The sequence below is a fragment of the Acidovorax sp. sif1233 genome (assembly GCF_019218755.1).
Lineage (GTDB): Bacteria > Pseudomonadota > Gammaproteobacteria > Burkholderiales > Burkholderiaceae_C > Acidovorax.
Genome location: NZ_JAHUWZ010000005.1, coordinates 112,935 through 223,849 on the forward strand (window position 1 = coordinate 112,935; position 110,915 = coordinate 223,849).

Genomic DNA, 110,915 nt, shown 5'->3' on the forward strand with positions numbered 1-110,915 from the left:
GGCTGGTGGGGGTGATGCCCGCACTCTGCCGGTAAGCCGCCCCCAGTGCCTTATCCTTTGATAAGAGCGGCTCACAAAACTCCCCTGGCGTCGTTGTTCCGTCTTGTCGTACCGCTTGTACTGCCTGCGACGGAACGCCTAGCCAGGGCCGCTACGCTGAGTTTTGCTAGCCGCTCTAAGCCCCATCTCGCTGCGCAGGCGCGACAGCGAGACATCGGTCACGCCCAGGTACGACGCCAGGTGCTTGAGGGCGATGCGCTCGGCCCATTGCGGATGCTGCTCCAGCAAACGGGCGTAGCGCTGGCGGGCGCTGAGCTGCAGAAATTCCTGCTCGCGCTGCATCTTGCCGTCGAGCAGGGCGCAGAGCACCCGGTGCTCCAGCGCGGCCCACGGTGCCCAGCCCGCGCCGGGCAGGGGGCGACTGGAATCGGTGGGCAAGGGCAGCGCCCACACCACGCTGTCTTCCAATGGTTCCACGTGAAACATCACCGGCTGCTGGCGCAGTGTGGGGGTGATGGGCCAGCACAGGGCGTCGTCCAGAAAGAAGTTCTTGTTGGATTCGGCCCCGTCGCGGTCCAGGTAAAACAGCCGCAGGGCGCCGCGCTCCACCCACCACAGGTGCCGCCAGTATTCGCCTGCCCGCAGCAATGGCTGGCCACGCTCCAGCACGCGCCGTTCGGCGCGTGCCCACCAGGCTTCCACGGCCGGGGGCGGGGCGCCAAGCAACTCGGTCAGAAAGAGGGTGAGGGGGTTGGAAACAGACACGGCCTGCGCAAAGTGGGAAAATCGCGGGTTGCCTGCTGGGGCGCCGGGCGCGCCCACCACCAGCAGGGCCGGTGTGCGGCGCCTTGGGTAGGGTGCTCCTGTGCTACCGGGTGTTTTGATTATCGGGCCCGCCAGGCCCCGGAGTGTCCCCATGTTGTATCCCCAGGAATTTGATGTGATCGTTGTCGGCGGTGGCCATGCGGGCACCGAGGCCGCGCTGGCCGCCGCGCGCATGGGCAGCAAGACGCTGCTGCTCACGCACAACATCGAGACGCTGGGGCAGATGAGCTGCAACCCCAGCATCGGCGGCATCGGCAAGGGCCACCTGGTGAAGGAGGTGGATGCGCTGGGCGGCGCCATGGCGCTGGCCACGGACGAGGGCGGTATCCAGTTCCGCATTCTCAACAGCAGCAAGGGCCCCGCCGTGCGTGCCACGCGCGCCCAGGCCGACCGCATCCTCTACAAGGCCGCCATCCGCCGCATGCTGGAGAACCAGCCCAATCTGTGGCTGTTCCAGCAGGCGGTGGACGATCTGATGGTGGAGGGCGACCGGGTGGTGGGCGCCGTCACGCAGGTGGGCATCCGCTTTCGCAGCCGTACGGTGGTGCTCACGGCCGGGACGTTCCTGGACGGCAAGATCCATGTGGGGCTGAACAACTACGCGGCCGGCCGGGCCGGGGACCCGCCTGCGGTGTCGCTGTCGGCGCGGCTCAAGGAACTGAAATTGCCCCAAGGCCGCCTGAAGACGGGCACGCCGCCGCGCATCGACGGGCGCAGCATCGATTTTTCGAAGTGCACCGAGCAGCCCGGCGACGGCATGCCCGGTGGCGTGAACGAGGGCACCGTGCCCGTGTTCAGCTTCATGGGCAACGCGCAGATGCATCCCCAGCAGGTGCCCTGCTGGATCACCCACACCAACGAGCGCACGCACGAGATCATCCGCAGCGGCTTCGACCGCAGCCCCATGTTCACCGGCAAGATCGAGGGCGTGGGCCCGCGCTACTGCCCGAGCGTGGAGGACAAGATCAACCGCTTTGCCGACAAGGACAGCCACCAGATTTTCCTGGAACCCGAAGGCCTGACCACACACGAGTACTACCCCAACGGCATCAGCACCAGCCTGCCGTTCGACATCCAGTACGACCTGGTGCGCAGCATGCCAGGCCTGGAGAATGCGCACATCCTGCGCCCTGGCTACGCCATCGAATACGACTACTTCGACCCGCGCTCGCTCAAGAGCAGCTTCGAGACGCGGCAGATCCAGGGCCTGTTCTTCGCCGGGCAGATCAACGGCACCACGGGCTACGAAGAGGCGGCGGCGCAGGGCCTGTTCGCCGGCATCAATGCCGCGCTGCAGTGCCGGGGCGAAGCCGCCTGGCTGCCCGGCCGCGATGAGGCCTACCTGGGCGTGCTGGTGGACGACCTCATCACCAAGGGCGTGACCGAGCCCTACCGCATGTTCACCAGCCGGGCCGAGTTCCGCCTGCAGCTGCGCGAGGACAACGCCGACATGCGCCTGACCGAAGCAGGGCGCCGCATGGGCCTGGTGGACGACGCGCGCTGGGATGCCTTCAGCCGCAAGCGCGATGCGGTTTCACGTGAAACAGAGCGTCTGAAAGCCACCTGGGTGAACCCGCGCAACCTGCCCGCGGCCGAGTCGGAGCGCGTGCTGGGCAAGAGCATCGAGCACGAATACAACCTGTTCGAGCTGCTGCGCCGCCCGGATGTGAACTACGCCAGCCTGGTGTCCATGGACGGCGGCAAGTACGCCTCCAGCGAGGTTTCACGTGAAACACTGGGGCCCTTGAGCGAGCCCGTGGTGGAGCAGGTGGAGATTGCGGCCAAGTATTCGGGCTACATCGACCGCCAGAAGGGCGAGGTGGAACGCGCCGCGCACTTCGAGAAACTGCGCCTGCCGCCCGACCTGGACTACATGCAGGTCACGGCCCTGAGCATCGAGGCGCGCCAGGTGCTCAGCCGCCACCGGCCCGAGACCCTGGGCCACGCATCGCGCATCACGGGCATCACGCCGGCGGCGATCTCGCTGTTGATGGTGCATCTGAAGAAGGGTGGCTTCAAGGAATTTGCCGTCGCCCCGTCCAAGGCTGAAGGCGAAGTCGCGGCATGACGATGACCGTACCCCACAACGACGCATTGCGCAGCCAGTTGCAGGCGGGTGCAGATGCTCTGGGCCTGGGCCTGGGCGATGACCAGGTCAGCCAGCTGATGGAATTTCTGGCCCTGCTGCAGAAGTGGAACAAGGTCTACAACCTGACCTCGGTGCGCGACCCGCAGGAGATGATGACGCACCATTTGCTCGACAGCCTGGCGGCGGTGGCACCGCTGCGCCGGCAGGTCGCCACCCTGGAGCAACAGGGCCTGGCAGCGGGCTCGGTGCGCCTGCTGGATGTCGGCTCGGGCGGCGGGCTGCCCGGTGTGGTGTTCGCCATCTGCTGCCCGGCGGTGGATGTGAGCTGCGTGGACACGGTGGGCAAGAAGGCGGCATTCATCCAGCAAGCGGCGGTGTCCTTGAAGCTGCGCAACCTGCATGGGGTGCATGCGCGCGTGGAGACATTGACGACGCCGTTCGACATCATCAGCTGCCGTGCGTTTGCTTCGCTGCCCGACTTCGTGACCTGGTCGCAGGGTGCGCTGGCCGCGCCCCACGGCGTGTGGCTGGCCATGAAGGGCAAGCACCCAGAGGACGAGATCGCCGCCTTGCCCGCGGGTGCGTCGGTGTTTCACGTGGAACCACTGACTGTCCCGGGCCTGGAGGCCGAGCGCTGCATCATCTGGTTGAAGCCCGCCTGAGGTTTTTTGGGACGGGTTTGCCGGCTGCTGACATGCGGATGAGGGAGCAGGGCGGGGTGGTCGCTTAAACTCGGCTGCTCATCGTGGGTGCGCCGCATGTCGCGGCACCCCCTCCAGATCCAGCACACCGGGAGAGATCATGTTCGGCATCGCAGACTACGGCGCCTTTGTCGCCGCCATCGTGTTGTTCCTGCTCATTCCGGGCCCCGGGAATCTGGCGCTCATCACCTCCACCAGCAAGGGCGGCGTGCGCGGCGGCATGGCCGCCACCATGGGCGTGATCGCGGGCGACCAGGTGCTGATGTGGGCGGCGGTGGCCGGGGTGGCGGCCTTGCTGGCCACGTACCCCACGGCGTTCCATGCGGTGCAGTGGCTGGGGGCCGCCTACCTGGCCTGGCTGGGCTTCAAGATGCTCACGGCCAAGCCGGGGGCGCAACCCATCCTCAACATCCAGCCGCGCCACTATTTCAAGCAGGCGGGGCTCATCACCCTGCTCAACCCCAAGGCCATCGTGTTCTACATGGCGTTCTTCCCGCTGTTCGTGGATCCGGCGCGCCACCAGGGCATGCTGACCTTTGGCGTGATGGCGGCTACCGTGGCGGTGCTGACGTTCCTCTACGGGCTGGTCGCCGTGCTGCTCACGCACCACCTGGCCGCGCGCATGCGCGCCAACCCGCGCATCGGCCGCGTGCTGGAAAAAGTGGCGGGCGTCTTTCTGATCGGCTTTGGCATCAAGCTGGCCATCTCCAAGTAAAACAACGACAACAACACGGACTGCAACACCCACATGGCCAAAATTTTCTGCGTTGCCAATCAGAAGGGTGGTGTTGGCAAGACCACCACCACCGTGAACCTTGCTGCCGGGCTGGCCAAGATCGGCCAGCGCGTGCTGATGGTGGACCTGGACCCGCAGGGCAATGCCACCATGGGCTCGGGCGTGGACAAGCGCAGCCTGGACCTCACGGTGTACGACGTGCTGCTCGAATCCGCCTCGGTCAAAGAGGCCGCCGTGCTGTCGGAAAAATGTGGCTACTGGGTGCTGGGCGCCAACCGCGAGCTGGCGGGCGCCGAGGTGGAACTGGTGGCGCTGGAGCACCGCGAAAAGCGCCTGAAGGCCGCGTTGGCAGAGGCCGATGGCGACTACGACTTCGTGCTCATCGACTGCCCGCCGTCGCTGTCCATGCTCACGCTCAACGGCCTGTGCAGCGCCCACGGCGTGATCGTGCCCATGCAGTGCGAATACTTCGCGCTCGAAGGCCTGACCGACCTGGTCAACACCATCAAGCAGGTGCACGCCAACCTCAATGCCGACCTGCAGATCATCGGCCTGCTGCGGGTGATGTTCGACCCGCGCATCACCCTGCAGCAGCAGGTGAGCGACCAGCTCAAGGGCCATTTCGGCGACAAGGTGTTCAACAGCGTGATCCCGCGCAACGTGCGCCTGGCCGAGGCGCCCAGCTACGGACTGCCCGGTGTGGTGTTCGACCCGGCCGCCAAGGGCAGCCAGGCCTTTGTGGAGTTTGCGCAGGAGATGGTCGAGCGCGTGCACACCATGCCGGTGGCAGCATCTTCCATGGCAAAAATGGCCCCTAGCGCTTGATGGGCAAGCGCTGATAGCTATTGAATTGATAGTAATGAAGGCTTCCAACCTCCTGCTGCTGCCCGGCTGGCAGAACTCCGGCCCTGATCATTGGCAAACCCTGTGGGAGGCCCGCTATGGCTACCACCGCGTGGAGCAGCACGACTGGATGCGCCCGCTGCGCGGCGACTGGTCGGCGCGGCTGGAGGAAACCGTGGTCGATGCCGATGGCCCCGTGGTGCTGGTGGCGCACAGCCTGGGCTGCATCCTTACCGCGTGGTGGGCTGCGCATTCGGCCAACGCGCACCGCGTGGTGGGCGCGCTGCTGGTGGCGCCGGGCGATGTGGAACGCCCCGACCTGGCCGCGCAGATCCACGGCTGGGCGCCCATTGCACGCAAACCCCTGCCGTTCCCGGCCGTGCTGGTGGGCAGCCGCAACGATCCGTATTGCAGCCTGGAGCGCGCCGAAGGTTTGGCGCAGGCCTGGGGCGCGCGCTTCATCGACTACGGCGAGCGCGGCCACATCAATGCCGAATCGGGCCTGGGCGATTGGGATGAGGGGCATGGCTGGCTGCTGCAGCTGGCCAACCCGGCATGAGCCGCTGGGCCTTGTGGCGCGTGGTGCGCCGTGTAGCTGTCAGCTACCGAATTTCTCAGTGATCCGATCCATGACCAAAATCAACCTGCCCGCCATCGCCGACCAACTTCCCCGCGCCTGGAGCTCCACGGTCGTGGGCCAGGCCGCAGGCGCCAACGTCAAGGTGCTGCGCATGGACGACGCCGCCTACTCCGACGAGTCGCACGACTTTGACGAGGCGCTGCTGGTGCTCGACGGCTGCATGCGCCTCGCCCTGCAGGGGCAGGTCACCGAGGTGAACGCGGGTGAGGTGTTCATCGTGCCCGCTGGCGTGCCCCACGCGGTGGCACCGGGCAGCCATGGCACGCTGGTCATCATCGACCGCTGAAGACTCTTTCCCCATTCCTTTTCGCGAGAAGCATTTCATGGTCACCAAAAAACCCAAGGGCCTCGGCCGAGGCCTCGAAGCCCTGCTGGGCCCCAAGGTCGAAGAAAAAGTGGAACAGGCCCAGGCGGCCGAAGCCGGGCTGCCCAGCAGCCTGCCGCTGTCTGAACTGGTGCCCGGCGTGTACCAGCCCCGCACGCGCATGGACGAAGGGGCGCTGTATGAGCTGGCCGAGTCCATCAAGGCCCAGGGCATCATGCAGCCCATCCTGGTGCGGCGCCTCACGGGCGGGGAGCACGCGGGCAAGTACGAAATCATCGCGGGCGAGCGGCGCTTTCGGGCCTCGCGCCTGGCGGGCCTGGCCGAGGTGCCGGTGCTGGTGCGCGATGTGCCCGACGAGTCGGCGGCGGCCATGGCGCTCATCGAGAACATCCAGCGCGAAGACCTCAACCCGCTGGAAGAAGCCCACGGGCTGCAGCGCCTGGTCAAGGAATTCGGGCTCACGCACGAGCTGGCCGCGCAGGCCGTGGGCCGCTCGCGCAGCGCCGCCAGCAACCTGCTGCGCCTGTTGAACCTGGCCGAGCCCGTGCAGACCATGCTGATGGCCGGCGACATCGACATGGGCCATGCGCGCGCGCTGCTGTCGCTGGACCGCGCCGCGCAGATCACGGCGGGCAACCAGATCGCGGCCAAGAAACTGTCGGTGCGCGAGGCCGAGGCCCTGGTCAAGAAGATCGGCGCCGAGTTCAGCCTGGTGCCGCAAAAGCCCCAGAAGGAAAAGTCGCGCGACTTGAAGCGCGTGGAGGAAGAACTCTCGGACCTGCTCATGGCCGAGGTCGAGGTGCGCGTGAAAAAACGCGTCAAGCGCCACGGCCGGGTGGAGGACATGGGCGAGCTGGCGATCCAGTTCGGCTCGCTGGAGGCCTTGAACGGGCTGATCGACCGCCTGCGGGGTCAGGCCTAGCCTTCTTGTGCCGGGGATGTGTGAAATAGCGCACACAAGCGGTTTCCACACGTAACTTGCGCAGGCAAAATGCGTCTGTGCGGGGCCTACACTGCGCTGCGTTCAACACACCCGGGTTGACCGCAAGGCCTCTTCACAGGGCGGCGATACAGCCGCCCTGCGGCCCACGATGGTTTGCCGGGTGATCCATGCATCTCCTGGAGCAGACCCCCATGACCCCTTTGCGCTTCGTCCTGACCCCCGCCTGCCTGGCCGTTGGCCTGTGCATCGCCAGCCTGGGCGCCCAGGCCCAAAACACCAAAGCCCCCAAGGTCCAGCTGTGGATGGACGTGTCCACCGGCACCATGGCGGGCATGCCCGAGATGGACAGCCTGCCCGGCGGCCTCATGGGCGGCGGCGCGCAGGGCAGGGCGGGCGGTGGCAACACGGCCTACGGCAACGCCCGCGCCATGTCCATCATGCCGCCGCGTGTCATCGACATCGCCTTGCACAACACCCTGCGCCCCGGCGTCGAGGCCAGCCAGACCATTCCGGCGGGCATGCGCATGGGCGAATCCCTGCAGCTGGTCCCCCCGCGCGCACAGCCCACCCAGACCGAGCCGGGCGAGGTGCCCCAGGAATACCAGCAGCACCAGCCCAAGGGCCGCATCCTGCTGTACTGGGGCTGCGGGAGCGCGGTGCGCGCGGGCCAGCCGCGCGTGATCGACCTGGCGCGTGCCAAGCCGTCCGACTATGCCCAGGCCTTCGCCGGCCGCGCCGTGCCCGACCGGGGGCCGCGCGTGGGCCCCTCCTATGCGCTGTACCCCAACGAACGCAACCAGGTGAGCCTGTCGGCGGGCAGCTCCCTGGTGGGCGAACACCAGGTGCGCGGCGATGGCGTGCCTGCATCCATGAAGTTCACGCTCGGTGCCGCGCAGGACCTGATGCCCGCCATCGACCTGCGCACCACCGGCAAGCCGCAGGACAGCATGGGCACCAGCTGGCAGCCCGTGCGCAATGCGCGCGCCTACTACCTGCACGCCATGTCGCAGAACGGGGACGACCTCGTGATGTGGTCCAGCGCCGAAACGCCCGACACGGGCATGGGCCTGTTCGACTACCTGTCGCCCGCCACCATCGACCGCTGGCTCAAGGAGCGTGTGCTGCTCTCGCCCGAAACCACGCAGTGCGCCATCCCGCAGGGCATCTTCGCGGGCGGCGGGCGCGATGCCACGCCCATGCTGCGCATGATGGCCTACGGCGGCGAAAGCCACATCGTGCACCCCCCGCGCCCGGCCGACCCCAAGGCAGCCTGGGAGCCCGAGTGGGCCGTGCGCGTGCGCGTCAAGTCGCACACCATGGCCATGCTGGGCGAAGAGATGCAGGGGCGGCGCGGCGGCAGCATGGGCGCGGCACCCGGCGCACCCTCGGGCGGCGCCTATTCCAGCGGCATGGGCGGCGCGCCGGCAGGCCAGCAGCCAGCGGGCGAGGGTGGCACGGATGCGGGCAACGTGGTCAACCCCGTCAACCTGCTGCGCGGCATTTTTGGCCGCTGAGCACGAACCCATGCTGGCCCTGCGCATGCCCTGGCCCCTGCCCGCGTTGCTGGCGTGGGCGTGCGCGTGGCTCATTTTTGTGGCCCTGCAGCGCGCGGTCCCACCGGTGGCGGCCTTGCTGGCCGCCTGCCTGATCGGGACGGCGGCCAGCGTGCTGGGCGGCAGCTGGTGGCGGCGCGGGCTGATCGCGGCGGGCTTTCCGCTGTCGCTGGCGCTGCTGGGCGCGGCCAGCCTGCCCACCTGGGCGTGGCTGGTGCCGCTGGCGTTGCTGCTGCTGGTCTACCCGCTCAACGCCTGGCGCGATGCGCCGCTGTTTCCCACGCCCCACCATGCGCTGCAGTCCCTGGCCTCGCAGGCCCCGCTGCCGCTGGGGGCGCGGGTGCTGGACGCGGGCAGCGGCGTGGGCGATGGCCTGAAGGCACTGCGCCACGCCTACCCGGCCGCGCAACTGGAGGGCATCGAATGGAGCTGGCCCCTGCGCCTGCTGTGCGCCCTGCGGTGCCCCTGGGCCCGCGTGCGGCGCGCCGACATGTGGGCCGAGGACTGGAGCCCCTACCGCATGGTGTACCTGTTCCAGCGGCCCGAGAGCATGGCCCGCGCCGCCGCCAAGGCCCAGGCCGAGCTGGCGCCCGGCGCGTGGCTGGTGAGCCTGGAATTCGCAATCCCCGGCGTGCTGCCCAGCGTGCAGCTGCGCGCGCCGGGGGGCCGCGTGGTGTGGCTCTACCGCATGCCGCTCAACCGCGTGGAGGCATGACATGCCACTGTTCCATGGCGATTTGAGCCGTTCGGCGCGGTTACAGAAAAGATACAAGCTTTTGCTACATTGCGTCCCTGGCTACAACCCCATACAAAACTACCAAGAAACTCACAGCCAGAGGGGGCTGCCAGCAGCACGTGAAAGCGCCGGGAGGGGGCGCACGCGCAGCCAGCACCTTCCTTGTCCGGATCTCCCATCCTGCAGGCGCTTTCCGCCGTCGCGGCGCACCTCCCTGACCGGTGCGCGCCTGGCGTGGCGCGGCCTTGCGCGTGGGCAGTGCCGGGGTTTTCTGGTGCGCAACCGACCGACCTGCAAGGAGCATCCATGACCGCCCACCCATCCCGTTTCCGCCCGCGCCTTCTGTGGGTGCTGGCCCTGAGCGCCGCCCTCACGGGCTGCGCCACCATGCAGAGCCATGACAAGCTGGCGACCGACATGCAGAACGCCGGGCGCAGCGGCGGCATTCCCGCGGCCATCGCCCAGCTCGAGAGCACCGCCAAGACCGAGGAAGAAAAGACCGCGCTCCTGTTCAACATGGAACGCGGCGAGCTGCTGCGCATGGACCGCCGCTACCCCGACAGCACCAACGCCTTCCTGCTGGCCGACATCAAGGTCAAGGAATGGGAAGAAACCGCCAAGACCAACCCCAGCAAGCTCATGGGCACCGTGGGCGCCGCGCTGATCAGCGAACGCCTGAAGGTCTATGAAGGCCAGGACTATGAAAAGGTGTGGGTGACCACGCGCCTGGCGCTCAACCGCATGGCCGTGGGCGACTTCGAGAACGCCCGCGTGGACATCAAGCGCACCCACGAGCGCGAGGCCATCATTGCCGAGTTCCGTGCCAAGGAAACCCTGGCGGCGGAAGAAGAAGCCAAGTCCAAGGGCGCCACCTCGGGGGGCAAGGAACTCAACGGCTACCCCGTCGAGACGCTCAACGACCCCGAGGTGCTGGCCCTCAAGAACGGCTACCAGAACGCCCTTTCGCACTACCTCGCCGGCTTCCTGTACGAAATGCTCAACGAGCCCGGCCTGGCCGCGCCCGGCTACCGCAAGGCCATCGAGCTCAAGCCCGAAACCGGCGTGCTCGAAGAAGGCCTGCGCGGCCTGGACACCCGCACCGGCTTCACCTGGAAGCGCCGCCAGCGCATGACCGACGTGCTCTTCATCGTGGAAGCCGGTGACGCCCCCGCGCGCAAGCCCAAGGCCTTCACGCTTCCGGTGCCCACGGGCCGGGGCATGGTCACGGCCAGTATTTCCTACCCCGTGATCGAGCCGTCCAAGGACGCGCTGCTGACCACCATCTCCGCCGCGGGCACCGACCTCAAGCTCGAAAAGGTGGTGGACGTGAACGTGATGGCGCGCCGCGCGCTCAAGGACGAAATGCCCGGCATGGTGCTGCGCGGCTTCACCCGCGCCGTGGCCAAGGGCGTGCTGCAGAACGAGCTGCAAAAGCGCGGCGGCCTGATCGGCGGCATCATCGGCGCGGCGGCCTCGGTGGCCACCGAGCAGGCCGACGACCGCATGTGGCGCATGCTGCCCGGCCGCGTGTACGTGGCCCGTGGCTACCTGCCACCGGGCGAGCACGTGGTGAGCGTGAACGGCCGCCAGCTGCCCCAGCCCATCAAGATCGACGGCCAGTACGCCCTGGTGCCCCTGCGCATGTACGACAACAGCGTGCTGACCGGCGATGTGGCCATGCTGGGCCAGCTGCCCACCGTGGCCGCCGCGCCGCAGCCCGCCGCCGCAGAGCCTGCCACCACCGTGCGCACGACGACCACCACCACCAGCCGGACGCGCTCGGTGCCCAAGTCGGTGGTCAAGTCCACCTCGGCCACGCCCGCGCCCGCCGCCAAGAACTGAAACCGCACATGTCCCATTTCCAAGGAGCCTCTGGCATGAGAACCCGTTTTGCCCTTGCCGCCGCCGCACCCGCCATCGCGTGCGCGGCCCTCACCCTGACCCTGGCCACCGCGGCCCGCGCCCAGCTGCACGACCCGGCCACGCCGCTGGCCGTGGCCTCCAAGGTGGCGCTGCGCGGCGAGGCCAACAGCATCGCCGTGCGCGAGATGCGCATCGTGCGCAAGAACGACATCCTCGTCGTGCAGGCCGACATGGCCAACATGGGCCGCACCGACCGCACCGTGTTCTATCGCTTCAAGTGGCTGGACAACGTGGGCAACCAGGTGGGCGACGGCGAATCGTGGAAGCAGATGAGCGTGCTCGGCCTGGGCCAGCAAACCGTCAAGAGCGTGGCGCCGACCAGCGCCGCCGTCGACCTGCGCCTGGAAATGAACGTAGAACCGCGCTGAACACCACAGTGCCGACCGGAGAAAACAACATGCAACGCAACACCATTCAGCGCACCACGCTCATCCTGGCCTTCGCGGCCAGCACCCTGGCCCTCTCGGCCTGCCAGAACCTGTCCTCGCCCACCGTGCGTTTTGACCGCCAGGTCAACTACGGCGACGCCAAGGCCGTCGAGCTGGTGACCAACGAGTTCGGCTCCACCGACCTGCAGATGATCGCCGAGAAGATGACCGGCGGCCTGCTGGAAACCGGCATCTTCCAGGGCCGCCCCACGGTGACGATCTCCACCGTGAAGAACAAGACCAGCGAGTACATCGACACCACCAACGTGATGAACTCGATCCAGACGGCGCTGGTCAAGTCGGGCAAGGTGCGCTTCGTGCGCTCCATCAACGAGATGCAGGCCGGTGTGGACGAGCTGCAGCGCCAGAACCAGAGCGGCCTGTACAAGCAGGGCACCACCGCCAAGGTCGGCCAGATGACGGCCGCCAAGTACAGCATGGAAGGCGAGCTCACCAGCATCGTCAAGCAGAACAACGCGACCAAGGACGTTTACTACAAGTTCACGCTCAAGCTGTTCGATGTGCAGGAAGGCACGATCGAGTGGCAGGATGAAAAAGAGATCCGCAAGACAAGCAAGCGATAAGAAGTAGGCAACCCCCTGAGCGGCTGCGCCGCTTCCCCCTTTCTCTCGCGCTGCGCGCGGGAAGGGGGACGCCGCCAGTGCGGCGGGGCGGCCCTTGCACGGCGGCGGCTGGCCTGGGCCGCGCCAGTTTCGAAGGATGAAGGTGCTCCGGCCCGCATCGCTCGACCCATTCATGAATTTCCGTCAGCTCACAAGGAGCACACCATGCAACGCAGAATCACCCTCCACACGGCCCTGGCCGTGATCGCCGCCACCACCATGGCGTGGGGCACCGCCGCCCAGGCGCAGCAGCCGGGCGCCGCGCCCAAGATCGCCGTGACGGACCTGGCCTACGCCCAGCGCGTGTCCGAATATTTCCTGGCCGGCACCTACCAGCGCAGCAGCCAGATGAGCGCGGGCGGCAGCCACAGCGGCGGCTACAGCGCCGGGCCCTACGGCGGGGGCGGCTCGCACTCGGGCAGCCACCACATGCAGGCGTCCGAGCAGGCCAGCGGCACCTACGTGGCTGGCCGCTACAGCTACATCGAGCAGCGCGAGCTCGGCGGCTACACCAACGACATCAAGGGTGCCATCCTGCAGGGCACCTACTTCCGTCTGATCCAGGGCAAGGGCTTCGACGCGGGCAAGCCCCAGCCCTCCAAGGCAGAGCAGGTGCTCAACCAGGTGCAGGGTGGCAAGATGGCCACGCCCCAGGTGCAGCCCCAGGTCAACGACGTGATCAGCCGGATCAAGAAGGGCGAGTTCAACGGCGCTGACTACGTGCTGTTCGGCGTGGTCTCCAGCATCGACTTCACCGATGCGCTCTCGCCCCTGCAGGGCACCACCAGCGCCACGCGCCAGTACGGCCTGCAGCTCCTGGCCGACTTCTCGCTCATCAACACCAAGACCTACGAGATCAAGGCCGCGTTCTCCGCCCAGGGCGAAGGCAACGACACCAAGATCCTGTCGATCCGTGGCGACATCGCCCCGCCCAACCGCGCCAAGGTGATCCGCGAGACCTCGCTGTCGCTCGCGCAGGACGTGTACCAGCAGATGGCCATGCAGCTGGGCTACACCGACGCCCACCTGGCGCGCGGCGTGCGCCCGCCGCCGGTGTACCAGCAGGGAGGCCAGCCCATGCCCGTGCCGCAGCCCCAGCAGCCCGAGCAGGTCCTCATCCTGAAATAAGGGCATCCCTGGGCCGGGGCGTGCCGGTTTTGACTGGATTGCCCCGTTCCGTTTGATGGATAAGCGCAATATGCTATTGATTTGGTAGCATTTTGCGGCCTCAGGCGCCTGGCGGCGCGCCAGTGGCAGGCGCAGCGTTCCGGGTCGCCGCAGTCGTGCCAGACTTCGGCTGTGCTCAACGTCCAACGCTTTTTTTCTTGTGCCGCGCCTGGGCGGTCCCTGGCCAGCCCTGCGCTGGCCTTTTTCGTGGCCACGGCCGGGGCCGTGGTGCTCGGCGGCTGCGCCGCGTCGCCACCGCCGTTCTATGCGGCGGCCATGTCCGGATCGCTGGTGAATGTGTACGGGCCCGAAGCGTCCGCGGACGCGCCCCAGGCGCCCCCGCAGGCCCCGGCGGCGCCGACCCAGGCCCCGCCGCCGTCGGAGCCGTTTGCACCGCGGCCCCTGCCGGGCGCCGATGGCGCGACGCTCCAGGCCCTCGCGCGCAGCGAGCGCACGGCACCGCTGCGCTACCGCGTGATCGTCATCCCCGGCTCCGGCTGCGCGGGCATGGGCCCGATTGCAGACCGCTATTTCGCCGGCCTGCTGCACGCGCAGGTGCTGGTGCTGCACAAGCCCGGCGTGGACCCGCAGGCGCGCACGGCCCCCGGCGACTGCGCGCGCGAATTTGTGCAGCAGGACCGCCTCTCCACCTGGCTGGCCCACGCGCGTGCGGCCCTGGTCGCGGATGCGCGGCAGCGCGCGCGCGACGGCGCGCCCGCGCTGCCGCAGCTGCTGGTGGGCATCTCCGAAGGGGCCGAACTCTTGCCCGCCCTCGCCCCCGAGGTGCCGCAGCTGGCGGGCCTGGTGCTGCTGTCGGCCAGCGGGCTGGACCCGCAGGAGGCCGGCAGGCTGCAGGCGCAGCGCCTGGGTGCGCAGGAAGACTGGGAGGAACTGGCCCGCGTGGTGGCCGGGAGCCGGCCCGACACCGCCGTGGCGCAGGGCCGCAGCCTGGGTTACTGGCGCGACCTGTGGAGCTGGCCGCTGACCCTGCCGCTGGTGCAAAGCCCCTGGCCCGTGGTGCAGGTGTGGGGCGGCGAGGATGCCCTGGTGCCCCCCGCCGCATACGAACGGTTTGCCGAACTCGCCGCCTTGCGCACCGAGCCCTATTGCGCGCGCAGCCTGCCCGACGCGGACCATGGCCTGCAGCGCCGCGCCGCCGGGGCGGATGGCGTGCAGCAGGTGTGGGCCTGGGCAGAACAATGGGCACGGGACCCGGCCGCAGGCCTGTGCGCGCCCTTGTCGCGGTAACAGGCCATGGCGCAGCGCCACCTGCCGCCGCCTGCATGCCAGCCAGGGGCGCGGCGCATGGAGTGGTGGTGGCCCCGGGGCTGCGCGCCCGTCGCGGTGCCGTGTCTGAGCCTTCTCTTCCTCTTCCTCCTCCTCGCGCCCGCCGCGTTCGGCCAGACGGCCTCGTGCGCTGACTTCCTGGCCGTGCAGCGGCACGAGCCGCCGGGGCTTGAATGGACCGGCTGTGCCGAAGGCCATCTGCACCAGCTGCGCGCGCTGACCGCGACCTATCGGGTACCGGGCGCGCAGGCGGCGGCCGTGGAGCGCTACCTGGCACGCCACACCGGCATGGCGCGGCTGCACTTCGTGTGCTGTGGCTGGGAGCCCCGCAGCCGCCACCGGGGGCGCGAGGGCACGGGCAGCCTGCCGGGGCCGCAGGGCTTGGCCTACCGCGTGTCCATGCACTCGGGCGAAACGCTGGTCACGCGCCGCGGCGGCTGGGGCGCCATCCCGTGGTTCGAGGTGAGCGTGGCCCTGCCGCTGGAGCCGCCGTAGCGCAGGGGGCGCGGCCTACCGTGGCCGGTACATCTTGAACAACTGCTCCGGCCCCACCGTGAAGTAGTCGGCCGGGCCCCCCGCGCGCAGGATGTGGCCGGCGTTGGCGGTGTCGTACACGCCGTCCTTGAGCAGCCGCTGGTCGATGTGCACGGCCACCACCTCGCCCAGCACCAGCCAGGTGGGCACCTGCACGCCGTCTGCGCCCTGCAGCTGCAGGATCTGCGTGCTGCGGCATTCGAAGGTGACGGGGCTTTCGGCCACGCGGGGTGGGCGCACCTGCGTGGACGGTCGGGGCGTGAGGCCGGCGAGCGTGAACTCGCTGACCTCGGGCGGCGCGTTGGCGCAGCTCTGGTTCATGGCCTCGGCCAGGTCGCGCGTGGCCAGGTTCCACACGAACTCGCCGGTCTCCTGCACGTTGCGCACCGTGTCCTTGAAGCCGATGCTCGCGAAGCCCACGATGGGGGGCACGTAGTTGAACGCGTTGAAGAAGCTGTAGGGCGCGAGGTTGGTGGCTCCGGCCGCGCTCTGCGTGGAGATCCAGCCGATGGGGCGGGGGCCGACGATGGCATTGAACGGGTCGTGCGGCAGGCCGTGGCCCTGGCGGGGTTGGTAGCTGTGGATGGCGGAGTCGGGCATGGCGGCGGGGCGGCGAAGGCAAGGAATGCCCATCGTAGGGCGATCTCAGGGCGCCTGCGGGCCCGGGGGCATTGCGGTGGCCTCGGCCTGCGCCTGCAGCCAGGCGCAGAACACATCGATCCGGGGGTGGGCGCCGGCGCGGCGGCGCAGCACGTAGTCGTAGCCCGAGGCCGCGAAGCCCAGCGGCGCCACCAGCCGGCCGGCCCGCACGTCGTCCAGCACGAGGTGCCAGGGGGCCACCGCCACGCCCAGGCCGCGCACGGCGGCCTCCAGGGTGAAGTAATAGTGTTCGAACTCGGGGCCCGCGGGTGGGGCGGCAGGCACCGGCGCTCCCGTGGCGGCCGCCCACATGGCCCAGGCGTTGCGCCGCGTGCGCGTGTGGAGCATCAGGGGCTGCAGGGCGGGAGCGGCCATGTCGGCGGGCTGGCGCAGGGCCACGCGCCCGGCGAGCGCGGGGCTCAGCACCGGGCCCAGGTGTTCGGGGAACAGCCGCGTACAGGCCGGGGTGTCCCGCGCCGCGCCGGGCTCCTCGGCGGTGATGGACACGTCGCAGCGCGCGGGGGCGGCCCCGGCGCCTGCGTCGGCGGTGGCGGTGGTGCGCAGGCGCACCTCGATGCCCGGGTGCCGCGCCTGGAAGTCGAACAGCCGGGGGATCAGCCATTTCACGGTGAAGGTGCTGAAGCAGGCCACGTCCAGCGGGCCTCGGCTGCCGTCGCCGATCTCGCGCACGGCCTCGGCGATGTGCGCGAACGCGGTGGTCAGCACGGGCTGCAGCACGCGCGCCGCCGGGGTGAGCGTGGGGCGGGCCTTGCTGCCGTCGAACAGGGGCACGCCTAGGTGCTGCTCGAGCTGGCGCACCTGCCGGCTGATGGCGCCGGGCGTGACCGACAGTTCGTCGGCCGCCGCGGTCATGCGGCCCAGGCGGGCGGCGGCCTCGAAGGCGCGCAGGGCGCCCAGTGGGGGCAGGCGGGGGCTCATCTTTGTGAGTTTAGTGCACAAGGCTGCGGAGAAATCATCGCTTTGCAGGCGGTAGAACGATAGCAACAATGGCCCATGCCATCAGCGGCAATGCGTGGATCGCCTGGGGGCTGCGCTGCCCGCTTCTGCCTATTTAATTGACTTCAGGGAACATACGAGAACACCACCATGCCTTTCATCCGCACCCATGTTCCGCAAGACACCCCCGCCGCCACGCGCACGGCCATCGTGCAAGGCGTCCACCAGGCGCTGGTGGACAGTATCGGCATGCCGCCGGACGAGCTGTTCAACCTGGTGGCCGGCTACGCGCCCGGGGAGTTCGCCTGCAGCCGCACCTTCAACGGCGTGGCCCGCTCCGACCGCGTGGTGGTGCTCGAGATCACGCTGCGGCGCGGGCGCAGCGATGCGATGAAGCGCGCCCTGTACGCCGCCATCGCGCACAACCTGCACACCCTGGCGGGCGTGGCGCCGGCCGATGTGTTCATCTTCCTGCACGAGAACGACTATTCCGACTGGTCCGTGGGCCACGGCCGCTTTGCGATGGACCTGGTGCAGCAGCGGGTCGCGCCGGGCTGAGGGGCGTGGTCCCATCCGGCGACGTCCGTTTGCTGCAAATTTGATAGCTTTTGGCGCTTTCCGGCCGTGCGCTAGGCCATGTTTTTGCCAATGAACCCGCTGGGCGGCTGCCCCATCGCCGCCTTGAACATCGCGGAGAACGCGCTTTCGCTCGCGTAGCCGCTGGCCGCCGCCACCTGGCCCACGGGCTCGCCGCGCGCCAGGCGGGGCAGGGCATGGGCCAGCACGGCCTGGCGGCGCCACTGTGCGAAGCCCATGCCGAACTGCGCGCGGAACAGGCGGGCCAGCGTGCGCTCGCTGGCGCCGCTGTCGGCCGCCCAGTGCTGCAGCGTGGCGTAGCGGCCGGGCTCGTGCAGCACGGCCTGGCACAGCGCGCGCAGGCGCTTGTCGCTGTGGGGGCCGGGCAGCGGCACGCCCAGGGCCAGGCTTTCGGCCTGGCCGATCTCATCGAGCACCAGCGCGGTCAGCGCGGCCTCGCGCGCGGGGCCGGGGTGCGGGCCGCCCACCGGGTCCAGCGCCGACACGAGCTCGCGCAGCAGGGGCGTCACGGCCATCACGCGGCAGTTCGCGCCGCCAGCCGGCACCACGCCGGGGTCGATGTAGAGCGTGCGGAAGGCGGCCGCCTCCAGCACCGCCACGGCGTGCAGCGCGCCGGGGGCGATCCACACCGCGCGCGAGGGTGGCACGATGTACGCGGTGGCGGTGCCCGGTGCGTGCACGCTCACCTGGACCACCCCGCTGGCGCAGTAGGCCAGCTGGCCCCAGGCGTGGCGGTGCGGCTCGAAGTGCGTATCGGCCGGCATGTCGCGCGCCCGCACCCGCACGGGGCTGGCGGGCGTGGGGGTGAACGGGTCGGTGTCGCCCAGGGGAGCGGCTTGGCTGGTACGGGCCATGGCGGGTCGAAAAAAGCAGAAAAGGGGGCGTGGCCGGCGTGCCCCGGATCAACGGTTTGGCGCAAATTCGCCGAAAGCTGTCGTTCCGTCGCATTCCAGAAACCCGGGGCCAATACTACGATGCCGCCATGACCACCGCAAATGTCCACGGCCTTCCGCCTGCCTCCACCCCGCTGCGCGCCGATGCCAGCGTCATCGGGCTGGTCGGCATCGCCCACCTCATCAGCCACTACAGCCAGCTCCTGCTGGCGCCGCTGTTCCCGTGGCTCAAGGACGCGTTCCAGGTCGGCTACACCGAGCTGGGTTTCCTGATGACCATCTTCTTCGTGGTCTCGTGCGCGGTGCAGGCGGGCTCGGGCTTCGTGGTGGACCGCTTCGGGCCCCGGCCCATCCTGTTCGGCGGCCTGGCGCTGCTGGGCCTGGCGGCCTTCGGCTTCGCGGCCAGCACCAGCTACGCCATGCTCGCGGCGTTCTCGGTGCTCGCGGGCATCGGCAACGGCGTGTTCCACCCGGTGGACTACACGCTGCTCAACCGCCGCGTGAGCGCGCCGCGCCTGGGCCACGCCTACAGCGTGCACGGCATCACCGGCAGCCTGGGCTGGGCGCTCGCCCCCGCCATGCTGGTGCCCATCGCCATCGCGACATCGTGGCGCGTGGCGCTGGTGTGCGCGGGTGTGCTGGCGTTCTCGGTGCTGCTGGTGCTGCTGGTCAGCCGCCGCCACCTGGCGCTGCCGCCCATGCCGGCGCCCACCGCTGCGGCCAGGTCCGCCGCCACCGGCGCGGCCGGGCAGGGCGGCAACTTCGCGTTCCTGCGCATCCCCGCCGTGTGGATGTGCTTTGCGTTCTTCTTCTTCTACGCCGTGGCGCTGAACGTGGTGCAGGCCTTTGCCCCCGAGGCCGCGCGCCAGCTGCATGCCGTGCCCGTGGCGCTGGCCGCGATGTGCCTCACGGTCTACATGGTGGCCAGCGCGGGCGGCATGGTGCTGGGCGGCTTCCTGGCGGCCGACCCCAGCCGCTGCGAGCGCATCGTGGGCATCGGTTTCGGCCTGGCGGCCTGCGTGGCCGTGGCGCTGGCCCTGGCGCACCCGCCCGGCGCCCTGGTGCCCGTGCTGTTCGGGGTGATGGGTTTTTGCGCCGGCATCGCCGGCCCCTCGCGCGACCTGCTGGTCAAGCGCTCCACGCCCGAGGGCTCCACGGGCCGCGTCTACGGCATCGTGTATTCGGGCCTCGATATCGGCCAGGCGCTGTCGCCGCTGCTGTTCGGCGTGCTGCTCGACCAGGGCCGCTTCACCGCCGTGCTGCTGGGGCTGGCCGTGGTGCAGGGCGTGCTGATCGCCAGCGCCTTCAACGTGCGCCGGGTGCGCAGGACGGTGGCGCCGGTGGCGGCCTGAACGCGGGCCGGGTGGCCTGCTGCCGGACCCCGTGGCCGCGTGAATCTCGGTGAGAATGGCGGCGGCTGCCCCTCATCGATCCATCCGTCCATTGCGGGAGATTCACCGTGTCCACCATGCCTTCGTCCGGCGCCGTCGTCTTCGCCAAGGACATGCAGCGGCTCGCCGCGTTCTATGAAGGGCTCTGCGGCCTGAACGTGGTCCACGCCGAAAGCGACCATATCGTGCTGGAGTCTGGCGCGGTGCAGATCGTGGTCCACGCCATCCCGCAGCGGATCGCCCGGGCTATCGCCATCACGCAGCCGCCCGTGGTGCGCGAGGAGACCCCCATCAAGCTCTTTTTCGCGGTGCCGGACCTGGCCCAGGCCCGGCTGCGGGCCGTGGCGCTGGGCGGGCAGCTCGCGCCCGCGGCCAGGGAATGGGAGGCCCGGGGCTTTCGGGCCTGCGATGGCCACGACCCCGAGGGCAATGTGATCCAGCTGCGCCAGCACCTGGCCTGACACTGCCGGGCACGAGCCCAAAAGGCGGGGCGCCAGCACGGAGTGCGCCGATGTGCTGCAATGCGCTCCGGTCCCGGCAGGCAAAAAAAGGCCGCCGGGCGCCGACCCTTCCTTCCCTGTGCTTCATCCCAAGACAAGAATCCCGCCATGACATCTCCCCTCTACAACGCCAGCGTTCCCGTTCTCCGCCAGATGCTGGGCTCGCTCAAAGACATCCTGGCCAAGACCGAGGCGCACGCCACGGCGCGCAAGCTCGACCCCGACGCGCTGCTGCAGGCCCGGCTGTTCCCCGACATGTTCCCCATGGCGCGCCAGGTGCTGATCGCCTGCGACTTCGCCAAGGGTGTGGCGGCGCGGCTGGCGGGGGCGGAGGTGCCTTCGTATCCGGATGCGGACCGCCCCGGCTTTGCCGACCTGAACGAGCGCATCGACACCGTGCTGGCGTTCGTGGAAGGCCTGCCCGTGGAGGCGTTTGCCGATGCCGCCACGCGCACCATCACCATCCAGCCCGGCACCGCGCGCGAGCGGCAGTTTCCGGGCGAGCAGTACCTGCTGCACTACGGCCTGCCGCAGTTCTTCTTCCACGTGACCACGGCCTACGCGCTGGCCCGCCACAACGGCGTGGAGCTGGGCAAGCGGGACTACATGGGCAAGATTTGATGCCCCCCTGAGCCGCTGCGCGGCTTCCCCCGAGGGGGAAGCACCCGGTGGCCCGGCGAAGCCGGTTCCACGGGTGCACTGGCGTGGGGGCGCGCCAGTGGTTGAGGGTGTGGCGGAATCGGGTTCGGGGAGCGTCGCCTCCCGGTATTTCACAAGCCGTTCGGGCTGAGCCTGTCGAAGCCGGGGCGCAAACATCGCACCACCCAGCCTGGGCCCGCATGAACTGCGTGCGGCGGTTTTATCGGGCCACGCCAGCGCCGCTGCGCCGCACCCAGGCGATCAGCACGCCCAGCACGCGGGGCCGCCACGACAGTGTGAACGCGATGGTGAGCGCGGCACCCGCGAGCGCCATGAACCACACCAGCGACGCCATCGATGCGTGGTCCACGGCCAGGCACAGGGCCAGGGCCACGAGCAGGCCGGCGGCGCCCATCCAGCGCAGTGTGCGCACGGTGCTGCGCCGCAGGGGCTCGGTGCCGCGCACCTGCTCCCAGTGCGCATCCATCGACAGGGCCAGCCAGCCGAGGCCGACCACGTTGGCGGCCAGGGCCGCCACCAGCAGCAAGGCGTCAGGCACGGGCGGTCTCCAGCGAGGAGGCCGCGCCGCCGTCCACGGCAGGGGCGCCCAGCTGGCCCTGGGCGCGGTGCTTGAGCTTGCGCGCGGCCAGCACGGCGATGGCGCTGCTCGCCAGGATGGCCAGGTCCATGCCCGCCACGGGCCAGTAGCCGTTGCCAAGGGTGCGCAGCAGGTGGTCGCCCGTGGTCACCCAGTTGAGCAGCACGGCCGCCACGCCCAGCACGGCGATGGCCCAGCACTGCTCGGCCCAGGCGGGGGCCATGCGCGCGCTGGCCACGGGCGCGGTGCGCCAGATGCCGTGCACGAAGGCCAGTGCCCAGGCGCCCCAGAAGACATATTGCTCCCAGTCCCCGCGCGCGGGCAGGTCGGTGGGCAGCAGGCGGTTTCCGATCAGCATGGACAGCGCGGCGATCAGCATGCCCGTCACGGTGGAGACCGCGAACGCGTCCACCCAGCGCGCTCCGGTCACGCCCTGCCTGGCGTGCTGGCGCTTGCGTTTTTCCACGAAGAAGATGAAGCCCGTGGCGATGCACACGCAGCCCGAGAGGCCGCCCAGCACATACAGCCAGCGCAGCAGCCAGTGCCGGAAATGCTGCAGGTGCAGCCCGGTGAGGAAGGTGTTGACGCTGGCCACCGGGGTCAGCGGCGGGTCTTCGCGCAGCACCTCGCCGGTGCTGGCCTTGAAGTGGATGCCGTTGCCCACGAGCGCGATGCGGTCGGTGCCCGCGCGGTACACGCTCACGTATGCATTGGCATCGCCCACGTGCTGCACGGTCAGAAAGCCCACGTCGCCCGCCATGCCCTGCGCGGCCCAGCGGCGCTGGGCCTGCGCCACCATCGCGTCCACCGAGGCCAGGGTGCCGGCGGTGCCCGCGCGCTCGTGCGGCAGGCCGGTTTCTGCGGCCTCGTGTTTTTCGTGCAGCTCGTGCAGCGGGTGCAGCTGCGTGTGGGTGATGGGGAAGTAGATGCCGCCAAAGATCACCAGCCCCGAGAACGCGAAGATGAAGTGGAACGGCAGCGCCACCACGCCCGTGAGGTTGTGCAGGTCGAGCGCGCTGCGCTGCGTGTGCTTTCGAGGGCGGAAGGTGAACAGCTCGCGGAAGATCTTGCGGTGCATCACCACGCCGCTGACCAGCGTCACCAGCATCATCAGCGCGGCGAAGCCCACGATCCAGGTGCCCAGGTCCTTCCATTTGAAGTTCAGGCTGTAGTGCAGCGGGTAGAAGAACTGGCTGCCGATCTTGAGGTGGTCGTCGGGCAGCGAGGCGCCCGAGCGCGGATCGATCGTGCGGTTGCCCCAGATGGTGTTGTCGTCGGGGTCCTTGGCATTGGGCAGCTCATAGCCCGCGAACAGGCCCAGCACCGGGTCGCGGTGGGTGGTGTACGCGCCCCAGGTCTTGATGACGGGGAAGCTTTGCGCCACAGGCCCGTTCACGCGGTCCCTGGCGGCCTCGATGTTTTCCGCGCTGGGCCTCATGTCCTGGAAGGCCGGCTGCAGGATCTTGTCGAACGAGGGCATGGGCTGCGGCTCGAAGCGGGTCTGGGGAATGGCCCACCGGTCGATCTCGCGGTCGAACACCGACAGCGAGCCGAAGAAGAAAACGACCATCAGCACGAAGCCCAGCACCAGGCCGAACCAGGTGTGCAGCCAGGCCATGGTGAGCCGGAAGTTCTGGAACATGATGGGTATCTACCTCTTGGGTTCGTGCGCGCGGTTTACAGGATGGCGCGCTGCACCAGCCAGGCGGCGCCGGTCATCAGCGCCCCGCCGCCGGCCAGCACCAGCCACACGCGCTTCACGCTTGCCGCCGAAAACGCCCACAGAAAGGCCACCAGAAAGACGATGAAGCCGACGATGTAGCCCAGGGCCTCCGCATCGTGGAACTCCATCTGCGCCGCGAACAGAAGGCCGATGCCCAGCGCGATGAAGCCCCATGTGAAGGCATAGCCGCCCAGGACGCCCGCGGCGATGCGCGAAACGATGTGCAAGCGGGAAACTGCGCTGGTGGCCATGGCGAAACGGATGCGAACGGGATTGGTGATGAGATTGATTCGTAATTATGCAGCCCTTTGCACCATTTCCCCATTGCTGCCAGGGTGATGGGCAACGGCCGGCCCGCCCCGCGCGTCGCAGGCTGCGCCCTCGCACGGCCCGTGGCAGGCGAGGGCCCCGGGTGACGGCCCGCCGTGGCGCGGGCCCGGACGATGCTGTCCACGGGTCCACGGGTCCACGGGTCCACGGGTCCACGCGCACCGGTGGCGCCGGGGTCCGCAGGGCGCGGAGCCGCCCCGGGGGCTCAGACCACGCTGCGGTGCCGCGCGATGCAGGTGTCCAGCGTGTCCTCGCCCGTGCGCTGCCACCAGTCCAGCGCCGAGAAGATCTCCACCTCGGCATAGCCCCCGAAGCCCGCAGCCTCGACCCATTGGCGGATCTTCTTGAGCTCGATCACGCCGTCGCCCATCATCCCCCGGTCGCTGAGCAGGTCGCGCGTGGGCAGGCGCCAGTCGCAGACATGGAAGGCCAGCAGGCGTTCCTTGCCGGCGCGCGCGATCTGTTGTTCCAGCTTGGGGTCCCACCACACGTGGTACACGTCCAGCGCCACGCCCAGGCTGCCGCTGCGACTGGGGTCCAGCGCATCGCAGATGTCGAGCGCGTGCTCCAGCGTGTTGATGCAGGCGCGGTCGGCCGCCTGCATGGGGTGCAGCGGCTCGATGGCCAGCGGCATGCCCACTTGGCGCGCGTATTCCAGCGACGCGGCGATGCCGTCGACCACCTCGCCGCGCGCGCGGGCGATGTCGGTGTAGTGCGGCGTGCCTTCCAGCGCCCCGGGCAGTGCGCCCACCACCAGCACCAGGCAGGCGGCGTCGAGCGTCTTGGCCTCGTCGATGGCACGGCGGTTGTCGTCGAGCGCGGCGCGCAGGCCGGCCGCATCCGCCGCCGGGAAGAACCCACCGCGGCAGTAGCCCGACAGTTCCATGCCATGGGCGCGCAGCTGGCGCGCGGTAGCGTCCAGCCCCGCCGCGGCCACCTGGTCACGCCAGGGGCTGATGGCGCGGATGCCGCGTGCGGCGCACTGGTCGATGATGCGCGCCAGTGGCACCTCGGCCCCCTGCTGCTTGCGCACGGTGGCGGTATTGATGGAGAGCCAGCGGTGGTCTTGGGTGAAATCACGCATGGCGGTCAGGCACTCACGCCGTGCAGTGCCAGCAGGTGGCCCATGCGCTGCACGGCCAGTTCGGGCTGCTCCAGCAGGTCGGCCTGGTCGGCCAGCCGGAACAGCTCGGCGAAATGCACCAGCGAGCGCGTGCTCTGCTGCCCGCCCACCATGGTGAAGTGGCTCTGGTGCCCGTTGAGCCAGGCCATGAAGACCACGCCCGTCTTGTAGAAGCGCGTGGGCGCCGCGAAGATGTGGCGCGACAGCGGCACCGTGGGCCCCAGGATGGCGTGAAAGCGCGCCGTGTCGCCAGCGGCCAGCGCTGCGAGTGCCGCGCTCGCGGCCGGTGCGATGGCGTCGAAGATGCCCAGCAGCGCATCGCTCTGGCCCTGGCGCGGCGTGCCGCCCGCGCCGTCGCCGGCGATGAGTTCCGCGTAGTTGAAATCGTCGCCCGTGTACATGCGCACGCCCTGGCCGTCGGTGCCGCCCGTGGTGGGCAGGCGGCGGCGCATGGCGACTTCCTTGTCCTTGTCGAGCAGCGAGATCTTAATGCCGTCCACCTTGTCCGGGTGCGCGGCGATCACCGCCAGCGCCGTGTCCATGGCCGCATCCACGTCGCGCGAGCCCCAGTAGCCCGCCAGGGCCGGGTCGAACATGTCGCCCAGCCAGTGCAGTACCACGGGCTGCTGTGCCTGCGAGAGGATGCGGTCGTACACACGCTCGTAGTCGGCGGGGCTTTGCGCCACGCGGGCCAGCGCCCGGCTGGCCATCACGATGAGCTTGCCGCCGAGCTTCTCGATGGCCTCCATCTGCTCCTCGTAGCCGCGGATCACGTCGTCCACCGACTTCACGTCCTCCAGCACCAGGTGGTCCGTGCCGCAGCCCGAGGCCAGGAGCGCGCCGGGGCCGAAGTCGCGCGCCGCGTCGAGCGAGCGGCGGATCAGCTCCAGCGAGGTGGGCCAGTCCAGCCCCATGCCGCGCTGCGCGGTGTCCATGACCTCGGCCACGCCCAGGCCCAGCGACCACAGGCGCTGGCGGTAGGCGATGGTCGCGTCCCAGTCCACCGCGCACTGCAGCCAGGGGTCGATGGCCGCCAGCGGGTTGGCCACCACGTGGGCCGCCGAGTAGGCGATGCGGTTGAACGCCACGCCCCGCTGTGGCGCGACCGGCGGGCGGCCTTGCAGGGTGTAGGGGCTGATGCGGCCATCGGCCGTGGGCAAGGGGAGGCTGAAGGCCATGGTGTACTCGCAGAAATTTGAATGAAATTGGCCTCTGGCGCTTATCCAGAAAGCGCTAGCAGCTATCAAAACAGTAATCGGTGGTTAAGCTTGCAGGGGGGCCACATCGACCCAGCGGCGTTCCTTCCAGCTTTCCAGCGCGGCTTCGACCAGCTGCACGCCCTTGGCGCCTTCAGGCAGGGTCCAGCGGTACGGCGCGTCTTCCACCACGTGGCGGATGAAGTGCTCCCACTGGATCTTGAAGCCGTTGTCGTAGACCTGCGAGTCCGGAATCTCCTGCCACTGGTCGAAGAAGTTCATGGTCTGCTTCTCGTCCGGGTTCCACACCGGGCGCGGCGTGGCCACGCGGCTTTGCGCGCGGCAGCTCGACAGGCCGGCGACGGCCGATCCGTCGGTGCCGTCCACGTGGAAGGTCACCAGGTCGTCGCGCCGCACGCGCGTGGCCCAGCTCATGTTGAGCTGCGCGATCACCGGCTCGCCGTTGTGGCCCGTGAGTTCGCAGGTGGCGTAGGCCGCGTCGTCGGCCGTGGCCTGGTACGGTTGGCCGGCCTCGTCCCAGCGCGTGGGGATGTGCGTGGCGCCGATGCAAGACACCGACTTCACCTCGCCGAACAGGTTGTCCAGCACGTAGCGCCAGTGGCACATCATGTCCAGGATCATGCCGCCGCCGTCTTCGCTGCGATAGTTCCAGCTCGGGCGCTGGATGGGCTGCAGGTCGCCCTCGAAGACCCAGTAGCCGAACTCCAGGCGCACGCTCAGCATGCGGCCGAAGAAGCCCGCGCGGCGCAGCATGTCGAGCTTGCGCAGGCCGGGGAGGAAGAGCTTGTCCTGCACCGCGCCGTGCTTGAGGCCCGAACCCGACGCCAGGCGCGCGATCTCCACCGCTTCGTTCAGGTTGGTGGCGATGGGCTTTTCGCAGTACACGTGCTTGCCCGCACGGATCGCCTTGGCCAGCAGGGTGGGGCGCATCTGCGTGGTGCCGGCATCGAAGAACACGGTGTCCTCGGGGTTGGCGAGCGCGGCGTCCAGGTCCGTGCCCCAGCGCGCGATGCCGTGGGCCTTGGCCAGCGCCTCCATCTTCTCGGCATTGCGGCCGATGAGGATCGGATCGGGCATCACGCGGTTGCCATTGGAGAGCACCACACCGCCCTGCGCGCGGATGGCGCAGATGGAGCGGATCAAGTGCTGGTTCATGCCCATGCGGCCGGTGACGCCGTGCATGATGAGTCCGAGTCGTTGGGTTGCCATGGCGGTGGTGCTTTCGTTCAGTTCAAGGTTGCAAAAAAAATTGGGCAAAGGCGCGGCCTGGCCACCCCCACGGCAGGGGCTGGCGGTGCGGTGCGGCGCGAAGGGAATTACTGTGTGGGCGAGAGTCCGGCGGCCTTCACCAGCGTGGCGTTGCTCTTGATCTCGTCCTTGATGTAGGCATCGAACTGCTCGGGCTTGAGCGTCCAGGCATCGGCGCCGAGTTTCAGGAAACGTTCTTTCACCTCGGGCGTGGCCAGCGCCTTCACCACCTCGTCGTGCAGGCGGTTGACGATGTCGCGCGGCGTCTTGGCGGGCACCATCATCCCGATCCAGAAGTTGAATTCCGAGCCGGGCACGCCGGCCTCGGCCGTGGTGGGCACATCGGGTAGGGCGGCGGCGCGCTTGGGCGAGCCCACGGCCAGCGCCAGCAGCTGGCCGTCCTTGATCTGGCCGATCACGGGCGCGATGGGCGAGAAGTAGTAGTCCACGCGGCCCGACAGCACCTCGGTCACGGCCTCGGCCGAGCCCTTGAAGGGGATGTTCTGCGCGTCGATCTTGGCGGCCAGCTTGAACTTCTCGGCGTTCAAATGCGTGGCGCTGCCCTGGCCGGCCGAGGCGAAGTTCACCGTGCCGGGCTTGGCCTTGGCCGTGGCCACCAGGTCCTGCAGCGTCTTGATGCCCTTGGCGGGCGAGATCACCAGCGCATTGGGCAGCGACGAGATCGGCGTCACCCCCGCAAAGTCGCCCACCGTGTCGAACGGCAGCTTGGCGAAGGTCGAAGGGCTCACCGTGTGCGACGACGAATGGATCATCACCGTGTAGCCGTCCGGCGCCGCCGTGGCCACGGCTTGCTGGCCGATGGTGCCGCTGGCGCCGCCGCGGTTGTCCACCACCAGCGTCTGGCCCATGCTCTGACCCATCTTGTCGGCGATGGCGCGCGCAATGATGTCGGTGGTGCTCCCCGCCGCAAACGGCACGATCACGCGGATCGGCTTGGTCGGGTAGCCGCCTTGCGCCAGGGCGCCGAAGGACAGGGTGGTGAGCGCGGCCGCCGCCAGGGCGGTGGCCGCAGCGCGGCGGGTGGTGCGGGTGATGGGCATGGATTTGTCTCCGTGGGCAGGCTTGGACTTGCTCTTTAATTCACTGAATGGTGAATAGAGAATATTTTTAGACATCGCTGCGCCTGCGTCAACGCGGACGCGGGTGGTGGGGGTAGGGGTTTACCCGTGGATTGCGGTGAAGCCAACGGTCGGCGGCCGTGCCGCGCTGCTACCTTGCGCCTACAGGCTCAGCGGTCAAGTTGCAAACCAACTGAGTGGCCAGCGAGTTGCGCGCTCAACGGGATGGCCTCTTTCGAAGTTTGGCGACGGCATAGCCGGTGAAACCTTGGTGCACAAAACTACCGAAAGCCATCAGCAAGACCCACGCCGGTAAGTACTGCGGCAAAGAAAGCAGCAGGCCGAGAGACGCCAACAACGCTATGGCAAAAGACAGGTCGCGCCAGGCAAACAACCGCGCGCATCCTTCAATCCCCTCGGGCGGGCGCGAAATCCACTGACGGGTGAGCGCGACACGGTGCTTGATACCCAGTTGATAGGCGCGCCAGAGCAGAAAGCCCGCCATGGCGGCGGGTGCAACGAGGAGGATCAGGACGGCGGCGATTTGCATGGTGTGGGCCCGTTCAGTTCCTCAGCACGTACCCGAGGATCACATCGCACATGTGCGAAAGCCGCTCGCTGCGCGCCTTCGGGGCCATGAGGTCGCGCCCGAAGATCGCCGACAGCGTGTGGTTGTTCGACAGGTAGAAGTACGACAGCCCGGCGATGGACACGTACAGCTGCAGCGGATCCACCCCGCCGCGGAAGCTGCCCTCGCGCCGCCCACGCTCCAGCACCTCGCCCAGCGTGGCGATCAACGGCGAGTTCATCTCTCGCGCGCGCTGCGACTCCTGCAGATGGCGCGCCCTGTGCAGGTTGGCGCTGTTGAGCAGCGTGAGGAACTGGGGGTTCTCCAGGTAGTAGGTCCAGGTGAACTCCACCAGCCGCCGGATGGCGGTCGCGGGCGGGAGGTCCAGCAGGTTGAGCTTGCGCTCTTCCTCGCGGATGTGCAGGTAGGCCTGCTCCAGCACGGCCTGGAAGAGCTTTTCCTTGTCCTCGAAGTAGTAGTAGATCAGCCGCTTGTTCAGGCCCGCCCGCTCGGCGATGCGGTCCATGCGCGCGCCGCCCAGGCCGTGTTCGGCGAACTCGTCGCGCGCGGCGCTGAAGATCACGCCCTGGGAGCGGTCGGCATCCCGCTGGCGCTCCTTGGCGGGGGTCTCGGTGTCTTTGGTCATGCCCGAATAGTTCACTATTTGGTTAACAAAATCCAGTGCATGCTGGATTCAGGGGGCCAGGGGCGGCGATGCGGGTGTGGCGGCATCAGGTGGCGCGGACTGGATTGTGCCGCGCAGCCGGCCTGCCGGCCGGGCGCAATGCTGCCCCTGCCCGGCAGTGCGTCATTGCGCGTAGTCCAGCGGCAGCGCGGTGGTGAACTTGATTTCTTCCATCGCGAAGCTCGAGCTCACGTCCGACAGCGCCACGGCCTGCGTCAGCCGCCTGTAGACCGCATCGTAGGCGCGGATGTCGGGCACCACCACGCGCAGCAGGTAGTCCACGTCGCCGCTCATGCGGTAGAACTCCACGATCTCGGGAATGCCCATCACCACGTCGCGCAGGGTCTCGAACCACTGCTGGTGGTGCTGGTTGGTCTTGATGGCCACGAACACGGTCACGCCCACATTGACCTTGCGCGGGTCCACCAGCGCCACGTGGCGTGTGATGAACCCCTTCTCGCGCAGCCACTGGATGCGCCGCCAGCAGGGCGTGTTGGACAGGTGCACGGCATCGGCCAGCTCGGCCAGCGGCGTCTCGGCGTCGTGCTGCAGCAGGGCAAGCAATTGGCGGTCGATGGAATCCAGATTCTGTTTCACGGCAAATAAGGAAATCTGTTTCTCGCATTTGGCGTGAAATGGGGCATAAAAGCAAAATGATTTTCATCAAGTCGTCACATACTTGATGGGCGTTCCCGGCGCCCCCGGGCCGTCCGCCGTGCCCCACAGGGCGGCGGTTTCACCACCCTCCCTTTCCAAGGACCTTTCACCATGACGGCTTCTGTCTTTCGACGCCAACCCACCCGCTGGGGCCTGGGCATCGCCGCGCTGGCCCTGCTGGCCGCCTGCGGCGGCAATGACGGCCCCGGCACGCCGGTGGCCAACCCCGAGCCCGTCGAGCAGTACGTGCCGCCGGAGCCGCCCTCGGGCTACACGCCCAAGGCCATCAGCTACGCCAACAAGGACATGGTGTCCACCGCCAACCCGCTGGCCACCAAGGCCGGGGTCGACATCCTGGCCAAGGGCGGCACGGCGCTGGACGCGGCGATCGCCGTGCAGATGGTGCTGAACTTGGTGGAGCCGCAGTCGTCGGGCATCGGCGGGGGCGCGTTCATGCTGCACTTCGACAAGGGTGCCAACAAGCTGCTCGCCTATGACGGCCGCGAAACCGCGCCCAAGGCGGCCACGCCCAATCTCTTCATCGGCGCGGACGGCAAGCCGCTGGCATTTCTGGCGGCGGTGGATGGCGGCCTCTCGGTGGGCACGCCCGGCGTGCTGCGCATGCTCGAAGCCGCGCACAAGGTGCACGGCAAGCTGCCCTGGAAGGACCTGTTCGAGCCCGCGATCCAGCTCAGTGAAAACGGCTTTGCGATCTCGCAGCGCATGAGCGTGTCCATCGCCGGCTCGGCCGCGCGCATCAAGGCGCAGGGCGAGCCCGGCGCCAGCTACTTCCTCAATGCCGACGGCACGGCCAAGGCGGCCGGCACGCTGCTCAAGAACCCCGAACTGGCCGCCACGCTCAGGGCCATTGCCGCGGGCGGCGCCAACGCGTTCTACCAGGGCGACATCGCCAAGGACATCGTGGCCAAGGTAGCGGGCCACCCCACCAACCCCGGCAAGCTGTCGCTGGACGATCTGAGCAGCTACACCCACAAGGTGCGCGAGCCCGTCTGCGGCGTCTACCGCACCCAGTACCGCGTGTGCGGCATGCCCGCGCCCAGCTCGGGCGGCATCGCCGTGCTGCAGACGCTGGGCCTGCTGCAGGGCTTCGATCTGGCGGCCATGAAGCCCAACACGCTGGATGCGGTGCACGTGGTGTCCGAGGCCTACCGCCTGGCCTATGCCGACCGCGCGCTGTATGTGGCCGACCCTGACTTCGTGAACGTGCCGCAGGCCGGCCTGGTCAACGCCGACTACCTGCGCGAGCGCGCCAAGCTCATCAGCCTGAGCAAGAGCATCGGCACCCCCGTGGCGGGCACACCGCCGGGCGTGAGCGGCGCCAAGGGGCAGGACAACTCGCTGGCCCTGCCATCGACCACCCACCTGTCCATCATCGACAACGCGGGCAACGCGGTGTCCATGACGACCACCATCGAGAACGGCTTCGGCAGCCTGCAGATGGTGCGGGGCTTTTTGCTGAACAACCAGCTCACCGACTTCTCGTTCACCGCCACCGACGCTGCAGGCTTGCCCATCGCCAACAGCGTTCAGCCCGGCAAGCGCCCGCGCAGCTCGATGGCGCCCACGATCATCTTCAACGCGGCCACCGGAGACCTGGAAGGCGCCATCGGCTCGCCCGGCGGCAGCGCCATCATCCAGTACACCGCCAAGAGCATCCTGGGCATGACGGACTGGGGGCTGAACGTGCAGCAGGCGATCAACCTGCCCAACTTCGGCGCGCAGACCAACGCGACCACATCCATCGAAAAGGGTTCGGTCATCGACACGGCCGCCATCCGCGACGGCCTCAAGGCGCGCGGCCACACCGTGGCGCAGACCGACACCTTCACGAGCGGCCTGCACGGCGCGGTATTCAACGGCCTGCGGTCCAATGGCAATGCCGGCCTGCTGGCGCGCAACCCCGGCGCGGGCACGTATGCGGGCGGCGCGGACCCGCGCCGCGAGGGCACGGCCCAGGGCAACAACTGAGGACACCGTGGCGGCCTGAGCCGCCACGGCGGCACCGCAGTGCGGTGTCCCTTGGGAAAATGCCCCTGGCGCAGGATGGATGGCGGGTTTTTGCTATTCAAAATATAGCAACTGCCGCCGCCATACCCTGGGGCTGCTCCGGTGCCGCTGCTCCAGGCGGCACCGCGTGCCAGGGCATCAATCCGGTGTGCCGTCGCGCGGCTCGGCCGCCTTGCGCGCCCATTCGCGCGCCAGGGCCGCGTTGCGCGGCACGCCTTCTCCGCGGGCGTACATCAGCGACAGGTTTCGCTGGGCCTTGGCATGTCCCTGCCCGGCCGCCTGCTGGTACCAGTGCACGGCCTGCTTCTTGTCCCGTGCCACGCCGTCGCCTTCGTCATAGGACACGGCCAGATTGAACTGGGCCTTGGCATGGTCCTGCCCGGCCGCCTGGCGGTACCAGTGCACGGCCTCCTTCTTGTCCTGGGCGATGCCCTCGCCCGCGTCGTAGGCGAGCCCCAGGTGGTACTGCGCGGATGCAAGGTCGTTCTCCGCCGCGCGCCGGTACCAGTGCACGGCCTGCGCCAGGTCCTTGGCCACCCCGTCACCGTGGTAGAACGCCATGCCGAGCTGGAACTGCGATTCGGGATGGTCCTTCTCGGCGGCCTTGCGGTACCACTGCACGGCCTGCCGGGGGTCTTTGTCGACCCCCTCGCCCTTGTCGTACGAAATGCCCAGGTTGTACTGCGCATCGAGGTGGCCCTGGGCCGCCGCCTTGCGGTACCACTCCACCGCCTTGCGGAAGTCCTGCGGCACCCCCTCGGCCTTGTCATAGGACACCGCCAGGTTGTATTGCGCCTGGGCGTGGCCGAGGTCCGCCGCCTTGCGGTACCACTGGGCGGCCTGCACCCGGTCCTGCGGCACGCCCAGCCCCTCGTCGTAGGACACGCCCAGCTCGTACATCGCATCCGTGTGGCCCTGCTGGGCGGCCTTGAGGTACCAGCCCACCGCCGTGGCTTCGTTCAGCGCCACGCCGCGGCCTGCGTCGTACATGCGGCCGAGGTGGTACTGGGCGTCTGCATGGCCGGCCTGCGCGGCGGGACGCAATTCCTTCAGGGCTGTGGCGTATTCCCCGCGCTCATAGGCGCGGACTCCCTCTTTCGGGCCCGCCGCGGCGGGCCCTGCGGCGCACAGCAGCGCACCCAGGCAGGCGGCGGACACGAGGGAGGACAAGGAGGGGGTCAGACGTGGCATAAAAAGTAAATGGGGCGATGGGCCCGGGGGCGGCCAGAAAAACGCGGATGCGGACAAGCAGGGGCCCGCCGTTCGGCGCCGCCCACTTGCCACGGGGGTGCGCGGCAGGGCACGGCGGGGACGGCGCGCGGCACCGGCGGCGGCGCCAGTGTGCCCGCACGCATCGGCCGTGTGGGGTTTGTTGCCGCCAGTTACACGTGGGCGCCGCAGCGCGAGATCGCCATGGCCTACCGGTCCCCCCGGCGTCAGGGCGTGCCCTGCCGCGCCAGCGTGTTGAGCAGCGCGGTGAAGGTGGCCGTGGGCCCCATGTTGTCCGCCGAGCGGTACACCAGGGTGAGCGGCACGTCCAGCCGCCCGCCGTCCACCAGCGGGCGGTACGCGATCGCGTGGCGGTGCACGCCCACCATCGACGACGGCACCACCGAGATGCCGGTGCCCGCCGCCACGAGGTTCAGGTTGGTCAGCATGCGCGCAACTTCCGCCACCACCCGGGGGCGCACGCCTTCCTCGTCGCACAGGGCCAGCAGGTTGGCGTACAGGCCCGGGGCACCCGGACGGCGCACCAGGATCATGGGCTCGCCCTCCAGGTCCGCGATGCGGATGGCCAGCGGCTTGCCGCGCCGCTGGCGCAGCGCCAGCGGGTGGTCGATGGGCAGGGCCACCATGGCGGGCTCGTGCTGCAGGGTGTCGAACGCCAGGCCCTCGGGGCGGGCCACCGGCACGCGCAGCAGGCCGCAATGCAGGCGGTCCCCAGCCACGGCCTCGGTGATCTCGGCGGCGTTGTTCTCGCCGATCTCCAGCACCAGACCGGGGTGCCGCGCGCGGCACTCGCGCAGGGCGAATGGCGTGAACTCGTGCGCGGCCGCCGAGCTGGTGAAGGCGATGGCCAAGCGCCCGGTCTTGCCCTCGGCCAGCAACTGCATGCGGCCTTGCAGCGCATCGAAGTCGTGCACAAGGCGCGTGGCGTCGACCTGCAGCGCGCGGCCCGCTTCGGTCAGTGCCACGCCCTTGGCATGGCGTTTGAACAGGGCCATGCCCACGGTGCTTTCGAGCGCCTTGATCTGCTGGCTCAGCGGTGGCTGGGCCATGCCCAGCTGCTCGGCGGCGCGGGTCATGTGCCCGGCTTCTGCCACGGCGAGAAAGTAGCGGAGCTGGCGGATGTCCATGTCAGCAGTGCAATGGCTCAGGGAGCGGGTTCATATGCAAATCGTATCGGAGATTGGAGATTTGCCTATTTGACGTATCGGAGCCCCGTTTCTACGATGCGCAGCAGCTGCCCACCGCCACCATCATTTCAACGGAGACCTTCCCATGACTGCTTTGCCGCCGCTTCGCGCCTGGCCGCGCCGGACCGTGGCCGTACCGGCCGCCCTGGCAGCCGCCGTCTTTTTGGCTGGCTGCGCGCCGGTTGCCACCCAACCCCAGGCGGTGGCGGAGGCCGCGCCCGCCGCCACGCCCTGCCCCAAGGACCTGGCGCCCATTGCCCGCTGCCTGTCGGGCCAGGATTCCGCAGGGGCTTACTACCTCATCGCCATGCCGCAGCAGTGGAACGGCCACCTGGTGCTGCACGCCCACGGCGGCCCGGCGCTGGGCGCGCCCAGGATGGAGCGCGCGGTGGAGGACCTGGAGCGCTGGTCCATCATGGTCCGTGCGGGCTACGCCTGGGCGGGCAGCACCTTCCACCAGGGCGGCGTGGAGGTGCGCGCGGCGGCGGAAGATACCGAGCGCCTGCGCAAGATCTTCGTGCAGCAGGTGGCCCGGCCGCAGCGCACCATCCTGCACGGCCAGTCGTGGGGCGCCAGCGTGGCGGCCAAGGGGGCCGAGATGTTCCAGGCCACGGCCGGCGACCAGCGCCCCTACGATGCCGTGCGGCTGACCAGCGGCGTGCTCGCGGGTGGCACCCGCTCGTACGACTTCCGCACCGATCTGCGCGTGGTCTACCAGTACCTGTGCAACAACCACCCCCGCCCCACCGAGGCGGCGTACCCGCTCAACATCGGCCTGCCGCGCGATGCGGCCATGACGCAGGCGGATCTGGCGGCGCGCGTGAACGAATGCCTGGCGCTGAACCGGCCCGCTGCAGAGCGCACGCCCGAGCAGCAGCGCAAGGTCAAGACCATCGTGGATGTGATCCGCATCCCCGCCAGCTCCATCCAGGGCCACATGAACTGGGCCACGTTCCACTACCGCGACGTGGTGCAGCACCGCACCGGTGGCGCGAGCCCGTTTGGCAACCGGGGCGTGCAGTACAAGGGCTCTCCCGACGATGCGGCCCTGAACGCCGCCGTGCTGCGCTACCGCGCGGACCCGGCCGCCGTGGCGCGGTTTGCGCAGGACACGGACCTCGGTGGCCGCATTCCCGTGCCCGTGCTCACCGTGAAAGGCGTGGAGGACCCCACGGCCTTTGTCGAGCTGGATGCGGCTTTCAAGGCCACCATGGAGCAGGGCGGCAGCGCGGTGCGCCTGGTGCAGACCTTCACCCAGCACCATACCCACAGCTACCTGAGCGATCCCACCTACCCGGCGCTGATGACCGCCCTGCTGCGCTGGGTGGACGAGGGCGTGAAGCCCACGCCCGAGCGCATCGCTGCGCAGTGCCCGGCCTTCGAGGCGCAGTTCGGCAAGGGCTGTGCGTTCCTGCCTGCTTACCTGCCCGCGGCGCTGAACACCCGCGTGGCCGACCGCGACCGGCCCTGATCCTGGGGCGGTAGCCACGCCACTTACTTGTCTCCACCGCCTGCGACATGAACGGTGGCTCCGCTGCGGGCCGCCTTGTCATCCTGGTGTGGTCGGGCAATGAAAAAAGGCCCCGACGGGCGGAGCCTTTTTAGGGGGCGGGCGGCTTGGCTGGTTGTTTACGCAGCCACGGTCTTCAGCGCCGCGTTCAGCGTCTTGCTGGGGCGCATCACGGCGTCCAGCTTGGCGGTGTCGGGCAGGTAGTAGCCGCCGATGTCGGCGGGCGCACCCTGCACCGCGGCCAGCTCGGCCACGATGGTCTGTTCGTCGGCGGCCAGTTGCTTGGCCAGCGGCGCGAACAGCTTGGCCAGGTCGGCATCGTCGGTCTGCGCGGCCAGTTCCTGCGCCCAGTACAGGGCCAGGTAGAACTGGCTGCCGCGGTTGTCGAGCTGGCCGGTCTTGGGCGAAGGGTTCTTGTTGTTGTCCAGGAGCTTGCCGGTAGCGGCATCCAGCGTCCTGGCCAGCACCTTGGCCTTGGCGTTGCCGGTCTTCAGGCCCAGGTCTTCCAGCGACACGGCCAGCGCCAGGAACTCGCCCAGCGAATCCCAGCGCAGGTGGTTTTCTTCCACCAGCTGCTGCACGTGCTTGGGGGCCGAGCCGCCCGCGCCGGTTTCATACATGCCGCCACCGGCCATCAGGGGCACGATGGACAGCATCTTGGCCGAGGTGCCCAGTTCCATGATGGGGAACAGATCGGTCAGGTAGTCGCGCAGGATGTTGCCGGTGGCGCTGATGGTGTCCTGGCCGCGGATCACGCGCTCCAGCGTGTAGCGCATGGCGCGCACCTGGCTCATGATCTGGATGTCCAGGCCCGTGGTGTCGTGCTCGTGCAGGTACATCTTGACCTTGGTGATCAGCTGCGCCTCGTGCGGGCGGTAGGCGTCGAGCCAGAACACCACGGGCATGCCGGAGTTGCGCGCGCGGTTCACGGCCAGCTTCACCCAGTCGCGGATGGCGGCGTCCTTGACCTGGCACATGCGCCAGATGTCGCCGGCTTCCACGTTCTGGGAGAGCAGCACTTCGCCGGTGGCCAGATCGGTGATGTTGGCCACGCCGTCTTCGGTGATCTCAAACGTCTTGTCGTGCGAGCCGTACTCTTCGGCCTGCTGGGCCATCAGGCCCACGTTGGGTACCGTGCCCATGGTCTTGGGGTCGAACGCGCCGTGCCACTTGCAGAAGTTGATGATCTCCTGGTAGATGCGGGCAAAGGTCGATTCGGGCATCACGGCCTTCACGTCCTTCAGGCGGCCGTCGGCGCCCCACATCTTGCCGCCGTTGCGGATCATCGCGGGCATGGACGCGTCCACGATGATGTCGTTGGGCGAGTGGAAATTGGTGATGCCCTTGGCCGAATCGACCATGGCCAGCTCGGGGCGGCCTTCGTGGCAGGCGTGCAGGTCTTTCAGGACTTCTTCGCGCTGGGCCGTGGGCAGCGTGGCGACCTTTTCGTACAGGTTGGCCATGCCGTTGTTCACGTTCACGCCCAGCTCTTCGAACAGCTTGCCGTGCTTGGCGAACGCGTCCTTGTAGAAGATCTTCACGCAGTGGCCGAACACGATGGGGTGGGACACCTTCATCATCGTGGCCTTCACATGCAGCGAGAACATCACGCCGGTCTTGCGCGCGTCTTCGATTTCCTTTTCGTAGAACTCGACGAGCGCCTTCTTGCTCATGAACATGCTGTCGATGATTTCGCGGTCCAGCAGCGAGACCTTGGGTTTGAGCACCACGGTCTTGCCGCTCTTGGTGATCAGCTCCATCTTCACGTCGCGGGCGCGGTCCAGCGTCATGGACTTTTCGCCATGGTAGAAGTCGCCGGCGTGCATGTGCGACACGTGCGAACGCGAGGCCTGGCTCCAGTCGGCCATGCTGTGCGGGTTCTTGCGCGCGTATTCCTTCACGGCCTTGGGGGCGCGGCGGTCGGAGTTGCCTTCGCGCAGCACGGGGTTCACGGCCGAGCCGATGCAGCGGGCATACCGCGCGCGGATCGCCTTTTCTTCTTCGGTCTTGGGATCTTCCGGGTAGTCAGGGATCGCATAGCCCTTGCCCTGCAGCTCCTTGATGCAGGCCTGCAACTGGCCCACCGAGGCGCTGATGTTGGGCAGCTTGATGATGTTGGCATCGGCCTGCAGGGTCTTCTTGCCCAGCTCTGCCAGGGTGTTGGGCACCTTCTGTTCGGCGGTCAGCGATTCGGGGAACTCGCCCAGCACGCGCGCGGCCACGGAGATGTCGCTCTCGGTCACGTTGATGCCCGCAGGCGCCGCAAAGGTGCGGATGATGGGCAGGAAGGAAGCCGTGGCCAGACGGGGTGCTTCGTCGGTCAGGGTGTAGATGATGGTCGGTTGCTGGGTCGTCATGGCTTGTCTCACGAAACAGAGTATGTAAATGTCCCCGGCCGGGTCGCAGCGGGGCCAAACGCGGATGCTCTCTGATTCTCCTTCCTTGCGGCGTTCCGTGCCCCCTGTTTTTGCAATCGAATCCCATAATGCAAAATTTACCGACGGGTAAAGCCTTTTTTTTCATGGCGGGCCCGGCCGAGGCGCCCCTGAAACGCGGGCTCAGGCGCTGGCCGGCCGGCGCGGCACTTCGCGGACCCGGTCTCCAGCCACCGCGAACCGCCGCGCGGACGGGGGCACCGGCTGGCTGGACATGCCCGTGAAAGCCCCGAACGCGGGCAGCACCAGAAGCCCCGGCTGCCACGCGAAGCACGGCAGGCGGACCGTGTCCCGCGCAGGGCCCTGCAAGGTGGCCACCGGGTGCCAATGCCCTGCCAGCACCGTATCGCCCGGCCCCGCCTGCGGATGGTGGCAGGCCAGCACCCCGGCCCCCTCCACGGGCCGCCAGGGCTCATCGGCCACATCGACGCCCAGCGGCGCGGGTGGGTCGCCCGCATGCAGGTCGTGGTTGCCGCGCACCAGGGTCATGCGGATGCGGGCGTGGCGCTCGCGCCAGGGCAGCAACTGGTTCCACAGCGGCGCGCCGGCGCCGCTGCGCGCGTGCAGAAAATCGCCCAGGAAGACCAGGTGTCCGGCGCCCGTGGCCGCCAGCACCGCGTCGAGCCGGGCCAGGTTGTCGGCCGTGGTGCCATGCGGCACGGGCTGGCCCGCGCGGCGGAAGGTGGCGGCCTTGCCGAAGTGCACGTCGGCCACGAAGGCCGTGCGCGCAGCGGGCCACCACACGGCCCGCTGGGGCAGCAGCCACAGGGCAGTGCCGCAGGGCAGGGTGATGGCCTGGGCGCCTGGGGGAGGTGCGGTGGGTGAAGGGGCGAAAGAAGGGTCTGCGTTCACGGGCAAGGTCGGTCGTCGAGGTGCTCAGAATCCATGGCGCCTTCTCGGTCGGCGGGGCGTGTCGCCGGCATCGCCTCGGCGCGCGCGCCGGGGCGACGCGGTGGCCCCGTCGGGCACGTCCCAGGCCATGTCGGCCGGGGCCACGGGATGGTCGGCGTGGTGGGTGCCGGTGGTGTCGTCGGCGGCCTTCTCCAGCGCCTGCACCATGCGCGCCAGGCGGTCGGCCAGCGTTTCGGTGCTCAGGCGCTCGCGAAAGCGCTCCACCATCAGCGGCAGGGCGAATGGGGTGGGGCGCGTGAGGGCATGGACGGACAGGGTCTGCGCCTGCATGCCGCGCAGGGTGCGGGCCAGGCGCTCCATGTCCAGCTCGTTGGCCAGCAGCTCGGCGCGGGCCTGGGCCAGCAGCAAGTTGTCCGGGTCGTACTGGGCGAACACGTCGTAGTACAGCGAGGACGATGCCTGCAGCTGGCGGCTGCTGCGCTGCTCGCCCGGGTGGCTCTGGAAGATGAGGCCGGCGATGCGCGCGATCTCGCGAAAGCGCCGGCGTGCCATCTCGGTCGCGTTCAGGCTGGCCAGCACTTCGTCCTCCAGCCCGCTGCCGATGGTGGTGTGCGTGCCCTCGCCGATCAGGCGCGGCAGCAGCGCGGCCCAGTCCACGGGCTTGGCGGACAGCAGCTCCAGCCCATAGTCGTTGACCGCGATGGAGAAGGTGTTGGGCACCTGCTGCGACGCGCGCCAGGCCAGCAGCCCCGCCAGGCCCAGGTGCACCAGGCGGCCGGCCAGCGGGTACAGGTACAGGTGCCAGCCCTCGCGGGTGTGCAGGGTTTCGGCCACCAGGCGGCCGGGCGTGGGCAGGGCCGACCAGGCGTGCTGCAGCGCGAGCAGCGGCTGGGCGCACAGCATCTCGGGCGAGGCGTACACACCGCGCTCGGCCTGCTCCAGCATCTCCAGCATGGCGTCGGCCAGCGTGTTCGACAGCGGCATGCGCCCGCCGTTCCAGCGCGGCAACGCGGCGCTGCCCTTGGGCGCCACGCGCACGTAGGCGGTCATCTGCTGGGTGCGCACCAGCTCCAGCAGGCGGCCCGCGAACATGAACACGTCGCCCTTGCGCAGCCGCGCGATGAAGCTCTCTTCCACCGACCCCAGTCGCCCGCCGCTCACGAACTGCACCTGCATGCTGGCGTCGCTCACGATGGTGCCGATGTTGCTGCGGTGCCGGCGCGCCAGCCGCGCATCGGGCACGCGCCACACCCCTTCCTCGTCAGGCACGGCGCGCTGGAAGTCGGGGTAGATGGCCAGCGAGGCGCCGCCCTGGCGCACGAACTGCAAGGCCCATTGCCAGTCGTTGTCGGCCAGTGCCGCATAGGCCGGCGCGCGGCGCACTTCGGCCAGCAGCTCGGCAGGCACGAAGCCGCCGCCCAGGGCAATGGTGACCAGGTGCTGCACCAGCACGTCGAGTGGCGCGCGCGGCGTGTGCCGGTCTTCGATGCGGCCCTGGGCCAGCGCGTGGCGCGCGGCGGCGGCCTCCACCAGCTCCAGGCTGTGCGTGGGCACCAGCGTGATGCTCGACGTGCGCCCCGGCGCGTGGCCCGAGCGGCCCGCGCGCTGCACCAGTCGCCCCACGCCCTTGGCCGAGCCGATCTGCAGCACCTGCTCCACGGGCAGAAAGTCCACGCCCAGGTCCAGGCTCGACGTGCAGACCACTGCCTTGAGCAGGCCGGCCTTGAGCCCGTTCTCCACCCAGGCGCGCACCTCCTGGCCCAGCGATCCGTGGTGCAGCGCGATGGTGCCCGCCCAGTCGGGCCGCGCCTCCAGCAGCGCCTGGTACCAGCGCTCGGCCTGCGAACGGGTGTTGGTGAAGACCAGGGTGGACGTACAGGCCTCGATGGACTGCACCACCTGCGGCAGCAGCGCCAGGCCCATGTGGCCGGCCCAGGCGAAGCGGTCCACCTTGGCCGGCAGCATCACGTCGACCTGCAGCGCCTTGTCGATGCGGCCCTGTACCAGCACGGCGGGCGGCACTGCGGGGGCATCGTGGACCGGGCGGGGCAGCAGCGTATCCAGCGCCTCCTGCAGGTTGCCCAGCGTGGCCGACATGCCCCACACCTGCAGCGCGGGGTTCCAGCCCGACAGGCGCGCCAGCGCCAGCTGCGCCTGCACGCCGCGCTTGTTGCCCACCAGCTCGTGCCACTCGTCCACCACCACCAGCCGCACGTGGCGCAGGCGCTCGTGGGCATCTGCCCGTGCCAGCAGCAGCGAGACGCTTTCGGGCGTGGTCACCAGCAGCGTGGGCAGGCGCCGGTCCTGTGCGGCGCGCTCGCCGCTGGCGGTGTCGCCGGTGCGCAGGCCGCTGGTCCAGTCCGGCGCCAGATCGGGCAGGGGCGCGACCAGCGCACGCAGCGTATCGGCCGCCAGGGCGCGCATGGGGGTGATCCACAGCACCGTGAGCGGCGGCGCCGCCGCGCGGCGTGTGCGCAGGGCCGTGCGCGCACTGGCGTCTGCAGCGGGTGCCACGGGCGCGCCTGCCAGCGCCAGGTGCTGCAGCGCGCCCAGCCACACGGCATAGGTCTTGCCCGCGCCGGTGGTGGCATGCAGCAGCCCTGAGCGGCCTTCGCCCATCGCGCGCCACACCTCCTGCTGAAAGCCGAAGGGCTGCCAGCCGCGCGATGCCATCCAGCCTGCGGCCGCGCTCGCGGCCACCGTGGGCAGCGGCTTGCGCGGGCGGCGGGCCGTGCTCATGCGGCAGTGTCCTGCCCTGGCAGCAGGGCCACCAGGGTCTGCAGGGTATCGGCCTCAGCCACGGTCTTGTCCTGGCGCCAGCGCAGCATGCGCGGGAAGCGCACGGCGATGCCGCTCTTGTGGCGCGGGCTCCTGCCGATGCCCTCGAAGCCCAGCTCGAAGACCATGGTCGCATCCACGCTGCGCACGGGGCCGAAGCTCTCGCGCGTGGTCTTGCGGATGATGGCGTCCACTTGGCCGATCTCCACGTCCGTCAGGCCCGAATAGGCCTTGGCGAACGGCACGAGCTGCCGGTCGGGGTCATCGGGCGGCCCGTTCCACACGGCAAAGGTGTAGTCGCTGTACAGGCTGGCGCGGCGGCCGTGGCCGCGCTGGGCGTAGATGAGCACCGCGTCCACGCTCATGGGGTCGATCTTCCACTTCCACCACACGCCCACGTCCTTGGTGCGGCCCACGCCGTAGTGCGCCTGGCGGTGCTTGAGCATGAAACCCTCGGTGCCCATGCCGCGCGCGGCTTCGCGCTGGCGCGCCAGGTCCGGCCAGTCGGCGCCCTGCAGCAGCGTGCTCAGGCGCAGGCCCGGTTGCGCGGCGGGAGCGATCGCCGCCGGGTCGGGCTGCAGCGTGGCCTCCAGCAGAGCGCGGCGTGCCTCTTGGGGCTGCTGGCGCAGGTCCTGCCCCGCATGTTCAAGCAGGTCGTAGGTGACCAGCACCACGGGCAGCTCGCGCAGCAACTTGGGTCCCAGGGTCTTGCGGCCCAGGCGCTTTTGCAGGTCGGCGAAGGGGCGGGGCTGGGGCTCATCGGGCAGCCACACCAGCATCTCGCCGTCCACGACCGTGCCATCGAGCAGGGCCGCCATCGCGGCATCGGCCAGTTCGGGAAAGCGGTCGGTCACCAGCTCCTCGCCGCGCGACCAGACCCACACCGCGCCCGCACGCCGCACGATCTGCGCGCGGATGCCGTCCCACTTCCACTCCACCATCCAGTCACCGGGCGCGCCGAGCAGCGCAGGCATCTCGGCCACGGGCTGGTTGAACGGGTGCGCCAGGAAGAAGGGGTAGGGCTGGCCCGCCATGCCCGCATCCACGGCGGCGCCCGCGTCGCCATCCGCGGCCTCCTGCACGGGCGCCACCAGCGCCTCGTAGTCGTCCGCCCGGGGCTGCCGGCCGATCTGCGTGTAGCCCATGAGCCGGTGCGCGATGCGCTTGGGGTCCAGCGCGCTCACCGTGGCCAGCGCCTGGGTCACCTGCAGGCGCGACACCCCTACGCGAAAATTGCCGGTGATGAGCTTGAAGTACACAAAGCGCTGCTCCGGCGCCAACATGTCCCACTGCGAGCGCAGGCGGGCGTCGGCCTCCTCGGGCGGCAGGGCGCGCAGGGGCAACAGCTGGGCCATCCACTCGGCCAGCGGCAGGTCCACCGGCTGCGCCGGCGGTGGCAGCAGCAGGGCCAGTGTTTCGGCCAGGTCGCCCACGGCCTGGTAGCTTTCTTCGAACAACCATTCGGGCAGTTCGGCCGCCTCCTGCGCCAGGGCCTTCAGCCGCTTGGTGGGCACCATCTGGCGCGGTTTGCCCCCGGCCAGGAAGTAGGTGGCCCAGGCAGCATCGGCCGGCGGTGCCACGCGCAGGTAGGCCACCAGTGCCGCCAGCTTGGCAGACTGCCCGGTGGTGGCATCGAGCGCCTGGAACAGCTGGGCAAAGGCCTTCATGCAGCAGCCTCGGGAGCCGTTGCATCGGCCTGCGCTGGCGGCGCAGCACCTGCATCATCCTCGTTGTCGTCGGCGCCGTACTCGGTCACGAACACCTGCGCATCCAGGCCTTGCTCGCACAGCCAGCGCACCATCACCTCGGTACTGCCGTGGGTGACGATGATGCGCTCGGCCCCCGTGGCGCCGATGGCCTTCTGCAGGCTCGGCCAGTCCGCATGGTCGCTCATCACGAAGCCCCGGTCCACGCCGCGGCGGCGGCGCGCGCCGCGCACCAGCATCCAGCCGCTGGCAAAGGCATCGGAATGCTCGCCAAAGCGCTTGAGCCAGGGCGTGCCCGCCGCCGAGGGCGGCGCCAGCACCAGCGCGCGGCGCAGCTCGGCCTTGGTGACGCCCGGGTCCGTCACGCGCAGGGTGGGCGGCAGCGCCACCCCTGCTGCGCGGTACACCGCATTGAGCGGGTCCACCGCGCCATGCACGACGATGGGGCCGATGCCCGCATCCACCCCGTGCAGCAGCCGCTGCGCCTTGCCGAAGGCATAGGCATACAGCACGCTGGCCTTGCCGGCGGCCGCATTCGCGGCCCACCAGGCATTGATGTCGGCGAACAGCGCGGGCTGCGACGGCCAGCGGTAGATGGGCAGGCCGAAGGTCGATTCGGTGATGAAAGTATGGCAGCGCACCGGCTCGAACGGCGGGCAGGTGCCGTCGTCCTCGAGCTTGTAGTCGCCCGAGGCCACCCACACCTGGCCGCCATGTTCCACCCGCACCTGGGCCGATCCCAGCACATGCCCCGCCGGGTGCAGCGACAGGCGCACGCCGTGGTGGTCGATGGTGTCGCCATAGGCCAGCGTCTGCAGATCGATATCGGCTCCGAGTCGGTTGCGCAGCGTGCCTTCGCTGTCCTGGTGCGCCAGGTAGTGGGCCGAGCCCATGCGCGCATGGTCGGAATGCGCATGCGTGATCACGGCCCGGCTGACCGGCCGCCAGGGGTCGATGTAGAAATCCCCGGCCGGGCAGTACAGGCCTTCGGGGCGGTGGACGATGAGGTCGCTGGGGGGCACGGTCAGGGCATCGTAGGGGGCACGCCCCATCCGGGGGGCGGGCTGGGGATTGTAGAAAGAGGTTTTGTCCCTAAAATTTAGATAAAAATGACTTCCAGCGCTTATCCATCAAGCGCCAATAGCTATCAAAAAATGAGTAAACCGCAATCTGCCTGCTGTGCAGGCGGATAGTTCGTTGCGCCATCCCATCATCCTGCGTGGACCTCCCCTGTCTGCAGGCCAATACCGCTTTCGTATGCACACAGAAATCGCCCGCCCGTCAGACGCCGCCGCCATCGCGGCGGTGCTGCGCGAGGCCGCGCAGTGGCTGGTAGACCGCCAGATGCCGCTGTGGGCCGTGTCCGATTTCAGCGAGGAACGTGTGCAGCAGGATGTGGATACCGGCCACTTCCTGGTGGCCAGGGTGGGCGATGACGTGGCGGGCGTGGTGCGCTGGCAGCGCGAAGACCCCACTTTCTGGCCGGATGCGGAACCAGGCACCTCCGCCTTCCTGCACAAGCTGGCCGTGCGGCGGGCATGGGCGGGGCAGGGGGTGTCTGCCGCGCTGCTGGCGTTCGGGCGCGAGCACGCCCGCAGCCTGGGTGTGCGTTACCTGCGGCTGGACTGCGTGGCCGATCGGCAGCCGCTGCGCGCACTCTATGAGGGCTTTGGTTTTACCCTGTACGACTGTGTGCTGAAAGGCCGCAGGGAATTTGCGCGATACCAGATCGCGTTGTAGGCAGCGTGGGTGCCTGCCGTCCACCAAGGAGCAATGCATGCGCCGTGTTTGTGTGTTCTTCCAGTTCTTCCTGCTGTGGTTGGGGGTGGCTGCCCTGGCCGTTGCGCAGGATGGCAGCCCAGCCCCCCGCACCAATGCCTTCAACGACCCCTTCGTACAGGTCACCAGCGCCATCCCGCAATGCCCCGTGCCCGAGGGCCCGCTCTACACCGACGCCGAGGTGCGCGAGCTGGCGCACACGCGCTCGCAGCATGGCGGCAGCTGCCACCGCGTGGGGCGCTGCCGGCTGCCCAACTCCTACCTGTACGACGCGGAGCTCATCCCGCGCGTGCAGCGCTATATCCGCGAGGAGGGGCGCTTTGACGACACCAGCGTCTGGGTGCTGGGCGAGCGGCGGCTGGTCACGCTGATGGGCTGCGTGCAGTCCGAGGCGCAGTCGCAGGCGCTGGAGAAAGCCGTGGGGCTGGTGGATGACGTGATGGGTGTCATCAACCTGCTGCAGGTGGGCACGGCGCGCGCGGGCGCGCGCTACCCGCTCGCGCCCGCGCGCCCCTGACGGGGCTTCATTCACAGCGGTGGGACCCGGTGCGACCAGGGGTCGGCCTGTTCCAGTTCATAGGCCAGTGCGAACAGCGTCTGCTCGTCGCCGACCCGCGCCGCGAAATGGTTGCCGATGGGCAGGCCGCGCGCGCTCAGCCCCAGCGGGACCGACATCGCCGGCGTGCCCGCCACGTTGTGCAGCGGCGTGTACGACGCATAGCGCATCAGCCGGGCCCACAGCGTGGCGCCGGGCACGGTGGGGGCAAGCCACCCCAGCGGTGGCGGCTCGCTGGCGGCCACCGGGCTGAGCACGACATCCACGGCGTCGAACCAGGCATTCACCTGCGCGCCCACGGCGGCAAAGTGCGCGCCGGCGCGTGCCGCCGCGCCGGCGGGGAGCGCGCGCGCGTGCCCTGCCAGGTGCAGGGTCCAGGGCTCCAGCAGCGTGTCGGGCGGGCGGCCCGTGCCCTCGGCCTGCTGCAGCGCCCGCTCGGCGCCGCCGCTCCAGGCCACCATGAAGGCATCGAAGAACCGCTCGCCGTCGATGCCGTGCGCAAAAGGCAGAACCTGGTGCCCAAGCCGTTCGCACAGCCGCGCGACCCGGGTGACTTCCTGCAGCACGGCGGGGTCCGGCATCTCGCCAAAGAGGTTCTGCGGCGCGAAGCCAATGCGCAGGCGCCGGGCCGAGGGCCCGTGCACCGCGGGCATGGGCGGCAGCGGCGCGGCGCCATCGCCGCGCTGGTTCCACCAGAACAGCGTGGCGCTGTCGCGCACCGTGCGGCTCACCGCGTGGTCGACACCGGCATCGCGCGGGCCGGAGCCCTGCATGCGCGAGCGGCTGGGCTTGAGCCCGAACAGCCCGCAGCACGAGGCGGGGATGCGGATCGAGCCACCGCCATCCGTCGCGTGCGCCATGGGCAGCATGCCCGCGGCCACGGCCGCCGCGGCGCCGCCCGAGGAACCACCCGGGGAGTGCAGCGGGTTCCAGGGATTGCGGACCGGGCCGCCAAGCAGGGGTTCGGTGGTGGCGCTGAGCTGGAACTCGGGCGTTGCCGTCTTGCCGATGGCGATCAGCCCGCTGGCTTCGCAGCGCGCCACCAGCGGCGACGAGGCGCTGGAAAGTGCCGCCTCCGCCTGCAGGCGCGAGCCGCTGCGCCGGTGCGTGCCTTGCAGGTCGACCGCGTCCTTGTAGGCAAACGGCACGCCCCAGAAGGGCCCGGGGGAGGGCGGCCCCTGCCACTGGCCGCGGGCCCGGTCGGGGCAGAGTTCCACCAGCGCCTGCAGCCTGGGATTGACGTCCGCCACGCGCGCCAGGCTGGCCTGCACCAGCTGCGCGGGTTGCAGATGGCCCGCCCGCACCAGCGCTGCCTGGGCCGTGGCATCGAGCGCCAGCAGGCCGTGGGTGGCGCCGCGGGCGAAAGCGGGGCGCAGGGGGGCGCCCAGTGCGGTCAGGCCCATCAGGCCCAGAAGATCTCGTCGTTGCATGGTGTGTTTGCACAGGGAATGAAGGAGAGGGCCATCGTCCCTGGGCCGGGCCGCGCCAGCTTGTATAAAAGCGCCATGGCCGCGCTTTTTTGCTACCACCTGCTGCCCGCCTGCCTGGGCGATATCGACGAACGCCCCCACGCGCTGCTGGCGCGGGCCGTGCGCACGCAGATGCAGGGCTTCGTCACCCACCAGGCATATGTGGCGCAGGTGCTGCGCGGCGGCCCGCAGGCGCGCGGGCAAGAGGCCCGGCGGGAGGCGCGCCTTGCGCTGCTGTGTGCGCTGGACCTGAACCCGGTGCAGGCGCTCCTGGCGCCCTCGGCCGCCGTGGGCCGTGGGCCCTCTGCGTTCGTGGACCGCTGGAACGCCTACAACCGGATGGCGCCCCTGGGCGTCAACACGCAGCTCGATGGCCAGGGCGCGCTGCGGCGGGAATCCCCCATGCTGCCGGACCGCGCCCTGCGTGCCGCGGCGCAGCGCAGTGCGGACATCCGCGCGGGCATTGCCGCCTCGTGCGTGAGCGTGCTGGCGCGCGGCGGCACCAGCGGCAGCCCGGCGGATGCGCCGCGCACGCTGCAGTCCCTGGCGCGGCGGCTGGGGTGCGCGAACGAGGTGCTGGACCTGCTGGCCTGGTGGCGCGAGGAGCCTGCCCTGGCCCTGCCCGACGCCGCCCGCCGCCTGGGTCGCAGCGCGCGCCAGCTGCAACGCGATCTGGCCCGGCACGGCCTGGGCTTTGCCACGCTGCGCCAGGCCGCCCGCATCGAGCACGCGCAGCAGGCCCTGCTTGGCGGCACGGCCAGCCTGACGGGCATCGCGCATGCCGCGGGGTTCTTCGACTCCGCGCACTTCGTGCATGGCTGGCAGCGTGCCTGTGGCGTCAGCCCCAGCCAGTACCGGCAGCTGGCCGGTCGCCTGGACGCCCGGGGCTCCCTCTGCGCCCCGGGGACCGTGCGCAGAGGGGTGGATGTCGTGGAAAACGCGCAATAGGTTTGGCGGTCCGCTGCGGCATATTGCGGCTTCCATCCCTGCAAAGGAAAACATATGCCCCGTAGGTTCCAGAGCTTCCTTCCTCACCTGTCTCCGCGCACTGTTGTGTCCCGCGTTGCCGCAGTGGCGCGGCACCCTGCGCACCCGCAGCCCGCCGCGCCCCGCGGGGCCGGCACCGCAAGGCCAGGCCGCCGCTGGCTCGTGCCCGCGCTGGCCATGGCGGCGTGGGTGGCCGCGATGCCGGGCGCGCACGCCAAGACGTTCCGCTGGGCCGGGTCCACCGACATCCAGTCCATGGACATCCACTCGCAGAACAGTGCCCTGGGCAATGGCATCCATGCGGCGGTGTACGAGTCGCTGGTGATGTTCAACAGCCGCACGCTCAAGGTCGAGCCGCTCCTGGCCACCTCGTGGCAGCAGGTCAGCCCCACGCAGTTGCGCGTGAAGCTGCGCCAGGGCGTGAAGTTCAGCGACGGATCGCCCATGACGGCCGACGACGTGGTGTATTCGCTGCAGCGCGCGATGAGCAAGACCTCCACCTACGCCATCTACACCCAGGGCATGGAGCGCATCGCCAAGGTCGACGGCGAGACCATCGACATCTTCCTGAAGAACCCCAACCCGGTGCTGCTCAACCAGCTGACCGAGCTGCGCGTGATGAGCAAGGCCTGGGCCGAGAAGAACAATGCCGTGGAGCCCAAGGACATCAAGTCCAAGGACGAGACCTTCTCGCACCGCAATGCCATGGGCACCGGGCCCTTCGTGCTCAAGGAATGGGTGCCCGACCAGAAGCTGGTGTTTGCCGCCAACCCGCAGTGGTGGAACGCGGGCAAGACCGAGGGCAACGTCACCGAGATCGTCTACACACCCATCAAGTCCGAGGCCACGCGCGTCGCGGCCCTGCTCTCGGGCGAGGTCGACATGGTGCGCGACACCAGCCTGCAGGACCTGGAGCGCCTCAGGGCCAACCCGAGCATCAAGGTGATGGAGATGGTCGAGAACCGCACCATCTACCTGGCCCTGGACCAGTTCCGCGACGAGCTGCCGGGCAGCAGCGTCAAGGGCAAGAACCCGCTCAAGGACCTGCGCGTGCGCAAGGCGCTGTACCAGGCCATCGACGTGGCCACGCTGCAGCGCGTGACCATGCGCGGCATGTCCAAGCCCACGGGCGCCATCGTCTCGCCCCTGGTCAACGGCTGGACGGAGGCGGTGGACAAGCGCCTGCCCTACGACACCAACGCGGCCAGGGCGCTGCTGGCCGATGCGGGCTACAAGGACGGCTTCGAGGTCGATTTCGCCTGCAGCAACAACTCCATCATCCAGGACGAGAACCTGTGCCAGGCCATCACCTCGATGTGGGCGCGCGTGGGCGTCAGGGCCAAGCTGCGCACCATGCCCTCCATCACCTACTACCCCATGGCCCAGCGGCACGAGGCCAGCATCACCCTGCTCAGCTGGGGCGTGCCGACCTTCGACGCGCTGTACACCCTGCAATCGCTCACCCGCACCAAGACCACGGGCGGCGATGGCAACTACAACCTGGGCCGCTACAGCAACGAACGCATGGACTACATCGTGGACCGCGTGAAGACCGAGACCGACCAGCCCGTGCGCAACCGCCTGCTGACCGAAGGCCTGCAGCTGCAGAACGACACCGTGGCCAACATCCCCCTGCACAACCAGATGCTGGCCTGGGCGATGAAGAAAAATGTCGAGCTGGTGCAACGCCCCGACAACCGCATCGACTGGCGTCTGATCAAGGTGAACTAACCCCCTGAGTCGCTTCGCGTCATCCCTCTTTCTCTCAAATCGCTGCTCGATTTGGGAAGGGGGACGCCCCCAGCGCGGCGGGGCGGCCCTTGCGCGGGGGCACTGGCGTCGGGCGCGCCAGTTGCGTCGGCTTGCGCTTGCTGGTGATGCGGGTTCTGAGGGCCTCCTGCGCGATGGAAGGTCAGACAGCGTCGAGCGGAAACACCGGCCGGCGCACGTGCTTGAACGGAAACAGCGCATAGTTGGAACTGGTCACGCCGGTAGGGCTGTCGCATTCGACCAGCGCATGCGACAGCGGCACGAACACCGGGCGGCAGTACATGCGCGACTTGAGCAGCACGAAGCGGTGCGCCGTGGGGTCCACCCCCACGCACGAGAACACCCCCAGGTCCCAGGGCTCGTGCGTCTTCTCGGTCACCACGATGAGGGCGCTGCCGGTGTCGAACAGCACGGTGCGCCCCATCGCGCAGCGCTGCCCGGTGTAGATGGGTCCGGTCACGGTGTACTCGCCGTCGCTGATGGCGCGCACCGTGCCGCTGAGCGCCACGGGCTCCTTGGAGACGTTGAGCTGGGTGAGCGGCACCTTGTTGCCCAGGCGCACGGTGCACTGCGCGCCCACGCCGGCCGCCACGAGTTCGGCCACGGCCTCGGGGTCGCACAGCGGGCCCACGGCGATGTCCGACAGGCCCTCGGCGAGCGCGGCCTGCAAGACATCCATGGAGTCGCAGGTGCCGCCGGACATGCAGTTGTCGCTGTGGTCCAGCAGCAGCACCGGGCGCTCGGCGCCTTGCGCCAGGGTCTGTGCGCGCTGCAGCGACTGCGCCAGGGGCTCGCTGTCGTAGACGAACTCGGTGCGCTCCTGCCAGATGGCGGCCGCGATGCGGTCGGCCACGGCCTGGGCTGCTTCGGGTGCATCGGCAAGGCCGGTGACCACCACGCTCATGAACGGCGCCTCGATGTCGGCCAGCGAGAACCCCGCGAACACCGACACGGCCGGCACGCCGTCGGCCTCGGCAGCGCGGGCGGCGTCCACCGCGCGCAGCATGGCGCCCTGCAGCGTGGTGCTGCGCAGGGTGTGGCCCATCATGGGCAACTGGTGCCAGCGCACGCTGTAGCGCGCCTGGCCCTGCAGCATGGCCAGCAGCAGGCGGCCCGCGTGCTCGCCGGTCTCGTACATGTCGATGTGCGGGTAGGTCTTGAAGCCGACCATCACATCCGCGTTGGCGACCATCTTGGGCGTGATGTTGCCGTGCAGGTCCAGCGCCACGCCGATGGGCACGCCGGGCGCCGCTGCGCGCACGCGCGCGAGCAGGTCGCCTTCGCCGTCGGGGCTGTTCTCGGCCACCATGGCGCCATGCAGGTCCAGCAGGATGGCGTCGCAGCCCGGCGCTGCCTCCACGATGCGGCGGGTCAGTTCTTCGTAGGCCGCGGCGTGCACCTTGCCGCTGGGGTTAGACATGGCCGACACCGGCGTGACCAGCGTGGCGCCCAGGCCCCGGGCCAGGTCGATGAAGGCCGCCATGGCCGTGCGCATGCCCAGGTTGTCGCGCAGGGCATCCTCGCCGTAGGTGGGCGCAAACGCCTCCAGGGGCGTGGGCACGGGCGAGAAGGTGTTGGTCTCGTGGTTCAGGCGGGCGATGAGGATCTTCATGCGGCGACCACCCGGGCGCTGCGCAGCATGGCCTGCAGCAAGACGTTGCACCCGGCCTCCAGGTGCTCGGGCTCCGCGTCCTCGATCTCGTTGTGGCTGATGCCGTCGGCGCAGGGCACGAAGACCATGGCCGTGGGCGCCAGGCGCGCCAGGTACACGGCGTCGTGCCCGGCACCGCTCACCACGTCCATGGCGCTGTAGCCCAGTGCCTGGGCATCGGCGCGCACGCCTTCGACCAGCGCGGGCGCAAACGGCTGCGGCGGGAAGTACACCACCTGCTCCACCGCGATGGGTGTGCGGTGGGCCGTGCCGATGCGCTCGCAGGCGGTGCGCAACTCCGCATCCATCTGCAGCAGCATGGCATCGTCGGCGGCGCGCAGGTCCACGGTCATGCGCACGCTGCCGGGGATCACGTTGCGCGAACTCGGGAACACCTCCAGCACGCCCACCGTGCCGCGCGCATGCGGTGCATGGGCCAGGGCGATGCGGTTCACCTCGGCCACCAGCGTGCTGGCGGCCAGCAGGGCATCGCGGCGCAGCGCCATGGGCGTGGGGCCGGCATGGGCCTCCATGCCCTGCACGCTCACGTCGTACCAGCGCTGACCCAGGGCACCCTGCACCACGCCGATCACGCAGCCGTTGGCCTCCAGCACCGGGCCCTGCTCGATGTGCGCCTCGAAATACGCGCCCACGGGCGGCGTGGGCCCGTGCTCGCCGTCATAGCCGATGACGGCCAGCGCCTCGGCCACGCTGGTGCCCTGCGCGTCGCGCTGGGCCAGCGCATGCTCCAGCGTGAAGGCGCCGGCGAACACGCCCGAGCCCATCATCACCGGCACGAAGCGCGAGCCCTCTTCATTGGTCCACACCGCCACCTCGATCGGGGCTTCGGTCACGATGCCCAGGTCGTTCAGCGTGCGCACCACCTCGATGCCGGCAAGCACACCGTAGTTGCCGTCGAACTTGCCGCCCGTGGGCTGGGTATCGACGTGGCTGCCGGTCATCACCGGGGGCAGGGCGTCGTTGCGCCCCGCGCGGCGCGCGAAGATGTTGCCGATGGCGTCGGTGCGCACGCTGCAGCCGGCCTCGCGCGCCCAGCGCACGAACAGGTCGCGGCCTTCGCCGTCCAGCGCGGTGAGGGCCAGGCGGCACACGCCGCCCTTGGGCGTGGCGCCTATCTGCGCCAGGTCCATCAGCGATTGCCACAGGCGCGCGCCGTTCACGCGCGGTTGCAGGGCAGGGGAGGGGGTCGTCGTCATGTCCACAGTCGAATTCCTGAAAAATCTATGCCAGGCCCACGCCCAGATAGCGGTCCTTGATGGCGTCGTCGGCGAGAAAGGCGGTGTTGTCCGCCTCGTGCACGATGGCGCCCTGCTCGATCACGTAATGCCGGTCGGCCAGCTGGGTGCAGACCTCCAGGTTCTGCTCCACCAGCAGGATGGCCACGCCCGCGGCCTTGATGGTCTTGAGCTGCGCCACGATCTCTTCCACGATCACCGGGGCAAGCCCTTCCACGGGCTCGTCCAGCATCAACAGGCGCGGCGCATTCATCAGCGCGCGGCCGATGGCCAGCATCTGCTGCTCGCCGCCCGAGAGCTGGCCGCCGCCATTGCCGCGCCGCTCCTTGAGGCGCGGAAAGATGCGGTAGATGTCCGGCAACTGCCAGGGCGAGCGCTTGCGCTGGCCCAGCAGCAGGTTCTCCTCCACCGTGAGCAGCTTGAAGATGCCCCGGTGCTCTGGCACCAGGCACACGCCGCGCTGGGCGATGGCATGCGTGGCCAGGCCCTGCACCTCGTCGCCCGCAAAGCGCACACGGCCCTGGGTGGGCGGAACCACGCCGCAGATGCTCTTGAGCGTGGTGGTCTTGCCCGCGCCGTTGCGCCCGAGCAGGGTGACCAGCTCGCCGTCGCCCACGCGCAGGTCCACGCCCTGCAGCACATGGCTCTTGCCGTAATGGGCGTGCAGCCCCTGGATGTCGAGGATCGTCATGCCGCCTTGCCCCCCGTGATCATGTTGCCCAGGTAGGCGCTGCGCACCCGGTCGTCGCTGCGGATCGCGTGCGGATGCCCTTCGGCCAGCACGCGGCCCTGTTGCATCACCGTCACGGTGTCGGAGATGTCCATCACGATGTTCATGTTGTGCTCGATGAGTACCACGGTGTGCTCGTCCTTGAGGCCCTGGATCAGCCGCTTCATGTCGTCCAGGTCGTCGATGCCCATGCCCGAGGTGGGCTCGTCCAGGAAGATGGCCTTGGGCCGTGCCGCCAGCGCCATGCCCACCTCCAGCCGGCGCTGCTGGCCGTGCGAGAGGTTGCCCACCGGCGTGTCGGCATGGCGCTCCAGCCCCAGGCGCGCCAGCACGCTGGCCACCACCTCGGCCTGCGAGCGCGCGCCCTGCGGCGCATGCCAGCAGTTGAGTGCATGGCGCGGCGCGGTGCCCTGGGCGGCCAGGCGCAGGTTCTCGCGCACGGGCAGAGTGAGGAACAGGCTGGTCACCTGGAAGGAGCGCGCCATGCCGCGCTGCACGCGGCGGTGGTCGGGCTCGTGCGTCACGTCGTGCCCGTCGAACACGATGCGCCCGCCGCTCACGTTCTTGGTGCCGGTGAGCATGTGGAACAGCGTGGTCTTGCCGGCGCCGTTGGGGCCGATGACCGAATGGACCGTGTTGGCGCGCACCTTGAGGTCCACGCCCGCCAGTGCGGCGAACTTGTCGTAGCGTTTTTCCACGCCCACGGCTTCGAGCAGGATGGGGGAGGGGGTTGCGGTGCTCATGCGTGGCCTCCTTGCGTGGCAGATGCGTCGGCCTTGCCGCCACGGCCCTTGCCGCCACGGCCCTTGCCGCGCAGCAGGTTCCAGGCCGACTCGCCCAGGCCCCACAGGCCGCGCTGCATGCCGAGGCTCACCACCATCAGCACCACGCCCAGGATCAGCAGCCAGCGCGGCCACAGCGTGGACAGCCAGTCGCCCACCAGCAGGTAGAAGGCCGAGCCGAGCAGCGAGGCCAGCAGGTTGCCCGTGCCGCCGATCACCGTCATGACGAGGATCATCTCGCTGGTGTGGTACTCGGCGCTCGCCAGCGGGGCGATGCCCGTCATCATGGCGTGCAGCGCGCCGGCCAGGCCCGTCACCGCGCCCGAGATCACGAAGGCCTGCAGCTTGAGCAGCTTGAGGTTGTAGCCGATGGCGCCCGCGCGCTCCTCGTTGTCGCGCACCGCCAGCAGCGTGCGCCCGAAGACCGAGGCCGACACCTTCTGCAGCAGCCAGAAGGCCACCAGGAACACCGTGGCCACGAAGCCGTAGTACTGCCAGGGCGAGGCCAGCGGCCACAGCGTGAAGCCGCCCACGGCCAGCGAGGGGCGCGGGATGTCCATCAGCCCGTTGTCGCCGCCCGTGATGCCAGGCATGGAGTAGGCGAGAAAGTAGAACATCTGCGCGAAGGCCAGGGTCAGCATCACGAAGTAGGTGCCGCGCTGGCGGATGGCCACCCAGCCCACGATGGCCGCGCCCAGCGCGCCCATCACCACGGCGAGCGCCAGGGCCAGCGGCATGGGCAGGGGCCAGCGCGTGAGCGTGAGGGCGATGGTGTAGCTGCCCAGGCCGAAGAAGATGCCCTGCCCGAAGGACAGCAGCCCGGTGTGGCCCAGCAGCAGGTTGCAGCCCATGGCGGCCAGGCCATAGATCAGCACCTCGCTGGCCAGCGAGCCCGATTGCATGGTCAGCGGCATCACCAGCACCACGGCCAGGGCCAGCAGCAGGTGGGAATTCTTGCGAAAAATCGTCATGGCGGTGTTCATCCTTTGCGGCCCAGCAGGCCATGCGGGCGCAGCAGCAGCACGGCGGCCATGGCGATGTAGATCATGAGCCGCGCCCCCTCGGGCCACACGGTGCTCATCACGCTCTGCACGATGCCGATCAGCAGGCCGCCGATCAGCGCCCCGGCAAAGCTGCCCATGCCCCCGACCACCACCACGATGAAGGCCACGCCCAGCGCCTCGATGCCCATGAAGGGCTCGGCCCCGCGCATGGGGGCGGCCAGCACGCCGGCAATCGCGGCGGTGGCCGCGCCCAGTGCGAACACCAGGCTGAAGATGCGGAACACGTTGATGCCGAGCAGCGAGACCATCTCGGTGGATTCGCTGCCCGCGCGCACCGCGCTGCCCAGGCGCGTGCCTTCGAGCACGTACCACAGGCCCACGGCCAGCACGGCGGTGAAGCCGATCACGAACAGCCGGTACTTGGGGTAGACGATGCCGCCCCACATGACCACGCCCTGCAGCAGGTCGGGCACCGGCACGCTGTCGCCGAGCGGGCCCCACTGCAGGATCACCAGCTCCTGGATGGCCAATGCCAGGCCCACGGTGACGAGGATGTGGAACTCGTGCGGCTTGGAATACACGTGGCGCAGCACCAGCTTTTCGGTGAGCCAGCCCAGGGCGCCCACGACCAGTGGCACCACGGCCAGCGCCAGCCAGAAGCTCAGGCCCCAGCGCGTCATCTGGAAGCAGAAGTAGGCGCCCAGCAGGTAGAACGCCCCGTGCGCGAAGTTCACGAAGCGCAGCAGGCCGAACACGATGGACAGGCCGACCGCCAGCAGGAAGTACAGCATGCCGATGCCGATCCCGTTGATGGCCTGTAGCAGGTAGATGTTCATGGGCGAGAGATGGAAGGAAAAATCCCAAGGCGCGCGGCTGCGGGCCGTGGAGGAGGGCGATGCGGCAGAGCTTGCGAGCGTCACCGCGGGTTTGCATTCAGCCGGATGGCCAGGCGGGAAGCCGCAGACAGTGCGTTAGCACGGCAAGGCTTCCCAGCGACGCCAGCCGGTTGAAGGCCAATACGTGTCAGGTGAGCTTGCAGCCGGTCTGGTCCAGGGGCAGGAAGGACTTGCCCGAGCTGACCACGTCCACGTAGTCGTCCTTGTTGGCCATCTTCGCCTTGGCCTTGCCCTTGAGCAGGTAGTAGTTCTTGAGCACCTGGTGGTCGCCCTTGCGGATCTCTTCGTCGCCCGTCAGGCCCTGGTACTTCATGCCTTCCATGGCGGCGATCACGGCCTTGGGCTCCACCGTGCCGGCCTTGATGATGCCGTCGATCATGAGCTTGGTGCAGATGTACGAGCCCGCCAGGCTGTAGTTGGGGTTGGACTTGAACTTGTCGTTGCTGCGCTTGACCAGGTCGAGGTTGAGCGGCGCATTGGCCGTGTGCCAGTACTGCGCGCCGAAGTAGATGCCTTCGCACAGGTCGGCGCCCAGCGACTCGAACTGCTCCAGCCCCGAGGCCCAGGCCACCAGGATGGTCATGTTCTTGTGCATGCCGAAGCTCACGGCCTGGCGCAGCGCGTCGGACGACTGCGAGCCGAAGTTGAGCAGCAGCAGCACGTCGGGCTTGGCGGCCATGGCGTTGGTCAGGTAGCCGCTGAACTCCTTTTCGGTCAGCGAGTGGTAGCTGTTGCCCACGTGCTCCAGGCCCTTTTCCTTGAAGATGTTCTTGGCGGCCGACAGCAGGCCGTCGCCGAACACGTACTGCGGCGTGATGGTGTACCAGCGCTTGGCCTTGGGCAGGGCCTCGGCCAGGGGGCGCACCGTCTGCTCGATGGCGCCGAAGGTGGGCACCGACCAGCGGAAGGTGGCGGCGTTGCAGTCCTTGCCCGTGATCTCGTCGGCGCCGGCGGTGGTGATGAAGATGCCGCCGGCCTTCTCGGCCTCCTTGCCCATGGCCAGCGATTCGGACGACAGGATGCCGCCCGCGAAAAAGCGCGTGCCCTGCTGCTGCGAGGACTCCTGCACCTTGCGCACGGCCGTGGCTGGCTTGCCTTCCGTGTCCAGCACCGTGTAGGCCAGGGGGCGCTTGAGGACCGTGCCGTACTGCTCGATGGCCAGCTTCATGCCCAGGTCGGCGAACTTGCCGTTGGCCGCGAACGCGCCCGACATGGGCACCGGGCAGCCGAACTGGATGGCACCGCTGGACTGCGCCCAGGCGCTCTGGGCCAGGCCCAGCGATGCGGGCAGTGCGCCCAGGGCAGAGAGTTGCAAGAGGTGGCGACGGTGCATGGGGGGCTCCTGTGGAGGGGTTGAGGCCGGTTGGCCGATAGCGGGGCACGGCTTGTGCAAAGCACACTGCGTGCCACCGCCGCAGAGCGTCGTTGGCGCTCATTTCTGCTATTTATAGTGATAAATAGAATAAACACCGTGCGTGGAAACCCTGCATCCCTTCCGCTGCCCCCTTGCGGTGCATACACTGCACCATGAGCGGTACTTCGCCGCGCGGAGGCACCGCCGTGGCTGCCGGCCGACCAACGACAATTCCCTGAACATGGCAACCAAAACGTCCACACAGAAGCCGCTCAAAGCCCTCAAGCGCCCCGACCTGGTGGCGCAGGAGATCAAGCGCCTCATCACCGAGAAGAACCTGAGCCCGGGCGACCGCCTGCCGCGCGAGAGCGAGCTGCAGGCGCAGTTCGAGGTGAGCAAGGGCACCATCCGCGAGGCGCTCAAGTCGCTGGAGGTGCAGGGGCTGGTGACCATCTCCACCGGCCCCTCGGGCGGGGGCACCATCGCCGAGGTGCCGCTGGACCGCACCCTGCAGTTCATGCAGAACTACCTGTTCTTCCAGGAAGTGACCATCGACAACATCTACGCCGTGCGCCAGTTCCTGGAGCCCGAGCTGGCCGCCGGCGCCGTGCCGCACCTGACCGAGGCCGATTTCGAGGCGCTGGAGCACTCCATCGCCTGCTGCGACCCGGCGTCGAGCAGCGAGGACATGCTCAGCCAGCGGCGCGAGGACGTGAACTTCCACGACATCCTGGCCGCGGCCAACCCGAATCCGTTCCTGCGCTTCAATTGCGAGCTGATCAACGAGATGCTGCGCCAGCTCATCGTCTACGGCAACCGCACGCCCAAGGCCGAGCACCGGCGCTTTGGCGAAGTGAATGCCAATTTCCACCGCGAGATCGTGCGGGCCGCACGCGTGCGCGACGTGGAGACGGTGCGCACGCTGATGGCGCGCCACATGCAGGACGCGGCCAGCAGCGTCAAGCGCATGAAGGGGCGCATCCAGGGCCGGCTGATCCTCGATGCCGACACCCTGCGCAGTCCGCGCTCGGCCCATGTGCGGCCCAAGGCCACCAAGGGCGTGAAGTTGCCGAAGGCCGGGGAATAGGTGTCAGCGCGCGGGTTGCAGCACGATAAGCGCCATGCCCGCCAGCGCGACCAGCACGCCCGCCACGTCCCACGGCGTGGGACGGATGCCGTCCACCACCCACAGCCACGCCAGGGCCACGCCGATGTAGACCCCGCCATAGGCCGCGTAAACGCGCCCCGCGCCTGCCGTGTCGTGCAAGGTGAGCAACCATGCGAACAGACCAAGGCTCAGTGCCGCGGGCAGCAGCAGCCACATGGGCTTGCCCTGCTTGAGCCACAGCCAGGGCAGGTAGCAGCCCACGATTTCAGCCAGGGCGGTGGCGATGAAAAGCAGCAGGGTCTTCATCATGTCCCGGGGCCGAGGAGGGGGATGGATGGGGGTGCGTTGGAGGTGGTGGCCAGCCACTGGCGCAACGCCAGCTCGCCCTTGGGCGTGAAATGCACCACGCGCGAGCCCTGTGCGCGGTGTGCCCAGCCGCCCTCGAAGAGCCGCTGCAGCAGCGCAGCCCCCAGCGCGCCGCCCAGGTGGTGGCGGCGTTCGCTCCAGTCCAGGCAAGGGCGGCACAGCATGCGCCGCTGCTGGGCCAGGGCGGGGGTGTCGATCCCGACCTGGGCAAACCATTGCGCGCCGGCGGGCGTTACCGCCGCACCCTGGGGCGTGGTCTGCAGCAGCCCCTGGCGCACCAGGGCTTCATAAAACTGCACGCCCACTTCGCCGGCCAGGTGGTCGTAGCACATGCGTGCGCGGCGCAAGGCAGGCTCGCGCGGGCTGGAGCGCAGGCGCACCGCGCCCGCGCGGAAGGCCACGTTCATCAGCGATTCCAGCAGGTGTGCCACATCGCGGTCGGCCAGCCGGAAGTAGCGGTGGCGGCCCTGGTGCTCGACGGTCAGCAGGCCTGCATCGAGCAGCTTGGCCAGGTGGGCACTGATGGTCTGCTTGGTGACGCCGGCAACTTCGGCCAGCTCGGTGGCCGTGAGCGCGCGGTCGGACATCAGCGCGGTGAGGACTTCGGCGCGACCGGCGTCGCCGATGAGCGCGGCAATGCGCGCAATGTGGGGGCCATCTTTCATGGTTCGATGTTGAGCGAACCATCACGGGCCGTCAAGCGCTTATCGTGAGGCCCTCACAACGCACAGGGCCACGCACCATGATCACCTGCTTCATCCGTTACGACATCGACCCCTTCCAGCGCGAGCTGTTCGCCGAATACGCACGCCGCTGGGGCCAGATCATCCCGCGCTGCGGCGGCCACCTGATCGGCTACTTCCTGCCGCACGAGGGCAGCAACTACGAGGCCTGGGGGCTCATAGGTTTCGAGTCGCTGGCCGCCTACGAGGCCTACCGCGCCCGCTTGCGCACCGACCCGGAGGGCCGCGCCAACTTCGCCATGGCGCAGGAAAAGCGCTTCATCCTGCGCGAGGAGCGCACGTTCACGCAGGGCGTGGAAGGCACGCTGGGCCTGCCCGCACGCCCGCTGGAGCTCAGGGCATGATCGCTGTCATTTTCGAGGTACAGCCCGCTCCGGGCCAGCAGGACGCTTATCTGGGCGCTGCCGCTGCGTTGCGGCCTTTGCTGGAGCAGATCGACGGGTTTGTCTCCATCGAACGGTTCGAGAGCCTCAGTGCTCCCGGCAAGCTGCTGTCGCTTTCGTTCTGGCGTGACGAGGAGGCAGTTGCGCAATGGCGCCAGATGGAAGCCCACCGCGCCACGCAGAAAGCCGGCCGCGAGCGGATCTTCGACAACTACCGCCTGCGCGTTGCCGCCGTGGTGCGCGACTACGGCATGCATGACCGTGACCAGGCTCCCGCAGATTCGCGGTCAGTGCACGGCTGATGGGCGCGCGGACTAGGCGGCGTAGCCAGTGAGCAGTGCGTGCTCCCAGTCCGGGCGCCCGTGTTGCCGGGCCAGCGCCGCCATGGCCGCGTGGTCGTAGGGCACGCAGATGTGTTCGCAATGCCAGCCGCCTGCGCGCTGTTCGATGAAGGCATAGCGTGCGTCGGGTGTCCCGGTCTGCACCGCGTGGGGCACGGGGTGGTCATCGCTGTAGGCCTGCAGTCCCACGCTGCCGGGGTTGACCAGCAGGCTTGCACCCTGCCGCACTGCGCGGGGCACGTGGGTGTGGCCGCATGTGATGACCGGTGAATGCTCGCCGCCCAGCCGGTCGGATATCTCTGCTGGGGTGGCCAGGCGCAGTGTGCTGCCGTCCAATGTTTCCAGCAGATATTCGTGGTCGCTGCGCGGCGAGCCGTGGCACAGGTAAATGTCGTCGCTGAAGCGATGCCAGGCCTTGAGCGTGCGCAGCCAGGTGAACTCCGCCTCGGTGAGCTGTGCGTGCGCGTACTGGTCCGAAGGGCCGCCGCGCCCGGGGCGCAGTTCCAGAACCTGGCGCTCGTGGTTGCCCGCCAGTGATAGCCAGCCCGACGCCATCAGCCACTGCGCCGTCTCGCGCGGCAGCAGCGGGCCGAGAACCTGTTCAAGGTGTTTTCGGGAATCGCATTGAAGTGCAATCGGGATGAGTGGATGCCTCGGATGCGCTGCATGGGCTCGTGCCCATGCAAGCAGCCGGGGCATTCAATCGCCCGATTTCACTCCAACCCTTCGGGCAAGTGCCTTGCCGGGCGGTCTGCGGCGTTGCGGCGCTTGTTGATAGCCAAGCTATCAACTGCGCACTGCGCCTAGCATCCCATCCCGGCAAGGTACTTGTGCGACCCCGAAAACACCTTGAACAGGTTCTTGGAGGTTGTCGCCCAGGTTCACCACCTGGTCAGCGCCCCGGCGGCGGATGTCGGCGGCCACCGCTTCCAGTGCGGCGAGGTTGCCATGGATGTCGGAGACGAGGGCCATGCGCATGGGGTGGTGGCTTTCAGCAGGGGGACACAGCGCCGCTCAGGCTGCCCTGGCACAGGTGCAGGCTGACGCGTGCCCGGTTGAACAAGAGATCGCACAGCCACGCATACACCAGCGCGATGTAAGCCAGCTGGGCCCAGCCCACATAGCTGCCGAACACGATGGTCTGCAGCCAGTTCTGGCCCCAGAGGTAGACAGCGCTGCTCGCCAGCGTTGCCACGAGGAGCGTGGCGGTGGCCGGCACCAGCGATGCCCCAACTGCGCCGTGGGGCCGCCGCCATGCGGCCAGGCCCAGCAGGGCGAACGCCAGGGCGTTGGCACCGCTGAAGATGCGCAATTCGCGCAGCAGCTTCTCGGCCGTATCCATGTAGGCGCTGCGGATCAGCGCATCGAGCTGGGCCTGCATCTGCTGCGCGGTGCCGATCTGCAACTCCAGCCGCTGCTGCCGCCGTTTGCGGCATTCGCAGGCCGGGATCCCCATCTCGGCCGCAATGGCGGCGACCCGGGCGGGTAGGCCGGCCGACAGCGCCTTGCGCGCGGCGTCGATCTCCTGTTCCTTGCCGCGCAAGAAGACCCGTGCTTGCGCGTTCAGGAAGCGTTCGTCCAGGGCCTGGAGCTTCTCGCCCGTCTTGTGCTCGATGTGCTGGCGGATGAGCTCGCGCGCGCCGCGTTCAATCCAGGTGGGTTGCAGCAGCGACACCAGCAGCAACCCGCCGAAGGCCGCGCCGCCCAGCAGGGCGAGCAGAAGGACGAAAGATCGAAACAAGGCGCAGGTCTCCGGTTTTCAGTTCAGTGCGGGCCCTGCGCCGGCACATCCACGGTCCTGGGCCAGCCGGCCCAGTGCGGGCGCAGTCAGCCGGTAGCTGAGCCGTTCGGCCACACGCTGGGCACCGAGGCTTTCGTAGAACAGGATTCCCCTGGCGTTCGACGCCTTCACAGGCCAGTCGATGCGGCGGCAGCCGTGGTCCAAGGCATATCGGGCGAGCCCGGACATGAGCGCCCGGCCAGTCCCCTGGCTTCTCTCGGCCGAACTCACGTACAGCTCTTTGAGCTGGCAATGCCTGCGCTGCTCCTCTGCAAATTCGACCAGCGAATACACCAGCGAGAACGCCGCCAGGCCCACCACAACGCCGTCGCTGCGCGAAGCCACCAGCAAACGCTGGGCGGAGCCGGGCGCCAGGAGGTTCTGGCGGAGGTGCTCCATCACCACCTGCCGAGAGGGCGTGGCGCCTTCGTTGTAGAAGGCGTGCAGCTCACACAGCAGGTTGGCCAGCGAGGCATGCTGGTATTCGGCGACCAGGGCGACCTGAAGTGCGCGTTCTGCGGGGCTGGCGTTCTGCATGGGCTCTTTCGTCTTGGAGATTTCGGCGGGACAACGTGCGCTTTCTGACACGGCGCCGTGCGGCCTTTTGCCATGACACTGCCGCAAAGATGGGGGGGCGGAGCGCGAGCCCCGCACGGAGGGCCGCCACCGGCCATCCCATCCGCGGCGTGTCAAGTGGCCACTGGACCAGAGCCGGCGCCCTCCCTCCAGCAGGCCGCAAGCCAAGGCCCCTCATCGGGATTTCCGTGGGTCATGGCAGTTGTGGCGGTGTGTGGTGTGCGCTGTCCGCCCCGACCTTCACGGCAATCACTTCCATGCACACGCGGTAGCGTTGGCTGATGCCATAGCGCACGGGCCGGAAGCCACATTCGGCCAGCAGCGCGTACAGCCGGTCGCGGTCAAAGTTGTGATAGTGCTCGATTTCACCCCAGTAGGGGTTCGCGTTGTTCGCATCCAGCGCCTTCCAGACCAAGGAGCCCAGGTTGGGCAGGGAGATCAGCAGCACCCCCCCGGGTTGCAGCAGCCGGTGGGCGGCATGCAGACCCACCTTGGGAAACGGCATGTGCTCCAGCACATCCGCCATGCTGACCACACTGGCCGGCCGCGGCAGCTCGAACCCTGTGACGTCCTGGCAATGGGCCGCCACCCCCCATCTGCGCAGCTCTTCCACCGATTGCGGACGCAGGTCCAGGCCCACGGGATCGAAGCCGTACTCCTGCGCGGTGAACAGAAGCGATGCATTCCCAAACCCCACGTCCAGCCACGTGCCTCCCGTCTGGTAGGACAGCACCTTCTCGATCATCTGCGCAGACACATAGCGCTGCCGTTCCAGGTCATAGCCCACCACCTGGGATTCGTTGGTGCCACGGAAAACGACATTCAGCGCCGCTTCGGAGTAGTAGCCGCTGCGAAAAACATGCTGGCACGCCGTGCATTGGCTCCAATGCATGGTGCGGGAGAGTTCTTGGCTGTAGCGAGGGTGGTGGGAACAGTCCGCGCTGCGCAGCGGCCGAAAGGCCTTGCTCTCGCACAACGGGCACGCCTGGTAGTCGATCAACTCGCCGGCCATGGTGGCGGGGGGGCTGGCGGCGGGCCGGTACGTCACCGGCGCGGCTGGGAAGGAGTATTTGATCATTCCTTCATTCTAGAAGGCACCCGACGTCTTCCCGGGGGCATCGAGACCGCCGCCGCCGCGGCGCTAGCGAGGCCATGGGACTCGCCCGCGGCCCGTCTTGCGGATGCGCACAGCTTTCGAAGGGCAGCATGGGCCGCCCGGGACGGGGGCTGCGCCACGCGGCGGCTACAGCGCGAAGATCTTTCCCGGATTCAGGATGTTCTTCGGGTCCAGCGCCCGCTTGATGGCGCGCATCATGTCCACCGCGCCAGCCCCGGTTTCATCGAGCAGGAAGCCCATCTTGTGCAGGCCCACGCCGTGCTCGCCCGTGCAGGTGCCGCCCATGCTCAGCGCGCGGGCCACCAGCTTGTGGTTCAGGTCTTCCGCGGTCACGCGCTCTTCGGGGATGTTGGGGTCGAGCAGGTAGCCAAAGTGGAAGTTGCCGTCGCCCACATGGCCCACCAGGAAGTAAGGGATGCCGCTGTCCTCGGCTTCCTGTACCGAGTCGAGCAGGCAGTCGGCCAGGCGGCTGATGGGCACGCAGGTGTCGGTGCTGATGGCGCGGCAGCCGGGGCGGCTTTGCACGGCGGCGAAGTAGGCGTTGTGCCGCGCGGTCCACAGGCGCGTGCGTTCCTCGGGCGTGCTGGCCCATTCAAAGGCATTGCCGCCAAACTCGCTGGCGATGTCCTGCACCGTCTCGGCCTGCTCCTTCACGCTCGATGGCGAACCGTGGAACTCCATCAGCAGCATGGGTTCTTCGCGCAGGGTGAGCTTGCTGTGCGCGTTGACCATGCGCACCGTGTGGTGGTCGATGAGTTCCACGCGCGCGATCGGCACGCCGAGCTGGATGGTCTGGATCACGGTGTGCACGGCGGCCTCGATGCTCGGGAACGAGCAGATCGCGGCGCTCACGGCCTCGGGCAGCGGGTACAGGCGCACGGTGATCTCGGTCATGATGCCCAGCGTGCCCTCGCTGCCCACCATCAGGCGCGTGAGGTCGTAGCCCGCGCTGCTCTTCTTGGCGCGCGTGCCGGTGTGGATGACTTCGCCGCTGGCCGTGACCACCTGCAGCGCCAGCACGTTCTCGCGCATGGTGCCGTAGCGCACGGCGTTGGTGCCGCTGGCGCGCGTGGCGCTCATGCCGCCAATGCTGGCATCGGCGCCGGGGTCGATGGGGAAGAACAGGCCCGTGTCCTTGATCGCATCGTTGAGCTGCTTGCGCGTGATGCCGGGCTGCACGGTCACGGTGAGGTCTTCGGCATTGATGCTCAACACCTGGTTCATGCGGCTCACGTCAATGCTGATGCCGCCCTGCACGGCCAGCAGGTGGCCTTCGAGCGAGGAGCCGGCGCCGTAGGGAATCACCGGCACCTCGTACTGGCTGGTCAGCTTCACGGCGTCGGCCACGTCCTGCGTGCTCTCGGCGAACACGACAGCGGAAGGTGGCGGCGCCTGGAAGGAACCTTCGTCCCGGCCATGCTGCTCGCGCACGGCCTGGGCCAGCGAGCACCGCGCACCAAAGCGGGTCTGCAGCGCTTCGATGAGGGCCTGGGGCACTTCGCGCAGGTTGATTTCGGGGAGAAGGTGGGCGGCGGCGGTGGGGGCGTTCATGGGTTGTCTCCAGGGTGATCGAAAAGAATACCACCGGCCTTTGCGGGGCGCCATGGCAGTGGTCAGGCAGGTGCAAGCTGGCCCGTACCCCGCGGGTGCACAAGGCGCGCGGGCACTGCGCGGCGTGGTGCGGGTATTCACGGGCTTGTTCGCGGGTGCTCGCTTAAATACATTACGTTTGAAATGTATATTGTGAAAGCGCCATGAACCACCGTGTTTCCCCCAAGGCGGGGGTGCGCCGCACGCATGCCGAGCGCAGCGCCGCCACCCGCCAGCACCTGATCGCCACGGCCATCGATGTGATCCAGAACCGCAGCCTGGAGGAGATGTCCATCCATGAGCTGGCCAAGTCGGCGGGCATGACGTCGGGGGCGGTGCAGCACCACTTCACGTCCAAGGCGGTGCTGATGATGAACGTGCTCAGCGAGCTGATCGAGTCCAGCGTGCTGTCGGGCGCACTCTGGCCCGACAGCACGCTGGCGCCCCGCGAGAGGGCGACCCTTTTCGTGCAGGCCGTCTGGGGCCTGGTCTATGCGCAGCCGCGCTTCATCGTGGCCTGGAACATCTATCTGGGCTGCCGCAACCAGCCGGAAGTGCTGGGCCACATTGCCGAGCTGCGCCAGAGCGTGCAGGCGCGCATGCGCGACGGGTTCTTCAAGGCATTTCCCGAACTGGCCCACGAGGCCGACCGCGATGGCCTGCTGGGCCTGGTGCTGTCCTCGCTGCGCGGGCTGGGGATGCTGCAGCTTTTTGCACCTGCGCGGCAGGACACGCCGGATGCTGCGCAACAAGCCCAGCTGGCCTGCCTGGCCGACCTGATCGCCACCCGCTGCGAAGCCGCAGCCGCCAGTGCCGCGCCCGCCAAGGCGCGAGCGCCTCGCCGCTAGGCCCTGGGTGCCGCCGCACCGGCGCGCACCTGCGCACGTTTGCGGGAGCCCCGCCAGGCGCCCGTGCAACGCCATTCCACTGCCACCCCCCCAAAAAAACCCCAGGAGACAACACACCATGGCCCTTTCCTTCCCCCGCGCGCCCCGCATTCCGCTGCTGGGCGCCCTCGTGCTGCTGGCAGGCACCGCAGTGGCACAGCCAGGCGCGTACCCGGCCAAGCCCATCCAGCTCATCGCGCAGCAGCCGCCCGGCAGCGGCTCGGACGCGATGACCCGCGTGTGGGCCGACTGCGCCGCGCGTGAACTGGGCCAGGCGGTGGTGGTGCAGAACAAGCCGGGGGCCAATGGCGTCCTGGCGGTCAACCACCTCAAGGGCCAGCCCGCCGACGGCTACAGCCTGCTGAGCATCGGCATGTCGCAGATGACGATCACGCCCTATGTGTACAAGCAGCCGCCGTACGACCCGCTGCGCGATTTCGATGGCGTGGCCGTGCTGGGCACGTCGCCGCTGGTGCTGGCCGTGCCTGCGGGGCAGGGCATCGCCAGTCTGACCGATCTGCAAAAACTCGCGCGCGCCACGCCGGGTGGCGTCAACTTTGGGTCGCCGGGCAAGGGCAGCCCGGCGCACCTGCTGACTTCGGCGCTCATCGAGCGCCTGGGCGTGGCTGGCACCCATGTGCCCTTTGTGGGCGAAGGCGCGGGCCTCACCGCGCTGATGGGGCAGCAGATCCATGCGATGACCCTGGTCATCGGCACGGCCGCAGCCCAGGTCAAGGCGGGCAAGCTGGTGCCGCTGGCGCTGTTTGGCGCGCAGCGCTCGCCCCTGCTGCCGGAGGTGCCCACCATTGCCGAAGCGTTGCCCCCTGCTGCCGACCTGGCGCGGCCCGCGTGGATTGCGGTGGTGGCCAAGGCGGGCACGCCGCCCGAACTGCTGAGCAAGCTCAATGCCGTCACCGAAAAGTGCCGGGGCGATGCGCAGTACAAATCGCGGCTGGAGGCCATGAACGTCACGCTCACTTCCTCGGTGCCGGGCGACGTGCGCGCCTGGGCCTCGCGCGATGCGGCCGTGTGGCGGCCCTTGATCGACAAGCTGGGCCTGGCCACGGAATGACAGTGGGCACAGCGGCACCCCAGGTCACGCTGCCCCACGGCGGCCAGCTGCGGGGTCTGTGGGACCACGGCGTGCGTGTGTTCCGTGGCGTGCCGTACGCCCTGGCACCACGTGGCGCGCTGCGCTTTGTGGCACCGGCGCCTGCGTTGCCGTGGTCCGGCCTGCGCGACGCCACCACCTTCGCGCCCATGGCGCCGCAACTGGCCCGCACGGCAAAAGCCGATGCACCCATGCTGGGTGGCCAGGACTGCCTGGCCGTGAATGTGTGGGCACCGCCCGCAGCGCCGGGTGCGGGCCTGCCGGTGTTGGTGTGGGTGCATGGTGGCGGCTTCTTTCGCGGCTCGGCGAGCGAACCGCTGTACGACGGCGCTTCGTTCGCCCGGCAGGGGCTGGTTTTTGTGTCGCTGCAGTACCGGCTGGGCATGGACGGGTTCATGCACTTCGAGGGTGAGGACGACGGTGCACCCGCCAACCGGGGTTTGCTGGACCAGATCGCTGCGCTGCAGTGGGTGCAGGACCATGTCCAGGCCTGGGGTGGCGACCCGACGCAGGTCACGGTGTTTGGCCAGTCGGCGGGCGCGGGTGCGCTGGCGTGCCTGCTGGGCATGCCAGCGTCGCGCGGCTTGTTCCAGAGGGTCATCCTGCAAAGCCCGAGCGTGGCCTGCCAAACGTTGGACGAAGCCGCCGCCGTGCGCCGCGCAGTGGCTGCGTTGGTGGGCGTGGCGCCGAGCCGCACCACGCTGGCCTCGGCACCCATCGGTTCGGTGCTTCATGCCGTCCACAGGCTGGCAGCAGATCCATCGCTTCGGGTTCGGCATGGCATCGGGGGCCGCAACTTCTTTCCGCTGCGGCCCGTGGTGGATGGGCGGGTGCTGGCTGCGCCGCCGCTGCAGGCGATGCGCCAGCAATGGAGGGCCCGGCCACCGGACCTGCAGGTGCTGGTGGGCAGCAATGTGGACGAGATGCGCCTGTACCACGTGCCGGGCGGCGCCATCGACCGCGTGAGCGAGGCGCAGGTGCTGGCGTTTGCGCAGGATGTGGGTTTGCCCACGGAGGCGGTTCGCGCCTGCCGGGCGCTGTTGCCGGCTGCCCAGCAGACACCGGGCGAGCTGCTGTCAGCCTTGCAGTCCGATTTCTACTACCGCGTGCCCGCACAGCGCATCGCGGCGCTGGCCAGCGAATGGGCCCAAAGCGCCCACCGCTATGAGTTTGCCTGGGCATCCCCCCAGTGGCGGGGGCGGCTGGGCGCGGCGCACGCGGTGGAGCTGCCGTTTGTCTTTGGCAACCTTCACCCTGCCCAGGGGCAAGAGTTCACGGGGGCCGCGCCGCCTGCCGCTCTGGCGCAGGCCATGCACCAAAGCTGGGCGAGTTTTGCGCGCCGGGGCGACCCCGGCTGGGCGCGCCATGAGGGCACCATGCCCTGGCTGCAGCATTTCAACAGCGCATCGCGCTGCGAAATCCATAGCGAACCCACCAGATTCAATCTGTGGCGAGGCATTCTTTGAGCAAGGAGGGCGAAGTCCGCTGAGCCCCCGTAGGGCGCCATAGGCTGGCGCGCCACACTGGTGCATCCATCTTGTATACCAGTTGGCACGGAACCTGCAATCAGCAGGCGGCAATGACCACCGCCACCGAGATCAGCAACCGCATCATCGAAGCCGTGATGGCGCAAAAGCTCGCCCCCGGCTCGCGCCTGGGCGAGCAGCAGCTGGCCATGCTGTTCGACTGCAGCCGCACCATCGTGCGCGAGGCGCTCACGCGGCTGTCCACGCGCGGCATCGTCACCGTGAGCGCGCGGCGTGGCTGGTATGTGATCGAACCCTCGGAAGACGAGGCGCGCGAGGCCTTCGAGGCGCGCCGCGTGATCGAACTGGGCCTGCTGCACCAGCTCAAGGCGGTGGACAAGGCGGCCGTGCGCCAGCTCAGGAGCCACCTGCAGCGCGAGAAGGCGGCGCTGGCGGGCAGCGACGTGGGCGCGCGCAGCTTCCTGCTGGGCGACTTCCATGTGTGCCTGGCCGAATGCCTGGGCAATTCACTGCTGGCCGACACGCTGCGCGACTTCACGGCGCGCACCACGCTGATCGCCATGCTCTACCAGTCGTCGCACGATGCCGCGCAGTCGTGCGCCGACCACGTGCGCATCGTCGAGGCGCTGGAGGCGGGCGACATCGCCCAGGCCGAAGCGCTCATGTCCGAGCACATCGGCTCGGTGCAATCCGCGCTGCGCCTGCAGGCCAGCACCGACCCGCTGGCCGGGCTGCGCGATGCGCTGGCCCCGGTGCGCAAGACCACTGCCGCCGCAGCGGACACCACCGCGCAGCCCCGGCAACGCAAGCCCCGCGCTGTGTCCAAGAGTTCCACCCAGAAAGCGTCCGACAAGGACGCAGCACCCGCCGACGCATCCACCTACCTAGGAGCCCTGCTATGACCGCCCACCGTGCCTTTGTTTCCTCGACCCGCCGCCTGACACTGGGCGTGCTCGCCGCCACCGGCCTGTCGGCCGCGCTGATGGCCCCTGCCGCCCACGCGCAGAACGCGCTGGACAACATCCTCAAGGCCAAGGAAATCAAGATCGCCATCCCCACCGACTATCCGCCCTACGGCTTTGTGGGCACGGACCTCAAGCCTCAGGGCCTGGATGTGGAAATGGCCAACTACATCGCCACCAAGCTGGGCGTGAAGGTCGAACTGATCCCCGTGACCAGCGCCAACCGCATCCCCTACCTGCAGACGCAGAAGGCCGACCTCGTCATCTCCACGCTGGGCAAGAACCCCGAGCGCGAGAAGGTGATCGACTTCACCGCCGCCTACGCCCCGTTCTTCCAGGCCGTGTTCGCGGGCAAGAGCCTGTCGATCAAGAGTTTTGCGGACCTGGCCGGCAAGTCGGTGGCCGTGACGCGTGGCGCCATGGAGGACCAGGAACTGGCCAAGGTCGCGCCCGCCGGCGTGGACGTGAAGCGTTTTGAAGACCACGCGGCCAGCATCTCGGCCTTCGTGTCGGGCCAGACGCAGGCCATCGCCACCAGCGCGTCCACGGCCGGCACCATCATGATGAAGAACCCCAGCCTGCAGACCGAGTACAAGCTGCTGCTCAAGGACAGCCCCAACTTCATCGGCGTGGCCAAGGGCGAGGACAAGCTGCGCCTGCGCGTGAACGAGATCATCGCCGAGGCGAAGAAGTCGGGCGACATCGACAAGCTCTCCAGCAAGTGGCTGGGCCGTCCCGCCGGCGAACTGCCCCTGTGAACGCACACCACTGACCATTTGCTGAACAGGCCTGGGGCGTGACAAGCGCCGCAGGGCAACCGCATGCTGATCGCGCTGGATTTCTCTGCCGTGCTGTCCTCCTGGCCGCTGCTGGTGCGCGGTGTGGTCTGGACCATCGGGCTCACGGTGGTGGGTACCGTGCTGGGCCTGTTGCTGGGCACGGCCTGTGCCTGGGCGCGCGCCCGCAACCTGGGGCCGCGTGCGCTGCCGCTGCGCTGGGCCGTGGCCGCCTATGTGGAGCTGGTGCGCAACACGCCCTTCATCGTGCAGCTGTTCTTCCTGTTCTTCGGCCTGCCGGCGCTCGGGCTCAAGCTCTCGCCCGAGGTGGCCTCCGTGCTGGCCATGGTGATCAACCTGGGCGCGTATTCGGCCGAGATCATCCGCGCCGGCATCGAGGCCACGCCGCGCGGGCAGATCGAAGCCGCGCAGAGCCTGGCCCTGACGCCCGGCCAGACCTTCCGCCGTGTGGTGCTGCCGCCGGCGCTGCTCAAGGTGTGGCCGGCCATGGTGAGCCAGATCATCATCGTGATGCTGGGCTCGGCCGTGTGCGGGCAGATCTCCACGCCGGAACTGAGCTACGCGGCCAACCTGATCTCCAGCAACACCTTCCGCGCGTTCGAGGCGTTCATCCTGGCGACGGCCGTGTACCTGGCGCTGTCGATGCTGACCCGCCGCCTGCTCATCTGGGTGGGTGCCCGATTCTTGGTGGGGAGATAAGCCATGGTGGAATTTTCTCTGTGGGACATCCTGCGCAACCTGCTGATGGCCGCGCGCTGGACCGTCAGTCTCTCGCTCATTGCCTTCATCGGCGGCGGGCTGGTGGGCCTGTTGCTGCTGGTGCTGCGCCTGTCCAAGGTGCGGGGTACCGAGCGCCTGATCGGTGCCTATGTGCAGGTGTTCCAGGGCACGCCGCTGCTCATGCAGCTGTTCCTGGCGTACTTCGGCATTGCGCTCTTTGGCATCAAGACCTCGCCGTGGACGGCCGCCGCCGTGGCACTCACGCTCTACACCAGCGCCTATCTCACGGAGATCTGGCGCGGCTGCGTGGCCTCCATCCCCAAGGGCCAGTGGGAGGCGGCGCAGAGCCTGGCCCTGAACTTTGGCGAGCAGCTGCGCCATGTGGTGCTGCCGCAGGCACTGCGCATTGCGGTGCCGCCCACCGTGGGTTTTCTGGTGCAGGTGATCAAGGGCACGGCGCTGGCATCGGTGATCGGCTTTGTCGAGCTGACCAAGGCCGGCAGCATGATCTCCAACGCCACCTACCAGCCCTTTCTGGTCTACGCCTGCGTGGCCCTGCTGTACTTTGTTTTGTGCTTCCCGGTGAGCCTGGTGGCGCAGTCCCTTGAAAGGAAACTCCATGGCAACCGCAGTTGATACAACCCCGGCTCCCGCCCACGACGGCATCGTGGTGGGCGCGCCGCCCATCGTGGACATCACGGCCCTGCGCAAGTCCTACGGCACGAACGAGGTGCTCAAGGGCATCGACCTCAAGGTGCAAAAGGGCGAGGTGATCGCCATCATCGGCAAGAGCGGCTCGGGCAAGAGCACGCTGCTGCGCTGCGTGAACGGGCTGGAGGTCTTTCAGGAGGGTGCCCTCAGCGTCAACGGCAAGAAGCTCATGCACGACAGCCCCACGGCCATGCGTGAGCTGCGCCAGCAGGTGGGCATGATTTTTCAGAACTTCAACCTGTTCCCGCACCTTTCGGTGGGCCGCAACATCATGCTGGCCCCCACGCTGGTGAAGTCGCGCGACGCCGCCACGGCGGCCGCGCAGGCGCGCAAGCTCCTCGAGCGCGTGGGCCTGGCAGAAAAATTCGACGCCATGCCCGACCAGCTCTCGGGCGGGCAGCAGCAGCGCGTGGCCATTGCACGCGCCCTGGCCATGGAGCCGCAGGTGCTGCTGTGCGACGAGATCACCTCGGCGCTCGACCCTGAATTGGTGGGTGAGGTGTTGCGCGTGGTGGAGTCGCTCGCGCTGGAAGGCATGACACTGATGATGGTCACGCACGAGATGGCATTCGCGCGCAAGGTCAGCGACCGCGTGATCTTCATGCACCAGGGCCGTGTGCACGAGACGGGCACGCCCGCCGAGCTGTTCGGCCACCCGCGCACGCCTGAACTGCAGCAATTCCTGTCCTCGCTGCACGACTGACGGCGGCCCTCGGCGCGCAGGCGCAAAAGCCCGCCCACGGTCTGGAACGCTCCAGGGCGGGCGGGCTCGCGGACGCCAATGGTCCGCTACACGCGGTGGTCACCCCGGGTTTGGCTCCGTGGCCAAGAGCCAGGGCATCCGGGATGGAGGATCAGGAAAGAAGGCCCTTCTCGAATTCGGCTGGAGACAGGGAGCCGCTCTGGTCGGCATCCAGTTCCTTGAAGCGCTGGCTGATGGCCGGCAGCTTGGTGGCTTCCTTCTCGCTCAGCTTGCCGTCCTTGTCGGTGTCGGCGCGATTGAAAGCGGTGGTGGCGGCCATGGAGGGGTTTCCGGTGCCAGGGCCGTAGGAGTATTTGGGGTCTCCCGGGGCTGCGGCCTTGCTGGCCGGCGCAGGCTGGGGCGAAGTGGAGGTGGACTGTGCCTGCAATGCGCCCACGCCACCCAGGGAGAGGGCGGCGAAGAGCATCACGCTGCGCGTATCGAACGAATAGGTGCGTCGTTGCAGTGCTTTCATGGAAGCTAGGCTCCTTCGAAGTTGAACAGGGTTTCATTGCACCGCAGCAGGCCGGCCAAGGCCAGCACTCTTGCCTGCTGTTGCCCGGGCCAACATTTCCCAGCGCGGTGTAACCGGCAGCGGCTGCCTTGTAGGGCAATGCGGAGGGGATGTACCCAAACGTAGGGCGCCACAGGCGCCCGCCCGACGCCGCGGGCCGGTTGCCGGATGACTGGCAGGCCGGGGCATGTCCTACATCGGCGTTCCCGCCGGCCCAAAACAATGCACTTCAGCATCCCGCTGGATGGATGTTTTTTTGTTGTTTTATCCCAAGGAGCCTCTCATGCAAAAGCAAACCGTTGTGGCCGCCCTCGCCGCCCTGGCCTGCACCGCCGCCCTCGCGCAGGCGCCCGCCACCAACACCGCCCGCCCCCCTTCCGAGGTGAATCCCGCCGCTTCGGGCGGCCCCGCCGCCGCGAATGCGCAGAACAAGGCCGACAACCGTGCCAGCCAGAGCACGGCGGCGCCCGCCAACCCTGCCAAGGGCGATGGCCGTGGCGCCCCGGTGGCAGAGATCAACCCCAGCGCCTCCGGGGGCAAGGCCGCCGCCAAGGCGGAAACGCGGGTGAACGCCCGCCTCATGGACTCCAACGGCGACGGCATGGTGTCGCGCCAGGAGTGGGACACGTACCACGCCCATGCGTGGAACAACCTCAAGCCCTCGAACACGGGTGTCTCCACGGCGGACATCGACAAGCTCAACCGCTCGACGGCGACCCAGTGACCCTGGTGGCCGGCGGCAGCCGGTGGGCGGCAGCGCGATAGGGGCTGCCCGCCCGCCCCTTGCACCGGGTGCGTGTGCAAGGGGCTTTTTTTTGAATACCGGCCCGGCGGGCGCGGTGGCGGAAAATCGCGGGTGCAGATTCCCCGCGCGGCCCTGCGCCGCATCCCCCACCGACCAAGCAAGGCACCCATGGGCAACCGACTCACACAGATCGCCACGCGCACCGGCGACGCCGGCACCACCGGCCTGGGCAACAACGAACGCGTCTCCAAGGACAGCCTGCGCATCCATGCGCTCGGTGACGTGGATGAGCTCAACTCCCACATCGGCCTGCTGCTGTGCGAGCGCGTGCCGGAGGACGTGCGCGGCCTGCTCGTCGAGGTGCAGCACCAGCTGTTCAACCTGGGGGGCGAGCTGTCGATCCCGGGCTTCGAACTGCTCAAGCCGCAAGCGGTGCTGGCACTGGATGACGCCCTGGCCCACCACAACGCGGCGCTGCCGCGCCTGCAGGAATTCATCCTGCCCGCCGGCACCCGCGCCGCCGCGCAAGCCCATGTCTGCCGCACCGTGGCGCGCCGCGCCGAACGCGCCGTGGTCGCCCTGGGCAACGAAGAGGCGCTGAACGACGCGCCGCGCCAGTACCTCAACCGCCTCTCCGACCTGATGTTCGTCCTGGCCCGCGTGCTCAACCGCATGGATGGCGGGGATGACGTGTACTGGAAAAGCGAGCGCCTGGCGCAGCAGAATGCTACTGAATAGATAGCTTTTGGCGCTTACCCAGTAAGCGCTGGAGAGTAATTTTCTATAAATTCAACCCTGCCCGCTGCGGGTGGCGCTGCCCACCAGGGCAGCCAAGCAAGGGCCGCCCCGCAGCGAGGGCTGCGTCCCCCTTCCCGAGTCGCGTTAGCGATTCGAGAGAAGGGGGAGGGCACGAAGTGCCTCAGGGGGATGCACCTTATCTCGGCGCCAGGATCGCCATGGTCAGCCGCGACACGCAGGTGAGCTCGCCCGCGTCGTTGACCATGTCGATGTGCCACACGTGCGTGGTGCGGCCCAGGTGGATGGGCCGGGCGGTGGCCGTCACCCAGCCGCTGGTGGCGGAGCGCAGGTGGTTGGCGTTGATGTCCAGGCCCACGGCGTTGTGGCCCTCGGGGCTGGCGTAGTAGGCGCCCACTGAGCCCAGCGACTCGGCCAGCACCACGCTCACGCCGCCGTGCAGCAGCCCGAAGGGCTGTTTGGTGCGCTGGTCCACCGGCACGCGGCCGCGCAGGAAGTCGTCACCCAGTTCGATGATCTCGATGCCCAGGTGCGAGGCAGCGGTGTTGTGGTGGTCGGCGTTGAGTCGAGCCAGGTCGACGGGCTTTTTCCAGATGGGCATGGTGGCTTCGGTCGGACAGAGGGATGAATCTTTTCGGACCGGCCATTGTGCCCATCTTGCTCTCATGGGCGCAGACCCGACCCGGCGCCACCGTGGATCCGGCCCTGCCGGTCCACCGGAGGCGTCCCCCCTTGAGGAATGGCGCGCAGCGCCTCAGGGGGTTACCCGATGAATTTGCCGTTGGCGCCCATCACGCCCAGGTCCAGGAAACGCGAGCCCACATAGGGGGCGCTGCCGGCGTAGTCGATCGTGAGGCCGCCCAGGTCGTTGCTGCGGATGCCGGCCAGCGCGTTGCGCAGCCTGGCGCGGGTCAGCTCGCGGCCGGCGCGCTCCAGGCCTTCGGCGAGCACGCGGGCGTTCACATAGCCCTCGAAGCTGCGGCTCGAGAATTCCTGAAAGCCCACCGCCTTCATGGCGCGCTGGTAGTCGCGCACCAGGGCAACGCTGGTGCGGCCGGCGTCGGGCAGCACCATCGACAGCGCGATGCCCGCCGCCTTGCCGCCGAGCTGGCGCAGGTTGTCGCCGGACAGGGCCACGCTGGTCGCTGCCAGCGGGGTGCTGGGCGACACCTTCTTGAATTCGCTGACCAGCGCGGCCGACACGTCGCCCGCCGTCCCCAGCAGCACCGTCGTGGGCTTGGCCGCCACGGCCTGCCTGACCACGTCGGCCACCTGTGCGCCCTGTGCGTCGAGCTTGAACGCCTTGGGCGCGGGCTGCTGGGCCGCCTTCATGGCGTTGTTCACATCGGCCAGGAATTCGCGGCCGAAGGCGGTGTCCTGATAGACGATGGCCAGGTCGGTGATGCCCATGGCCACCAGCTTCTGCGTGAGGCGCTGGGCCTCGTCGGAGTAGCTGGCGCGCACGTGGAACACCGAGCGGTATTCGGCCTTGCGCAGCGACGTGGCGCCGCTTTGCGGGGCCACGTAGGGGATCTGCGCCTCGTCCACCAGCGGCAGGATGCGCTGGTTGTTGGCCGTGCCCATGCACGACAGCAGCGCCACCACGCCGCCGTCGGCGATCAGCTTGCGCGCGTTCTCCTCCGAGCGGGCGGCGTCATAGCCGTCGTCCAGCGCCAGCAGCTTCAGCTCCCGGCCATGGATGCCGCGCACGTTCGCCTGGGCGATGCCCGCGTCCAGGCCCTGCTTGAGTTCCTTGCCCAGGCTGGCCAGGGCACCGGTCAGGCCGACGGAGCAGCCAATGGCCACGCTCCTGGCGTCCATCGGGTCCTGCACGCCCACGGCGCGCGACGGGTTGGCAAAAAGCAGGCCGGCGCTGGCAGCGGCAAGGGACTGGGTGAACTGGCGACGTTGCATGGCAGGAAAACTCACGGACAAGAAGGCCACCAGCCCCGCGAAGGGCTGGTGGCCGGTGAAGAAAAAGGAAAACGGGGGGAGGCCTGGTGGTCCGACGACCAAGGGTTAACCCTGATTCTACCCAGGGCCTGTGACAAGACCATGTTCTCCCTGCCGGGCCGGGGGATTCGGCCGGGGCCTGGTCAGGCGGGCGCGCTCTGCCGCATGCTGCCCGTCTCCACGTAGCGCTGGTGCCAGGATAGTGCCTCGCCCAGCAGGTGCGGCGTGTGCTGGCCCACGGCGCCGCGCTTGGCGCGGGCCACATAGTCGTGCAGGGCCGGGCGGAAGTCGGGGTGCGCGCAGCGGTCGATGATGAGCTCGGCCCGCTGCGTGGGCGAGTGGCCGCGCAGGTCGGCCAGGCCCTGTTCGGTGACGAGGATCTGCACGTCGTGCTCGGTGTGGTCCACGTGCGAGGCCATGGGCACGATGCACGAGATCGAGCCGTTCTTGGCCAGCGAGGGCGTCATGAAGATCGACAGGTACGCATTGCGCGCGAAGTCGCCCGAGCCGCCGATGCCGTTCATGATGGCCGAGCCCATGATGTGGGTGGAGTTCACGTTGCCGTAGATGTCGGCCTCGATCATGCCGTTCATCGCGATCAGGCCCATGCGGCGGATCAGCTCCGGGTGGTTGCTGATCTCCTGCGGGCGCAGCACGATGCGCTGCTTGTAGTACTCGATGCGCTCGTTGAAGTCCTGCATCGCCGCCGGGCTGAGCGACAGGGCGGTGGCCGAGGCGCTGGCGAGCTTGCCCGAGCGCAGCATGTCCAGCATGCCGTCCTGCAGCACCTCGGTGTAGGCCGTGAGGTTTTCGAACGGGCCGTGGTTCAGCCCCGCCAGCACCGCGTTGGCGATGTTGCCCACGCCCGACTGCAGCGGCAGCAGGTCCCGGGGCAGCCGGCCCTTCTTCACCTCGTGCTGCAGGAACTCGATGATGTGGCCCGCGATGCGGTTCGAGGTGTCGTCGGGCGCGGCGTAGACGCTGTTGCGGTCGGGCTGGTCCGTCACCACCACCGCGATCACCTTGGACGGGTCGCAGCGCAGGTAGGGCTCGCCGATGCGCTCGTCGGGCCGCGTCATCGGGATGGGCCTGCGGTGTGGCGGCACGTCGGTGCCGTAGTAGATGTCGTGCATCCCTTCCAGGCCCGGGTTGTGCCAGGCATTCACTTCCAGGATCACCTTGTCGGCCTGGTCCAGCCAGGTCTTGTTGTTGCCCACCGAGGACGAGGGAATCAGCCGGCCGTCGGGCAACACGCCCGCCACCTCGACCACGGCCACGTCGAGCTTGCCCAGGAAGCCGAACCACACGAACTGCGCCACGTGCGACAGGTGGATGTCCACGTACTGCATGTGGCCCGCATTGATCTGGCGGCGCACCGTGGGGTCGGACTGGTAGGGCAGTCGCATCTCGATGCCGTCCACCTGGGCCAGCGCGCCGTCCAGCTCAGGCGCGGTGCTGGCTCCCGTCCACAGCCCGATCTTGAAACCATGGCCTTGCGCGTTCAGGCTTTCGATGCGCCGCGCCAGCGCGCCGGGCACGGCCTTGGGGTAGCCCGCGCCGGTGAAGCCGCTCATGCCCACATGGGCACCGGCAGGGATCAGGGCGGCCGCCTCGTCGGCGGACATGGTGCGGGAGAGAAAGTCGGGGTACAGCACCCGATCGGCCAGGGACATGAACAAACTCCGCAAAAAAAGAAAAGAGGCCACCCGCCCGGTGAGCGGATGGCCCCGTGGACAAAACCCAGGATGCTAGCCGTCGTTCCTTACAAATTAAGGGTTAACCCTTACAAATGCGGTACGTCCGCTCACGTCCGCAGATTACGCCGCTTTGCGGTTGAGCAAGGCATACAGCAGGATGGCGCCGAACGTGGCCGTGCCGATGCCGCCCAGCGCGAACTGGCCGAACTTGAGCGTGAAGTCGCCCGTGCCCAGGATGAGCGTGATGGCCGCGACGATCAGGTTCTTGTTCTGCGAGAAGTCCACCTTGTTGTCCACCCAGATCTTGGCCCCGGCCACGGCGATCAGGCCGAACACCACGATGGAGACGCCGCCCATCACCGGCAGCGGAATGGTCTGGATCAGCGCGCCGAACTTGGGGGAAAAGCCCAGCACCAGCGCGAACACGCCCGCCAGCAGGAACACGGCGGTGGAATAGATCTTGGTCGCGGCCATCACGCCGATGTTCTCGGCATAGGTCGTCACGCCCGTGCCGCCCACGCCGCCGCTCACCATGGTGGCCACGCCGTCGCCGATGAACGCACGGCCCATGTAGCGGTCCAGGTCGCGGCCGGTCATGGCCGTCACGGCCTTGATGTGGCCCAGGTTCTCCGCCACCAGGATGATGGCCACCGGGGCGATCAGCAGCATCGCGTTGCCGTCGAACACCGGCGCGGCGAAGTTGGGCATGCCCACCCATGCCGCGTTCGCCAGGATCGACAGGTCGATGGGCTTGCCCAGGCCCAGGCCGTTGGTGAGCACCGCGTAGATGATGCTCGCCACGATCAGCCCCACCAGGATCAAGAGGCGCTGCACCATGCCGCGCGTGAGCACGGCCACCAGGCCCACGCTCACGAAGGTCACGACCTGCATCCAGCTGTCGAAATTGCTCGCCGCCATGTTCTTGATCGGAATGCCCGCCAGGTTCAGCCCGATCACCGCGACGACCGAGCCCGTGACCACGGGCGGCATGAAGCGCTCGATCCAGCCCGTGCCGATGGCCTGCACCAGCGCGCCGATCAGCGTGTAGAGCAGGCCGCAGGCGATGATGCCGCCCAGGGCGACGGCGATGTTGCCGTTGGCCCCCTTGCCCGCATAGCCCGTGGCCGCGATCACCACCCCGATGAAGGCAAAGCTCGAACCCAGGTAGCTGGGCACCCTGCCGCCCGTCACCAGGAAGAAGATCAGCGTGCCCACGCCGCTCATCAGGATGGCCACGTTGGGGTCGAACCCCATCAGGATGGGCGCCAGCACCGTGGCGCCGAACATCGCGATCACGTGCTGCACGCCCATCGCCGCCGTCTGCGGCCAGGGCAGCCGTTCGTCGGGCGCGATCACTCCGCCCTGCTGCAGCACGGCCGCGCTTTTTTCTTGCCAGTTCATGAATCCCATGTGTGTTGTTCCTTGTAGTTCGAGGCGCGAATGCTAGTGGATGAATGCGCACGTGGGCGATGAACTTCGCCAGGCGAAGGTGCGAGGCGGCGGGAACGGTAGGATGGCTGCCTCACAACGGCGGGCAAGAGGGCCGGCCCTCACCCGACGTCCACCATGCCGCCATCCGCCCCATCCTGCCCGTCGTGCCGCCAGCCCATGGAGGCCCATTCGTTCACCAGCAACACCGGGCACACGCTGGAGCTGGACATCTGCTACGCCTGCCAGGGCCTCTGGCTGGACCGGCACGAGAACCTCAAGCTCTCGCCCCAGGCGGTGGTGGACCTGTTCCGCCTGCTGCACGAACACCGCACCCATGAACACCGCCCGCTGCAGGCGCGCATGGCCTGCCCGCGCTGCAGCTGCGCGCTGGACCAGGGCTTCGACGTGGTGCGCAGCGGCCGCTACATGACCTACCGCTGCGCGCGCCAGCACGGGCGGTTCAGCACCTTTTCCTCCTTCATGGTCGAAAAGGGCTTCGTGCGCCACATGACGCGCCCCGAGATCGACGACCTGGCCCGGCGCGTGGGCGCCATCTACTGCACCAGCTGCGGCGCGCCCGTGGACATCCGCAAGGACCACGCCTGCCCCTACTGCCGCGCGGCGTTCTCGCTCATTGACCCCGATGCCGTGGTGCGCGCGATGGAGGGCTACGCCCGGGCTGGCGCCCGCCCGGCCCAGGCCGCGCACGGCACGCCGGCGGCGACCGTGGACATTGGCGATGCCCTGGTGGCGCTGGAGCGCGACCGCAGCCGGGCCGAGCGCGAGCGGCAAAAAAGTGCCTTCAGCGGCGCGCGGGATGGCGATGGCGACTCCTTCACCGGCGACCTGCTGGCCGCGGGCGTCTCGCTGGTCTGGGAGGTGTTGACCAAGCGGGTGTAGCCGCGCCGGCCATTTCCCGCGTTTGCATATACCCTTGCGCGGCCCTGCGAAATGGGCACACCGGACCGGGTTCGGACCACAATGGCGTTCGCAGACTTCCCGGCGGCCCCAGTCCGTCGCCGCAGTCTCCCGTGGCGGCCAGCAGCCTGTGCGCGTGGCCGCCGTACTGCCTGCTCCCGTCCATCCATTCCGCCAAACGGGGCGCCCCTGCGACCACAGGAGGAGACGATCTTGCCGCTGCAGCCGCACCGAAGCCGACGCCGTCCCCGGGCATCCGCCGGGCGGGTGCCCGCGCCACGCAGCGCCGCGGCACCGGCCCCGCTGCGGCACGCGCCCTTGCCCGCCGTGCCCAGCACCCTGCTCATCCCGCTGGCGGCGCGGGCGCGGGGCAACCATTACTTTCCCTGGCTGGCCTGCGGCGATGCGGTGGCCGCCGGGCTGCTGGAGCGGCTGGGCACCGATGTGGAGCCCTACCTCAACGACCTGCCCACCGTGCTGAACGTGCTGTGGCGCACCCGGATCATCCGGGACACCGCGCAAGGCTTCTTCCTCAGGCACCCCGGGGGCCAGGGCGTGAACCTGGGCTGCGGCCTGTCGCACCATTTCCAGTGGCTGGACACCGGCGCCAACCACTGGCTCGACGCCGACCTGCCCGAGGTGATGGCGCTGCGACGGCAACTGCTGCCCGCGCGGTGCCCGCGCACACGGCTGGCCGAGGCGGACATCACCCAGCCCGGCTGGTGGCACCGGCTGGGCCTGCCGCCGCGCGCGGCGGGGAGCGGGGCGGCAGCGGCGCCCGCGCTGGTGGTGTGCGAGGGCGTGCTCATGTACCTGGAGCCAGGCCAGGTGCAGGCGGTGCTGCACGAGTTCGCGCAGTGCGCGCCCCCGGGCTCGCGCCTGGTGCTGGACGTGCTCACCCACCGGGCCGTGGGCACGGCCGGCCGGCACGCGAGCGTGGGGCCCACGGGGGCCGAGTTCCGCTGGGGCCTGGCACGCCTGGCCGACCTGTCCGCCGCGCACCCGCGCCTGGCGCTGCGGCACGCGCACAGCGTGGCGGAATGCTATGGCTGGGCGGGCCTGGCGCTGGAGACCCTGTGGTGGCCCTGGCTGGGCGCGCCGCTGTACGGCATGGTGGAGCTGGAAGTCACCACCCCCTGAGCGCCCGTGGCGTGGGCGCGGGCGCTGCCACTTCTTCCCTTCCGCGCGTGGAAAGGGGGCGGCACCCGGTGGCGGCCGGCGGGCTTGCCGGGGGCGGACGTGTCACTGCCGTGCCAGGCGCCCCAGCAGCTCGGTCCACGCGGGCGGCTTGCCGGTGAGCTGCCCCACGATGGCCGCCTGCAGCGGTGGCAGGCGCCGGGCGCCCTGTAGCACCAGCTGGCGCAGCAGGCGGGGCAGGGGGCGGGCATCGGTGTACAGCCGCACGATGGCGTTCGTGCCTTCGTAGATCGGCCATGCGTGGTGGTGGTGCGCGCGTCCATAGCCGGACAGGATTGCGCTGTCTCCGATATCGCGGCCCTGGCCGCGCGCGGCCAGCAGGGCGGCGGTCAGGCGCTCCACCCCGGCCAGGCCCAGGTTGTAGCCGTGGGCCGTCACCGGGTGCATGCCCACGGCCGCGTCGCCCAGCAGCGCGCAGCGGTGGGCGGCAAAGCGTTCCGCGTACACGGCCACCAGCGGGTAGGCGTGGCGTTCTCCGTCGAGCTGCATGGGCCCCAGGCGGTTGTCGAACTGCGCCTGCACCTGGGCGGCAAAGGCGTCGGCGGGCAACGCCATCAGCGTGGCGGCATCCGCAGCGCCTGCGGTGACCACGACCGAGCACAGGTGCGGGCTGCCGGCCGTGTCGGCTGCATCTGCGGCATCCACCGCATCCGGCAGGGGCAGGATGGCCAGCGTGCGTTCGTAGCCGAAACACTCGTGCGCCACGCCGCCATGGGGCCGGGCATGGCGCATGCGGCAGACGATCACGGTGCGGCCGAAGTCCGCCATGCGCGCGCCAATGCCCAGCTGGCGCCGCGTGACCGAGAAGCGGCTGTCCGCCGCGACCAGCAAGGGCGCCTGCAGGCGCTGGGGTGAAGGGGCCTCCGCGTCCGGGGCCGTGTCTGTGGGGGCAAGCAGGCGGTACTCCAGCTCGGCATGCGTGGCCAGGGTGGCCACGCGCGTCACCTGGGCGCCGGTGACGATGCGCACGCCGGGCGTTTGCGCGGCCACCGCATAGGCGGTGCGGCGCAGCGCGTGGTTGGGGACCATGAAGCCCAGCGCCCCGTGGCCCGAGCGCTGGGCGTCGAGCTGCAGCGCGCTGCGCTGGCCGAGCGGCCCGTCATGCACCTGGGCCTCGCGGATGGCGCCGGTCTCGTGCGGCGCCAGTTGCGCCCAGGTGCCCAGCCGCTGCAGCGTGGCGCGGCTGGGGTGGGTCAGCGCGATCTCGCGACCGTCGGGCGCGGGGGCGGCCAGCGCGGCCTGGGGCTGCTGCTCGACCACCGTGGCCGTGAAACCGGCGTGGGCCAGGGAAATGGCCAGCGACAGGCCCGCGGGCCCCGCGCCGACGATGAGGACATGGCTGTGGGAGGAGGAGGAGAAGGAGGAAGTCATGGCAGGAAAAGGCAGGAGGTGGACAGCCTGGTACGCACCCCCGCGACCGGAGGGGATCGCCTGCCATTGTGGATGCGCTCCGCGCGCCGGGGGTTGCCCTGCGTCAAGTGTGCGCGCAGGGTATGCTATTAAATATATAGCTGTCGGCGCTGATGTATCCAGCGCTAGGGGCCCCAAAGACCCCAAGGCCCGTGGATCAAGCCCGGGCCGGCTTGCGCGGCGGGCGCTTGGCCGCTTTCTTCTTTCCGGCGCCGCCGGCAGGCTTGCCGCGCAGGTGCAGGCCCCAGGTGACCAGCAGCCACAGGTACGACGCCAGCACGCTGTAGGCCGCCACGGCCGCCAGCGACAGGGGCGGGGCGGTGATGGAGCGCGGATTGGCCATGGTTTCCAGCAGCTGGCGGGTGCCGGCGCCCAGCACGGCCTCGCGGCTGCCCGAACGGGCCATGCGCGCCGCCATGAAGATGAAGAACTCCATCAGCAGCGCGCCGATCAGGAAACACGCCAGCAGGGCCAGCAGGTGCGAGAACGCGCGGCGGTCGCCCTTGGCCAGGAAATAGAAGGCCGACACCAGCACCAGCGCGGGCAACAGCAGGGCCAGGGCGGGCCAGGCGGACAGGAGAGCGTGCATCGGAGACAACAGGTAGCGGCGTGGGGCCACCGGTGGCAGGCAGCACACCGGTGAATCATCGGCAAGAGCGGCCCTGGGGGCACGCACGACTGCGGATGATAGGCGCTGGCCGCGTCCTGTTCGCCTTGCGGCTGTAACTGTTGGCGACACCGCGCGGCAGTGCGCCGAGCCACCCCGCACCGCACGCTGCGCCGCACGGCCCCCGCCGGGCCCCCTGGCTCCCGGGCCCGTCAGCGTGGATGGCCCGGGCCCGCCACAAAATCGGCCACGGCCGCCAGCACGCCATCCTGCTGCAGGATCTTGCGGTGGCCCAGCCCTTCGGTGGCCAGCAGCGTGGCGCCCGGAATGTGGTCGCGGTAGGCCTCGCCATCGGCAAAGCGGTTGATGCGGTCGCCCCGGTCGTGCACCACCAGGGTGGGCAGCGCGATGCGCGGACCCACGGCCGGGGGCTCGAACTGGCGCATCAGGATGCCCTCGCGCGCCTCGATGCGCCGCTGCATGGAAGCGCGCGTGCGCTCCGACAGGCCGAACACCTGCGCGAACAGGCGCGTGTATTCGTGGGGCGACGCGGGCGGCGCCAGCAGCACCAGCCGCCCGGTGGCCAGGCCCCGGCTGGCCGCATGGGCCGCCGCGTTGGCCGCGAGCGAATGGGCCACCACGGCGCTGGGCGCCGAATCCTGCGCATGCAGGCGGGCGGTGGCGTATTCGATGGCGCGCGCGAACTGCGGCAGGTTGCTCACGCGGCCCCGGCTGCCGCCGTGCGCGGGCAGGTCCACCAGCACCGGGCGCAGGCCCCGCGCGGCCAGGGCGCCGGCCAGCGGCAGCATCTGGCGCGCGTGGCCGCCCCAGCCGTGCAGCAGCAGCACCGTGGGGCCGTGCGGCTGGGCCTGGGGCAGGTAAAGCGTGATCTCGGCGTCTTCGAACGGCCAGCGTTCCGTGCGCCAGTGGCCGGGCGGCACGGCGCTGCGGCCCGGTTTGCGCAGGGGCAGGGGCGTGCCGAAAAGGCGGTAGGCCGCGCGCACGGCCAGCGCGGGCCACAGGCGCTCGGTGGTGCCCAGCGCCACGCGCAGCAGGCGCATGCCGGGGTGTTCGCCGTAGAAGCTGGACGTGGCCTGCAGGGCGGTGGAGGAGGAAGGGGAGGCGTTCATGGGGGGCTCCGGAAAGGGAGGGAATGGGGGGCGGACGCGGTGGACGGTCAGTAGAAGATCCAGTCCCGGTTGCTGCGCGGAAGGCGGGCGAGTGTCTGGCGCAGCGCCCGGACGGCGCCCGCCGCGGCCACGATGGCGGCGATACCCAAGATGATCAGCATGGTGGTTCCTTTCTTCGCACGGTTGTGCGAAATTGGGGCAAAGAAAAACAAGAGGCATCCATCGCGCAAGAACAAGCGGAGGGGAGGATCAGGCGGTCTGATAACTCTTGACGAGGCGCGCCCAGGACGCCTCGGTGCGCTGCACTGCCTGCGGATCGCGCAGGAAGCGAACGTCGTGCAACAGGCCCATGGCCATCGCATAGATCTCGCCCACCAGCTGGTCGGGCGGGGTGTCGGGGGGCAGGTGCCCGGCCTCGATGGACTGGATCACCGTGCGGCGCAGGGCCGCGCGCCAGCGGGTGATCTCGGCGTGCAGCAGGTCGCGCAGCTCGCCGTCGCGGTCGTCCAGCTCGAAGGCGCCCGCCGTATAGATGCAGCCGGTGAAGGCCTCCACGTCGCGCGTGCGGGCAATCCAGCGGCGCACGATCTCGTTGAGGCGCGGCAGGCCCTTGGGGTGCTGCATGGCGGGCACGAACACATCGGCCAGGAAGCGGCGGCCAAACTCCTCGATCACCGCCTTCTGCAGCGCCTCGCGCGAGCCGGCGCGCGAGAAGACGCCACTCTTGGACAGGCCCACGCGGTCGGCCACCGCCTGCAGGGTGATCGACTCCAGCCCCTCGGCCGCGGCCAGGTCCAGCGCCGCGCCCACGATGGCCGCGCGGGTGAGTTCCGATTTCTGGGTCTTTGCATCCATGGCGCTAATTTAGCACGATTGTGCGAAATGCGGAATTCCCCCTGCTGTCAAGCGGGTGACGGGGATGGCTGGCCTGCGCCCCGTGCCGCTGGTACGCTGCGTCGCCATGGAGACAACACACAACACCCCGCCTTTCATTCCCCAGATCCGCCTGTACCAGGACTGGCTGCGCGACCAGCGCGGACTGCAGTTCGACAGCTACGACGCCCTGTGGCGCTGGTCCACCACCGAGCTCGATGCCTTCTGGCAAAGCGTGTGGGACTACTTCAAGCTGGAGTCGCCCACGCCGCACACCGCCGTGCTGGGCCAGAACACCATGCCCGGCGCGTTGTGGTTCCCGGGCGCCCAGGTCAACTACGCGCGGCAGGCGCTGCGGCATGTGGATGCGGCGCATGCCGCTGGCCTGCCGGCCATCATCAGCCGCAACGAAAAGGGCCACCACCGCGAAATGAGCTGGCCCGAGCTGCGCCGCCAGGTCGCGTCGCTGGCGTTGCACCTGAAGGCCCAGGGCGTGGAGCCGGGCGACCGCGTGGCCGCCTACCTGCCCAACGTGCCCGAGGCGATGGTGGCCTTCCTCGCCACGGTGAGCGTCGGCGGCGTGTGGAGCATCTGCGCGCCCGACATGGGCACCCATGCGGTGCTCGACCGGTTCCGCCAGATCGAACCCAAGGTGCTGATCGGCGTGGACGGCGTGACCTACGGCGGGCGCGACCACGACCGCACCGGCGTGCTGGCCGAGCTGCGCGCGGCGCTGCCCAGCGTGCGGCACGCGGTGTTGCTGGGCAATCTGGATGCTTCTGTTTCGATAGCTGGTTACGCAAGCTGGACGAGCGCTACAGCCCGAAATGATGCTGCAACTGAAGCTTTCGAGCCGATGTGGCTGCCGTTCGACCACCCGCTGTGGATCGTGTATTCCAGCGGTACCACGGGCCTGCCCAAGCCCATCGTGCACGGCCACGGCGGCACGGTGCTGGTGGCGCTGCAGCTCAAGGTGCTGCACAACGACATCGGCTGCAGCTACGAGCCCAACAGCTTCGGCGAGCGCTACCACTGGTACAGCTCCACGGGCTGGGTGATGTGGAACGCACAGCTCTCGGGCCTGCTGTCGGGCACCACCTGCGTGATCTACGACGGCAACCCCGGCGGCAGCAAGGACCACCCCGACTGGGGCGTGCTGTGGCGCTTCGCGGCCGAGACGGGCGTGACCTTCTTCGGCGCGGGCGCGGCGTTTTTTGCCAACTGCATGAAGGCGGGCATCACGCTGGCCGAATACGGCGACCTCACGCGCATCCGCGCGCTGGGCACCACCGGCTCGCCGCTGTCGCCCGAGGTGCAGGAATGGGGCACGGCGCAGTTCGAGGCCCTGGGCACGCACGACATCTGGTGGAACAACATCTCGGGCGGCACCGACTTTTGCGGCGCCTTCATCGGCGGCAACCGCGAGATGCCCCAGGTGCCCGGCGAGATGCAATGCCGCATGCTGGGCGCGGCCGTGGAGTCCTGGAATGCCGAGGGCGTGCCGGTGATGGACGAGGTGGGCGAGCTGGTGTGCGCGCAGCCCATCCCGTCGATGCCGCTGTACCTGTGGGGGGACAAGGACGGTTCACGCTACCTGTCGAGCTACTTCGACATGTACCCGCCTGGCCACGGCCGCCAGCCCGGCGGCGGCGATGGCCCCGCGCGCATGGGCGCGGTGTGGCGCCACGGCGACTGGCTCAGGATCGGCGCCAACGGCGGGTGTGTCATCTACGGCCGCAGCGACGCCACCATCAACCGCCACGGTCTGCGCATGGGCACGAGCGAGATCTACAGCGCGGTCGAATCCCTGCCCGAGGTGCTCGACAGCCTGGTGGTGGACCTGGAATACCTGGGCCGCGAAAGCTACATGCCCCTGTTCGTGGTGCTGCGCCCCGGCCACACGCTGGACGAGGCCCTGCGCGCCCGCATCAACGGCGCGGTGCGCACGGCGCTGAGCCCGCGTTTCGTGCCCGACGACATCTTCGCGGTGGCGGAGGTGCCGCGCACCTTGAGCGGCAAGAAGCAGGAGCTGCCCATCAAGAAACTGCTGCTGGGCCAGCCCATCGAAAAGGTGGTGAACAAGGACGCCATGGCCAACCCGGGCTGCCTGGACTGGTATGTGGCGCTTGCCGCCGAGCGCGCGGCAGAAGTGCAAAATACATAGCTGCCCGCGCTTGCGGGCTGTACGCTACAGCCCGGTTTGATCCATATCCGGGCCGGGGCGGGGCACGCTGGAAAAGCCCATCGCATGCTCGATGAAGCGCTCCACGAGCCGGCTGGCCTCTCCCGCGCGTCGCGCGAGCGCGATGCCCACCTTGAAGCCCGGCGGGTTGTCGGTGAGCGCCAGGCACTTCACGCCGGGCGGCACCACCAGCCGCGCGACGCCCGCCACCAGTCCCACGCCCAGGCCCGCGGCCACCAGGCTCATGATGGTCTGCACCTGCATGGCCTCCTGTGCCACGCGGGGTGAAAAGCCCGACAGCTGGCAGCGCAGAAGCGCCAGGGCGGACAGCCCGGGCACTTTGTCCTGCGGGTACATGATGAAGGGCTCGCCCGCCGCTTCCGAGAGCGCGATCGCGTGGCGCTTCGCCAGCGGGCCGTGCGCGGACACGGCGAGCACGAAATCGTCGCGGTCCATGGGCAGGAGCTCGAACGGCTCGGGGTGCAGAACCGGGTAGCGCACGAATCCCACGTCGAAGCGGCGCGCCAGCAGCCCGTCGAGGATTTCGGTCGATGTGGCCTCCGACAGCTCCAGCTCGATCTGCGGGTAGCGCGCCCGCACGGATGGGATCAGCTCCGGCAGCAGGGCATAGGTGGCCGATCCGATGATGCCCAGGCGCAGCAGGCCGCCCAGCCCCTCGCGCGCGTCCGCCACGGCCTGGCGGCAGCGCTCCGCATGAAACAGCGCCAGGTGCGCCTCGGGCAGCATGGCCTGGCCCTCGGCCGTCAGGCGCACGCCAGTGCTGTGGCGCTCGAACAGGCGGCTGCCCAGTTCCTCCTCCAGTTTGCGCACGGACACCGACAGGGGCGGCTGGGCCATGTGCAGCAGCTCGGCGGTGCGGTGGAAGTTGCCGGTTTCCGCCAGGGTGACGAATTGGCGCAGCTGGCGCAGGTTCATGGGATACCAAACAAATATCGGTTTGTGAATTTTTAATATTAGACAGCATGGGTGCCCGCTGCCTACATTCGCCTGCAGGCCTGGGCAGGGCCTGACGATCAAAAAAATTCCATGAAGGAGACACCGTGATGCAATCCCGTAGAACCGTGGCCGGCGCGCTGCTGGCGCTTGCCGCCACGGCCCTGGCCCCCGCCGTGCAAGCCCAGGCATTCCCTGCCAAAACCATCAAGTTCGTCGTGCCCTTCGGCCCTGGCAGCGGCACCGACACCTCGGCGCGCTACTTCGCGCGCAAGCTGCAGGACCTCACGGGCCAGGCCGTGGTGGTGGAAAACAAGCCCGGCGCCAACGGCTTCATCGCCGTCAAGCAAGTGCTGTCGGCGCCGGCCGACGGCTACACCGTCTTCATCGGCAGCAACTCCACGCTGGCGGTGAACGCCGCGCTGTTCAAGGAGCTGCCGTACGACCCGGTGAAGGACTTCTCGCCGCTGACCATGATGATGCGTTCGCCCGCCATGATCGCGGCCATGCCCAAGGCGGCGTACAGCGACCTCAAGGGCCTGATCGCCTACGCCAAGGCCAGCCCGGGCAAGGTGAACTTCGGCGCGGGCTCGGCCGGCTACCAGCTCATGGGCGAGTTGCTCAACGACACGGCGGGCATCCACACCGTGCACGTGCCCTTCAAGGGCGCCGGCGAGACCATGACGGCCGTGGCCTCGGGCACCGTCGACTACACCTTCGCCGAGGTGACCGCCGTGCAGGAGCTAGCCAAGGGCGGCCGCGTGAAGGTGCTGGCCGTGGCGTCCGACAAGCGCGTGGCCGCGGCGCCGGACGTGCCCACCGCCACGGAAGCGGGCCTGCCGGGCTTCGAGGCCTACACGTGGGTGGGCGCCATGGTCAGCGCCCAGACCCCCGCCGCCGAAACCGCCCGGCTGGCCGAGCTGTTCACCGCCATCTCCAGGATGGACGAGACCCGTGCCTTCTACGAGCGCATCGGAGCCACCGCCATGACCGGTGGGCCCGCGCAGATGCACGAGTTCCAGAAAAACGAGATCGTGCTGTGGAAGCGCATCGTCACCCAGGCCAAGGTGCCGCTGCAATGAGCGGTGCTCCCGCCGTGCAGCCGGGTGCGCTGCAGCATGTGAAGGTGCTCGATCTGTCCCGCGTGCTGGCCGGACCCTGGGCCGCGCAGACCCTGGGCGACCTGGGGGCCGAAGTGATCAAGGTCGAGCGCCCGGGCACCGGCGACGACACCCGCGCCTGGGGCCCTCCCCATGTGACGGACGCGGCGGGCCAGCCCACCGGCGAGTCGGCCTATTACATGTGCACCAACCGCAACAAGCAGTCGGTGACGGTGGACTTCACCCGGCCCGAGGGTCAGCGGATCGTGCGCGAGCTCGCGGCGCGGTGCGACGTGCTCATCGAGAATTTCAAGACCGGCGGCCTGGCGCAGTACGGGCTCGACCATGCAAGCCTGAGCGCGCTGAACCCGCGCCTGGTGTACTGCTCCGTGACCGGCTTTGGCCAGGACGGCCCCTACGCGCACCGCGCGGGCTACGACTTCCTGATCCAGGGCATGGGTGGGCTCATGAGCATCAGCGGCCACCCCGACGGGGCACCCGGCGGCGGTCCCATGAAGGTGGGCGTGGCGCTCACCGACATCCTCACCGGGCTGTATGCGAGCACGGCCATCCTCGCTGCGCTGCAGGCGCGCGAGCACACGGGCCGGGGCCAGCACATCGACCTGGCGCTGCTCGACGTGGGCGTGGCCTGCCTGGCCAACCAGGGCATGAATTACCTGTACGGCGACAAGGTGCCGCAGCGCATGGGCAATGCGCACCCGAACACCGTGCCCTACCAGGACTTCCCCACGCAGGACGGCCACATGATCCTGGCCATTGGCAACGACGGACAGTTTGCACGCTTTTGCCATGCCATCGGCGAACCGGACTGGGCGCAGGACGAACGCTTCGTGTGCAACGCCGGCCGCCTGGCCCACCGGGAGGAACTGGTCGGCCGCATCCGCGCTGCCACGGTGGCGCGCACCACGCGCGACTGGATCGCTCTGCTGGAGCGGCACGCCGTGCCCTGCGGCCCCATCAACACCGTGCGCGACGTGTTCGAGGACCCACAGGTCCAGGCCCGGGGCCTGCGGATCGCGATGCCGCACCCGCAGGCGGGCGAGGTGCCGCTGGTGGCCAGCCCCATCCGCCTGTCGGACACGCCCGTCACTTATCGCCACACGCCCCCGCAGCTGGGCCAGCACACCGACGAGGTGCTGGCCCGCTACCTGGGTTTTTCGCCCGCGCAATTGCAGGCCTACAAGGACGACGGAGTTTTGGGATGAGCACCCTGGATTCACTGGCGCTCACGCGCATTCCCGCTGAAGACGAGGCACTGCGCGCCGAGGTGCGCGCCTTCCTGCAGGAGGCCATTGCCGACCTGCCCGCGCACATCCGCGCGCGCTCCTGGGGCGGCTACAGCAGCGCTCTGAGCCGCCGGCTGGGAGACAAGGGCTGGATCGGCATCACGCTGCCCAGGGCGTACGGCGGGGGCGGGCGCAGCGCGTTCACGCGCTACGTGCTGGTGGAGGAATACCTGGCCTGCGGCGCCCCCGTGGGTTCGCACTGGATCGCCGATCGCCAGAGCGCGCCCCTGATCCTGAAGTACGGCACCGAGGCGCAAAAGCAGTTCTACATTCCGCGCGTGTGCAAGGGCGAGGCGTTCTTCTGCATCGGCATGAGCGAACCCAACGCGGGTTCGGACCTGGCCAGCGTGAAGACGCGCGCCGTGCCCAATGCGCAAGGCTTTGTGCTCAACGGCCAGAAGATCTGGACCACCAACGCCCACCACTGCCAGTACATGATCGCGCTGGTACGCACCTCGGGAACCTCCGAGGACCGCCACCAGGGCCTGTCGCAGGTCATCGTGGACCTGTCGCTGCCGGGGGTCACGGTGCGCCCCATCGAAGACCTCTCGGGCGACAGCCATTTTTGCGAGGTGTTCTTCGACAACGTGCGGCTGGGACCGGATGCGCTCATTGGCGCCGAGGGCCAGGGCTGGGAGCAGGTCACGGCGGAGCTGGCGTTCGAGCGCAGCGGGCCCGAGCGCCTGTTCTCCTCCATCGTGCTGTTCGACCAGTGGCTCGGCTACGTGCGCACGCCCCAGGGACGCACCGACTCGGCCGTGCGGCTGGCGGGCAAGGTGCTCACGCAGCTGGCGCCGCTGCGCGCCATGTCCGTGTCGGTGCAGGAAAAACTCACGCAGGGCGCGAGCCCCATCGTCGAGGCGGCGCTGGTGAAGGAGCTTGGAACCACCCTCGAGCAGATGATTCCAGCGGCCATTGCCGAGGACCTGTTCGCGCGCGAGGCCGAGGACGTGCCCGTGGAGCTCCTGATGACGCTCAAGTACGTGACCGAGGCCTCGCCCTCCTTCTCGCTGCGCGGCGGCACGCGCGACATCCTGCGCGGAATGATCGCCCGCGGCCTGGGCTTGAGATGAGACACCCCTGGGCTGCTGCGCGGCATCTCTCGCGCGCGCTGCGTGGGGACCGTGCCTGGCGCCTCCGACCGGGCCGCGTTTCGGCCAGGGGCCGGGGGCAGTGTGTGCAACGCAATGGATGACCGACATGAGCATGAATGACAACGACCTGTTCGCCGATGCCGCGCACGACGTGCTGGCGGACCGGTGCACCCCCGCCGTGGTGCGCGCCATCGAGTGCGGCGGGCGCGCGGCGGATGCCGCGCGGGGCCTGTGGGAGCAGCTGGAATCCACCGGCCTGGCCGACGCCCTGCTGGGCGAAGACGAGGGGGGGGCGGGCCTGGAACTGGACCAGGCCTTTGGCGTGCTGGAGCAATGCGGTGCCCACGCGCTGCCGCTGCCCCTGGCCGAGACCATGGTGGCGCGGGCCTTGCTGGCCCAGGCAGGGCTGGTGCGCCCGCAGGGCAGCATCGCCCTGGCACGCGGCCAGCGCGGCGCCGGCGGCGGTCTGCACTGCGCGCTGGTGCGCGGCGGCCAGGTGGCCGATGCGGTGCTGGTGCAGGCCGGCAGCGCCTGGCACCTGCTTCCCGTCGACGGCGCCCACGCCCGTGCGCATGCACTGGCGCTGGACGCGGCGCTGACCTGGTCGGCCGCGCAGTGCGATGCCGCCCCCACGGTGGGCGTGGATGCCGCGCTGGATGTGCGCACCCTGCAGGCCGCGGTGGTGGCCGCGCAGATGGCCGGCGCCCTCAGCAGCGTGTTCCAGCGCACCCTGCGGTACGCCAACGAACGCCAGCAATTCGGCCGCCCCATCGGCAAGTTCCAGGCCGTCCAGCACCAGCTGGCCGTGATGAGCGAACACGTGTTTGCCGCGCGCATGGCCGCGCAGCTCGGCTGCAGCGGCGGCGTGGGCATCCAGCCCGACCGACTGCGCGTGGCGACCGCCAAGGCGCGCTGCAGCGAGGCCGCGCTGGCCGTGTCGGAAGCCGCCCACGCCATCCACGGCGCCATCGGCTTCACCGAGGAGCATGACCTGCAGCTCTTCACCCGGCGCCTGCATGCCTGGCGCCAGACGGCCGGCAGCGAGGGGTACTGGCACACCGTGGCCGGCGAGGCGCTGCTGCAGCACAGCGGCATCACGCTCGACCTGGTGCGCCGCATCACCGACGTCGAATTCCCGGCCTGAGTGCCATTTCGCTGACTGGAGACATTTGCCATGGCCTTTCTGACCATTGAACGCGACGGCGGCATCCTCACCGCCACCATGAACCAGCCCGAAACGCGCAACGCGCTCACCGGCAACACCGCGGTGGACGAGTTCGTGCAGCTGTGCGAGGACGTGCGCCGGGATGCCGGCGTCAAGGTGCTGATTCTCACGGGCGCGGGCCCCATCTTCAGCTCGGGCGGCAACGTCAAGGACATGAAGCGTTTCTTTGATGATGCGTGCACGCCCGACCTGATCCGCGAGGAGTACCGCCAGGGCATCCAGCGCATCCCCCAGGCGCTGTACCAGCTCGATGTTCCCGTGATCTGCGCCGTCAACGGCCCGGCCATCGGCGCGGGGCTGGACCTGGCCTGCATGTGCGACATCCGCATCGCCAGCGAGGCGGCCACCTTCGCCGAGAGTTTTGTGCGCGTGGGCATCGTGCCCGGCGACGGTGGTGCCTGGCTGCTGCCGCGCGCGGTCGGCAGGGCCAAGGCGTCCGAGATGGCGTTCACCGGCGAGGCCATCGGCGCGCAGGAGGCGTTGGCCTGCGGCCTGGTGAGTCGCGTGGTGGCGGCGGACCAGTTGCTGCCCGCCGCGCGGGCGCTGGCCGCCAGGATCGCGGCCAACCCCGGCGCCGTGATGCGGATGACAAAACGCCTGCTGCGCGAGGGCGAACACGCCTCGCTGGCCTCGCTGCTGGAGACTTCGGCGGGCTACCAGGCCATCGCGCACAAGACGGCAGACCACCGGGAAGCGGTGACCGCCTTCATTGAAAAACGCGCGCCGAAGTTCCAGTGAGGCACCGCGTCCCCCCAACCGCCTTCGGAAGGATGTGAGATGACGCCTTTGCAAGGCCTTCGCGTGCTGGATCTGTCCAGCGTGATTTTCGGCCCCCTGGCCAGCCAGGTCCTGGCCGACTACGGCGCCGAGGTGATCAAGATCGAACCGCCCGAGGGCGACTCGACGCGCCATACCGGCCCCGCCCGGGAGGCGGGCATGGCGGCGATGTTCCTGGGCGCCAACCGCAGCAAGAAGAGCGTGGCGCTGGACCTCAAGCAGGCCGGTGCGCAGGAGGCGCTGGGCGCACTGATCGCCACGGCCGATGTGCTGATGCACAGCATGCGGCCGCAGAAGCTGGCGGCCCTGGGCCTCGCGCCCGAGGCGCTGCGCGAGCGTTTTCCGCGCCTGGTGTACGCCAGCCTGGTGGGCTTCTTGCCTGGCCCCTATGCCGGCAAACCCGCGTATGACGACGTGATCCAGGGCATGTCGGGGCTCGCCGACCTGATGGAACGGCAGGGCGGGGAAATGCGCTACCTGCCCACCATCGCCGCCGACAAGACCTGTGCCCATGTGGCCGCGCATGCCATCCTGGCCGCGCTGTGGCAGCGCGAGCGCACGGGCCGGGGGGCCTTCGTGGAAATCCCCATGTTCGAGTCCATGGTGGGTTTCAACCTGGTCGAGCACTACTACGGCCAGCACTTCGAGCCGCCGCTGTCCCCACCGGGCTACCCGCGTGTGCTGGCCCCCTGGCGCCGGCCCTACCGCACGGCCGACGGGGCGGTGGCCATGATGCCGTACACCAACCTGCACTGGCAGCGCTTCTTCACCGAAGTGGGTGCCCCGGACCTGGCGCGCGATGCGCGCTTCGCCGACATCGCCAGCCGCACGCGGCACATCGCCGAACTGCTGGAGCTTGCGTCGGGCTTCACCGGGCGCCACACCACGGCCCACTGGATCGCGGTGTGCGAGCGGCTGGAAATCCCCGCCGCGCCCGTGGCCAGGCTGCAGGACCTGCCCCTGGATCCACACCTCGTGGCCACGGATTTCTTCGAAACCCTCTCCGACCCCGCCCTGGGCGAGGTGCGCTTTCCGGGCGTGCCGGTGCGCTTTGACGGGCAGCGCCCCGCCATCGCCATGCCCCCCCGGCTGGGCGAACACACCGAGACGCTGCTGGCCCAGGCCGGGCTCGGCGGCGCACGGATCCAGGCACTGCTGGGCACCCGCGCAGCCGTGGGCCCCTCTTCTTGACAAGGACGCCTTCCATGATCCCCCAGACGCCTTCTGCGGACACCCTCCGCCCTGCCGCCCCCGCTGGCGTGGACCGCCATTTGCCGCGCCTCGGACAGGGGTTCGTGTGGCAGGACCTGAGCGTGGGACAACGCTTTCGCACCTTCCGGCGCACGGTCACCGAGACGGACCTGGTCAGCTTCATCGGCGTGACCGGCATGCTGGAGGCGATCTTCATCGAAGACGGCTACGAGGGCGGCGCCATGGTGGGGCGGCCCGTGCCGGGGGCGCTGACCTATGCGCTCATCGAGGGCTTCATCCTGCAGACCATGATCCAGGGCACGGGCCTTGCGATGCTGGAGCTGCACCAGAAGATCCTCGCGCCCGTGCGGGTGGGCGACACCATCGAGGCGGTGGTGGAGGTGACGGAGATCCGGCCCACCTCCAGGAGTGGCCGCGCGGTCGTGACCTCGCGCATCGACGTCTTCAACCAGCAGGGGGTACCGGTCATGACCTACACGGCCACCCGCTTGCTCGCCGGGCGTTCGTGAACAGATTTCCCCAACTACAACCACCCAGGAGACAAGCACCATGAAAAAAAGCACTTCCCGCACGTCTTCGCGACCCAGCGGCGTCCGGCGCGTATGCCTGGCCATGTTCGGCTGCGCGGCCGGCGTGGCGGCCATCGCCCCCATGGGCTTGGCGCATGCGCAGGCCTACCCTTCCAAACCGATCACCCTCGTGGTGCCCTTTCCGCCAGGCGGGCCCACCGACCAGGTGGCGCGCGTGCTGGCGCAGAAGCTGACGGAGCAGATGGGGCAGTCCGTGATCGTGGACAACAAGCCCGGCGCCAACGGCAACATCGGCGGCACCCAGGTCAGCAAGGCGGCGGGTGACGGGTACACGCTGCTCTACAACACCTCGTCCATCACCCTGAGCCCGGCGCTCTACAAGAACCTGAGCTATGACGTGCAGAAAGACCTGGCGCCCGTGGCCCTCACCGCCGTGGTGCCGCTGGCCCTGGTCGTGCACCCGAGCCTTCCCGTCAACAATGTGCGCGAGTTCGTCGACTACGCCAAGGCCAACCCGGGCAAGCTCTCCTATGGCTCGGCAGGCAATGGCAACGTGACCCACCTGGCGGCTTTCCAGTTCACCAGGAGCCTGGGCATCGAGGCCACGCACGTGTCCTACCGGGGCAGCGCCCCCGCGGATGTCGACCTCGTGGCGGGGCAGATCCAGTTCATGACGGACACCATCAATTCCGTGATGCCTTTCGTGAAGGACAAGCGCCTGAAGCTGCTGGCGGTCACCACCGCCAGGCGCATGTCCCTGTACCCCGACGTGCCCACGCTGGGGGAAACCGTGATGCCCGGTTTTGAGGCCGGCGCCTGGCAGGGCGTGATGGTGCCCGCCAGGACGCCGGCGGCGCTGGTGCAGCGCCTCAACGCCGAGATCAACAAGGCGCTGCAAAGCGATGAGGTGCGTGCCAGGCTGGCGGTGCAGGGCGCCGAGCCGCTGGGCTCCACGCCCGAAGAGTACCGCGCCTATGTCGGCAAGGAACTCCAGCGCTGGGCCGGGGTGGTGAAATCGACCGGCGTGACCCTCGATTGAACGCGGCGGGGCCCCTGCACCGTGGTGTGGCGCCACAGTGCTTCAAAAATGATAGCTGCTTGCGCTTGATGGATAGGTGTTGGGGCCCATTTTGGCCTCAAAGGCCCTCGCGAGCCTTTTTGCTTCCTGCCACCTGTTGTGACCGGCGCGCCGCCATGCCAGGGCCGCCCCGCCGCGCTGGGGACGGCCCCCTTCCGGGGCTGAGGGCTGCGGCTCCAAGCCTGCTTGCGCAGGCCTGGACATGACGAAGAGCAGCTGTTTCTGGCAGCCGCTCAGAGGGTCAGTCAAGCTTCGCGCCCGAGGCCTTGATCAATCGCTCCCACACCGGCCGCTCCTTGGCGATCGCGGCCGTGAACAGCGCGGGCGAGCTGTTCTGCACATCGAACCCCATGGCCGCGATGCGCTGCGCCACGTCGGGCAACTGCGTGGCCTTGCGCACCTCGGCGGCAATGCGCTCCAGGATGGGCGCGGGCGTGCCGGCCGGTGCGCCAAAGGCCAGCCAGCCCGCCACGCGGTAGGCTTCGTCGTTCAGGCCCTGTTCGGCCAGCGTGGGCACGCCCGGCAGCGCGCCCATGCGGCGCTCGCCGCTCACGCCGATGGCCTTGAGCTTGCCCGCGTCGATGTGCGGCTTGGCCTGCAGCGCGCTGGCGAACGCGATCTGGATCTGGCCGCCCAGCAGGTCCTGCACCATGGGCGCCTCGCCGCGGTAGGCCACGTGGCTCATGTCGGCGTTCTGCGTGAGGCTCATGTAGGCGCCGGCCAGATGCGGGTAGGCGCCCGTGCCGTAGGAGCCGTAGGCCACCTTGCCCTTGTTCGCCACCACATACTTGAGCAGCTCGGGGCCCGTGGCCACGGGTACGCCGGGGTGGGCCACCAGCACCAGCGGCGCGATGGCGATCTGGTAGATGGGCGCGATGTCGCGCTCGGGGCTGTAGGGCAGCTTGGTGTACAGGAACTGGTTGGTGAGCATGGAGTTGCTCAAGGCCAGCAGCAGCGTGTAGCCGTCGGGCGCGGCCTTGGCCACCGCGTCGGTGCCGATGATGCCGGCCGCGCCGGGCTTGTTGTCGATGACCATGGGCTGGCCCAGGCCCGCGGCCATCTTCTCGGCCAGCACGCGCGCGAGCACGTCGGTGGCGCCGCCTGCGGCAAAGGGCACGACCACCTTGATGGGCTTGCTGGGGTAGGCCTGCGCCAGGGCGGCGGGGCCGGTGCACGCGGCGGCGGCGGCCAGGGCGGCGGCGCCCAGCCAGTGGCGGCGGGTCATCGACGGGGGGTGGTGGGGCATGTGTCGTCTCCTGTCATGGGTATTGCAAATCAGCCTGGCCCGGCCCTGCGCGGTGGCGGGCGGGGGCTCGTTCAGGCGGGCTGGGGGCTTCCTGGCGCCGGGGCGATGGTGACGGCAAGCGGCAGGGGCGCGAGCACCTCGCGCAGCCGGGCCTGCAGCGCGGCCGCGCCCGGGCCGGGCTCCAGGGTCACGCGCACGGCGCTCTCGCCTTCGGGCTGCGCCTGGGGGCGGGGGAGGCCGGGGGTCTCGGCCCACACGCCGTCGGCCAGCGCCTGCACCGTGTGGCAGGCGGCCTGCAGGCGCAGCGCGGGCTTGTAGATCTTGCCCACGTTGGTCACGGGCATGGTGCCCAGGACCCGCACCCAGCGCGGGCGGGCCACGGCCTCGTCCACGCGCTCTGCGGTGAAGGCGAGCAGCTCGGCCTCGGTCGCCTGCGCGCCGGGCACCAGCGTGGCAAAGGCCACGGGCAGCTCGCCCGCATAGGCGTCGGGCGCGCCCACGGCGGCGGCGAGCTGCACGGCGGGGTGGGCGCCCAGCGCGTCCTCGATCACCTTGGGATCGATGTTGTGGCCGCTGCGGATGATGAGGTCCTTGGAGCGGCCGCTCAGGTGCAGGCGCCCTTCGGCGTCCACGAAACCCAGGTCTCCGGTGGCCAGCCAGCCGTCGGCCGTGAAGGCCTTGGCCGTGTCCGCCGCATCCAGAAACCCCGAGAACAGGTTGGGCGACTGGAACAGCACCATGCCCGGCTGCCCAGGCGGCATGTCCTGGCCGGACGCGTTGCCGTGCGCGTCCAGCGCCACGATGCGCAGCCGCGCGTACGGCAGGCGCCAGCCCACGCAGCCGGCGGGCGCGTGCACGCCCGGTGGCGTGATGGTGGAGATGCCCGCCATCTCCGTCATGCCCAGGCTTTCGTGCACATGCAGGCCGAACAGGCGCTCAAAGCGCGCCGCCAGCTCCGGCGCGAGGATGGCCGCGCCCGTGCGGCAGTAGCGCAGCGACGAGATGTCGGCGCCATCGAGCGGCACGTTGGCCAGCGCGGCCAGCACCGTGGGCACGGCCGACAGGTAGGTGCAGCGGTGGCGCTCGACCAGCCGCCAGTAGCTGGCGATGACCTCGCGGTTGCGGAACAGGCCCGCCGTCGGGATGATGGTCTCCACCCCCGCCGAGAGCGCCGCGAGCGAACCGGGCAGCACGCCCGCCACATGGAACAGCGGGTAGCCGTTGATGCCCACGTCCTGCGGCGTGATGCCCTGCATCTGCACGCTGGCCCAGGCGGTGAACACCTGCGCGCCATGGCTGTGGCGCGCGATCTTGGGCGCGCCCGTGGTGCCGCCGGTGTGAAAGTACGCTGCGATGTCGCCGGGCGCGATGCGCCGGCCGCTCACCAGCTGGCCGGCGGGCTGGCGCAGGCGCGCCGCGAAGTCCACCACGCCCTCCGGCAGCGCGCCGGCGGCGCCGGGCGCCTCATCGTGCGGGGCCACACGCAGCACGGTGGCGAGCGTGGGCACCTGGCTGCGCAGGCGCAGGGCCTTGCTCCAGTAGCCCACGTCGCCTTCCGCGCCGTAGGCGATCAGCACCTTGGCGCCCGCCAGCGCCATCATGGCCGCGAGCTTCTCGTCGGTGAGCATGGGGTTCAGGGGCTGCACGATGCCCGCCGCCTCGCCGCCCCACAGGGCCAGGTGGTATTCCAGGCAGCCGGGCAGCAGCACGGCCACGGCGTCCCGGGGGCCCACGCCCAGTGTGTGCAGCAGGTTGGCCGTCTGGTGGATGCCGGCCAGCAGCTGCGCGTACGACCAGCGGATGGGCGCGTCCGCCGGATCGGCCGTGGGCAGGAAGGTCAGCGCGGTCTTGCCGCCGAACGCATGGGCGGCGTTGCGCAGGATTTCATAGGTGCTCCGCACCGGCAGCGCCTCGGCCAGGGGCGTGGCTTCCAGCTGTTCGACATCCCGCAGGCCGCGGAGGGTGGTGGCGGTGCGGGCAAAGGGCGGATGGAGTGCGGGAGCGGTCATGGACGGAAGTGCGGGCAGACCCGGGATTGTTGTGCCGACAGGATTTCTTGACAATCACATGAAGGATTGACACTCTGTATGAATATTTTTGACAAACAAGCGGAGCGCGCCACATGGATCTCTCGGCACTGACCCTGCTGGTGGAGATCCTGGACGCCGGCAACCTCAGCCTGGCCGCGCGCAAGCTCAAGATGAGCCGCGCCAACGTGAGCTACCACCTGCACCAGCTGGAGAAGTCGGTGGGCGTGCAGCTGGTGCGCCGCACCACGCGGCGCGTGGAGCCCACCGAGGTCGGGCTGCGCCTGTACGAGCACGGCCGCAGCATCATGAACGAGATGCTGGCGGCGCGCGAAACCATCGCCACGCTGGGCCAGAGCCTGCAGGGGCGCGTGGGGCTGAGCATGCCCCTGGGCTACGGCCAGATGGTCATGGCCGGCTGGCTCATCGAATTCAAGCGTCTGTACCCGGGGATCGTGCTCGAAGTGATGTTCGAGAACCGCGTGAGCGACCTCGTGCGCGAGGACGTGGACATCGCCATCCGCATCATGACCGAGCCGCCGCCGGCCCTGGTGTCGCGGGCCCTGGGGCCCGTGCGCTACGTGGTGTGCGCCGCCCGCGCGTACGCGCAGGAGCACGGCCTGCCCACGCGCCTGGAGCACCTGGCCACGGTGCCGCTCTTCACCTCGGGCTTCATCGGGCGCGAGCTGCGCGTGGCCGCCTACCGGCCCGACGGCCAGCGCGAGGAAGTGCTGCCCCGGCCCACCCTGCTGTCCGAGCATTTTCCCTTCCTGCGCGACGCGGTCCTGGCGGGCCTGGGCGTGGGCCTGCTGCCCGACTACGTGGTGGCGGACCCGGTGCGCGAGGGGCGCATCGTCACCGCGCTCGACGACTACCGCCTGAGCGTCTTTGGCACGCAGATGTTCCTCCTGTACATGCCCAACCGCTACCAGACCAGTTCGGTGCGCACGCTCATTGATTTCATCCTCGAGCGGGCGGGCGGTGTGCCTACAAGAAGCCCGGCACCTGGCCGCCCATAATGGGGCGTTCTCATCCACCATGGCGCGACCGGAGCTCCTGACATGAACACTCCCCGACATCCCAAGCGTTTCTCGATGATCCGCGAATTCCACCTGGCCGACTGGTTCACGCTGGGCAACGCGGTCTGCGGCGTGGGCGCATTGTTCTCGTCGATGACCTACCTGGAAACCGGCGCCGTGGTGCACGTCTACTTCGCCGCCGCCCTCGTGCTGGCCGCGCTCATCTTCGACGTGCTGGACGGCCGCATCGCGCGCTGGCGCCAGAAGAGTTCGGCCATGGGCCGGGAGCTCGATTCGCTGGCCGACGTGATCTCGTTCGGCGTGGCTCCGGCCATCATCGCCTATGGCTGCGGCATGCAGGGCCTGTACGACCGCATCGTGCTGGCCTACTTCGTGGCCTGCGGCGTCTCGCGCCTGGCGCGCTACAACGTCACGGCCGAAACCCTCTCGGGCGACGACGGCAAGGTGAAGTACTTCGAGGGCACGCCCATCCCCACCTCCATCGTGCTCGTGGGCCTGCTGGCCCTGGCGGCCTACCTGGGCGCGGTGCGCGAGAGCCTGTGGTTCGGCAAGGTGCTCATCGGCGGCTTCACGCTGCACCCGCTGGTGCTGCTGTTCGCGCTGTCGGGTTCGCTGATGATCAGCCGGATCCGCATTCCCAAGCTCTGAGCCACTGGCTGGTGGCACGGTCGACCTGCTCGTGCGGCCTATGAACCACTGCAGCGACGGCGGTCATGTGCCCGTCTGGGAACGCAGCGAGCTGACGCCCGAAGAGCTGGCGCGTTGGTCGTGCCTGGCGACCACCACGGGCCGGGCCCTGCTCGACAGCTCGCCGGTGACTGCCTCAAAGACTGCGATGCGGGCAACGACGCGCTAAACCCGCTGGCCCATCCCCGGGGACCAAAACCCCCGCACTGCCTTGTACTACAGGGTACACCTGCATGTTTTCGGGCGAAGCCCCGGGCCACCCACCCGGACTGGTTGTGGGCGAACCGCCCCAGTATTCGAAACTTGCGCAGTCCGAAACCTGGTCCCGGCAGTTCACGCGCCTGGACGACGATGAAGGTGCTGCGCTGGGTGCGCGCATCCCTGGCGCCATGAGGCCATGCCCCCGGTTGACCTGCATTTTGCTATAAAAATAGAAGCTACATACGCTTGCTATATGGCGGTAGGCCTTGTTTTTCCCGGCTTCATTGCCGCGGGGCACGGTCCGTAGGGGGGCTGGAGGTGGCCATCCTCGCGGGGCTTCAGGCCCCCGGCGGCGCGTAACCCTAAGGGCACGTCCAGGCGCCGCTGCGGCGGTTGAACAGCTCGCCACCGAAGAAGAGGGCGTTGCCGTCGTTTGCCAGGGCCCAGGACGCTGCGTCGCGCGCTATGACGGCCTGCCTGCGCCATGTAGCACCCTCGCGGGCGAACAAGGCGATGTGCCACCCGGGCGCCGTACTCCCCGTGCCTGCGCATGTGAGGTCTGCACCAGTGATGTGGAACTCTGCCGGCAACGAGTTGGGTGCGTTCAGGGCTTCGACGGCCAGCGTGGCGCCATCGTTGGAGAGCGCCAAGGCGCTGTACCGCGATGCCGCAATGTCCAGGAAATTCACGATGCCCACGGGCAGCCGCGCTTGCTCGCTCCACGTCCCGCCTCCGCTTTGCGCGTAAACATGCAGGTATGGTGGTGCGAAGCTCTCGCTGCGGGTGATGGCGCCGCTGTTCAACGCCAGGGTGCTGCCATCGCCCGACAGGGCCAGGGCCGTTCCCACGACGCTGCCTCCCGGCGCCAGATGGCTTTGGGGTGCCCAGGTCGTGCCGGTGCGCACGTAGGTGAAAACAGCGTTGGGGGTGTTAGTGGCAGCGCCATAGATCCCCGTGACGGCCAGCAGGTTGCCGTTGGCCGACAGTGCCAGCTTGCCGGGGACGGAGGCCAACTGGCAGGGCTGGGGGCATGCGGCAGGCGTCTGGGTCGATGTAATCGTGGCTTGCAGGCCCCAGGTTGCGCCGCCGCGGTGGTAGATCTGTATCTTGTCGTCTTCAGCCCCCGCCAGGGTGGTGCCGTCCGAAGACAGCGCGATCCGGGACGCGCGCGTGGGGAACTCGGCTTGCTGCTGCCATGGCTGGTCGATGGCCGTGCGCGCGAACACCAACAAGGTGCTTGTCGAACCGCTGGCACCGCGCAGGACCAAAGTCAGGCCGTCCTGGGATATGGGATCGAAATTGCTCGCTGATGATTTGAGGGGCGCACGCCCCGATGGGAATTCATGGCTGATGCTTTTGGGAATGTCCAGCGCCTTCGCTGCGGTGAAGGCTCCACAGCCATCGGTGTTGCAAGCCCGCAGACGGAAGGTGGCGTTGATGAAGTCAGGCAGCCGGGCGAGATTCAGGTAGCCGAACTGTCGTTGAGTCGTGGAGTAGAAACTGAGGCCTTGCGCCTCGCCCATCTGCACTTCCGTTTGAGGCCCTGGGCCATCCGTGTCGGCAAAGAGCTCATAGCGGGTGGCGCCCGGCGTGGCGCTCCACGAAAAACTCAGGGCCCCACCGTTCTCAAAGTTCTCGGGGGCGGCCAGCGCGCCGGTGACGGGAGGCTGGCCTGGCTCTGCGGAGCCTGAGCCGCCACCGCAGCCTGCCAAGGCCAGTGCGGCACAGCTCAAGGCCAGTGCGGCTCGCAAGGTCGGCAAGGCACGTCGGGCCCATTGGTGGGCAGCTTCGGGTGCAAAAGTCATTGTGTTGTGATGCATGGGTGCTTTTTCAGGAAGCGGTAAACGGTGCTCGCGTACCTGTGGTGGTACTTTGCAGCGATGATTCAAATCGTCCCCATGTGTTCTTCCCACATGCCTGGTTGGACTGGGCACCTTCGACAACAAGTGCCATGAAAATGATAGCTGCCAGTGCCAAGTGAGTAGGCGCAGTAGCACCATTTGATACAAATGATCAGCTCGCGCGCCGGTTCACCAGCACGATCCCCGCCGCTACCAGCACCAGCGCCGCCACCAGTCCGGGCGTCACGGGCTCGCCCAGCCACCAGGTGCCAAACAGCAGCGCGAACACGGGCGTGAGGAACACGAACACCGAGATCTTCGTGGCCGGGTAGTGCGCCAGCATCCACATCCAGGCCAGATAGCTCACGAATGCACCCACGAGTGCCTGCACCAGCAGCGAACCCCAGGCGAAGGTGCTGAACTGCAAGGTCCAGCTTTCGCCCAGGGCCAGCGACAGCCAGGGCAGTGCGGCGGCGCTCACGCCCACCTGGTAGAGCAGCTGCTTGGCGGGCGCCACGCGCGCGAGCGGCGTGGTGCGGATCACCACCGTGGTCAGCGCCCACATCAGGCCCGCGGCCAGGCCCAGCAGGTCGCCCAGCCAGGCACGGGGCAGGGCGGCGTTGGCGGGGCCCAGCAGACCGTCGCCCAGCGCCAGCCCCACGCCCACAAAGGCAGCGGCCAGTCCCAGCCACTGCCAGCCCTGCAGGCGCTCACCGGGGATGAAGCGCGGCAGCAGCAGGGCCACCCAGAACGGGGCGGCATAGAGGAACACCGTGAGGCGCGACGCCGTGGTGTACTGCAGCCCCAGGTAGATGCAGGCAAATTCTCCTGCGAACAGCGCCCCGGCGAGCAGGCCCGCGCGCGGTGCCCCGGCCGGCTCGGCCGCGCCCGACAGCGGCACGCCGCGCCACGCGCACCAGGCGGCGACCGCCACGGTGGCCAGCACGAAGCGCAGAAAGGCCTGGTACACGGGAGCCACCTCGCCCACGGTGGCTTTCACCAGCACCTGCTGGAAGCCCCAGAACATGCAGCAGGCCAGCAGCAGGGCGATGGCCAGGGAATCGATGTGGGTTTTGCGGGGAGAAGACATCGGTCGATTATCAAAGACCCTTGCCCGGCGGCCCGTCGCCCATGCATCCAGGCGCCCCGGAGCGCGGGCGGAAGGCTTCACGGCCCCTCGCGACCCTGGCGGCCATTGGCCCGGTTTCCGATGAAGGCACGGGCTCCCCAGGGAGGGGCGCGGCGCCACGCGCGAGGCGCCGCGCGTTTCCCCTTGTGTTCCCGCGCAGGGCGCCCGGGGAGCGCGAACAGGTTCTTACACGGGCCCACGGTACACTTTGCGCCTTCTGAAACCCGTTCCCGAGCGTCTTTTCCACCCTCATTCATGGCCCTTACGACGGCGGCGCAGTCCCGCACCAGCTTTGACCTCAAGAGCGCCTCTTTGCCCGTGGTGGCCGTGGTGCTCAAGACCACCGACGCCGCGCTGTTTGCCGCCGACCTGGCCGAGCGCGTGGCCGACGCCCCGGGCTTCTTCGACAATGACCCGGTGCTGATCGATCTGGCCCCTGTGCGCGAAGCGCAGGAACCCATCGATTTCGCGGCCATCACGGCCTTGCTGCGCAGCCACAGCACCCTGCCCGTGGCGGTCCGCGGCGGCAGCCCTGCCCAGATGGATGCCGCGCGCGCGGCCGGGCTGGCCGCGGCGCCCGATGCACCGCCCGTTCGCGCCGAGGCCCCTGCCACCCCGGTGCAGGAAGTGGTGCGCGAGGTGATCCGCGAGGTCGAGGTCGAAGTGGTGCGCGAAGTGCCCATGCCGGGCCCCGGCACCGTGGTGGTGGACAAGCCCCTGCGCTCGGGCCAGCAGGTGTATGCCCGTGGCGCCGACCTGGTGGTGATGGCCGTGGTGAGCTTTGGCGCCGAGGTGATCGCCGACGGCAACATCCACGTCTATGCCCCGCTGCGCGGCCGCGCGATTGCCGGTGCGCGCGGCAACACCGAAGCGCGCATCTTTTCGACCTGCCTGGAGCCCCAGCTGGTGTCCATCGCGGGCATCTACCGCACCACCGAGACCGAGTTGCCCGCCGATGTGCGCGGCAAGCCGGCCCAGGTCCGGCTCGACGGCGAGAAGCTCATCATCGAAGCTCTCAAGTGAAACACCCCCCTATGTCGCTTCGCTCCTTCCCCCCGCTCTCGCAGCGCTGCGCGCAGCGGGCAGGGGGACGCTCCCAGCGCGGCGGGGCGGCCCTTGCGCGGGAGCCCTGGTGTGGGCCACGCCCGTGTCAAGCGTCGCCCCGGTGCATGCACCACGAAAATTGATACTTCATTCATCATCCAACCCCTCAAGAGACCCCAACACATGGCCAAAATCGTCGTCGTGACCTCCGGCAAGGGTGGCGTGGGCAAGACCACCACCAGTGCCAGCTTTGCCACCGGCCTCGCCCTGCGCGGCCACAAGACCGCCGTGATCGACTTTGATGTCGGCCTGCGCAACCTGGACCTCATCATGGGCTGCGAACGCCGCGTGGTGTACGACCTCATCAACGTGATCCAGGGCGAGGCCAACCTGAACCAGGCCCTCATCAAGGACAAGCAGTGCGACAACCTGTTCGTGCTGGCCGCCAGCCAGACGCGCGACAAGGACGCGCTCACGCAGGACGGCGTCGAGAAAGTGCTCAAGGACCTGGCCGCGATGGACTTCGAGTACATCGTCTGCGACTCGCCCGCCGGCATTGAAAGCGGCGCGCTGATGGCCATGCACTTCGCCGACGAGGCGCTGCTGGTGACGAACCCCGAGGTGTCGTCGGTGCGCGACTCGGACCGCATCCTGGGCATGCTGGGCAGCAAGACCAAGCGCGCGATCGAAGGCGGCGAGCCGATCAAGGAGCACCTGCTCATCACGCGCTACAACCCCAGCCGCGTGCAGGACGGCCAGATGCTGAGCCTGGAAGACATCCAGGACATCCTGCGCATCAAGCTGATCGGCGTGATCCCCGAGTCGGAAGTGGTGCTGCAGTCGTCCAACCAGGGCACGCCCGCGATCCACGCCAAGGACTCGGATGTGTCCGAGGCCTACAAGGATGTGATCGACCGCTTCCTGGGCGCCACCGACAAGCCGCTGCGTTTCATCGACGCGGAAAAGCCAGGCTTCTTCAAACGCCTGTTCGGGAGCAAATAAGCCATGGCTTCTTTCCTGTCCTTCCTGCTCGGCGAGAAGAAGAAAACCGCCAGCGTCGCCAAGGAGCGGCTGCAGATCATCCTGGCGCACGAGCGCAACGGCCGCAATGCCTCGGAGCCCGACTACCTGCCCGCGCTGCAGCGCGAACTGGTGGCGGTGATCTCCAAGTACGTGAAGATCAACCCCGACGACCTCAAGGTGCACCTGGAGCGCCAGGACAACCTGGAAGTTCTGGAAGTCAAGATCGAGCTGCCCGACACCGTGCGCTGAGGTCCTGCATCCAAGCCAAATTGGCCCCTGGCGCTTATCTGGTAAGCGCTGGCAGCTATCAAAATTGATGAACCCGGTGGGGCTTGGCTAGCGCGCGTGTTTCGCCCACTTGCCGGCCAGCGCCTGCGCGATGCTCAGCCCGCGCTGCCCGGGCACCAGCGTGGCGGTCTCTCCGGCGGCGATGGTGCCGGGCTGGTCCACCGCCAGGTAGTAGCCGCAGCATCCGGCCAGGGCCATGGTGCGGCCCGCCTGCGCAAACCCCATGACGGCGTTGAACTTGAAGCATGGCTCGCGCGGGGCGCTCACCCGCAGCACGCAGTGGGGGAAATGCCATTCGTCGCCCACAAACACCTCCGCTTCCAGCGGCCCGTCGATGGTGAGGTTCTCCCCCATGAAACCCGGCGGCAAGGTTTCATCGAACAGGCTCACGCCGCGTTCGCGGCGCTGTGCCTGCCAGAACGCGTAGTGGGCGGCGGGGTAGGCGTATATGGCCTTGCCCAGGCCACCGTGCACGCTCGGGTCTGCCTGCTCGTCCCCTGCCAGACCCAGCGGGCCCACGGCCACCGGGCCGGTGACGGGCGCCTTGCCGATGGCGGTGAGCACCGAGCGTTCGCCCACCTTCAGGCGCCGGGCCAGGCCGATGTTCACGTGGCGCACGGCCACGGTGGGGGTCGTCACAGCGGGTGCTCGGTGTAGAACTTGCCCCCGTGGTACAGCAGGGGCGAGATGCCTTCGCGGTGCTCGCAGCGTTCGACCTCGCCCACAAAGATGGTGTGGTCGCCCTCCTTGTACTGGCTGCGGTTGAAGCATTCGAATGTGGCAGCCGCCCCGGCCAGCAACGGGGCGCCGCTGATGCCGGGCCGGTGTTCCAGGCCTGCCCAGCGGTCGATGCCGCGCGTGGCAAAACGCTCGGCCAGCGCCTTCTGGTCCGCGGCCAGCACGTGGATGGCGTAGTGCGAGCCATCGGCAAAGGTGGGCAGGGTGCTGGCGCCGTGCGACAGGCTCCACAGCACCAGCGGGGGTGCCAGCGACACCGAATTGAAGGAACTGGCCGTGAGCCCCACCAGGTCACCCGCAGCCGTGCGGGCCGTGACGATGGTCACGCCCGTGGCAAACATGCCCAGTGCATCGCGAAACTCGCGTGTGGAGAAGCTCGGTGGCAGGGCGAGGGCGGGGCGGGGGGGCGAAGGGTTCACAAAAGCGGTGCCAGCGGTGGCAGCAGGGGGGAGCAACTATTATCAGGCGCCACCCACCACCGCGCTGTTGCGGGGTTTACTTCCGTAAGACTTGCGCAAATCGGGATGCAACCACCACCTGGCGTGGGGGCGAGCTACCTGCCTGAACCCTGTTTTGCGTAAGTCATTCCTGTTCCGTTTTCCACCGCATGGCCGTTCTTCCTACCTTCACCGCCCTGGGCTCCGGCCCCACCGTGCTCATGCTGCACGACGCCGATGGCGACCACCTCACCTTTGCCCCCCAGGTGGAAACGCTGGCCACGGTCGGCTACCGCGCCGTGGCCTGGAACATGCCGGGCTATGGCCGCAGCGCGCCCGTGGAGCCCTACACCTTCAAGGCGCTGGCGCAGAGCTGCCTGGCCCTGATCGACGCCCTGCGGGGTGGCCCGGTCACGCTGGTGGGGCACGGCATGGGCGCCATGGTGGCGCTGGAGGCCGCCGTGCGCGGCCCATCGCAGGTGCGGCGCCTCGTGCTGTGCGCGGGCGGGCCGGCGCTCGATGCGCAGGCGGTGGAAGACTGGGTGGCGCCCCGGCTGCGCGCCCTGAAAGCGCTGGATGGCGGTGGCGGCATGGAGGCGCTGGCGCAGACGCTGGTGCCCCAGTTCATCGGCACCGGCGCCTTGCCCGAAGGGGTGCGGCTGGCCAGCCATGCGCTGGCCCAGGTGTACCCGGGGGCCTACCGGCGCGCGCTGGAGGCCTTGCCCACGTTTGATCGCGGGGCTGCCGCGCTGGCCCACCTGGCCATGCCCACGCTGCTGGTGGGGGGCGCGCTGGACCGCTGCACACCCCCCGCGGCCCTGGAGGCGCTGGCCCAGGTGCTGCCCGATGCGCAGACCCTGGTGCTGCCCCATGTCGGGCACTGGCCCCAGCTGGAGGACCCCGAGGGTTTCGATGCCGCGCTGCTGGACTTTCTGGCGCAGCGGCG

Annotated in this window: 108 protein-coding genes (1 of these 108 only partly in view); 55 read left to right on the forward strand and 53 right to left on the reverse strand. The window is 69.0% G+C overall.

Annotation, left to right across the window (positions count from 1 at the left end; translation table 11 throughout):
* Positions 1-138: 138 nt before the first annotated feature.
* Positions 139-765 carry a Crp/Fnr family transcriptional regulator gene (locus KW843_RS17395; protein WP_370628514.1) on the reverse strand — a complete coding sequence of 209 codons (627 nt, stop codon included), beginning with the start codon at positions 763-765 and terminating at the stop codon, positions 139-141.
* A gap of 151 nt (positions 766-916) precedes the next feature.
* Between KW843_RS17395 and mnmG the strand changes: the two genes are divergently transcribed.
* The 15 genes from mnmG to KW843_RS17470 all read left to right on the forward strand — a co-directional run bounded on the left by mnmG (position 917) and on the right by KW843_RS17470 (position 15,314).
* The gene (gene mnmG, locus KW843_RS17400) at positions 917-2,893 is read left to right on the forward strand and encodes a tRNA uridine-5-carboxymethylaminomethyl(34) synthesis enzyme MnmG (protein WP_218296420.1); all 1,977 of its coding nucleotides are present in this window, start codon (positions 917-919) and stop codon (positions 2,891-2,893) included.
* A 2-nt stretch (positions 2,894-2,895) separates the two neighbouring features.
* Entirely contained in the window at positions 2,896-3,576 is a 681-nt protein-coding gene (rsmG, locus tag KW843_RS17405; RefSeq protein WP_218296715.1) for a 16S rRNA (guanine(527)-N(7))-methyltransferase RsmG, read from the forward strand.
* 139 nt (positions 3,577-3,715) lie between these two features.
* Complete coding sequence (locus tag KW843_RS17410) at positions 3,716-4,330, forward strand: LysE family transporter (RefSeq protein ID WP_218296421.1); 615 nt, start codon at positions 3,716-3,718, stop codon at positions 4,328-4,330.
* Between the two features lie 33 nt (positions 4,331-4,363).
* A complete protein-coding gene (locus tag KW843_RS17415; RefSeq protein WP_218296422.1) occupies positions 4,364-5,176 on the forward strand; it encodes a ParA family protein in 813 nt (270 codons plus the stop codon).
* Positions 5,177-5,210: 34 nt separating this feature from the next.
* On the forward strand, positions 5,211-5,753 hold the full coding sequence (locus KW843_RS17420; RefSeq protein WP_218296423.1) for an alpha/beta hydrolase: 543 nt from the start codon (positions 5,211-5,213) through the stop codon (positions 5,751-5,753).
* Between the two features lie 70 nt (positions 5,754-5,823).
* Positions 5,824-6,120, forward strand: a complete 297-nt coding sequence (locus KW843_RS17425; protein WP_218296424.1) for a cupin domain-containing protein — start codon at positions 5,824-5,826, stop codon at positions 6,118-6,120.
* A gap of 37 nt (positions 6,121-6,157) precedes the next feature.
* Complete coding sequence (locus tag KW843_RS17430) at positions 6,158-7,081, forward strand: ParB/RepB/Spo0J family partition protein (RefSeq protein ID WP_218296425.1); 924 nt, start codon at positions 6,158-6,160, stop codon at positions 7,079-7,081.
* Between the two features lie 212 nt (positions 7,082-7,293).
* The gene (locus tag KW843_RS17435) at positions 7,294-8,616 is read left to right on the forward strand and encodes a hypothetical protein (RefSeq protein ID WP_218296426.1); all 1,323 of its coding nucleotides are present in this window, start codon (positions 7,294-7,296) and stop codon (positions 8,614-8,616) included.
* A gap of 10 nt (positions 8,617-8,626) precedes the next feature.
* Positions 8,627-9,370 (forward strand): class I SAM-dependent methyltransferase, encoded by a 744-nt coding sequence (locus KW843_RS17440; protein WP_218296427.1) that lies wholly within the window; start codon positions 8,627-8,629, stop codon positions 9,368-9,370.
* 327 nt (positions 9,371-9,697) lie between these two features.
* The gene (locus KW843_RS17445) at positions 9,698-11,233 is read left to right on the forward strand and encodes a COG3014 family protein (RefSeq protein ID WP_218296428.1); all 1,536 of its coding nucleotides are present in this window, start codon (positions 9,698-9,700) and stop codon (positions 11,231-11,233) included.
* A gap of 35 nt (positions 11,234-11,268) precedes the next feature.
* Entirely contained in the window at positions 11,269-11,682 is a 414-nt protein-coding gene (locus tag KW843_RS17450) for a YcfL family protein (RefSeq protein ID WP_218296429.1), read from the forward strand.
* Positions 11,683-11,711: 29 nt separating this feature from the next.
* Positions 11,712-12,326 (forward strand): penicillin-binding protein activator LpoB, encoded by a 615-nt coding sequence (gene lpoB / locus KW843_RS17455; protein ID WP_218296430.1) that lies wholly within the window; start codon positions 11,712-11,714, stop codon positions 12,324-12,326.
* A 204-nt stretch (positions 12,327-12,530) separates the two neighbouring features.
* A complete protein-coding gene (locus tag KW843_RS17460) occupies positions 12,531-13,493 on the forward strand; it encodes a hypothetical protein (RefSeq protein ID WP_218296431.1) in 963 nt (320 codons plus the stop codon).
* A 171-nt stretch (positions 13,494-13,664) separates the two neighbouring features.
* On the forward strand, positions 13,665-14,780 hold the full coding sequence (locus tag KW843_RS17465) for an alpha/beta hydrolase (RefSeq protein WP_370628515.1): 1,116 nt from the start codon (positions 13,665-13,667) through the stop codon (positions 14,778-14,780).
* Between the two features lie 6 nt (positions 14,781-14,786).
* The gene (locus KW843_RS17470; RefSeq protein WP_218296432.1) at positions 14,787-15,314 is read left to right on the forward strand and encodes a DUF4952 domain-containing protein; all 528 of its coding nucleotides are present in this window, start codon (positions 14,787-14,789) and stop codon (positions 15,312-15,314) included.
* 15 nt (positions 15,315-15,329) lie between these two features.
* Here KW843_RS17470 and KW843_RS17475 read toward each other — a convergent pair whose 3' ends face one another.
* A complete protein-coding gene (locus KW843_RS17475; protein ID WP_370627745.1) occupies positions 15,330-15,986 on the reverse strand; it encodes a flavin reductase family protein in 657 nt (218 codons plus the stop codon).
* 12 nt (positions 15,987-15,998) lie between these two features.
* Complete coding sequence (locus KW843_RS17480; RefSeq protein ID WP_218296434.1) at positions 15,999-16,931, reverse strand: LysR substrate-binding domain-containing protein; 933 nt, start codon at positions 16,929-16,931, stop codon at positions 15,999-16,001.
* A 168-nt stretch (positions 16,932-17,099) separates the two neighbouring features.
* Here KW843_RS17480 and KW843_RS17485 point away from each other — a divergent pair, with 168 nt between their 5' ends.
* The gene (locus tag KW843_RS17485) at positions 17,100-17,507 is read left to right on the forward strand and encodes a tautomerase family protein (protein WP_218296435.1); all 408 of its coding nucleotides are present in this window, start codon (positions 17,100-17,102) and stop codon (positions 17,505-17,507) included.
* A 71-nt stretch (positions 17,508-17,578) separates the two neighbouring features.
* Here KW843_RS17485 and KW843_RS17490 read toward each other — a convergent pair whose 3' ends face one another.
* A complete protein-coding gene (locus tag KW843_RS17490; protein ID WP_218296436.1) occupies positions 17,579-18,400 on the reverse strand; it encodes a helix-turn-helix domain-containing protein in 822 nt (273 codons plus the stop codon).
* A 128-nt stretch (positions 18,401-18,528) separates the two neighbouring features.
* Here KW843_RS17490 and KW843_RS17495 point away from each other — a divergent pair, with 128 nt between their 5' ends.
* From KW843_RS17495 to KW843_RS17505, 3 genes are all read left to right on the forward strand, one after another.
* Positions 18,529-19,791: an MFS transporter gene (locus KW843_RS17495; RefSeq protein WP_218296437.1), complete on the forward strand. Its 1,263-nt coding sequence runs from the start codon at positions 18,529-18,531 to the stop codon at positions 19,789-19,791.
* 116 nt (positions 19,792-19,907) lie between these two features.
* Positions 19,908-20,291, forward strand: a complete 384-nt coding sequence (locus KW843_RS17500; RefSeq protein ID WP_255591003.1) for a VOC family protein — start codon at positions 19,908-19,910, stop codon at positions 20,289-20,291.
* A gap of 147 nt (positions 20,292-20,438) precedes the next feature.
* Positions 20,439-20,951 (forward strand): DUF1993 family protein, encoded by a 513-nt coding sequence (locus KW843_RS17505; RefSeq protein WP_218296439.1) that lies wholly within the window; start codon positions 20,439-20,441, stop codon positions 20,949-20,951.
* Positions 20,952-21,189: 238 nt separating this feature from the next.
* On the opposite strand, the gene KW843_RS17510 is transcribed toward KW843_RS17505, so the two are convergent.
* The 10 genes from KW843_RS17510 to KW843_RS17555 all read right to left on the reverse strand — a co-directional run bounded on the left by KW843_RS17510 (position 21,190) and on the right by KW843_RS17555 (position 30,125).
* The gene (locus tag KW843_RS17510; RefSeq protein ID WP_218296440.1) at positions 21,190-21,528 is read right to left on the reverse strand and encodes a DUF3325 domain-containing protein; all 339 of its coding nucleotides are present in this window, start codon (positions 21,526-21,528) and stop codon (positions 21,190-21,192) included.
* Positions 21,521-23,209, reverse strand: coding sequence for a PepSY domain-containing protein (locus tag KW843_RS17515; RefSeq protein ID WP_218296441.1), 1,689 nt, complete (start codon positions 23,207-23,209; stop codon positions 21,521-21,523). Before KW843_RS17515 ends, KW843_RS17510 begins: the two co-directional genes overlap by 8 nt.
* Positions 23,210-23,244: 35 nt before the next feature.
* A complete protein-coding gene (locus KW843_RS17520; protein WP_218296442.1) occupies positions 23,245-23,541 on the reverse strand; it encodes an iron uptake protein in 297 nt (98 codons plus the stop codon).
* A gap of 284 nt (positions 23,542-23,825) precedes the next feature.
* Positions 23,826-24,704 (reverse strand): sugar phosphate isomerase/epimerase, encoded by an 879-nt coding sequence (locus tag KW843_RS17525; protein ID WP_218296443.1) that lies wholly within the window; start codon positions 24,702-24,704, stop codon positions 23,826-23,828.
* Positions 24,705-24,709: 5 nt separating this feature from the next.
* Entirely contained in the window at positions 24,710-25,921 is a 1,212-nt protein-coding gene (locus KW843_RS17530; RefSeq protein ID WP_218296444.1) for a dihydrodipicolinate synthase family protein, read from the reverse strand.
* Positions 25,922-26,005: 84 nt separating this feature from the next.
* A complete protein-coding gene (locus tag KW843_RS17535) occupies positions 26,006-27,169 on the reverse strand; it encodes a Gfo/Idh/MocA family protein (protein WP_056410549.1) in 1,164 nt (387 codons plus the stop codon).
* Positions 27,170-27,276: 107 nt separating this feature from the next.
* The gene (locus KW843_RS17540) at positions 27,277-28,269 is read right to left on the reverse strand and encodes a tripartite tricarboxylate transporter substrate binding protein (RefSeq protein WP_218296445.1); all 993 of its coding nucleotides are present in this window, start codon (positions 28,267-28,269) and stop codon (positions 27,277-27,279) included.
* Positions 28,270-28,504: 235 nt separating this feature from the next.
* Entirely contained in the window at positions 28,505-28,837 is a 333-nt protein-coding gene (locus tag KW843_RS17545; RefSeq protein WP_218296446.1) for a hypothetical protein, read from the reverse strand.
* A 13-nt stretch (positions 28,838-28,850) separates the two neighbouring features.
* Complete coding sequence (locus KW843_RS17550; RefSeq protein ID WP_218296447.1) at positions 28,851-29,501, reverse strand: TetR/AcrR family transcriptional regulator; 651 nt, start codon at positions 29,499-29,501, stop codon at positions 28,851-28,853.
* 162 nt (positions 29,502-29,663) lie between these two features.
* Complete coding sequence (locus tag KW843_RS17555) at positions 29,664-30,125, reverse strand: Lrp/AsnC family transcriptional regulator (protein ID WP_218296717.1); 462 nt, start codon at positions 30,123-30,125, stop codon at positions 29,664-29,666.
* A 183-nt stretch (positions 30,126-30,308) separates the two neighbouring features.
* Here KW843_RS17555 and ggt point away from each other — a divergent pair, with 183 nt between their 5' ends.
* Positions 30,309-32,186, forward strand: a complete 1,878-nt coding sequence (gene ggt, locus KW843_RS17560; protein WP_218296448.1) for a gamma-glutamyltransferase — start codon at positions 30,309-30,311, stop codon at positions 32,184-32,186.
* A gap of 177 nt (positions 32,187-32,363) precedes the next feature.
* Here the strand turns inward: ggt and KW843_RS26935 are convergent, their stop codons facing one another.
* Entirely contained in the window at positions 32,364-33,395 is a 1,032-nt protein-coding gene (locus KW843_RS26935) for an SEL1-like repeat protein (protein WP_218296449.1), read from the reverse strand.
* 266 nt (positions 33,396-33,661) lie between these two features.
* Positions 33,662-34,582, reverse strand: coding sequence for a LysR family transcriptional regulator (locus tag KW843_RS17570; protein WP_218296450.1), 921 nt, complete (start codon positions 34,580-34,582; stop codon positions 33,662-33,664).
* Positions 34,583-34,727: 145 nt separating this feature from the next.
* Between KW843_RS17570 and KW843_RS17575 the strand changes: the two genes are divergently transcribed.
* Positions 34,728-36,113 carry a hypothetical protein gene (locus KW843_RS17575; protein ID WP_218296451.1) on the forward strand — a complete coding sequence of 462 codons (1,386 nt, stop codon included), beginning with the start codon at positions 34,728-34,730 and terminating at the stop codon, positions 36,111-36,113.
* Between the two features lie 158 nt (positions 36,114-36,271).
* Here the strand turns inward: KW843_RS17575 and KW843_RS17580 are convergent, their stop codons facing one another.
* From KW843_RS17580 to KW843_RS17600, 5 genes are all read right to left on the reverse strand, one after another.
* A complete protein-coding gene (locus KW843_RS17580) occupies positions 36,272-38,509 on the reverse strand; it encodes an NADP-dependent isocitrate dehydrogenase (protein WP_218296452.1) in 2,238 nt (745 codons plus the stop codon).
* 201 nt (positions 38,510-38,710) lie between these two features.
* Positions 38,711-39,445, reverse strand: coding sequence for a ligase-associated DNA damage response endonuclease PdeM (gene pdeM / locus KW843_RS17585; RefSeq protein ID WP_218296453.1), 735 nt, complete (start codon positions 39,443-39,445; stop codon positions 38,711-38,713).
* A gap of 18 nt (positions 39,446-39,463) precedes the next feature.
* Positions 39,464-42,178, reverse strand: a complete 2,715-nt coding sequence (locus KW843_RS17590; protein ID WP_218296454.1) for a ligase-associated DNA damage response DEXH box helicase — start codon at positions 42,176-42,178, stop codon at positions 39,464-39,466.
* Positions 42,175-43,884, reverse strand: coding sequence for an ATP-dependent DNA ligase (locus KW843_RS17595; protein WP_218296455.1), 1,710 nt, complete (start codon positions 43,882-43,884; stop codon positions 42,175-42,177). Before KW843_RS17595 ends, KW843_RS17590 begins: the two co-directional genes overlap by 4 nt.
* Positions 43,881-44,975 carry a ligase-associated DNA damage response exonuclease gene (locus KW843_RS17600; RefSeq protein WP_218296456.1) on the reverse strand — a complete coding sequence of 365 codons (1,095 nt, stop codon included), beginning with the start codon at positions 44,973-44,975 and terminating at the stop codon, positions 43,881-43,883. The genes KW843_RS17595 and KW843_RS17600 overlap by 4 nt, the downstream gene beginning before the upstream one ends.
* Before the next feature lie 205 nt (positions 44,976-45,180).
* Between KW843_RS17600 and KW843_RS17605 the strand changes: the two genes are divergently transcribed.
* Together KW843_RS17605 and KW843_RS17610 are read left to right on the forward strand one after the other, a co-directional pair.
* Positions 45,181-45,663: a GNAT family N-acetyltransferase gene (locus KW843_RS17605; protein WP_218296457.1), complete on the forward strand. Its 483-nt coding sequence runs from the start codon at positions 45,181-45,183 to the stop codon at positions 45,661-45,663.
* Positions 45,664-45,700: 37 nt separating this feature from the next.
* The gene (locus KW843_RS17610) at positions 45,701-46,219 is read left to right on the forward strand and encodes a BON domain-containing protein (RefSeq protein WP_218296458.1); all 519 of its coding nucleotides are present in this window, start codon (positions 45,701-45,703) and stop codon (positions 46,217-46,219) included.
* Positions 46,220-46,230: 11 nt separating this feature from the next.
* Here KW843_RS17610 and KW843_RS17615 read toward each other — a convergent pair whose 3' ends face one another.
* Positions 46,231-47,688 (reverse strand): amidase family protein, encoded by a 1,458-nt coding sequence (locus KW843_RS17615; protein WP_218296459.1) that lies wholly within the window; start codon positions 47,686-47,688, stop codon positions 46,231-46,233.
* A gap of 75 nt (positions 47,689-47,763) precedes the next feature.
* On the opposite strand from KW843_RS17615, the gene KW843_RS17620 reads away from it, so the two are divergent.
* Positions 47,764-48,675 carry a helix-turn-helix transcriptional regulator gene (locus KW843_RS17620; RefSeq protein WP_218296460.1) on the forward strand — a complete coding sequence of 304 codons (912 nt, stop codon included), beginning with the start codon at positions 47,764-47,766 and terminating at the stop codon, positions 48,673-48,675.
* Positions 48,676-48,891: 216 nt separating this feature from the next.
* Positions 48,892-50,445, forward strand: a complete 1,554-nt coding sequence (locus KW843_RS17625) for an ABC transporter substrate-binding protein (RefSeq protein WP_218296718.1) — start codon at positions 48,892-48,894, stop codon at positions 50,443-50,445.
* A gap of 181 nt (positions 50,446-50,626) precedes the next feature.
* Here KW843_RS17625 and KW843_RS17630 read toward each other — a convergent pair whose 3' ends face one another.
* The 7 genes from KW843_RS17630 to KW843_RS17660 all read right to left on the reverse strand — a co-directional run bounded on the left by KW843_RS17630 (position 50,627) and on the right by KW843_RS17660 (position 58,136).
* Complete coding sequence (locus tag KW843_RS17630) at positions 50,627-52,096, reverse strand: M81 family metallopeptidase (protein ID WP_218296461.1); 1,470 nt, start codon at positions 52,094-52,096, stop codon at positions 50,627-50,629.
* Positions 52,093-53,352 carry a Zn-dependent hydrolase gene (locus KW843_RS17635; RefSeq protein ID WP_218296462.1) on the reverse strand — a complete coding sequence of 420 codons (1,260 nt, stop codon included), beginning with the start codon at positions 53,350-53,352 and terminating at the stop codon, positions 52,093-52,095. Before KW843_RS17635 ends, KW843_RS17630 begins: the two co-directional genes overlap by 4 nt.
* Positions 53,353-53,377: 25 nt before the next feature.
* Entirely contained in the window at positions 53,378-54,082 is a 705-nt protein-coding gene (locus KW843_RS17640; protein WP_218296463.1) for an ABC transporter ATP-binding protein, read from the reverse strand.
* Positions 54,079-54,864 carry an ABC transporter ATP-binding protein gene (locus tag KW843_RS17645; protein WP_218296464.1) on the reverse strand — a complete coding sequence of 262 codons (786 nt, stop codon included), beginning with the start codon at positions 54,862-54,864 and terminating at the stop codon, positions 54,079-54,081. Before KW843_RS17645 ends, KW843_RS17640 begins: the two co-directional genes overlap by 4 nt.
* Positions 54,861-55,874 (reverse strand): branched-chain amino acid ABC transporter permease, encoded by a 1,014-nt coding sequence (locus tag KW843_RS17650; protein WP_218296465.1) that lies wholly within the window; start codon positions 55,872-55,874, stop codon positions 54,861-54,863. The genes KW843_RS17645 and KW843_RS17650 overlap by 4 nt, the downstream gene beginning before the upstream one ends.
* Before the next feature lie 8 nt (positions 55,875-55,882).
* Positions 55,883-56,743: a branched-chain amino acid ABC transporter permease gene (locus tag KW843_RS17655; protein WP_218296466.1), complete on the reverse strand. Its 861-nt coding sequence runs from the start codon at positions 56,741-56,743 to the stop codon at positions 55,883-55,885.
* Between the two features lie 187 nt (positions 56,744-56,930).
* The gene (locus KW843_RS17660) at positions 56,931-58,136 is read right to left on the reverse strand and encodes an ABC transporter substrate-binding protein (protein ID WP_218296467.1); all 1,206 of its coding nucleotides are present in this window, start codon (positions 58,134-58,136) and stop codon (positions 56,931-56,933) included.
* A gap of 262 nt (positions 58,137-58,398) precedes the next feature.
* On the opposite strand from KW843_RS17660, the gene KW843_RS17665 reads away from it, so the two are divergent.
* A complete protein-coding gene (locus KW843_RS17665) occupies positions 58,399-59,244 on the forward strand; it encodes a FadR/GntR family transcriptional regulator (protein WP_218296468.1) in 846 nt (281 codons plus the stop codon).
* Positions 59,245-59,247: 3 nt separating this feature from the next.
* On the opposite strand, the gene KW843_RS17670 is transcribed toward KW843_RS17665, so the two are convergent.
* Positions 59,248-59,571 (reverse strand): YnfA family protein, encoded by a 324-nt coding sequence (locus tag KW843_RS17670; RefSeq protein WP_218296719.1) that lies wholly within the window; start codon positions 59,569-59,571, stop codon positions 59,248-59,250.
* A complete protein-coding gene (locus tag KW843_RS17675; RefSeq protein WP_218296469.1) occupies positions 59,571-60,296 on the reverse strand; it encodes a helix-turn-helix transcriptional regulator in 726 nt (241 codons plus the stop codon). Before KW843_RS17675 ends, KW843_RS17670 begins: the two co-directional genes overlap by 1 nt.
* A 77-nt stretch (positions 60,297-60,373) precedes the next feature.
* Here KW843_RS17675 and KW843_RS17680 point away from each other — a divergent pair, with 77 nt between their 5' ends.
* Positions 60,374-60,718: an NIPSNAP family protein gene (locus KW843_RS17680; protein ID WP_218296470.1), complete on the forward strand. Its 345-nt coding sequence runs from the start codon at positions 60,374-60,376 to the stop codon at positions 60,716-60,718.
* Positions 60,715-61,059: an antibiotic biosynthesis monooxygenase gene (locus KW843_RS17685; protein WP_218296471.1), complete on the forward strand. Its 345-nt coding sequence runs from the start codon at positions 60,715-60,717 to the stop codon at positions 61,057-61,059. The genes KW843_RS17680 and KW843_RS17685 overlap by 4 nt, the downstream gene beginning before the upstream one ends.
* Before the next feature lie 12 nt (positions 61,060-61,071).
* Here KW843_RS17685 and KW843_RS17690 read toward each other — a convergent pair whose 3' ends face one another.
* The 6 genes from KW843_RS17690 to KW843_RS17715 all read right to left on the reverse strand — a co-directional run bounded on the left by KW843_RS17690 (position 61,072) and on the right by KW843_RS17715 (position 66,122).
* Positions 61,072-61,653, reverse strand: coding sequence for a metallophosphoesterase (locus tag KW843_RS17690; protein ID WP_255590939.1), 582 nt, complete (start codon positions 61,651-61,653; stop codon positions 61,072-61,074).
* A 231-nt stretch (positions 61,654-61,884) separates the two neighbouring features.
* A complete protein-coding gene (locus tag KW843_RS17695; protein ID WP_370627744.1) occupies positions 61,885-62,076 on the reverse strand; it encodes a metallophosphoesterase in 192 nt (63 codons plus the stop codon).
* Positions 62,077-62,089: 13 nt separating this feature from the next.
* Positions 62,090-62,839, reverse strand: a complete 750-nt coding sequence (locus KW843_RS17700; protein WP_218296472.1) for a hypothetical protein — start codon at positions 62,837-62,839, stop codon at positions 62,090-62,092.
* An 18-nt stretch (positions 62,840-62,857) separates the two neighbouring features.
* Positions 62,858-63,415, reverse strand: coding sequence for a GNAT family N-acetyltransferase (locus KW843_RS17705; RefSeq protein WP_218296473.1), 558 nt, complete (start codon positions 63,413-63,415; stop codon positions 62,858-62,860).
* Positions 63,416-63,647: 232 nt separating this feature from the next.
* On the reverse strand, positions 63,648-64,532 hold the full coding sequence (locus tag KW843_RS17710; protein ID WP_255594803.1) for a class I SAM-dependent methyltransferase: 885 nt from the start codon (positions 64,530-64,532) through the stop codon (positions 63,648-63,650).
* A gap of 165 nt (positions 64,533-64,697) precedes the next feature.
* A complete protein-coding gene (locus KW843_RS17715; RefSeq protein WP_218296474.1) occupies positions 64,698-66,122 on the reverse strand; it encodes an FAD-binding oxidoreductase in 1,425 nt (474 codons plus the stop codon).
* A 203-nt stretch (positions 66,123-66,325) separates the two neighbouring features.
* Between KW843_RS17715 and KW843_RS17720 the strand changes: the two genes are divergently transcribed.
* The 8 genes from KW843_RS17720 (at position 66,326) to KW843_RS17755 (ending at position 73,539) form a co-directional block, all read left to right on the forward strand.
* Entirely contained in the window at positions 66,326-67,009 is a 684-nt protein-coding gene (locus tag KW843_RS17720; RefSeq protein WP_218296475.1) for a TetR/AcrR family transcriptional regulator, read from the forward strand.
* A gap of 118 nt (positions 67,010-67,127) precedes the next feature.
* A complete protein-coding gene (locus tag KW843_RS17725; RefSeq protein ID WP_218296476.1) occupies positions 67,128-68,120 on the forward strand; it encodes a tripartite tricarboxylate transporter substrate binding protein in 993 nt (330 codons plus the stop codon).
* On the forward strand, positions 68,117-69,625 hold the full coding sequence (locus KW843_RS17730; RefSeq protein ID WP_218296477.1) for a carboxylesterase/lipase family protein: 1,509 nt from the start codon (positions 68,117-68,119) through the stop codon (positions 69,623-69,625). The genes KW843_RS17725 and KW843_RS17730 overlap by 4 nt, the downstream gene beginning before the upstream one ends.
* Before the next feature lie 113 nt (positions 69,626-69,738).
* Entirely contained in the window at positions 69,739-70,548 is an 810-nt protein-coding gene (locus tag KW843_RS17735) for a GntR family transcriptional regulator (protein WP_218296478.1), read from the forward strand.
* Entirely contained in the window at positions 70,545-71,366 is an 822-nt protein-coding gene (locus KW843_RS17740) for a transporter substrate-binding domain-containing protein (protein ID WP_218296479.1), read from the forward strand. Before KW843_RS17735 ends, KW843_RS17740 begins: the two co-directional genes overlap by 4 nt.
* Positions 71,367-71,429: 63 nt before the next feature.
* A complete protein-coding gene (locus KW843_RS17745) occupies positions 71,430-72,104 on the forward strand; it encodes an amino acid ABC transporter permease (protein WP_218296480.1) in 675 nt (224 codons plus the stop codon).
* A 3-nt stretch (positions 72,105-72,107) separates the two neighbouring features.
* A complete protein-coding gene (locus KW843_RS17750) occupies positions 72,108-72,761 on the forward strand; it encodes an amino acid ABC transporter permease (protein WP_057227970.1) in 654 nt (217 codons plus the stop codon).
* A complete protein-coding gene (locus KW843_RS17755; protein ID WP_255590935.1) occupies positions 72,745-73,539 on the forward strand; it encodes an amino acid ABC transporter ATP-binding protein in 795 nt (264 codons plus the stop codon). Before KW843_RS17750 ends, KW843_RS17755 begins: the two co-directional genes overlap by 17 nt.
* 151 nt (positions 73,540-73,690) lie before the next feature.
* On the opposite strand, the gene KW843_RS17760 is transcribed toward KW843_RS17755, so the two are convergent.
* Entirely contained in the window at positions 73,691-74,053 is a 363-nt protein-coding gene (locus tag KW843_RS17760; protein ID WP_218296481.1) for an EF-hand domain-containing protein, read from the reverse strand.
* 322 nt (positions 74,054-74,375) lie between these two features.
* On the opposite strand from KW843_RS17760, the gene KW843_RS17765 reads away from it, so the two are divergent.
* Together KW843_RS17765 and KW843_RS17770 are read left to right on the forward strand one after the other, a co-directional pair.
* Positions 74,376-74,816, forward strand: a complete 441-nt coding sequence (locus KW843_RS17765) for a hypothetical protein (RefSeq protein WP_218296482.1) — start codon at positions 74,376-74,378, stop codon at positions 74,814-74,816.
* A gap of 189 nt (positions 74,817-75,005) precedes the next feature.
* Complete coding sequence (locus KW843_RS17770) at positions 75,006-75,575, forward strand: cob(I)yrinic acid a,c-diamide adenosyltransferase (RefSeq protein ID WP_218296483.1); 570 nt, start codon at positions 75,006-75,008, stop codon at positions 75,573-75,575.
* Positions 75,576-75,771: 196 nt separating this feature from the next.
* Here KW843_RS17770 and KW843_RS17775 read toward each other — a convergent pair whose 3' ends face one another.
* The 4 genes from KW843_RS17775 to KW843_RS17790 form a co-directional block, all read right to left on the reverse strand.
* Positions 75,772-76,194: a hotdog fold thioesterase gene (locus KW843_RS17775; RefSeq protein ID WP_218296484.1), complete on the reverse strand. Its 423-nt coding sequence runs from the start codon at positions 76,192-76,194 to the stop codon at positions 75,772-75,774.
* Between the two features lie 161 nt (positions 76,195-76,355).
* Entirely contained in the window at positions 76,356-77,507 is a 1,152-nt protein-coding gene (locus KW843_RS17780; protein WP_218296485.1) for an ABC transporter substrate-binding protein, read from the reverse strand.
* A gap of 182 nt (positions 77,508-77,689) precedes the next feature.
* Positions 77,690-79,219, reverse strand: a complete 1,530-nt coding sequence (locus tag KW843_RS17785; protein ID WP_218296486.1) for an acetyl-CoA hydrolase/transferase family protein — start codon at positions 79,217-79,219, stop codon at positions 77,690-77,692.
* Between the two features lie 144 nt (positions 79,220-79,363).
* Positions 79,364-80,653 (reverse strand): solute carrier family 23 protein, encoded by a 1,290-nt coding sequence (locus KW843_RS17790; RefSeq protein WP_218296487.1) that lies wholly within the window; start codon positions 80,651-80,653, stop codon positions 79,364-79,366.
* A gap of 156 nt (positions 80,654-80,809) precedes the next feature.
* Here KW843_RS17790 and KW843_RS17795 point away from each other — a divergent pair, with 156 nt between their 5' ends.
* Complete coding sequence (locus KW843_RS17795; protein ID WP_218296488.1) at positions 80,810-81,574, forward strand: zf-TFIIB domain-containing protein; 765 nt, start codon at positions 80,810-80,812, stop codon at positions 81,572-81,574.
* 345 nt (positions 81,575-81,919) lie between these two features.
* Complete coding sequence (locus tag KW843_RS17800; protein ID WP_370628516.1) at positions 81,920-82,732, forward strand: class I SAM-dependent methyltransferase; 813 nt, start codon at positions 81,920-81,922, stop codon at positions 82,730-82,732.
* A 102-nt stretch (positions 82,733-82,834) separates the two neighbouring features.
* Here KW843_RS17800 and ubiM read toward each other — a convergent pair whose 3' ends face one another.
* The 4 genes from ubiM to KW843_RS17820 form a co-directional block, all read right to left on the reverse strand.
* Positions 82,835-84,160: a 5-demethoxyubiquinol-8 5-hydroxylase UbiM gene (gene ubiM, locus KW843_RS17805; protein WP_218296490.1), complete on the reverse strand. Its 1,326-nt coding sequence runs from the start codon at positions 84,158-84,160 to the stop codon at positions 82,835-82,837.
* A gap of 196 nt (positions 84,161-84,356) precedes the next feature.
* A complete protein-coding gene (locus tag KW843_RS17810; protein WP_218296491.1) occupies positions 84,357-84,788 on the reverse strand; it encodes a hypothetical protein in 432 nt (143 codons plus the stop codon).
* A 230-nt stretch (positions 84,789-85,018) separates the two neighbouring features.
* Positions 85,019-85,936, reverse strand: a complete 918-nt coding sequence (locus tag KW843_RS17815; RefSeq protein ID WP_218296492.1) for an alpha/beta fold hydrolase — start codon at positions 85,934-85,936, stop codon at positions 85,019-85,021.
* A gap of 249 nt (positions 85,937-86,185) precedes the next feature.
* The gene (locus tag KW843_RS17820) at positions 86,186-86,791 is read right to left on the reverse strand and encodes a TetR/AcrR family transcriptional regulator (RefSeq protein ID WP_218296493.1); all 606 of its coding nucleotides are present in this window, start codon (positions 86,789-86,791) and stop codon (positions 86,186-86,188) included.
* A gap of 106 nt (positions 86,792-86,897) precedes the next feature.
* Here KW843_RS17820 and KW843_RS17825 point away from each other — a divergent pair, with 106 nt between their 5' ends.
* Entirely contained in the window at positions 86,898-88,973 is a 2,076-nt protein-coding gene (locus tag KW843_RS17825; RefSeq protein WP_218296494.1) for an acetoacetate--CoA ligase, read from the forward strand.
* A 24-nt stretch (positions 88,974-88,997) separates the two neighbouring features.
* On the opposite strand, the gene KW843_RS17830 is transcribed toward KW843_RS17825, so the two are convergent.
* Entirely contained in the window at positions 88,998-89,927 is a 930-nt protein-coding gene (locus KW843_RS17830) for a LysR family transcriptional regulator (protein WP_218296495.1), read from the reverse strand.
* A 128-nt stretch (positions 89,928-90,055) separates the two neighbouring features.
* Here KW843_RS17830 and KW843_RS17835 point away from each other — a divergent pair, with 128 nt between their 5' ends.
* The 8 genes from KW843_RS17835 (at position 90,056) to KW843_RS17870 (ending at position 98,229) form a co-directional block, all read left to right on the forward strand.
* Complete coding sequence (locus tag KW843_RS17835) at positions 90,056-91,027, forward strand: tripartite tricarboxylate transporter substrate binding protein (protein ID WP_218296496.1); 972 nt, start codon at positions 90,056-90,058, stop codon at positions 91,025-91,027.
* The gene (locus tag KW843_RS17840) at positions 91,024-92,271 is read left to right on the forward strand and encodes a CaiB/BaiF CoA-transferase family protein (RefSeq protein ID WP_218296497.1); all 1,248 of its coding nucleotides are present in this window, start codon (positions 91,024-91,026) and stop codon (positions 92,269-92,271) included. Before KW843_RS17835 ends, KW843_RS17840 begins: the two co-directional genes overlap by 4 nt.
* Entirely contained in the window at positions 92,268-93,425 is a 1,158-nt protein-coding gene (locus KW843_RS17845) for an acyl-CoA dehydrogenase family protein (protein WP_218296498.1), read from the forward strand. Before KW843_RS17840 ends, KW843_RS17845 begins: the two co-directional genes overlap by 4 nt.
* Before the next feature lie 133 nt (positions 93,426-93,558).
* A complete protein-coding gene (locus KW843_RS17850; RefSeq protein WP_218296722.1) occupies positions 93,559-94,590 on the forward strand; it encodes an acyl-CoA dehydrogenase family protein in 1,032 nt (343 codons plus the stop codon).
* A 30-nt stretch (positions 94,591-94,620) separates the two neighbouring features.
* Complete coding sequence (locus KW843_RS17855) at positions 94,621-95,409, forward strand: crotonase/enoyl-CoA hydratase family protein (protein WP_218296499.1); 789 nt, start codon at positions 94,621-94,623, stop codon at positions 95,407-95,409.
* A 39-nt stretch (positions 95,410-95,448) separates the two neighbouring features.
* On the forward strand, positions 95,449-96,639 hold the full coding sequence (locus KW843_RS17860) for a CaiB/BaiF CoA-transferase family protein (protein ID WP_218296500.1): 1,191 nt from the start codon (positions 95,449-95,451) through the stop codon (positions 96,637-96,639).
* A gap of 14 nt (positions 96,640-96,653) precedes the next feature.
* Positions 96,654-97,169, forward strand: coding sequence for a MaoC family dehydratase (locus tag KW843_RS17865; protein ID WP_255594804.1), 516 nt, complete (start codon positions 96,654-96,656; stop codon positions 97,167-97,169).
* Between the two features lie 40 nt (positions 97,170-97,209).
* A complete protein-coding gene (locus KW843_RS17870; protein WP_218296501.1) occupies positions 97,210-98,229 on the forward strand; it encodes a tripartite tricarboxylate transporter substrate binding protein in 1,020 nt (339 codons plus the stop codon).
* A gap of 280 nt (positions 98,230-98,509) precedes the next feature.
* Here the strand turns inward: KW843_RS17870 and KW843_RS17875 are convergent, their stop codons facing one another.
* Positions 98,510-99,514 carry a tripartite tricarboxylate transporter substrate binding protein gene (locus tag KW843_RS17875; RefSeq protein ID WP_218296502.1) on the reverse strand — a complete coding sequence of 335 codons (1,005 nt, stop codon included), beginning with the start codon at positions 99,512-99,514 and terminating at the stop codon, positions 98,510-98,512.
* 71 nt (positions 99,515-99,585) lie between these two features.
* On the reverse strand, positions 99,586-101,523 hold the full coding sequence (locus KW843_RS17880; protein WP_218296503.1) for an acyl-CoA synthetase: 1,938 nt from the start codon (positions 101,521-101,523) through the stop codon (positions 99,586-99,588).
* A 113-nt stretch (positions 101,524-101,636) separates the two neighbouring features.
* Between KW843_RS17880 and KW843_RS17885 the strand changes: the two genes are divergently transcribed.
* Together KW843_RS17885 and pssA are read left to right on the forward strand one after the other, a co-directional pair.
* Positions 101,637-102,560: a LysR family transcriptional regulator gene (locus tag KW843_RS17885; RefSeq protein ID WP_218296504.1), complete on the forward strand. Its 924-nt coding sequence runs from the start codon at positions 101,637-101,639 to the stop codon at positions 102,558-102,560.
* Between the two features lie 42 nt (positions 102,561-102,602).
* Entirely contained in the window at positions 102,603-103,229 is a 627-nt protein-coding gene (gene pssA / locus KW843_RS17890) for a CDP-diacylglycerol--serine O-phosphatidyltransferase (RefSeq protein ID WP_218296505.1), read from the forward strand.
* A gap of 602 nt (positions 103,230-103,831) precedes the next feature.
* Here the strand turns inward: pssA and KW843_RS17895 are convergent.
* Positions 103,832-105,358: a hypothetical protein gene (locus KW843_RS17895; RefSeq protein WP_218296506.1), complete on the reverse strand. Its 1,527-nt coding sequence runs from the start codon at positions 105,356-105,358 to the stop codon at positions 103,832-103,834.
* 124 nt (positions 105,359-105,482) lie between these two features.
* Positions 105,483-106,400 carry a DMT family transporter gene (locus tag KW843_RS17900; RefSeq protein WP_218296507.1) on the reverse strand — a complete coding sequence of 306 codons (918 nt, stop codon included), beginning with the start codon at positions 106,398-106,400 and terminating at the stop codon, positions 105,483-105,485.
* A 294-nt stretch (positions 106,401-106,694) separates the two neighbouring features.
* Here KW843_RS17900 and minC point away from each other — a divergent pair, with 294 nt between their 5' ends.
* The 3 genes from minC (at position 106,695) to minE (ending at position 108,755) form a co-directional block, all read left to right on the forward strand.
* Entirely contained in the window at positions 106,695-107,462 is a 768-nt protein-coding gene (minC, locus tag KW843_RS17905; protein ID WP_218296508.1) for a septum site-determining protein MinC, read from the forward strand.
* Positions 107,463-107,666: 204 nt separating this feature from the next.
* Entirely contained in the window at positions 107,667-108,485 is an 819-nt protein-coding gene (gene minD / locus KW843_RS17910) for a septum site-determining protein MinD (RefSeq protein ID WP_218296509.1), read from the forward strand.
* A 3-nt stretch (positions 108,486-108,488) separates the two neighbouring features.
* On the forward strand, positions 108,489-108,755 hold the full coding sequence (gene minE / locus KW843_RS17915; RefSeq protein WP_015011987.1) for a cell division topological specificity factor MinE: 267 nt from the start codon (positions 108,489-108,491) through the stop codon (positions 108,753-108,755).
* A gap of 87 nt (positions 108,756-108,842) precedes the next feature.
* On the opposite strand, the gene KW843_RS17920 is transcribed toward minE, so the two are convergent.
* Complete coding sequence (locus KW843_RS17920; protein ID WP_218296510.1) at positions 108,843-109,433, reverse strand: MOSC domain-containing protein; 591 nt, start codon at positions 109,431-109,433, stop codon at positions 108,843-108,845.
* Positions 109,430-109,951, reverse strand: coding sequence for a flavin reductase family protein (locus KW843_RS17925; RefSeq protein ID WP_029414219.1), 522 nt, complete (start codon positions 109,949-109,951; stop codon positions 109,430-109,432). Before KW843_RS17925 ends, KW843_RS17920 begins: the two co-directional genes overlap by 4 nt.
* Before the next feature lie 188 nt (positions 109,952-110,139).
* Here KW843_RS17925 and KW843_RS17930 point away from each other — a divergent pair, with 188 nt between their 5' ends.
* A protein-coding gene (locus KW843_RS17930; RefSeq protein ID WP_218296511.1) for an alpha/beta fold hydrolase crosses the window boundary here: on the forward strand, positions 110,140-110,915 show its 5' portion. 13 nt of this gene lie beyond the right edge of the window; 776 of the gene's 789 nt are visible here — the first part of the coding sequence; its start codon is at positions 110,140-110,142; its stop codon lies beyond the right edge, outside the window.

Coding starts and splice junctions, on each gene's coding strand:
- mnmG (WP_218296420.1), top strand. CDS start 917: ATGTTGTATCCCCAGGAATTTGATGTGATCGTTGTCGGCGGTGGCCAT.
- rsmG (WP_218296715.1), top strand. CDS start 2,896: ATGACCGTACCCCACAACGACGCATTGCGCAGCCAGTTGCAGGCGGGT.
- KW843_RS17410 (WP_218296421.1), top strand. CDS start 3,716: ATGTTCGGCATCGCAGACTACGGCGCCTTTGTCGCCGCCATCGTGTTG.
- KW843_RS17415 (WP_218296422.1), top strand. CDS start 4,364: ATGGCCAAAATTTTCTGCGTTGCCAATCAGAAGGGTGGTGTTGGCAAG.
- KW843_RS17420 (WP_218296423.1), top strand. CDS start 5,211: ATGAAGGCTTCCAACCTCCTGCTGCTGCCCGGCTGGCAGAACTCCGGC.
- KW843_RS17425 (WP_218296424.1), top strand. CDS start 5,824: ATGACCAAAATCAACCTGCCCGCCATCGCCGACCAACTTCCCCGCGCC.
- KW843_RS17430 (WP_218296425.1), top strand. CDS start 6,158: ATGGTCACCAAAAAACCCAAGGGCCTCGGCCGAGGCCTCGAAGCCCTG.
- KW843_RS17435 (WP_218296426.1), top strand. CDS start 7,294: ATGACCCCTTTGCGCTTCGTCCTGACCCCCGCCTGCCTGGCCGTTGGC.
- KW843_RS17440 (WP_218296427.1), top strand. CDS start 8,627: ATGCTGGCCCTGCGCATGCCCTGGCCCCTGCCCGCGTTGCTGGCGTGG.
- KW843_RS17445 (WP_218296428.1), top strand. CDS start 9,698: ATGACCGCCCACCCATCCCGTTTCCGCCCGCGCCTTCTGTGGGTGCTG.
- KW843_RS17450 (WP_218296429.1), top strand. CDS start 11,269: ATGAGAACCCGTTTTGCCCTTGCCGCCGCCGCACCCGCCATCGCGTGC.
- lpoB (WP_218296430.1), top strand. CDS start 11,712: ATGCAACGCAACACCATTCAGCGCACCACGCTCATCCTGGCCTTCGCG.
- KW843_RS17460 (WP_218296431.1), top strand. CDS start 12,531: ATGCAACGCAGAATCACCCTCCACACGGCCCTGGCCGTGATCGCCGCC.
- KW843_RS17470 (WP_218296432.1), top strand. CDS start 14,787: ATGGCGCAGCGCCACCTGCCGCCGCCTGCATGCCAGCCAGGGGCGCGG.
- KW843_RS17475 (WP_370627745.1), bottom strand. CDS start 15,986: ATGGGCATTCCTTGCCTTCGCCGCCCCGCCGCCATGCCCGACTCCGCC.
- KW843_RS17480 (WP_218296434.1), bottom strand. CDS start 16,931: ATGAGCCCCCGCCTGCCCCCACTGGGCGCCCTGCGCGCCTTCGAGGCC.
- KW843_RS17485 (WP_218296435.1), top strand. CDS start 17,100: ATGCCTTTCATCCGCACCCATGTTCCGCAAGACACCCCCGCCGCCACG.
- KW843_RS17490 (WP_218296436.1), bottom strand. CDS start 18,400: ATGGCCCGTACCAGCCAAGCCGCTCCCCTGGGCGACACCGACCCGTTC.
- KW843_RS17495 (WP_218296437.1), top strand. CDS start 18,529: ATGACCACCGCAAATGTCCACGGCCTTCCGCCTGCCTCCACCCCGCTG.
- KW843_RS17500 (WP_255591003.1), top strand. CDS start 19,908: ATGCCTTCGTCCGGCGCCGTCGTCTTCGCCAAGGACATGCAGCGGCTC.
- KW843_RS17505 (WP_218296439.1), top strand. CDS start 20,439: ATGACATCTCCCCTCTACAACGCCAGCGTTCCCGTTCTCCGCCAGATG.
- KW843_RS17515 (WP_218296441.1), bottom strand. CDS start 23,209: ATGTTCCAGAACTTCCGGCTCACCATGGCCTGGCTGCACACCTGGTTC.
- KW843_RS17520 (WP_218296442.1), bottom strand. CDS start 23,541: ATGGCCACCAGCGCAGTTTCCCGCTTGCACATCGTTTCGCGCATCGCC.
- KW843_RS17525 (WP_218296443.1), bottom strand. CDS start 24,704: ATGCGTGATTTCACCCAAGACCACCGCTGGCTCTCCATCAATACCGCC.
- KW843_RS17530 (WP_218296444.1), bottom strand. CDS start 25,921: ATGGCCTTCAGCCTCCCCTTGCCCACGGCCGATGGCCGCATCAGCCCC.
- KW843_RS17535 (WP_056410549.1), bottom strand. CDS start 27,169: ATGGCAACCCAACGACTCGGACTCATCATGCACGGCGTCACCGGCCGC.
- KW843_RS17540 (WP_218296445.1), bottom strand. CDS start 28,269: ATGCCCATCACCCGCACCACCCGCCGCGCTGCGGCCACCGCCCTGGCG.
- KW843_RS17545 (WP_218296446.1), bottom strand. CDS start 28,837: ATGCAAATCGCCGCCGTCCTGATCCTCCTCGTTGCACCCGCCGCCATG.
- KW843_RS17550 (WP_218296447.1), bottom strand. CDS start 29,501: ATGACCAAAGACACCGAGACCCCCGCCAAGGAGCGCCAGCGGGATGCC.
- ggt (WP_218296448.1), top strand. CDS start 30,309: ATGACGGCTTCTGTCTTTCGACGCCAACCCACCCGCTGGGGCCTGGGC.
- KW843_RS17570 (WP_218296450.1), bottom strand. CDS start 34,582: ATGGACATCCGCCAGCTCCGCTACTTTCTCGCCGTGGCAGAAGCCGGG.
- KW843_RS17575 (WP_218296451.1), top strand. CDS start 34,728: ATGACTGCTTTGCCGCCGCTTCGCGCCTGGCCGCGCCGGACCGTGGCC.
- KW843_RS17580 (WP_218296452.1), bottom strand. CDS start 38,509: ATGACGACCCAGCAACCGACCATCATCTACACCCTGACCGACGAAGCA.
- KW843_RS17590 (WP_218296454.1), bottom strand. CDS start 42,178: ATGAGCACGGCCCGCCGCCCGCGCAAGCCGCTGCCCACGGTGGCCGCG.
- KW843_RS17595 (WP_218296455.1), bottom strand. CDS start 43,884: ATGAAGGCCTTTGCCCAGCTGTTCCAGGCGCTCGATGCCACCACCGGG.
- KW843_RS17600 (WP_218296456.1), bottom strand. CDS start 44,975: ATGGGGCGTGCCCCCTACGATGCCCTGACCGTGCCCCCCAGCGACCTC.
- KW843_RS17605 (WP_218296457.1), top strand. CDS start 45,181: ATGCACACAGAAATCGCCCGCCCGTCAGACGCCGCCGCCATCGCGGCG.
- KW843_RS17610 (WP_218296458.1), top strand. CDS start 45,701: ATGCGCCGTGTTTGTGTGTTCTTCCAGTTCTTCCTGCTGTGGTTGGGG.
- KW843_RS17615 (WP_218296459.1), bottom strand. CDS start 47,688: ATGCAACGACGAGATCTTCTGGGCCTGATGGGCCTGACCGCACTGGGC.
- KW843_RS17620 (WP_218296460.1), top strand. CDS start 47,764: ATGGCCGCGCTTTTTTGCTACCACCTGCTGCCCGCCTGCCTGGGCGAT.
- KW843_RS17625 (WP_218296718.1), top strand. CDS start 48,892: ATGGCGGCGTGGGTGGCCGCGATGCCGGGCGCGCACGCCAAGACGTTC.
- KW843_RS17630 (WP_218296461.1), bottom strand. CDS start 52,096: ATGAAGATCCTCATCGCCCGCCTGAACCACGAGACCAACACCTTCTCG.
- KW843_RS17635 (WP_218296462.1), bottom strand. CDS start 53,352: ATGACGACGACCCCCTCCCCTGCCCTGCAACCGCGCGTGAACGGCGCG.
- KW843_RS17640 (WP_218296463.1), bottom strand. CDS start 54,082: ATGACGATCCTCGACATCCAGGGGCTGCACGCCCATTACGGCAAGAGC.
- KW843_RS17645 (WP_218296464.1), bottom strand. CDS start 54,864: ATGAGCACCGCAACCCCCTCCCCCATCCTGCTCGAAGCCGTGGGCGTG.
- KW843_RS17650 (WP_218296465.1), bottom strand. CDS start 55,874: ATGACGATTTTTCGCAAGAATTCCCACCTGCTGCTGGCCCTGGCCGTG.
- KW843_RS17655 (WP_218296466.1), bottom strand. CDS start 56,743: ATGAACATCTACCTGCTACAGGCCATCAACGGGATCGGCATCGGCATG.
- KW843_RS17660 (WP_218296467.1), bottom strand. CDS start 58,136: ATGCACCGTCGCCACCTCTTGCAACTCTCTGCCCTGGGCGCACTGCCC.
- KW843_RS17665 (WP_218296468.1), top strand. CDS start 58,399: ATGGCAACCAAAACGTCCACACAGAAGCCGCTCAAAGCCCTCAAGCGC.
- KW843_RS17670 (WP_218296719.1), bottom strand. CDS start 59,571: ATGAAGACCCTGCTGCTTTTCATCGCCACCGCCCTGGCTGAAATCGTG.
- KW843_RS17675 (WP_218296469.1), bottom strand. CDS start 60,296: ATGAAAGATGGCCCCCACATTGCGCGCATTGCCGCGCTCATCGGCGAC.
- KW843_RS17680 (WP_218296470.1), top strand. CDS start 60,374: ATGATCACCTGCTTCATCCGTTACGACATCGACCCCTTCCAGCGCGAG.
- KW843_RS17685 (WP_218296471.1), top strand. CDS start 60,715: ATGATCGCTGTCATTTTCGAGGTACAGCCCGCTCCGGGCCAGCAGGAC.
- KW843_RS17690 (WP_255590939.1), bottom strand. CDS start 61,653: ATGGCGTCGGGCTGGCTATCACTGGCGGGCAACCACGAGCGCCAGGTT.
- KW843_RS17695 (WP_370627744.1), bottom strand. CDS start 62,076: ATGCGCATGGCCCTCGTCTCCGACATCCATGGCAACCTCGCCGCACTG.
- KW843_RS17705 (WP_218296473.1), bottom strand. CDS start 63,415: ATGCAGAACGCCAGCCCCGCAGAACGCGCACTTCAGGTCGCCCTGGTC.
- KW843_RS17710 (WP_255594803.1), bottom strand. CDS start 64,532: ATGATCAAATACTCCTTCCCAGCCGCGCCGGTGACGTACCGGCCCGCC.
- KW843_RS17715 (WP_218296474.1), bottom strand. CDS start 66,122: ATGAACGCCCCCACCGCCGCCGCCCACCTTCTCCCCGAAATCAACCTG.
- KW843_RS17720 (WP_218296475.1), top strand. CDS start 66,326: ATGAACCACCGTGTTTCCCCCAAGGCGGGGGTGCGCCGCACGCATGCC.
- KW843_RS17725 (WP_218296476.1), top strand. CDS start 67,128: ATGGCCCTTTCCTTCCCCCGCGCGCCCCGCATTCCGCTGCTGGGCGCC.
- KW843_RS17730 (WP_218296477.1), top strand. CDS start 68,117: ATGACAGTGGGCACAGCGGCACCCCAGGTCACGCTGCCCCACGGCGGC.
- KW843_RS17735 (WP_218296478.1), top strand. CDS start 69,739: ATGACCACCGCCACCGAGATCAGCAACCGCATCATCGAAGCCGTGATG.
- KW843_RS17740 (WP_218296479.1), top strand. CDS start 70,545: ATGACCGCCCACCGTGCCTTTGTTTCCTCGACCCGCCGCCTGACACTG.
- KW843_RS17745 (WP_218296480.1), top strand. CDS start 71,430: ATGCTGATCGCGCTGGATTTCTCTGCCGTGCTGTCCTCCTGGCCGCTG.
- KW843_RS17750 (WP_057227970.1), top strand. CDS start 72,108: ATGGTGGAATTTTCTCTGTGGGACATCCTGCGCAACCTGCTGATGGCC.
- KW843_RS17755 (WP_255590935.1), top strand. CDS start 72,745: ATGGCAACCGCAGTTGATACAACCCCGGCTCCCGCCCACGACGGCATC.
- KW843_RS17760 (WP_218296481.1), bottom strand. CDS start 74,053: ATGAAAGCACTGCAACGACGCACCTATTCGTTCGATACGCGCAGCGTG.
- KW843_RS17765 (WP_218296482.1), top strand. CDS start 74,376: ATGCAAAAGCAAACCGTTGTGGCCGCCCTCGCCGCCCTGGCCTGCACC.
- KW843_RS17770 (WP_218296483.1), top strand. CDS start 75,006: ATGGGCAACCGACTCACACAGATCGCCACGCGCACCGGCGACGCCGGC.
- KW843_RS17775 (WP_218296484.1), bottom strand. CDS start 76,194: ATGCCCATCTGGAAAAAGCCCGTCGACCTGGCTCGACTCAACGCCGAC.
- KW843_RS17780 (WP_218296485.1), bottom strand. CDS start 77,507: ATGCAACGTCGCCAGTTCACCCAGTCCCTTGCCGCTGCCAGCGCCGGC.
- KW843_RS17785 (WP_218296486.1), bottom strand. CDS start 79,219: ATGTCCCTGGCCGATCGGGTGCTGTACCCCGACTTTCTCTCCCGCACC.
- KW843_RS17790 (WP_218296487.1), bottom strand. CDS start 80,653: ATGGGATTCATGAACTGGCAAGAAAAAAGCGCGGCCGTGCTGCAGCAG.
- KW843_RS17795 (WP_218296488.1), top strand. CDS start 80,810: ATGCCGCCATCCGCCCCATCCTGCCCGTCGTGCCGCCAGCCCATGGAG.
- ubiM (WP_218296490.1), bottom strand. CDS start 84,160: ATGACTTCCTCCTTCTCCTCCTCCTCCCACAGCCATGTCCTCATCGTC.
- KW843_RS17810 (WP_218296491.1), bottom strand. CDS start 84,788: ATGCACGCTCTCCTGTCCGCCTGGCCCGCCCTGGCCCTGCTGTTGCCC.
- KW843_RS17815 (WP_218296492.1), bottom strand. CDS start 85,936: ATGAACGCCTCCCCTTCCTCCTCCACCGCCCTGCAGGCCACGTCCAGC.
- KW843_RS17820 (WP_218296493.1), bottom strand. CDS start 86,791: ATGGATGCAAAGACCCAGAAATCGGAACTCACCCGCGCGGCCATCGTG.
- KW843_RS17825 (WP_218296494.1), top strand. CDS start 86,898: ATGGAGACAACACACAACACCCCGCCTTTCATTCCCCAGATCCGCCTG.
- KW843_RS17830 (WP_218296495.1), bottom strand. CDS start 89,927: ATGAACCTGCGCCAGCTGCGCCAATTCGTCACCCTGGCGGAAACCGGC.
- KW843_RS17835 (WP_218296496.1), top strand. CDS start 90,056: ATGCAATCCCGTAGAACCGTGGCCGGCGCGCTGCTGGCGCTTGCCGCC.
- KW843_RS17840 (WP_218296497.1), top strand. CDS start 91,024: ATGAGCGGTGCTCCCGCCGTGCAGCCGGGTGCGCTGCAGCATGTGAAG.
- KW843_RS17845 (WP_218296498.1), top strand. CDS start 92,268: ATGAGCACCCTGGATTCACTGGCGCTCACGCGCATTCCCGCTGAAGAC.
- KW843_RS17850 (WP_218296722.1), top strand. CDS start 93,559: ATGAATGACAACGACCTGTTCGCCGATGCCGCGCACGACGTGCTGGCG.
- KW843_RS17855 (WP_218296499.1), top strand. CDS start 94,621: ATGGCCTTTCTGACCATTGAACGCGACGGCGGCATCCTCACCGCCACC.
- KW843_RS17860 (WP_218296500.1), top strand. CDS start 95,449: ATGACGCCTTTGCAAGGCCTTCGCGTGCTGGATCTGTCCAGCGTGATT.
- KW843_RS17865 (WP_255594804.1), top strand. CDS start 96,654: ATGATCCCCCAGACGCCTTCTGCGGACACCCTCCGCCCTGCCGCCCCC.
- KW843_RS17870 (WP_218296501.1), top strand. CDS start 97,210: ATGAAAAAAAGCACTTCCCGCACGTCTTCGCGACCCAGCGGCGTCCGG.
- KW843_RS17875 (WP_218296502.1), bottom strand. CDS start 99,514: ATGCCCCACCACCCCCCGTCGATGACCCGCCGCCACTGGCTGGGCGCC.
- KW843_RS17880 (WP_218296503.1), bottom strand. CDS start 101,523: ATGACCGCTCCCGCACTCCATCCGCCCTTTGCCCGCACCGCCACCACC.
- KW843_RS17885 (WP_218296504.1), top strand. CDS start 101,637: ATGGATCTCTCGGCACTGACCCTGCTGGTGGAGATCCTGGACGCCGGC.
- pssA (WP_218296505.1), top strand. CDS start 102,603: ATGAACACTCCCCGACATCCCAAGCGTTTCTCGATGATCCGCGAATTC.
- KW843_RS17900 (WP_218296507.1), bottom strand. CDS start 106,400: ATGTCTTCTCCCCGCAAAACCCACATCGATTCCCTGGCCATCGCCCTG.
- minC (WP_218296508.1), top strand. CDS start 106,695: ATGGCCCTTACGACGGCGGCGCAGTCCCGCACCAGCTTTGACCTCAAG.
- minD (WP_218296509.1), top strand. CDS start 107,667: ATGGCCAAAATCGTCGTCGTGACCTCCGGCAAGGGTGGCGTGGGCAAG.
- minE (WP_015011987.1), top strand. CDS start 108,489: ATGGCTTCTTTCCTGTCCTTCCTGCTCGGCGAGAAGAAGAAAACCGCC.